This is a genomic window from Halomonas dongshanensis, from assembly GCF_024790395.1.
In the GTDB taxonomy this organism is placed as follows: domain Bacteria; phylum Pseudomonadota; class Gammaproteobacteria; order Pseudomonadales; family Halomonadaceae; genus Vreelandella; species Vreelandella dongshanensis.
The window spans coordinates 1-113,250 of the sequence record NZ_JAJISC010000007.1; the positions used below are offsets into that span (position 1 = coordinate 1).

At 59.4% G+C, this 113,250-nt stretch carries 107 protein-coding genes, 1 tRNA gene and 1 pseudogene (1 of these 109 only partly in view); 59 read left to right on the forward strand and 50 right to left on the reverse strand.

The genetic code is table 11. From position 1 onward, the window contains the following. Positions 1-143 precede the first annotated feature (143 nt). Genes guaD through xdhA form a run of 4 tightly spaced genes read right to left on the reverse strand, consistent with a single transcriptional unit; the run spans position 144 to position 6,232 of the window. The gene (gene guaD, locus LLY24_RS14440) at positions 144-1,460 is read right to left on the reverse strand and encodes a guanine deaminase (RefSeq protein WP_259037009.1); all 1,317 of its coding nucleotides are present in this window, start codon (positions 1,458-1,460) and stop codon (positions 144-146) included. After that, positions 1,457-2,326: a xanthine dehydrogenase accessory protein XdhC gene (gene xdhC / locus LLY24_RS14445; RefSeq protein WP_259037010.1), complete on the reverse strand. Its 870-nt coding sequence runs from the start codon at positions 2,324-2,326 to the stop codon at positions 1,457-1,459. Before xdhC ends, guaD begins: the two co-directional genes overlap by 4 nt. Beyond that, entirely contained in the window at positions 2,323-4,767 is a 2,445-nt protein-coding gene (gene xdhB, locus LLY24_RS14450) for a xanthine dehydrogenase molybdopterin binding subunit (RefSeq protein ID WP_259037011.1), read from the reverse strand. Before xdhB ends, xdhC begins: the two co-directional genes overlap by 4 nt. Next, positions 4,751-6,232 carry a xanthine dehydrogenase small subunit gene (xdhA, locus tag LLY24_RS14455; protein WP_259037012.1) on the reverse strand — a complete coding sequence of 494 codons (1,482 nt, stop codon included), beginning with the start codon at positions 6,230-6,232 and terminating at the stop codon, positions 4,751-4,753. Before xdhA ends, xdhB begins: the two co-directional genes overlap by 17 nt. 148 nt (positions 6,233-6,380) lie before the next feature. On the opposite strand from xdhA, the gene LLY24_RS14460 reads away from it, so the two are divergent. Both LLY24_RS14460 and hrpB read left to right on the forward strand, forming a co-directional pair. Next, complete coding sequence (locus tag LLY24_RS14460; RefSeq protein WP_259037013.1) at positions 6,381-7,025, forward strand: TetR/AcrR family transcriptional regulator; 645 nt, start codon at positions 6,381-6,383, stop codon at positions 7,023-7,025. A gap of 1 nt (position 7,026) precedes the next feature. Then, on the forward strand, positions 7,027-9,540 hold the full coding sequence (hrpB, locus tag LLY24_RS14465; RefSeq protein ID WP_259037014.1) for an ATP-dependent helicase HrpB: 2,514 nt from the start codon (positions 7,027-7,029) through the stop codon (positions 9,538-9,540). Here hrpB and LLY24_RS14470 read toward each other — a convergent pair. Next, positions 9,534-9,755 (reverse strand): hypothetical protein, encoded by a 222-nt coding sequence (locus LLY24_RS14470; protein ID WP_259037015.1) that lies wholly within the window; start codon positions 9,753-9,755, stop codon positions 9,534-9,536. The two genes, hrpB and LLY24_RS14470, sit on opposite strands and share 7 nt — an antisense overlap. 301 nt (positions 9,756-10,056) lie before the next feature. On the opposite strand from LLY24_RS14470, the gene LLY24_RS14475 reads away from it, so the two are divergent. From LLY24_RS14475 to LLY24_RS14560, 18 genes are all read left to right on the forward strand, one after another. Continuing rightward, positions 10,057-11,106 carry a COX15/CtaA family protein gene (locus tag LLY24_RS14475; protein WP_259037016.1) on the forward strand — a complete coding sequence of 350 codons (1,050 nt, stop codon included), beginning with the start codon at positions 10,057-10,059 and terminating at the stop codon, positions 11,104-11,106. 213 nt (positions 11,107-11,319) lie between these two features. Next, a complete protein-coding gene (locus tag LLY24_RS14480) occupies positions 11,320-11,787 on the forward strand; it encodes a DUF2489 domain-containing protein (RefSeq protein ID WP_259037017.1) in 468 nt (155 codons plus the stop codon). A 335-nt stretch (positions 11,788-12,122) separates the two neighbouring features. Continuing rightward, a complete protein-coding gene (locus LLY24_RS14485; RefSeq protein ID WP_259037018.1) occupies positions 12,123-12,992 on the forward strand; it encodes an OmpA family protein in 870 nt (289 codons plus the stop codon). A 338-nt stretch (positions 12,993-13,330) separates the two neighbouring features. Beyond that, positions 13,331-15,253 carry a threonine--tRNA ligase gene (gene thrS, locus LLY24_RS14490; RefSeq protein ID WP_259037019.1) on the forward strand — a complete coding sequence of 641 codons (1,923 nt, stop codon included), beginning with the start codon at positions 13,331-13,333 and terminating at the stop codon, positions 15,251-15,253. Positions 15,254-15,313: 60 nt separating this feature from the next. Beyond that, positions 15,314-15,805 (forward strand): translation initiation factor IF-3, encoded by a 492-nt coding sequence (gene infC, locus LLY24_RS14495; protein WP_259037020.1) that lies wholly within the window; start codon positions 15,314-15,316, stop codon positions 15,803-15,805. Between the two features lie 83 nt (positions 15,806-15,888). After that, on the forward strand, positions 15,889-16,083 hold the full coding sequence (gene rpmI, locus LLY24_RS14500) for a 50S ribosomal protein L35 (RefSeq protein ID WP_016913943.1): 195 nt from the start codon (positions 15,889-15,891) through the stop codon (positions 16,081-16,083). A 54-nt stretch (positions 16,084-16,137) separates the two neighbouring features. Beyond that, positions 16,138-16,491 carry a 50S ribosomal protein L20 gene (gene rplT, locus LLY24_RS14505; protein ID WP_259037021.1) on the forward strand — a complete coding sequence of 118 codons (354 nt, stop codon included), beginning with the start codon at positions 16,138-16,140 and terminating at the stop codon, positions 16,489-16,491. Positions 16,492-16,690: 199 nt separating this feature from the next. Beyond that, the gene (pheS, locus tag LLY24_RS14510; protein WP_259037022.1) at positions 16,691-17,710 is read left to right on the forward strand and encodes a phenylalanine--tRNA ligase subunit alpha; all 1,020 of its coding nucleotides are present in this window, start codon (positions 16,691-16,693) and stop codon (positions 17,708-17,710) included. Positions 17,711-17,736: 26 nt separating this feature from the next. Next, positions 17,737-20,115, forward strand: a complete 2,379-nt coding sequence (pheT, locus tag LLY24_RS14515; RefSeq protein WP_259037023.1) for a phenylalanine--tRNA ligase subunit beta — start codon at positions 17,737-17,739, stop codon at positions 20,113-20,115. Positions 20,116-20,167: 52 nt separating this feature from the next. After that, on the forward strand, positions 20,168-20,482 hold the full coding sequence (locus LLY24_RS14520; protein WP_259037217.1) for an integration host factor subunit alpha: 315 nt from the start codon (positions 20,168-20,170) through the stop codon (positions 20,480-20,482). 232 nt (positions 20,483-20,714) lie between these two features. Beyond that, entirely contained in the window at positions 20,715-21,170 is a 456-nt protein-coding gene (locus LLY24_RS14525) for a flavodoxin domain-containing protein (RefSeq protein ID WP_259037024.1), read from the forward strand. Positions 21,171-21,172: 2 nt separating this feature from the next. After that, positions 21,173-21,547 (forward strand): hypothetical protein, encoded by a 375-nt coding sequence (locus LLY24_RS14530; protein WP_259037025.1) that lies wholly within the window; start codon positions 21,173-21,175, stop codon positions 21,545-21,547. 161 nt (positions 21,548-21,708) lie between these two features. Continuing rightward, positions 21,709-23,052, forward strand: a complete 1,344-nt coding sequence (gene tig, locus LLY24_RS14535) for a trigger factor (protein ID WP_259037026.1) — start codon at positions 21,709-21,711, stop codon at positions 23,050-23,052. A 79-nt stretch (positions 23,053-23,131) separates the two neighbouring features. Beyond that, positions 23,132-23,749 (forward strand): ATP-dependent Clp endopeptidase proteolytic subunit ClpP, encoded by a 618-nt coding sequence (gene clpP / locus LLY24_RS14540; protein ID WP_259037027.1) that lies wholly within the window; start codon positions 23,132-23,134, stop codon positions 23,747-23,749. Between the two features lie 89 nt (positions 23,750-23,838). Further along, positions 23,839-25,122, forward strand: coding sequence for an ATP-dependent Clp protease ATP-binding subunit ClpX (gene clpX / locus LLY24_RS14545; RefSeq protein WP_259037028.1), 1,284 nt, complete (start codon positions 23,839-23,841; stop codon positions 25,120-25,122). A 200-nt stretch (positions 25,123-25,322) separates the two neighbouring features. Beyond that, positions 25,323-27,737, forward strand: a complete 2,415-nt coding sequence (gene lon, locus LLY24_RS14550) for an endopeptidase La (RefSeq protein ID WP_259037029.1) — start codon at positions 25,323-25,325, stop codon at positions 27,735-27,737. Between the two features lie 354 nt (positions 27,738-28,091). Further along, positions 28,092-28,364 carry a nucleoid-associated protein HU-beta gene (gene hupB, locus LLY24_RS14555; RefSeq protein ID WP_227391363.1) on the forward strand — a complete coding sequence of 91 codons (273 nt, stop codon included), beginning with the start codon at positions 28,092-28,094 and terminating at the stop codon, positions 28,362-28,364. A 108-nt stretch (positions 28,365-28,472) separates the two neighbouring features. Further along, positions 28,473-30,290 (forward strand): SurA N-terminal domain-containing protein, encoded by a 1,818-nt coding sequence (locus LLY24_RS14560; RefSeq protein ID WP_259037030.1) that lies wholly within the window; start codon positions 28,473-28,475, stop codon positions 30,288-30,290. A 134-nt stretch (positions 30,291-30,424) separates the two neighbouring features. On the opposite strand, the gene LLY24_RS14565 is transcribed toward LLY24_RS14560, so the two are convergent. Next, positions 30,425-31,201, reverse strand: a complete 777-nt coding sequence (locus LLY24_RS14565) for a UDP-2,3-diacylglucosamine diphosphatase (RefSeq protein WP_259037031.1) — start codon at positions 31,199-31,201, stop codon at positions 30,425-30,427. 15 nt (positions 31,202-31,216) lie between these two features. Continuing rightward, positions 31,217-31,717 carry a peptidylprolyl isomerase gene (locus LLY24_RS14570; protein ID WP_259037032.1) on the reverse strand — a complete coding sequence of 167 codons (501 nt, stop codon included), beginning with the start codon at positions 31,715-31,717 and terminating at the stop codon, positions 31,217-31,219. Between the two features lie 166 nt (positions 31,718-31,883). On the opposite strand from LLY24_RS14570, the gene LLY24_RS14575 reads away from it, so the two are divergent. The 10 genes from LLY24_RS14575 (at position 31,884) to LLY24_RS14620 (ending at position 44,631) form a co-directional block, all read left to right on the forward strand. Next, the gene (locus LLY24_RS14575; RefSeq protein ID WP_259037033.1) at positions 31,884-33,563 is read left to right on the forward strand and encodes a glutamine--tRNA ligase/YqeY domain fusion protein; all 1,680 of its coding nucleotides are present in this window, start codon (positions 31,884-31,886) and stop codon (positions 33,561-33,563) included. A gap of 12 nt (positions 33,564-33,575) precedes the next feature. Beyond that, entirely contained in the window at positions 33,576-34,970 is a 1,395-nt protein-coding gene (cysS, locus tag LLY24_RS14580; protein ID WP_259037034.1) for a cysteine--tRNA ligase, read from the forward strand. Positions 34,971-35,206: 236 nt separating this feature from the next. Further along, positions 35,207-36,139, forward strand: coding sequence for a glycine betaine ABC transporter substrate-binding protein OsmF (osmF, locus tag LLY24_RS14585; protein ID WP_259037035.1), 933 nt, complete (start codon positions 35,207-35,209; stop codon positions 36,137-36,139). Beyond that, positions 36,123-37,328 carry an ABC transporter permease gene (locus tag LLY24_RS14590; protein WP_259037036.1) on the forward strand — a complete coding sequence of 402 codons (1,206 nt, stop codon included), beginning with the start codon at positions 36,123-36,125 and terminating at the stop codon, positions 37,326-37,328. The genes osmF and LLY24_RS14590 overlap by 17 nt, the downstream gene beginning before the upstream one ends. After that, positions 37,325-38,284, forward strand: a complete 960-nt coding sequence (locus LLY24_RS14595; RefSeq protein WP_259037037.1) for an ABC transporter ATP-binding protein — start codon at positions 37,325-37,327, stop codon at positions 38,282-38,284. The genes LLY24_RS14590 and LLY24_RS14595 overlap by 4 nt, the downstream gene beginning before the upstream one ends. Beyond that, a complete protein-coding gene (locus LLY24_RS14600; protein WP_259037038.1) occupies positions 38,260-39,033 on the forward strand; it encodes an ABC transporter permease in 774 nt (257 codons plus the stop codon). The genes LLY24_RS14595 and LLY24_RS14600 overlap by 25 nt, the downstream gene beginning before the upstream one ends. A gap of 134 nt (positions 39,034-39,167) precedes the next feature. Further along, positions 39,168-40,364 carry a thiamine pyrophosphate-dependent dehydrogenase E1 component subunit alpha gene (locus LLY24_RS14605; RefSeq protein WP_259037039.1) on the forward strand — a complete coding sequence of 399 codons (1,197 nt, stop codon included), beginning with the start codon at positions 39,168-39,170 and terminating at the stop codon, positions 40,362-40,364. Between the two features lie 4 nt (positions 40,365-40,368). Beyond that, positions 40,369-41,346: an alpha-ketoacid dehydrogenase subunit beta gene (locus LLY24_RS14610; protein WP_259037040.1), complete on the forward strand. Its 978-nt coding sequence runs from the start codon at positions 40,369-40,371 to the stop codon at positions 41,344-41,346. Positions 41,347-41,426: 80 nt separating this feature from the next. After that, positions 41,427-42,695, forward strand: coding sequence for a 2-oxo acid dehydrogenase subunit E2 (locus LLY24_RS14615; RefSeq protein ID WP_259037041.1), 1,269 nt, complete (start codon positions 41,427-41,429; stop codon positions 42,693-42,695). Between the two features lie 46 nt (positions 42,696-42,741). Next, complete coding sequence (locus tag LLY24_RS14620) at positions 42,742-44,631, forward strand: protein kinase domain-containing protein (protein WP_259037042.1); 1,890 nt, start codon at positions 42,742-42,744, stop codon at positions 44,629-44,631. Between the two features lie 36 nt (positions 44,632-44,667). On the opposite strand, the gene LLY24_RS14625 is transcribed toward LLY24_RS14620, so the two are convergent. From LLY24_RS14625 to rarD, 6 genes are all read right to left on the reverse strand, one after another. Then, positions 44,668-45,291 (reverse strand): ABC-type transport auxiliary lipoprotein family protein, encoded by a 624-nt coding sequence (locus LLY24_RS14625; RefSeq protein ID WP_259037043.1) that lies wholly within the window; start codon positions 45,289-45,291, stop codon positions 44,668-44,670. Further along, a complete protein-coding gene (locus LLY24_RS14630; RefSeq protein ID WP_259037044.1) occupies positions 45,288-46,229 on the reverse strand; it encodes an MlaD family protein in 942 nt (313 codons plus the stop codon). The genes LLY24_RS14625 and LLY24_RS14630 overlap by 4 nt, the downstream gene beginning before the upstream one ends. Positions 46,230-46,234: 5 nt before the next feature. After that, positions 46,235-47,044 (reverse strand): ABC transporter ATP-binding protein, encoded by an 810-nt coding sequence (locus LLY24_RS14635; RefSeq protein ID WP_259037045.1) that lies wholly within the window; start codon positions 47,042-47,044, stop codon positions 46,235-46,237. Further along, the gene (locus LLY24_RS14640) at positions 47,038-48,153 is read right to left on the reverse strand and encodes an ABC transporter permease (protein ID WP_259037046.1); all 1,116 of its coding nucleotides are present in this window, start codon (positions 48,151-48,153) and stop codon (positions 47,038-47,040) included. Before LLY24_RS14640 ends, LLY24_RS14635 begins: the two co-directional genes overlap by 7 nt. 148 nt (positions 48,154-48,301) lie before the next feature. Next, complete coding sequence (locus LLY24_RS14645; RefSeq protein ID WP_259037047.1) at positions 48,302-50,017, reverse strand: SulP family inorganic anion transporter; 1,716 nt, start codon at positions 50,015-50,017, stop codon at positions 48,302-48,304. A gap of 77 nt (positions 50,018-50,094) precedes the next feature. Next, positions 50,095-51,021, reverse strand: a complete 927-nt coding sequence (gene rarD / locus LLY24_RS14650; protein WP_259037048.1) for an EamA family transporter RarD — start codon at positions 51,019-51,021, stop codon at positions 50,095-50,097. Between the two features lie 106 nt (positions 51,022-51,127). Between rarD and LLY24_RS14655 the strand changes: the two genes are divergently transcribed. Together LLY24_RS14655 and LLY24_RS14660 are read left to right on the forward strand one after the other, a co-directional pair. After that, positions 51,128-51,943 (forward strand): amidohydrolase, encoded by an 816-nt coding sequence (locus LLY24_RS14655; protein WP_259037049.1) that lies wholly within the window; start codon positions 51,128-51,130, stop codon positions 51,941-51,943. After that, the gene (locus LLY24_RS14660) at positions 51,943-52,647 is read left to right on the forward strand and encodes a pseudouridine synthase (protein WP_259037218.1); all 705 of its coding nucleotides are present in this window, start codon (positions 51,943-51,945) and stop codon (positions 52,645-52,647) included. Before LLY24_RS14655 ends, LLY24_RS14660 begins: the two co-directional genes overlap by 1 nt. Before the next feature lie 124 nt (positions 52,648-52,771). On the opposite strand, the gene LLY24_RS14665 is transcribed toward LLY24_RS14660, so the two are convergent. The 6 genes from LLY24_RS14665 to gloB are packed head-to-tail and all read right to left on the reverse strand — an operon-like array spanning position 52,772 to position 60,526. Continuing rightward, positions 52,772-54,367 (reverse strand): ABC transporter ATP-binding protein, encoded by a 1,596-nt coding sequence (locus tag LLY24_RS14665; RefSeq protein ID WP_259037050.1) that lies wholly within the window; start codon positions 54,365-54,367, stop codon positions 52,772-52,774. Next, on the reverse strand, positions 54,360-55,427 hold the full coding sequence (locus LLY24_RS14670) for an ABC transporter permease (protein WP_259037051.1): 1,068 nt from the start codon (positions 55,425-55,427) through the stop codon (positions 54,360-54,362). The genes LLY24_RS14665 and LLY24_RS14670 overlap by 8 nt, the downstream gene beginning before the upstream one ends. A 3-nt stretch (positions 55,428-55,430) precedes the next feature. Next, positions 55,431-56,504 (reverse strand): microcin C ABC transporter permease YejB, encoded by a 1,074-nt coding sequence (locus LLY24_RS14675; protein ID WP_259037052.1) that lies wholly within the window; start codon positions 56,502-56,504, stop codon positions 55,431-55,433. A 19-nt stretch (positions 56,505-56,523) separates the two neighbouring features. After that, positions 56,524-58,401, reverse strand: coding sequence for an extracellular solute-binding protein (locus LLY24_RS14680; RefSeq protein ID WP_427854566.1), 1,878 nt, complete (start codon positions 58,399-58,401; stop codon positions 56,524-56,526). 37 nt (positions 58,402-58,438) lie between these two features. Beyond that, complete coding sequence (locus tag LLY24_RS14685; protein ID WP_259037053.1) at positions 58,439-59,731, reverse strand: transglycosylase SLT domain-containing protein; 1,293 nt, start codon at positions 59,729-59,731, stop codon at positions 58,439-58,441. 27 nt (positions 59,732-59,758) lie between these two features. Beyond that, the gene (gloB, locus tag LLY24_RS14690; RefSeq protein WP_259037054.1) at positions 59,759-60,526 is read right to left on the reverse strand and encodes a hydroxyacylglutathione hydrolase; all 768 of its coding nucleotides are present in this window, start codon (positions 60,524-60,526) and stop codon (positions 59,759-59,761) included. Positions 60,527-60,573: 47 nt separating this feature from the next. Between gloB and LLY24_RS14695 the strand changes: the two genes are divergently transcribed. The 4 genes from LLY24_RS14695 to nudC are packed head-to-tail and all read left to right on the forward strand — an operon-like array spanning position 60,574 to position 63,394. Next, a complete protein-coding gene (locus tag LLY24_RS14695) occupies positions 60,574-61,386 on the forward strand; it encodes a class I SAM-dependent methyltransferase (RefSeq protein ID WP_259037055.1) in 813 nt (270 codons plus the stop codon). Positions 61,387-61,398: 12 nt separating this feature from the next. Next, positions 61,399-61,860 (forward strand): ribonuclease HI, encoded by a 462-nt coding sequence (gene rnhA / locus LLY24_RS14700; RefSeq protein WP_259037056.1) that lies wholly within the window; start codon positions 61,399-61,401, stop codon positions 61,858-61,860. Positions 61,861-61,869: 9 nt separating this feature from the next. Further along, entirely contained in the window at positions 61,870-62,610 is a 741-nt protein-coding gene (gene dnaQ, locus LLY24_RS14705) for a DNA polymerase III subunit epsilon (protein ID WP_259037057.1), read from the forward strand. A gap of 1 nt (position 62,611) precedes the next feature. After that, positions 62,612-63,394, forward strand: coding sequence for an NAD(+) diphosphatase (gene nudC, locus LLY24_RS14710; protein WP_259037220.1), 783 nt, complete (start codon positions 62,612-62,614; stop codon positions 63,392-63,394). Between the two features lie 9 nt (positions 63,395-63,403). Here the strand turns inward: nudC and LLY24_RS14715 are convergent, their stop codons facing one another. Next, positions 63,404-63,712 carry an SCP2 sterol-binding domain-containing protein gene (locus tag LLY24_RS14715; RefSeq protein WP_267135352.1) on the reverse strand — a complete coding sequence of 103 codons (309 nt, stop codon included), beginning with the start codon at positions 63,710-63,712 and terminating at the stop codon, positions 63,404-63,406. A gap of 143 nt (positions 63,713-63,855) precedes the next feature. Here LLY24_RS14715 and sohB point away from each other — a divergent pair, with 143 nt between their 5' ends. Further along, positions 63,856-64,908 carry a protease SohB gene (gene sohB, locus LLY24_RS14720; protein WP_259037058.1) on the forward strand — a complete coding sequence of 351 codons (1,053 nt, stop codon included), beginning with the start codon at positions 63,856-63,858 and terminating at the stop codon, positions 64,906-64,908. A gap of 38 nt (positions 64,909-64,946) precedes the next feature. On the opposite strand, the gene LLY24_RS14725 is transcribed toward sohB, so the two are convergent. Beyond that, positions 64,947-65,267, reverse strand: a complete 321-nt coding sequence (locus LLY24_RS14725; protein WP_259037059.1) for an ArsR/SmtB family transcription factor — start codon at positions 65,265-65,267, stop codon at positions 64,947-64,949. Positions 65,268-65,575: 308 nt separating this feature from the next. On the opposite strand from LLY24_RS14725, the pseudogene LLY24_RS14730 reads away from it, so the two are divergent. The 3 genes and pseudogenes from LLY24_RS14730 to LLY24_RS14740 all read left to right on the forward strand — a co-directional run. Then, positions 65,576-67,510, forward strand: a pseudogene (locus LLY24_RS14730) (propionyl-CoA synthetase); the annotation flags it as partial. 174 nt (positions 67,511-67,684) lie between these two features. Further along, a complete protein-coding gene (locus LLY24_RS14735; RefSeq protein ID WP_259037060.1) occupies positions 67,685-68,356 on the forward strand; it encodes a 7-cyano-7-deazaguanine/7-aminomethyl-7-deazaguanine transporter in 672 nt (223 codons plus the stop codon). Between the two features lie 32 nt (positions 68,357-68,388). Next, the gene (locus LLY24_RS14740; protein WP_259037061.1) at positions 68,389-69,195 is read left to right on the forward strand and encodes an alpha/beta fold hydrolase; all 807 of its coding nucleotides are present in this window, start codon (positions 68,389-68,391) and stop codon (positions 69,193-69,195) included. On the opposite strand, the gene LLY24_RS14745 is transcribed toward LLY24_RS14740, so the two are convergent. Then, positions 69,192-70,586, reverse strand: a complete 1,395-nt coding sequence (locus tag LLY24_RS14745) for a 3'-5' exonuclease family protein (protein WP_259037062.1) — start codon at positions 70,584-70,586, stop codon at positions 69,192-69,194. The genes LLY24_RS14740 and LLY24_RS14745 overlap by 4 nt on opposite strands. After that, complete coding sequence (locus tag LLY24_RS14750; protein WP_259037063.1) at positions 70,586-71,752, reverse strand: ABC transporter substrate-binding protein; 1,167 nt, start codon at positions 71,750-71,752, stop codon at positions 70,586-70,588. The genes LLY24_RS14745 and LLY24_RS14750 overlap by 1 nt, the downstream gene beginning before the upstream one ends. 152 nt (positions 71,753-71,904) lie before the next feature. On the opposite strand from LLY24_RS14750, the gene LLY24_RS14755 reads away from it, so the two are divergent. The 6 genes from LLY24_RS14755 (at position 71,905) to LLY24_RS14780 (ending at position 75,790) form a co-directional block, all read left to right on the forward strand. Then, a complete protein-coding gene (locus tag LLY24_RS14755) occupies positions 71,905-73,611 on the forward strand; it encodes a potassium/proton antiporter (protein ID WP_259037064.1) in 1,707 nt (568 codons plus the stop codon). 75 nt (positions 73,612-73,686) lie between these two features. After that, positions 73,687-73,777 (forward strand) — tRNA-Ser (locus LLY24_RS14760). 121 nt (positions 73,778-73,898) lie between these two features. Continuing rightward, positions 73,899-74,138, forward strand: a complete 240-nt coding sequence (locus LLY24_RS14765; RefSeq protein WP_259037065.1) for a hypothetical protein — start codon at positions 73,899-73,901, stop codon at positions 74,136-74,138. 86 nt (positions 74,139-74,224) lie between these two features. After that, positions 74,225-74,407, forward strand: coding sequence for a hypothetical protein (locus LLY24_RS14770; protein WP_259037066.1), 183 nt, complete (start codon positions 74,225-74,227; stop codon positions 74,405-74,407). Between the two features lie 85 nt (positions 74,408-74,492). Then, the gene (locus LLY24_RS14775; RefSeq protein WP_259037067.1) at positions 74,493-75,359 is read left to right on the forward strand and encodes a DUF6694 family lipoprotein; all 867 of its coding nucleotides are present in this window, start codon (positions 74,493-74,495) and stop codon (positions 75,357-75,359) included. 71 nt (positions 75,360-75,430) lie between these two features. Beyond that, entirely contained in the window at positions 75,431-75,790 is a 360-nt protein-coding gene (locus LLY24_RS14780; RefSeq protein ID WP_259037222.1) for a lysozyme inhibitor LprI family protein, read from the forward strand. A 46-nt stretch (positions 75,791-75,836) separates the two neighbouring features. Here LLY24_RS14780 and LLY24_RS14785 read toward each other — a convergent pair whose 3' ends face one another. Then, a complete protein-coding gene (locus LLY24_RS14785; protein ID WP_259037068.1) occupies positions 75,837-76,136 on the reverse strand; it encodes a hypothetical protein in 300 nt (99 codons plus the stop codon). Between the two features lie 583 nt (positions 76,137-76,719). Between LLY24_RS14785 and LLY24_RS14790 the strand changes: the two genes are divergently transcribed. Then, positions 76,720-76,899 (forward strand): hypothetical protein, encoded by a 180-nt coding sequence (locus LLY24_RS14790; protein WP_259037069.1) that lies wholly within the window; start codon positions 76,720-76,722, stop codon positions 76,897-76,899. A 14-nt stretch (positions 76,900-76,913) separates the two neighbouring features. On the opposite strand, the gene LLY24_RS14795 is transcribed toward LLY24_RS14790, so the two are convergent. Beyond that, positions 76,914-77,105, reverse strand: coding sequence for a hypothetical protein (locus LLY24_RS14795; RefSeq protein WP_259037070.1), 192 nt, complete (start codon positions 77,103-77,105; stop codon positions 76,914-76,916). 905 nt (positions 77,106-78,010) lie between these two features. Here LLY24_RS14795 and LLY24_RS14800 point away from each other — a divergent pair. The 5 genes from LLY24_RS14800 (at position 78,011) to LLY24_RS14820 (ending at position 80,216) form a co-directional block, all read left to right on the forward strand. Next, positions 78,011-78,691: a Bax inhibitor-1/YccA family protein gene (locus LLY24_RS14800; protein WP_259037071.1), complete on the forward strand. Its 681-nt coding sequence runs from the start codon at positions 78,011-78,013 to the stop codon at positions 78,689-78,691. A 113-nt stretch (positions 78,692-78,804) separates the two neighbouring features. After that, a complete protein-coding gene (tusD, locus tag LLY24_RS14805) occupies positions 78,805-79,197 on the forward strand; it encodes a sulfurtransferase complex subunit TusD (protein WP_259037072.1) in 393 nt (130 codons plus the stop codon). A 9-nt stretch (positions 79,198-79,206) separates the two neighbouring features. After that, positions 79,207-79,566 carry a DsrE family protein gene (locus LLY24_RS14810; protein ID WP_259037073.1) on the forward strand — a complete coding sequence of 120 codons (360 nt, stop codon included), beginning with the start codon at positions 79,207-79,209 and terminating at the stop codon, positions 79,564-79,566. A gap of 8 nt (positions 79,567-79,574) precedes the next feature. Further along, positions 79,575-79,862, forward strand: coding sequence for a DsrH/TusB family sulfur relay protein (locus LLY24_RS14815; RefSeq protein ID WP_259037074.1), 288 nt, complete (start codon positions 79,575-79,577; stop codon positions 79,860-79,862). Between the two features lie 3 nt (positions 79,863-79,865). Continuing rightward, on the forward strand, positions 79,866-80,216 hold the full coding sequence (locus LLY24_RS14820) for a TusE/DsrC/DsvC family sulfur relay protein (protein ID WP_259037075.1): 351 nt from the start codon (positions 79,866-79,868) through the stop codon (positions 80,214-80,216). Between the two features lie 33 nt (positions 80,217-80,249). On the opposite strand, the gene LLY24_RS14825 is transcribed toward LLY24_RS14820, so the two are convergent. After that, complete coding sequence (locus LLY24_RS14825; RefSeq protein ID WP_259037076.1) at positions 80,250-80,882, reverse strand: helix-turn-helix domain-containing protein; 633 nt, start codon at positions 80,880-80,882, stop codon at positions 80,250-80,252. Between the two features lie 84 nt (positions 80,883-80,966). Further along, entirely contained in the window at positions 80,967-81,941 is a 975-nt protein-coding gene (locus tag LLY24_RS14830) for a histone deacetylase family protein (RefSeq protein WP_259037077.1), read from the reverse strand. Between the two features lie 100 nt (positions 81,942-82,041). Between LLY24_RS14830 and LLY24_RS14835 the strand changes: the two genes are divergently transcribed. Continuing rightward, a complete protein-coding gene (locus LLY24_RS14835) occupies positions 82,042-84,789 on the forward strand; it encodes a bifunctional acetate--CoA ligase family protein/GNAT family N-acetyltransferase (protein ID WP_259037078.1) in 2,748 nt (915 codons plus the stop codon). Positions 84,790-84,808: 19 nt separating this feature from the next. Here LLY24_RS14835 and pdxH read toward each other — a convergent pair whose 3' ends face one another. Genes pdxH through LLY24_RS14855 form a run of 4 tightly spaced genes read right to left on the reverse strand, consistent with a single transcriptional unit; the run spans position 84,809 to position 86,985 of the window. Continuing rightward, positions 84,809-85,453 carry a pyridoxamine 5'-phosphate oxidase gene (pdxH, locus tag LLY24_RS14840; RefSeq protein ID WP_259037079.1) on the reverse strand — a complete coding sequence of 215 codons (645 nt, stop codon included), beginning with the start codon at positions 85,451-85,453 and terminating at the stop codon, positions 84,809-84,811. A 15-nt stretch (positions 85,454-85,468) separates the two neighbouring features. Beyond that, positions 85,469-85,858, reverse strand: a complete 390-nt coding sequence (locus tag LLY24_RS14845; RefSeq protein ID WP_259037080.1) for a DUF2069 domain-containing protein — start codon at positions 85,856-85,858, stop codon at positions 85,469-85,471. Continuing rightward, positions 85,855-86,478 (reverse strand): NAD(P)H:quinone oxidoreductase, encoded by a 624-nt coding sequence (wrbA, locus tag LLY24_RS14850; protein WP_259037081.1) that lies wholly within the window; start codon positions 86,476-86,478, stop codon positions 85,855-85,857. Before wrbA ends, LLY24_RS14845 begins: the two co-directional genes overlap by 4 nt. 36 nt (positions 86,479-86,514) lie before the next feature. Beyond that, the gene (locus LLY24_RS14855) at positions 86,515-86,985 is read right to left on the reverse strand and encodes a gamma-glutamylcyclotransferase family protein (protein ID WP_259037082.1); all 471 of its coding nucleotides are present in this window, start codon (positions 86,983-86,985) and stop codon (positions 86,515-86,517) included. Positions 86,986-87,076: 91 nt separating this feature from the next. On the opposite strand from LLY24_RS14855, the gene smrA reads away from it, so the two are divergent. Next, complete coding sequence (gene smrA / locus LLY24_RS14860) at positions 87,077-87,667, forward strand: DNA endonuclease SmrA (RefSeq protein WP_259037083.1); 591 nt, start codon at positions 87,077-87,079, stop codon at positions 87,665-87,667. A gap of 101 nt (positions 87,668-87,768) precedes the next feature. Here the strand turns inward: smrA and LLY24_RS14865 are convergent, their stop codons facing one another. Next, a complete protein-coding gene (locus tag LLY24_RS14865; RefSeq protein WP_259037084.1) occupies positions 87,769-88,308 on the reverse strand; it encodes a DUF934 domain-containing protein in 540 nt (179 codons plus the stop codon). Further along, on the reverse strand, positions 88,301-89,953 hold the full coding sequence (locus tag LLY24_RS14870; RefSeq protein ID WP_259037085.1) for a nitrite/sulfite reductase: 1,653 nt from the start codon (positions 89,951-89,953) through the stop codon (positions 88,301-88,303). The genes LLY24_RS14865 and LLY24_RS14870 overlap by 8 nt, the downstream gene beginning before the upstream one ends. Positions 89,954-90,309: 356 nt before the next feature. On the opposite strand from LLY24_RS14870, the gene nfuA reads away from it, so the two are divergent. Together nfuA and LLY24_RS14885 are read left to right on the forward strand one after the other, a co-directional pair. Continuing rightward, positions 90,310-90,915 (forward strand): Fe-S biogenesis protein NfuA, encoded by a 606-nt coding sequence (gene nfuA / locus LLY24_RS14875; protein ID WP_259037086.1) that lies wholly within the window; start codon positions 90,310-90,312, stop codon positions 90,913-90,915. A gap of 234 nt (positions 90,916-91,149) precedes the next feature. Continuing rightward, complete coding sequence (locus LLY24_RS14885) at positions 91,150-91,296, forward strand: hypothetical protein (protein WP_259037087.1); 147 nt, start codon at positions 91,150-91,152, stop codon at positions 91,294-91,296. 59 nt (positions 91,297-91,355) lie between these two features. On the opposite strand, the gene msrQ is transcribed toward LLY24_RS14885, so the two are convergent. The 3 genes from msrQ to LLY24_RS14900 are packed head-to-tail and all read right to left on the reverse strand — an operon-like array spanning position 91,356 to position 94,062. Continuing rightward, complete coding sequence (msrQ, locus tag LLY24_RS14890; RefSeq protein ID WP_259037088.1) at positions 91,356-91,979, reverse strand: protein-methionine-sulfoxide reductase heme-binding subunit MsrQ; 624 nt, start codon at positions 91,977-91,979, stop codon at positions 91,356-91,358. Next, a complete protein-coding gene (gene msrP / locus LLY24_RS14895; protein WP_259037089.1) occupies positions 91,979-92,998 on the reverse strand; it encodes a protein-methionine-sulfoxide reductase catalytic subunit MsrP in 1,020 nt (339 codons plus the stop codon). The genes msrQ and msrP overlap by 1 nt, the downstream gene beginning before the upstream one ends. A gap of 14 nt (positions 92,999-93,012) precedes the next feature. Beyond that, the gene (locus LLY24_RS14900; protein WP_259037090.1) at positions 93,013-94,062 is read right to left on the reverse strand and encodes a DNA-binding protein; all 1,050 of its coding nucleotides are present in this window, start codon (positions 94,060-94,062) and stop codon (positions 93,013-93,015) included. Positions 94,063-94,526: 464 nt separating this feature from the next. On the opposite strand from LLY24_RS14900, the gene LLY24_RS14905 reads away from it, so the two are divergent. After that, positions 94,527-95,582, forward strand: a complete 1,056-nt coding sequence (locus LLY24_RS14905) for a tyrosine-type recombinase/integrase (RefSeq protein ID WP_486606403.1) — start codon at positions 94,527-94,529, stop codon at positions 95,580-95,582. A gap of 33 nt (positions 95,583-95,615) precedes the next feature. Beyond that, the gene (locus tag LLY24_RS14910; RefSeq protein WP_259037091.1) at positions 95,616-96,035 is read left to right on the forward strand and encodes a SufE family protein; all 420 of its coding nucleotides are present in this window, start codon (positions 95,616-95,618) and stop codon (positions 96,033-96,035) included. Positions 96,036-96,078: 43 nt separating this feature from the next. Here the strand turns inward: LLY24_RS14910 and yidD are convergent, their stop codons facing one another. From yidD to gorA, 10 genes are all read right to left on the reverse strand, one after another. Then, positions 96,079-96,456 (reverse strand): membrane protein insertion efficiency factor YidD, encoded by a 378-nt coding sequence (gene yidD / locus LLY24_RS14915; RefSeq protein ID WP_259037092.1) that lies wholly within the window; start codon positions 96,454-96,456, stop codon positions 96,079-96,081. A gap of 7 nt (positions 96,457-96,463) precedes the next feature. Next, a complete protein-coding gene (gene hisI / locus LLY24_RS14920) occupies positions 96,464-96,928 on the reverse strand; it encodes a phosphoribosyl-AMP cyclohydrolase (RefSeq protein WP_259037093.1) in 465 nt (154 codons plus the stop codon). Positions 96,929-96,961: 33 nt separating this feature from the next. Further along, positions 96,962-97,402 carry a transcriptional repressor gene (locus LLY24_RS14925; protein ID WP_259037094.1) on the reverse strand — a complete coding sequence of 147 codons (441 nt, stop codon included), beginning with the start codon at positions 97,400-97,402 and terminating at the stop codon, positions 96,962-96,964. A 38-nt stretch (positions 97,403-97,440) separates the two neighbouring features. Continuing rightward, positions 97,441-98,436 (reverse strand): alpha-L-glutamate ligase-like protein, encoded by a 996-nt coding sequence (locus tag LLY24_RS14930; RefSeq protein ID WP_259037095.1) that lies wholly within the window; start codon positions 98,434-98,436, stop codon positions 97,441-97,443. Beyond that, a complete protein-coding gene (locus LLY24_RS14935) occupies positions 98,433-99,953 on the reverse strand; it encodes an inactive transglutaminase family protein (RefSeq protein WP_259037096.1) in 1,521 nt (506 codons plus the stop codon). The genes LLY24_RS14930 and LLY24_RS14935 overlap by 4 nt, the downstream gene beginning before the upstream one ends. A 42-nt stretch (positions 99,954-99,995) precedes the next feature. Continuing rightward, the gene (locus tag LLY24_RS14940; protein ID WP_259037097.1) at positions 99,996-100,832 is read right to left on the reverse strand and encodes an ATP-dependent zinc protease family protein; all 837 of its coding nucleotides are present in this window, start codon (positions 100,830-100,832) and stop codon (positions 99,996-99,998) included. Between the two features lie 271 nt (positions 100,833-101,103). Continuing rightward, entirely contained in the window at positions 101,104-101,496 is a 393-nt protein-coding gene (locus LLY24_RS14945; RefSeq protein ID WP_259037098.1) for an ectoine synthase, read from the reverse strand. A 101-nt stretch (positions 101,497-101,597) separates the two neighbouring features. Beyond that, positions 101,598-102,875: a diaminobutyrate--2-oxoglutarate transaminase gene (gene ectB / locus LLY24_RS14950; protein ID WP_259037099.1), complete on the reverse strand. Its 1,278-nt coding sequence runs from the start codon at positions 102,873-102,875 to the stop codon at positions 101,598-101,600. Positions 102,876-102,938: 63 nt separating this feature from the next. Continuing rightward, positions 102,939-103,517, reverse strand: a complete 579-nt coding sequence (ectA, locus tag LLY24_RS14955; RefSeq protein WP_259037100.1) for a diaminobutyrate acetyltransferase — start codon at positions 103,515-103,517, stop codon at positions 102,939-102,941. A gap of 256 nt (positions 103,518-103,773) precedes the next feature. Continuing rightward, on the reverse strand, positions 103,774-105,156 hold the full coding sequence (gene gorA, locus LLY24_RS14960; protein WP_259037101.1) for a glutathione-disulfide reductase: 1,383 nt from the start codon (positions 105,154-105,156) through the stop codon (positions 103,774-103,776). Between the two features lie 151 nt (positions 105,157-105,307). Between gorA and can the strand changes: the two genes are divergently transcribed. After that, the gene (gene can / locus LLY24_RS14965) at positions 105,308-105,946 is read left to right on the forward strand and encodes a carbonate dehydratase (protein ID WP_259037102.1); all 639 of its coding nucleotides are present in this window, start codon (positions 105,308-105,310) and stop codon (positions 105,944-105,946) included. Between the two features lie 110 nt (positions 105,947-106,056). On the opposite strand, the gene msrA is transcribed toward can, so the two are convergent. The 4 genes in view from msrA to LLY24_RS14985 are tightly spaced (at most 51 nt apart) and all read right to left on the reverse strand, a layout consistent with a single transcriptional unit that may run on beyond the window. After that, positions 106,057-106,695 (reverse strand): peptide-methionine (S)-S-oxide reductase MsrA, encoded by a 639-nt coding sequence (gene msrA / locus LLY24_RS14970; RefSeq protein ID WP_259037103.1) that lies wholly within the window; start codon positions 106,693-106,695, stop codon positions 106,057-106,059. A gap of 9 nt (positions 106,696-106,704) precedes the next feature. After that, the gene (gene tamB, locus LLY24_RS14975; RefSeq protein ID WP_259037104.1) at positions 106,705-110,736 is read right to left on the reverse strand and encodes an autotransporter assembly complex protein TamB; all 4,032 of its coding nucleotides are present in this window, start codon (positions 110,734-110,736) and stop codon (positions 106,705-106,707) included. Between the two features lie 9 nt (positions 110,737-110,745). Next, entirely contained in the window at positions 110,746-112,638 is a 1,893-nt protein-coding gene (gene tamA, locus LLY24_RS14980) for an autotransporter assembly complex protein TamA (RefSeq protein WP_259037105.1), read from the reverse strand. A 51-nt stretch (positions 112,639-112,689) separates the two neighbouring features. Next, positions 112,690-113,250, reverse strand: the 3' portion of a protein-coding gene (locus LLY24_RS14985) for a coiled-coil domain-containing protein (RefSeq protein ID WP_259037106.1). The gene runs 270 nt beyond the window's last position; the window shows 561 of its 831 coding nt (coding positions 271-831); its start codon lies beyond the right edge, outside the window; it ends in the stop codon at positions 112,690-112,692.

Consider the following 113,250-nt stretch of genomic DNA (forward strand, 5'->3'; position numbering starts at 1 on the left):
TCAGTAGTGAAACCGCTCAGCGCCGATGGTAGTGTGGGGCCTCCCCATGCGAGAGTAGGTCATCGTCAGGCACTTATTAGAAAACCCCGAGTACTCTGTGCTCGGGGTTTTTGCTGTGGGCAGAATAAAAGAGGCGAGAATAATCAATAGGCCTTGCGATGCTGACAAACCCCGGCAATCCAGGTCTCTTGAATGGCGCGGTCATCGCCGAGCATCATCAACGCAAAAAGGCGCTCGGCAAGCGTTTGGCAGCGCTGACTGCGTCTGGCAAGCAGTGGGCTCGCCGTGGTATCGATTACCACGAAATCGGCCTCGAAACCTGGGGCAAGCCGACCAATACAGTGATCAAGCGATAGCGTTTTGGCGTTGCCCAGGGTTAGCCCGTAAAACCCTTGCCAGGCGGTCAAGGGTTGCCCCGCGAGTTGGCCGACCTGATAGGCCGCTTTGAGAGTGGAAAAGCCATCGAGATCGGTGCCCGCGCCAATGTCGCTGGCGTAGGTATAGGCAAGGCCTGCCGCGTCAGCGGCGTGGCGATCGAAAAGCCCACTGCCTAAAAAGAGGTTGGAGCTTGGGCAAAAGGCGATGCTACTGCCCTGAGCGGCAAGGCGTGAGCGCATGCTGGGCGTTAGGTGTACGCCGTGGGCGAAGGTGCTACGTGGCCCGAGCAGCCCCGAGGTTTCATAAACGCTGAGATAATCCTTTTCAGTGGGAAATAACTCCTCTACCCATTTCATTTCGTTGAGGTTCTCGGCCAGGTGCGTCTGTAGCCAGAGGGTTGGATCGTTGCGACGCAGTGCCCCGGTGGCATCCAGCTGGGCCTTCGTCGAGGTAGGCGCAAAGCGTGGGGTCAGGCTATAGCCCAAGCGCTTTTTGCCATGCCAATCGGCGATGAGACGCTCGGTATCTTTGATGCCGTTGTCGCCATCGAGTAGTGCCTCGGGAGCATTGCGATCCATCAATACCTTGCCGCCCAGTAAACGCACATCGCGCTTCAGCGCTGCTGTGAAAAGTGCCTCCATGGAAGTGCGGTGGCTCGATCCAAATACCTGCGCCGTCGTAGTGCCGTGGCCCAGCATTTGGTCGAGAAAGTCCTCGGCATGACGGGAAGCGACCTCGAGGTCGGCAAAGCGACACTCTTCGGGAAAGGTGTACTCATTGAGCCAATCGAGCAGCTGTCGGCCGTATGAAGCCATAATGTCGAGCTGGACGTAGTGCACGTGAGAGTCGATGAAGCCTGGCATGATCAGCTTGCCGCGATGATCGTACAGGGTGGCCGAGGCGGGAGCGCTGGGTGCAAGCTCTGAGTAGTGGCCAACGCGATGAATGTGCCCATCGCGTAGCCACAAAAGGCCATCGGCATAGTGGTCAAGGCTATCTGCGCTGGGCGTATTCGCCTCGCCAGGATTAGCGTTGAAGCTTAAGAGTTCGGCGCGAATGAGTGTGTCGGTGGGAGCGGTCATAAAGGCTCGTGTGTATTGATAGAGGTAAAAATGGCGCGTAGCGCCTCGCTTTCCAGGCCGCGGGTTTCGCGTGTCCTGGGCGTGGTAACGCGTTGGAGTAGCTCGGCGACCGCCGTAAGGGCGATGGCATAAGGGCGTTTGTCTTCGAGTTTTTGCCCGGCGATATGGCCGATGGGGCAGCGAATGCGCGCTTCGAATTCAAGGCTAGGTGCCTCGCGATGCAGCCGCGCTTTGAAGCTCGCACGTTTACTTGCAGAGCCAATCAGCCCGATCGAGGCCAGATCGTCGCGCTGAAGCAGCGCTTTGCACAGCGCGTAGTCCTCATCGTGACAGTGGGTCATGATCAGTGCATGCACGCCTGGGGCGAGCTGGGATACGGCATCATTAACGTCGTTCAAAAGATGGCACGTCAATCTATCGGCGCCGTCAGTATCGGTAAAGGCGTGAGGGCGGCTGTCGTACCACCGGATGCGCCAGGAGAGCGGGGTAGCGAGCGCGACGAAGGCATGCGCAACATGCCCAGCGCCAAATAGCGCAATCTCCGTTTCCGCGCCGGGAAAGGCTTCGAGCAGAACATTGATTCCCCCGCCACAGCACTGGCCGCTGCGTGCCCCGAGCGAGAACGCCTCCAGGCGCAGGCCAAAGCGACGCTCGGCAAGACTACACCGAGCGAGCTCGATCACCTGCCATTCGAAGGTGCCGCCCCCAAGCGTATCGAAGCAATCCTTGGCGGTAATCACCATGCGTGCACCGGGCTCGCGTGGCGTCGAACCTTGGCTGGTAAGCACGCTGGCGAGCACATGCGGCACGCCTTCGCGCTGCAGCCGGTGCAAAGCGGCGTGCCACGACTCAGCGAGAGCGTTCAAAACGCAGACGTCCGCAGGCGCTGGGCGGCGAGCAGGACGCGTTCGGGCGTTGCTGGCGTATCCAGGCGCGGCGCCTGGCGATAATCCACCAAGCTCGCCAGTGCATCGCGCAGCGCCGACCAGACGCTAATGCCCAGCATGAACGGCGGCTCGCCTACGGCTTTGGAGCGATAAAGGCTCGCCATCGAATTGGGATGCCCCTCCATCAGCGCAACGTTGAACACCGGCGGGAGATCGCCAAAGGCGGGTATCTTATAGGTCGCGGGTCCATCGGAAAGCAGCACGCCTTTATCGTTCCACGACAGCTCTTCGCTGGTCAGCCAGCCCATGCCTTGCACGAAGCCGCCCTCCACCTGGCCGATGTCGATCGCCGGATTGATCGAGTTACCCACGTCGTGCAGGATATCCACGCGCTCGACGCGGTACTCGCCGCTCAGGGTGTCGACGCTGACCTCCGCCACGGCGGCGCCAAAGGCGTAGTAGTAGAAAGGCCGCCCCTGGCCCGTCGTGCGGTCGTAATGAATTAGCGGTGTGGCGTAAAAGCCTTTTTCCGACAGCGAAACGCGGTTGAGGTAGGCTGTCTGAATCAGCTCTCCCCAGCCTATGCGTCGCTCGCTCTCGCCGGTGCCGACGATGAGCTCGCCACGCTCTAAACGCATATCGGCGCGCTCGAAGTCCGGGTAGTGCGCGGCGGCGAAATCGAACAGCCGCTCGCGCAGGCGTATGGCAGCGTCGCGTGCGGCCATACCATTGAGATCGGTGCCGCTGGAGGCAGCGGTGGGCGAGGTGTTGGGCACCTTGTCGGTGCGCGTGGCGCTAATGCGTACCTCATCGAGATCGAGCCCAAGTTCCAACGCTACCGTCTGACACACCTTGGTGTGCAGCCCCTGACCCATCTCGGTACCGCCGTGGTTGATCAGCACGCTGCCATCGGTGTAGACGTGAAGTAGGGCGCCGGCTTGATTGAGGTGCTGAGCGGTGAACGAGATACCGAACTTGACCGGCGTGAGCGCCAAGCCGCGCTTGATGATTCGGCTATCTGCGTTGAACTGGGTGATGGCTTCGCGCCGCTGCCAGTAATCGCTGCTTCGTTCTAACTGCGCGATCAGTGCATGCAACAGCCCGCGTTGATCGACCGTTTGGCCATAGTGCGTCGTCTCCCGACCCTCGCGGTAGAAATTGCGCTTACGGATGGTCAACGGGTCTTCGCCCAGACGTCGAGCGATGTCATCCATGGCAGCTTCGATCACCATCATCCCCTGGGGCCCGCCAAAGCCGCGAAAGGCGGTGTTGGAGGCGGTGTGGGTGCGTGCTCGATAGCCTACGACGCGCGCCTCGCCAAGCGAATAGGCGTTGTCGGCATGAAACATGGCGCGATCGACGATGGCATCGGAGAGATCGGGGGAGTAGCCGCAGTTGCCGATCAGAGTGATGTCGCCGCCTTGAATCACGCCTTGCTCATCGGTGGCGAGGCGGTAGTGGTTGTGAAAGGGGTGACGCTTGCCTGTCAGGTGCATGTCGTCGCGGCGGGGTAGGCGCAGCCGTGCAGTACGACCGGTCCGGCGCGCGATAATCGCGGCTATACAGGCCCAGGGTGAGGCCTGCGTCTCTTTGCCGCCAAATCCACCGCCCATGCGTCGTACCTCGACTACTACGGCGTGCAGCGGAATGCCAAGTACTTCGGCAACGAGCTTCTGGGTTTCGCTGGGGTGTTGGTTGGAGGTATGAACGACGACGCCATCGTCTTCGGTAGGGTGGACCACACAGGCTTGGCCTTCCAGGTAGAAATGCTCTTGCCCGCCGACGTCGAGCTCGCCCTCTATGCAGTGAACCGCCTCATCCAGGCGTGCTTGCCAGTTTCCTGAGCACTGTTCGTGGGGAGGGCGCACGAAATCCGCCTTGGCAGCCGCCTCAATAGGATCGAGGCTTGGCGTCTGTTCGTCGAACCTGATCGTCGCAAGCGCTACCGCGCGGCGTGCCAGCGTAAGGCTTTGTGCGGCGACGGCAAACAGGCACTGTCCGGCATAGCCAATCTCGCGCTCGACGAACAGTGGGTCACCGGGAAAGACGGGGCCGATATCGCTATGCCCGGGAATGTCAGCAAAGGCGATGACGTCGACCACGCCCTCGGCGCGGCGTACGGCGTCGAGATCGAGCGCCGTCAGCGTGCCATGGGCGATGGGGGAAAGCCCTAGAGCGATATGCAGCGCATTGGCGGGCGAGGGGAGATCATCGATATAGCGCGCCTTGCCGCTGACGTGATTGACCGCGCTTTCGTGAGCGCAAGCGCTGCCCGCCTGTCGATGTTCCTGTTTCTGCCCCTCTTTCTGGTCCTGGGGTTCGACGGTTTGGCGCGCCAGGGGGGCGTCGCCCTTGATCTTGCCGTCGAGTTCATGACGGGCGCGGGCGCTTTCACGATCTAGCTTAACGAGCGTACGCATGCAGCATGACCTCCTCATCTTCTGAAGTGAGTACGAGGAACAAGCGCTCGAGCAGATTGGCGGCGGCCTGCTGGCGATAATCGCTGCTGCCGCGTGCGTCGCTCATTGGCTGGAAACTCTTCTCAAGCTGCGCGCGGGCCTGGGCAAAGGTCGCTGCATCGATGGGCTGACCTTCAAGCGCCTGCTCGACGCTGAGCGCCCGTGCAGGTGTCGCGGCCATGCCGCCGAAGGCGACGCGCACGTCCTGCAGCGTGCCCTGCTCTACGCGGTAGTAAAAGGCGCCGAGCAGAGCGGATATATCGTCTTCGCGCCGCTTGGAGAGCTTCCATACCTTGAGCTGAACCTCGGGCGGACGCTGAGGCACGAAGATCGCGGCAATGACCTCGTCGTCGGCCAGGGCCGTTCGTTTGTAGTCGAGAAAAAAGTCCGTTAGAGGCAGATCCCGCCTGCCTCGCGTGCTGACGAGCCGCAGTTTCGCATCGAGGGCCAAGAGCACTGGCGGTGTATCACCGATGGGAGACGCATTAGCGATATTGCCGCCGAGCGTACCCTGATGGCGAATCTGCTGGGAGCCGAGGCGATGGAGCAGATGGGCAAAGGCGGGAAAGTGTGCGTGCGCCCAGGGCGTCAACGCCTCGAAAGTGATGCCAGCGCCGATCCACCAGCCCTGCTGGCCTGCGTGCTCGGCAGCGTCGATCTTACGCAGTTCATCGACGCCGCTAAGATCGATCAGGCGTGAAAGGGGCTTGAGTCGTTGGGTACTTTCGAGCCAAAGGTCAGTCGCGCCGGCGACCAATCGGGCGTTTGGATGATCGCGGCGCAGCGTTACTAGTTCATCGAGCGTTTGCGGGCGTAGGTAAAATGCGGCATCACTGCCGGGCGTGGGAGCCTCTGTCGGATCTGTTGTTACGCTCTCAGCGTCGGCCTGGCTAACCGTATCTTGGACAACATCGTGTGGTGCATCGAGATCGAACATGGCAAGGGCGGCGTCGCGAATGGGCCGATACCCCGTACAGCGGCATAGATTGCCACCCAGCGTCGCCTCCAGGCTTTCTTGGTCGGGCGGTGTGGTGTTGCCACGCTCGGCCTCATGGCGCACGCGCTCATAGAGAGTGAACAGCGACATCACGATCCCCGGTGTACAAAAGCCGCACTGGCTGGCATGGCACTCCACCATCGCCTGCTGAGCCGGGTGTAGCGTACCCGCTGCGCTCAACCCCTCGACGGTCACGAGGCGTTTACCCTTGAGCTTGGCGGCCGGCGTGATACAGCTGTTGATACTGCGATAGCCTTGAGTAGCGTTATCGGAGAGGGCCACGGTGCAGGCACCGCAGTCGCCCGAAGCGCAACCCTCTTTGGTGCCGGTTAAACCCAGTTGCTCGCGTAACAGCGTTAGAATGCTGGTGTCTGGCGCAATGTCGCAGTGCTGTTGCCTGCCATTGAGCACGAAGTCGATCGTTGTCATGCCAAGCTCCATTATGATTGTGTCTTGACCGATCGGTCAGTTTGCTTGAGCTTGAGACAAAATGGTGGGCCTTGCAAGCCTTTGATCGATGCACTGAAATAGAGCGTCAAAAGGCCAATTGCGCCATGAAAACGCAAGGAAATGATCAATGAAGTCAACGCCTGCGCGCACGGATACCGATAGTCGCCATGCCGTCGAAGCGCGCATCCTGACCGCCGCCGAAGCCGTCTTCGCCCAGCACGGCTACCGCGGGGCCAGCCTCCAGGCCATTGCTGACAAGGCGTCGTTGCCCAAAGCTAATGTGCTCTACTATATGCGCTCCAAACAGGCGCTCTATTTACGCCTGCTCGATCGGATGATGCGGCGTTGGAACGCCGTGCTCGACGATATCACCCCGGAGAGCGATCCCGCCCAGGTATTGAGTGACTTTATTCGCACTAAAATGGTGCTAGGGCAGCGTTTCCCCGAGGGTTCGAAACTCTTTGCCGCTGAAATTTTGGCAGGTGCCCCCTTTCTGGGTGAGTACCTTTCGGGTGAGCTCCGACTTTGGGTCGAAGAGCGGGTACGCATCATGCGGCAATGGAGCGCGCAGGGTAAAATGGACGATGTCGACCCGCGCTGGCTGATTTTTCTCATCTGGTCGGCTACCCAGCACTACACCGAATACAGTGCCCAAATTCACGGCGTTCTAGGCCAGGATTCGCTAACCAACGCGGATCTTGAGGCGGCGACCGACTTTCTCGTGGGCGTCATTCTCAAAGGCTGCGGCTTGTCCGCGCCCTCTGGAGCCTAGCATGCTGCCTATCGATGCCATTCTCGATACGTTGGGCGCGGCGCTCGACGACCACCCAAGCGCCGTTTTGGTGGCCCAGCCGGGGGCGGGCAAAACCACCCGCGTACCGCCTTATCTACTCGAGCGCTCTTGGTGCCAAGGGCAGCGTCTTTTGCTGCTCGAGCCGCGCCGGGTCGCCGTACGCCTTGCCGCTAGTTTCATGGCCGAGCAATTGGGAGAGGTCGTAGGTAAGCGCATAGGCTATCGCATGCGCGGCGAGAGCCGGGTTAGCGCCGAAACACGGCTCGAAGTGGTCACGCCGGGCGTGCTACTGCGTCTTCTACAGAGCGATCCGCTTCTTGAAGGTGTTGCCGGTATCGTCTTCGATGAGTTTCATGAGCGAAGTTTAGCGGCCGATTTAGCGCTGGCGCTGGCGCTGGATGTGCAGAGCAGCGTTCGCGAGGAGCTACGCCTTTTGGTGATGTCGGCCACGCTCGATACCCAGGCAGTGCGCGCAGCGCTAGGGGAGCAGACGCCGATACTCGACTGCCCTGGGCGCGAGTATCCGGTCGAAACGCGCTACCGACCGCTGCGCGAGCGCGATGATCAAACGATGCAAGTCGCCAGCGTGCTCGATGAGGCGCTAACGCTGCCCCAGACGCAGAGCATGTTGCTAATTGCCCCGACGATCCGTGACGTTAACCAGTTCGTCGACGCCTTTACCCCGCGCTATCCAGAGCTTGAGGTTAGACCGCTGCACGGGGGACTCTCGCTTGACGACCAGCAAGTGGCGCTAACGCCAAGCCCAGTTAAAGCCAGCCAAACCCAACCCAGCCAAGTCAAACCCAGCAAAAATAAAAAGCGCCTTATCGTGGCCACCGCCATTGCCGAATCCAGCCTCACCGTGCCCGATGTCAACGTGGTCATCGATCTTGGGCGCGAGCGGGTGCCGGTGTTCGAGACGCGCAGTGGCTTTGCGCATTTAGCTACACGACGCGTTAATCGCGCCAGTGCCGATCAGCGCCGCGGCCGCGCGGGGCGAACAGCGCCTGGGTGGTGTTTTCGGCTCTGGGCCAGCGAACAGCCCCTCGCGCCTTTTGGCGAGCCCGAAATGCTTCAGGCCGATGTGAGCGGTGTCGTTCTCGAACTTGCCCAGTGGGGCGTTACTTCACCCAATGCTCTGCGCTGGGTAACGCCGGTGCCCGTCAGTGCCTGGGAAAAAGGCCAGGCGCTGCTACAGCTTCTGGGCGCCTTGGACACAGACGGCGGCTTGACGCCGCTCGGGCGACGCAGCAGTGAATGGCGGCTCTCGCCGCGTCTGGCCATCATGCTGGCGCGCGCCGATGAGCTAAAGGCCATGGCGTTGGCCTGCGCGCTCGCGCCGTTGTTGGAGAGCGAGGGGAGCGAAGGCGGCTTTTCCTTGGCTGCCTTGCAGGAGCGATTACGGCAGCCCATGCGCTACCCGCTATGGAGACGCGAAGCGGCGCGTCTGGCGCGCCAGGCCAAGGTGGCGCTGCCTACTGCGGTCGATGAAGAGCAGCTCTCGGGGCTGCTAGCCTTGGCGTATCCTGATCGGTTGGCTCAGCGCACGGAAGAAGGGCGGTTTCGCTTGGTCAACGGCGTGACCGCACGGCTTGCGCCTAGCGACCCCCTTGCCCACTCAGCCTGGTTGGTGGCCGTTGAAGCCCACCGCCAAGATGTAGCTGAAAGCTCGGGTGAGGTGATTCGTGGAATACGCTGCGCGGTGGCGCTCAGCCGAACGATGATCGAGCGTCTATACGGCGTGCACCTGGGCTGGCAACCTCGCGTTGAATGGGACGATGCCGAGGGCAGGTTGATCGGGCGCGAACAGCGCAGCTTAGGGGCCTTGGTGGTAGCGCAGCGACCGCTGAATACGCTGCCTCGTGAGCGGATTAGCGCAGCCTTGATCGAGGCGCTACGCCAGCGTCCTTGGCTACTTACCCAGAATGAGGCGCTAAGTAATCTGCGCGGTCGGTTGATGTTATTGCATCAACACCATGGCGAGGCAGGCTGGCCCGACCCCGCCGAAGCGCCACTTCTTGCCTCGCTCGAAACCTGGCTTGGGCCTTATCTCGACGGTATCACCCGGCTTGCTCAGTTTGAGAAAGCGCCCCTAGAGAACTGGTTTAGACAACGCCTAACCTGGGAACAGCAGGTAGCGCTTGAACGTCTTGTGCCCGCATCGCTCCCGGTGCCGAGCCAAGCCGATATTACGCTTGACTATGCGCCCTGTCTTGGCGGTCAGCCCCCTGTGCTCGCACTTAAATTGCAAGAAGCTTTTGGCTGGCGCCAAACGCCGACAGTGCTCGATGGAGAAGTGACGGTCATGGTGCATCTTCTCTCCCCGGCCCGACGTGTGCTGCAAATCACTCAGGATTTGGCGCATTTTTGGCAGCACGGCTATCCCGACGTAAGAAAGGAGATGCGTGGACGCTACCCCAAGCATCCTTGGCCCGAAGATCCGCTGACGGCGTTAGCTACGGCTGCTACCAAGCGCAAAATGGCGCGTCACTGAGCGGGAGTGTTTTGTGGGATGACGCCTGGCTCGCGATAACGCACGCCTTCGGCCTGCTGCTCTTCGAAGCGCTTGTTGTCGTCCTCGGCAACAACGCCTAGGACGGTCTTCTGCGAGCCGTCGGGCCAGGTATAGGTCGTGCAGCCAGAAAGAAGCAAGACAACGCCCATGAGGGTAAAAGGAATCGCGAGCTGGATGGTGCGCCGTAAGGCCATGGGTAACTCCCTGAAATGAACGGGCACTAAACCAGAGCGTGCCATCTGTGGCGACTATAGTGACCACCTATGCCGTTGTAAATCGACTTCTAACATCGATAGCATCGAGCTGATAAAAGCGAGCGTATAGGCTGGTACCCGTTGAACCTCGCGATTGGTCAAATGGCGTATTTATGCCACCCTTGAGGGGAGCCTCGGGACGATGCTCGCACTTTCACCCATTAAGCCTTCATCGTACGGGGTAGCGATAGGTGATGGCCGTATGAATCAGTACGTGTTGCAAAGTAAGGAAACTGACGACATGAACGCAGGCTCTCAACGCCGCCTGAATTGGCTGGTGTGGCTTACGCTGGCAGGAACCCTCTTTACCACCGTGGTCATGCTAGTGGGGGCATGGACCCGGCTAGTGGATGCCGGGCTTGGCTGCCCCGATTGGCCGGGGTGTTACGGCAAACTGTTGGTGCCCGATAGCGAACATGCCTATTTGCATCATCCCGATGCGCCGCTCGATCCTTTCAAGGCTTCCATGGAGATGTTTCACCGCTACCTGGCGACGCTTCTGGGCATCGTCGTTCTGCTCGTGGTGCGTCTAGGCTGGTCGCAGCGGCGCCAAGCTGCTTATCCATGGCGTTTGAGTCTCGTGCTCTTGGTGGCCGTCATCATTCAAGGCGCTTTCGGCGCCTACACCGTTACGCTCAAACTCTGGCCGCAGGTAGTGACACTGCACCTACTCGGCGGCATGTGTGTGCTGGCGTTGTTTCTCTGGTTGCACTTGCGGCTACGTCGTCTGAGGCGGACCCATGACGCTCCACGACGCCAGCCTACGCCCTGGTGGGGCATGGCTGCTGGGCTCCTCGTACTGCAATTGGCTCTGGGCGGCTGGGTATCCAGTAACTATGCCGGTATTGCTTGCCAGGGCATGCCAACGTGTAACGGCGAGTGGTGGCCGTCCATGGACGTTAGCGAAGGTTTTCATTTGACCCAAACCGTAGGTCCAAACTATCTGCATGGCCAGCTGCACGCCGATGCCCGCACCGCGATCCATATGGGCCACCGACTTGGTGGCCTACTGTTGGGCGTGGCACTTATCATGCTCTGGTGGCGCACCCGATTAGCGCCGGGTATGGCAGGCCCCATGCGCCTGGTAGTGGCACTTTTTGCTATTCAATGCCTTATTGGCGCTGCCAATGTGCTGATGTGGTTACCGCTATGGCTTGCCTTGGTACATACCGCTGGCGCCATTGCGCTCTCCATGGGGCTACTGTGGGCTTGGTGGCAGTGGCGCTACGCTTGTGTGGATATCAAAAGCAAACGCGGTTGCGCTGAGGTATTGAAACTGCAAATGTCTTGAGTTTGCCTGATGTAAAGCTTTTGTATAATATTTTGTCGCTGCCCACTGGCCTAACGCAATCATTCGCGAGAGAGTGCCGTATTAGCTGCATTGCTGGGCTGTGAAAGAGGTAGGCATAGGTAGTTATGTAAGTCGTTCAACACCCTAGAAAAGCGCTACCGTGTACAATCACGATCGAATCGCGAGTTAAACGCAGGGCAATAGGATACTGATATGAACGCTATAACGGCATTTCTTCTACTCGCTATCGCGCTGATCGTCATCGTGGCGCTGGCTGCTTACGCCATGAAACTGCGCCGCGAAGTCAAAAAGCGCGAGCGGTTTCGCTTGGATGAAGATCAGCGGGCGCAAACCAACAGCCTGGAAAACTTGGACTTGGTGGTTAGCGCGCTAATCCAAGAGCAGGTCGAAATCACTGAGGGGTCCTGGCGCTGCAAGGTACTGCTGGACATCATCGATCCCAGTTTGAACGAACGGGCCGAGTTTCGTCCTTTTGCCGAGGTATACCAGCGCACCCAGCATTTGAAAACGCATTCTGCTCGTAAGGCACTTACCCCGCGTGAGCGCATGCAGGAAGATCGTGAGCGTTTGGAGGTCGAACAGCAGTGGCGCAGCGAGGTGCTAAAAGCTGCCGAAGCCATACGGCAATGGCGGCTTGACGGTGCAGGCGCGCTGCATTGAACGCATGTGGCGATAAAGACGCAGCGCTACGCAGAAGTGTATTGACGCTACATGGCGACGCGATGAAAGACATGATTACGTTTTTTGTGCAAAGTGGCGGTGTAACTACGCCAAATTCACCTAGCTTTGCTATGCTGAACACTGCCGAAACAAGCAAGAAGTTGATAACTCGGCATTGTTGCCTTCTTTCACATAAACGTGAATGATAGGCTTACGTCGGTGCCCGGCTACGGTCAGGTGCCTGACAAAAAAAGGATGCTCTCGGAATAAGAAGCATTGGATAGGCATGGATCGACGACGTTCCGTGTCAGCATTGGATCAAGAAGGAGTCTTGCATGAAAAAATCCACGACTGGCTTGTTAATCGGCTCAGCGCTCGTAGTTGGCCTGTCAGGCTGCGCCAGCTCTGCCTCTCAAAGTTCCGGTCAGGCAGGTGCAAGCAGCGATCGCAGCTGGTACCAGCATCCTGCCGTCTGTGGTCTGGCGGGCGGTCTGATCGGTGGTGGTCTGGGCTACGCCGTAAGCGGTAGCTCCGACGAGGAGTCCGGTGCTGCGACCGGTGCTGCCGCTGGTGCCGCTATTGGTGGCCTGCTGTGTGCTGACCGTACGCCCGAGCCCGTAGCGCCGCAGTGTCCCACCTACGGTGACGTACCTGCTGGCGTTGCCGTTGACGCTCAAGGTTGCCCGCTAGACTCCGACGGTGACGGCGTGCCGGACTACCGCGACCAGTGCCCGGGTACCCCTGCTGGTGTTGAAGTCGATGCCGTAGGCTGCCCGCTGGACTCCGACGGTGACGGCGTACCGGATTACCGCGACCAGTGCCCGAACACCCCGGCTGGCGTTGAAGTCAACGCGCTGGGCTGCCCGGAAAGTCTGGTACTGCGCGACGTCAACTTCGAATTTGACTCCGCTCAGCTGACTGGCCCTGCGCAACAGGTTCTTAACGGCGTTGCCGAGCGTCTGGTCAACAACCCTGACGTTCGTGTCAGCATCGAAGGCCACACCGATTCACGCGGTTCTGCTGAATACAACCAAAACCTGTCTCAGCGTCGCGCGGAATCCGTTGCCGCTTACCTGGCACAGCGTGGCGTTCAGTCCAACCGTATGCGTGCGGTCGGTTACGGCGAAGAGCGGCCGGTAGCCACCAACGATACCGATGCCGGTCGTGCTCAGAACCGTCGCGTCGAACTGGACGAGTGGAACTAAGTTCTTAGGAAAAGTTCTTAGGCAAACGCTTAAGCAACACGTTCTTTTGTCTAGATTCTCTACGAAAAGGGGGCGGTTAAGCACCCGAACGTAAGCGCCGCTAGTGTTTAATGGGAGTGATCTCATGCTAGCGGCGCCAGAACCATACCGAACGGAAGGCTTAGGCCTTCCGTTTTTTATTTCATGGTCGCGACAAACTCTGTTAGGATTTTTGGCTGCTTTTTGAGCAGGATGGGCGTATCTTGCACACCTCTCGATTGGTATCAGCCTCCTCAAGACCCAGATAGCGATATGTGATCCTTGGTATGGCTCACCACTGCGCTCAAGGAAATATAGACATGCCCATAGTTACACTGCCCGATGGCAGTCAGCGCACCTTCGATGCGCCGCTTTCCGTTATGCAGCTCGCCGCATCCATTGGCCCTGGTTTAGCCAAGGCGTGCGTAGCTGGAAAAATCGATGGTACGCTCGTGGATGCAGCAGATGTGATCGACCACGATGCCGACGTGGCGATCATTACGGCTCGCGACCCGGAGGGCCTAGAGATCATTCGCCACTCCTGCGCTCACTTGATCGGCCATGCGGTCAAGCAGCTCTATCCCGAAGCCAAGATGGCCATCGGTCCGGTCATCGAAGATGGTTTTTACTACGATATCGAATTTGGCGACTCCATCACGCCCGACGATCTGAGTGCGATCGAAAAACAGATGCAGGTGCTGATCGACAAGGAGTACGACGTCGTACGCGAATACGTCGACCGCGATCGCGCCATGCAGACCTTCGTCGAGCGCAATGAGCCTTACAAGCAAGAGATCGTCGAAGGTATTCCGCAGGACGCCACTATTCGGCTGTACCACCATGAAGAGTACACCGACATGTGTCGTGGGCCGCACGTGCCCAATACACGCCATTTGAAAGCCTTCAAGCTGACCAAGCTGGCGGGGGCTTACTGGCGTGGCGACGCTGCCAACACTATGTTGACGCGTATCTACGGCACCGCCTGGGGCGACAAGAAGCAGCTCAAGGCCTACCTGCAGCGCCTCGAAGAGGCGGAAAAGCGCGACCACCGTAAGCTCGCGCGCAAGATGGACCTGTTCCATCTGCAGGAAGAAGCGCCGGGCATGGTCTTCTGGCACCCCAATGGTTGGACCATGTATCAGGCGCTGGAAAGCTATATGCGCCAGGTGCAGCGCGAGCACGGCTATCAGGAGATCAAGACCCCACAGGTGGTCGATCTATCGCTATGGAAGCGTTCGGGGCACTGGGGGCACTATAGCGAGCTTATGTTCACCACCGAGTCGGAAAAGCGCGAGTACGCCGTCAAACCGATGAATTGCCCCTGTCACGTTCAGGTGTTCAATCAAGGGTTGAAGAGCTACCGTGACTTGCCGCTGCGTCTGGCTGAGTTTGGCAGCTGTCACCGTAATGAACCTTCTGGATCCCTTCACGGTCTGATGCGCGTTCGTGGCTTTACCCAGGACGATGCTCACATCTTCTGTACCGAAGGACAGATCCAGGAGGAGGCCGAAGCCTTCATTCGGTTGACCCTTGAAGTGTATAAGACGCTGGGTTTCGACGACGTCGAGCTCAAGCTCTCGACTCGCCCAGAAGATTTTCTTGGCGAAGCCGAAATGTGGGATCGTGCGGAGCAGGGGCTCGAAGCTGCGCTCAATGCCACGGGTCTTAACTGGGAGCTTCAGCCCGGTGAGGGTGCGTTCTACGGACCCAAGATCGAATTTGCCCTGCGCGATTGTCTCAATCGGGTTTGGCAATGTGGTACGCTTCAGCTAGATTTCAACCTGCCAGGCCGTTTGGGCGCTCAATATGTCGATGAAGATGGAGCGCGCAAGACGCCGGTCATGCTGCACCGGGCCATTCTCGGTTCGTTCGAACGCTTCCTGGGTATCTTGATCGAACACTACGCAGGCGCTATGCCGCTTTGGCTTGCACCACAGCAAGCCGTAGTGATGACGATCACCGATGCGCAGAAGGAGTATGCCCTGGAATTGGAGCGTCGCCTGCAAAAAAATGGCCTGCGCGTCAAGGCGGACTTGAGGAACGAGAAGATCGGCTTTAAAATCCGCGAGCATACGTTGCAGAAAGTTCCCTATCTCCTGGTGGTAGGAGATAAGGAAGTCGAAGCTGACTCAGTGGCCGTGCGTACACGCAGCGGCGAAAACCTCGGCACAATGACGGTCGACCAGTTCATCGAACGTGTTGATGCAGAGCGAGCAGCCCTGGCGACATCGTCAATTGCCTAAGGAGACGGAGCAATCAAGCGAAGCAATCAGCGCGGGCGCCCAGCAGACAAGCGCCCACCAATGAACGAGAGAATCACCGAAACTGAAGTACGCCTCATCGATAGCGAAGGCGAGCAGCTAGGTGTCGTCCCGACCACCGAGGCGCTAGAGCGCGCCGAGAGCGCTGGTCTGGATCTCGTACAAATCTCAAATGCCGATCCGATCGTGTGTAAGATCATGGATTATGGCAAATTCGTCTTCGAGCAGAAGAAGCAGAAAGCTGCTCAGAAGAAGAAGCAGAAGCAAATCCAGGTCAAGGAAGTCAAATTCCGTCCTGGCACCGACGAGGGTGACTATCAGGTGAAGCTGAAAAACCTGATGCGCTTTCTCGAGGGTGGTGACAAGGGTAAGGTCACATTGCGCTTCCGTGGACGTGAAATGGCGCACCAGGACATCGGCCGCAAGCTGATGGAACGGATCGCTGCGGACCTGGAAGAGATCGGAGCGGTCGAGTCCTTCCCTAAGATGGAAGGCCGCCAGATGATCATGATTCTTGCCCCCAAGAAGAAGTGATCCAACGGCACTTTAAACGAGCCAGCGCCAATGGCGCTGGCTGGCCCTGGGTTTTCTAAAAAATATCGAGCGGAGTTATCCTCATGCCGAAAATCAAGAGCAACAGCGGCGCTGCCAAGCGCTTCAAGAAGACGGCCAACGGTTTCAAGCACAAGCAGTCATTCCGTAGCCACATCCTGACCAAGAAATCGACCAAGCGTAAGCGTCAGCTGCGTGGCATGAAGCAAGTTCATGCAGCCGACAAAGCCTTGATCCAGCGCATGCTGCCGAACCTCTAAGGTCGGGTTTTCCTTTTTCTGGGTGCATCCCAGCATCAATGTCAGGAGTGAGTTATGACTCGTGTTAAGCGTGGCGTAGTTGCCCGTCGTCGCCATAAGAAAGTAATGAAGCAGGCCAAAGGTTACTATGGCGCCCGTTCACGTGTATTCCGCGTAGCCAAGCAGGCCGTCATCAAGGCCGGCCAGTACGCCTACCGTGACCGCCGTAACCGTAAGCGTCAGTTCCGTGCCCTGTGGATCCAGCGTATCAACGCCGGTGCACGTCTGAACGGCCTGTCTTACAGCCGTTTCGTCGGTGGTCTGAAAAAGGCTGGCATCGAAATCGACCGTAAAGTACTGGCGGATCTGGCCGTTCACGAGAAGGCAGCATTTGCTGCCATCGTGGAGAAGGCCAAGGCTGCCCAGTAAGACGCCGCTGCCGACCTTTGGGTCGGCAATGGTGTCTCAGGTCATTTCAGTGTGACCCATCCAGGGGAAGAGCAGCCGCTCTTCCCCTGTTTTTTGTCATGGTAAAATGCCACCCCTTTTGAGAAGCACGGTCTCTAGAGCATGGTTGCTAGGGGCACAGTCTCGATGGGTACAATCGCTTAATTCGGAGTAAAGACGGATGGATCATCTTCCAGCGTTGGTCACACAGGCGCAAGGTGCGATTCAGGCCGCAGAAAGCGTCGCGGCCCTGGACGAGCTGCGCGTTCGCTATCTGGGCAAAAAAGGCGACGTCACGGCGCTGCTCAAGGGGCTTGGTAAGCTGCCTCCCGAAGAGCGTCCTGCCGCCGGTGAGCGGATCAACCAGGCCAAGCAGACGCTGGCCGACGAGATCGATGCCAAACGCCAAGCGCTTGAAAGCGCCGCGCTCGATGCGCGCCTGGCCGCTGAAAAGATCGATGTTACGCTGCCGGGAAGAGGGCAGCGCAACGGCGGTCTGCATCCGGTTACGCGTACCCTCGAGCGTATCGAAGCGCTGTTTACTCGGATCGGCTACGATGTGGCGGTCGGCCCCGAGATCGAAGACGACTATCACAACTTCGAAGCGCTCAACATTCCAGCACACCACCCGGCGCGCGGCATGGCCGATACCTTCTACTTCGATGCCACGCGACTGCTGCGTACCCATACCTCGCCGGTGCAGGTGCGCACGATGAAAAGCACCGAACCGCCGATTCGTATCGTCTGCCCAGGTCGCGTCTATCGCAGCGACTCGGATCTGACCCATACGCCGATGTTCCATCAGGTCGAAGGTCTTTTAGTCGATGAGGGCGTGAGCTTCGCCGACCTCAAGGGCACCATCGAGGATTTCCTGCAGGCGTTTTTCGAGCGTGACGATCTGTCGGTGCGTTTTCGCCCCTCTTACTTCCCCTTCACCGAGCCCTCGGCCGAGGTCGACATTCAATGCGTCATGTGTGGCGGCGATGGCTGTCGTGTTTGCTCGCATAGCGGCTGGCTCGAGGTGATGGGCTGCGGCATGGTGCACCCAGCGGTGTTTCGCCATTCGGGTATCGATACCGAGCGCTTTACGGGCTTTGCCTTCGGAATGGGCGCTGAGCGCTTGGCGATGCTGCGCTACGGGGTCAACGACCTGCGGCTGTTCTTCGAGAACGACCTGCGCTTCTTGCGCCAATTCGCCTGATACCCCGATAACGCACAGGAAAGAACATGAAATTTTCAGAACAGTGGCTGCGTGAATGGGTATCGCCCGCTCTCGACGCTCAAGGCATTGCCGACCAAATCACCATGGCAGGGCTCGAGGTCGATGCCGTCGAGCCGGTAGCGCAGGCCTTCAGCGGCGTGGTCGTGGCCGAAGTGCTGAGCAAAGAGCGTCACCCCGACGCCGACAAGCTCAACGTGTGCACCGTGTCCGTTGGCGCTGACGCCCCCGTGCAGGTGGTGTGTGGCGCGCCCAACGTCGATGTGGGCCAGAAAGTGCCTTTTGCCCAGGTGGGTGGGGTACTGCCGGGTGATTTCAAGATCAAGAAAGCCAAGCTGCGCGGCGTCGAATCCTTCGGCATGATCTGTTCGGCATCGGAGTTGGGGCTGGCCGAAGAGGTCTCGCCGGGTATTCTCGTGCTGCCCGCAAGCGCGCCGGTGGGCGATGATTTTCGCGCCTACATGCAGCTCGACGACAGCACCATCGAGGTCGACCTAACGCCCAACCGCGGTGATTGCCTTAGTGTCCGCGGCCTCGCACGCGAAGTCGGCGTGCTCAACCGCTTGGCGGTTACATCCCCTACGATTACGCCGACGCCGGTTACCAGCGAGATGACGTTCCCCGTGCGCGTCGAGGCAAGTGCCCAATGCCCGCGCTATCTTGGGCGCGTGATCGAAGGTGTCGACGTCAGTGTCGAAACACCGCTGTGGATGGTCGAGCGGCTGCGTCGTAGCGGCGTGCGCTCCATCGATGCCGTGGTCGATATCACCAACTACGTGATGCTTGAGCAGGGGCAGCCGCTGCACGCTTTCGATCTTGCCAATCTGAGCGATGAAGTCGTTGTGCGTATGGCCAAACAAGACGAGTCGCTGGTGCTGCTCGACGGGCAGGAGGTTACTCTGCGCGACGATACACTCGTGATTGCCGATGCCAAGAGGCCGCTCGCCATGGCAGGCATCATGGGAGGCGAGCACTCCGGGGTGGGTGCCTCGACTCAAAACGTCTTCTTGGAGTCGGCGTTTTTCGACACCTTAGCGATTGCCGGGCGCGCCCGCGCCTACGGCTTGCATACCGACGCCTCGCACCGCTATGAGCGTGGAGTCGATCCCGAACTTGCGCCTCTGGCCATCGAGCGCGCGACGCAGCTGCTTTGCGATATCTGTGGCGGTAAAGCTGGGGCTATTGTCAGCGCAGAGAGCGCCGAGCACCTACCGGCCGCGCGCTCGATTGCGCTGCGCGAGGCGCGTCTAGAGGCCGCGCTCTCCAAGCGTTTGGAAGCCGATGATGTCAGCGATATGCTGGCGCGCCTGGGGCTTGAGGTCGAGCGTACGTCAGCTGGCTGGCAGGCGCAGGCGCCGAGCTGGCGCTTCGATATTGCCATCGAAGAGGATCTGATCGAAGAAGTCGCGCGTATCCACGGCTACAACAATCTGCCCGTACGCCGTCCGGCGGCGCGATTGGCGCTGCGCTCGGGTGACGAAGCGGGTATCGATCTTGGGCGTCTTCGCCGCCAAATGGTAGCGCGCGGCTATCAAGAGGCAGTGACCTACAGTTTCGTTGCCCCCGAGCTCCAAGCGGTCATGCTGCCTGAAGCAGTATCGCCGGTGCTTGCCAACCCCATCTCTGCGGATCTATCGGTCATGCGGGCAAGCCTGTTTCCGGGGCTGGTGCGGGCGCTCGAGCATAACCTCAATCGTCAGCAGAGCCGCGTTCGTCTGTTCGAGACGGGCTTAATCTTCAACGGTGAGCTCGATGCTCTGAGCCAGGTGCCCATGCTTGGCGGCTTGGCGTCAGGTAAGCGTGATCTCGAAGGCTGGGCGGCCAGCAGTGACGCAGTCGACTTTTTCGACGTCAAAGGCGATATCGAAAGCCTGCTGGCGCTGGGGGAGAGCGACGACTGGCGCTTCGAACCCGGTACCCATCCGGCGCTACACCCTGGGCAGTGCGCGCGCATTCTGCATCGCGGTGAAGAGGCCGGTTGGCTGGGTACGCTGCACCCTGAAGTGCGCGCCAAGCTGGGGCTCAAGCAAGATGCTGTACTGTTCGAAGTGCGCCTGGATGCGCTGAGTCAGGGGCGTATTCCTGCCTTCACGCCGTTGTCGCGCTACCCCGAAGTGCGCCGCGACTTGGCCTTCATCATCGGCGCCGAAACGCCGGTTCAGGCGCTTTTCGATAGCGTCAGGGCGCAGGCGGGGGAATATCTCAAGGATCTCAAGCTGTTTGATGTCTACTCTGGAAAGGGCGTTGCCGAAGGACACAAGAGTATCGCCTTGGGCTTGACCTGGCAGCATCCATCGCGCACCCTAAACGATGAAGAAATCAATCAGTTGATCGATTCGATCGTGACACAGGTGCGTGTTGAACTGAAGGCTGAGCTGCGTGGCTGAAACCCATGAGCCGTAACACTGCGCTTATCACGTTCTTGGCAATGCGTTGGTAATAAGGAGAAGCCCTATGGGTGCGTTGACCAAAGCGGAACTGGCGGAGCATTTGCACACTGAGCTTTCCCTCTCGAAGCGGGAAGCCAAGGCGATGGTCGAAGCCTTTTTCGAAGAGATTCGTGCCTGCTTGCGTGAGAACGAGCAGGTAAAACTCTCCGGATTCGGTAATTTCGACCTGCGTGACAAGCGTGAGCGGCCGGGGCGTAATCCTAAGACCGGCGAGGAGATCCCCATCTCGGCACGCCGGGTGGTGACCTTCCGGCCTGGGCAGAAGCTCAAGCAGCAGGTCGAAAGCTATCACGCCGATACGTGATCGTTTGACTGCCATCGATCACCTGGTGGGGTAGGCAGTAAAGAGGAGCGCTTCGGCGCTCCTTTTTTAACGCCAAGCGCATAGTTTTAGCGCCAAGGGCATAGTGGTGCGCGTATTTGCCAAGTGCACCAGCCGTGGATGCGTCTCATCCTTGTTGCGTGGTAATATCCGATAAAATTCATCAGGTATGGCGTGAGTCGCCAACCTCGTTCCACGAGTGCATCTAACGCGTATGGCCAAGCTGAACATCATCGTAGGTACCATGTATGGCGGCGCCCTGGACGTCGCCGAACAAGTCAAGCCACTCTTTGAGAACGTCGGTTATGAGGTCGATATCATCGAACAGCCCAGCGTCGACCATCTGCAAGCGGATCTCGTGCTGTTTTGTGTATCGACCACCGGTAGCGGCGACTTTCCCGGCAATCTGGTGCCCTTTGTTCGAGCGCTGAGCGCTCAAAGTCCAGCGCTGACCGAACTGCGCTATGGGCTCATTGCCATGGGCGATAGCTCGTATGGCGACACCTTTTGCGGCGCCGGTCGTAAACTCGATGAGCTGCTACAGGACCTGGGTGCCACGCGCCTGGATGAGCGCCTGGAAATCGATGCCATGGAAACCTTTATGGCCGACGACGCCGCGCTGCCTTGGGTCGAGGCCTGGATCGAGCGCCAAGCCTTGAGCGGCGTCTGAACATGGCCGCTGCACCCATACCCTCTCCCGAGCGTTTTAGCGTTACCCTTGGCCTTTGCTTGGTGATGCTCGCGACGCTTCCGCGCTACGCCGCAGGTGGCTTCGAGACACGCCAAACCCTGATGCTGATGGCGCTTGCCTGCGTGGCCGTCGTCGCGCTCGTGCAACTGCGGTTGCTGGACAAGGCTGCACGGGCGGCGCTCCCAAGACTATTGAAACGTCTGGTGCTGGCGCTGATCATCGGCGTCGCGCTGATGACGGCTTGGTACGCCGTCATGGGGGAGTATCTAAGCTGGCAAATGCTGGCCTCGCACGGGACAACGCTTGGGTTGATCCTGCATGCGCTTGGCCTGTGGTGGGGGCAGCGCTCGGTATGAGCCGATCAAGGGTTGTAATTTTCCTCAGCAGCCCCACATAGCATGCACGGCGCTTGCCACCATGCGTCAGGGTTCTTAAAATTGCTCTCTTGAACCAAATTTGACATTTATCCACTTGGTTACCCTTAAATAACCAACGCCCAGCCGCTAGAGGACAATTCATGCAAGTTTCCGTCGAGACGACCTCCCAGATCGAACGCCGCATCACGATTCAAGTGCCGGCTGCAGAAATCGACGAGGCCGTCAGCGCCCGCTTGAAAGACACTGCGAAGAACATTCGCCTGAATGGTTTTCGTAAGGGCCGGGTGCCGATGGCTGTCGTTCATCAGCGCTATGGCAAGGACGTGCGTAACGAAGTGGTGGGTGAGGTCATGCGCGAGCGCTACGTGCGTGCCATCACCGACGAGGGTCTGAACCCGGCGGGCTTCCCTCACATCGACGCGACCGTCAACGAGAGCGGTAAAGACCTCGAGTTTGTCGCCACCATGGAAGTCTATCCCGAAATCGAGCTGGCCTCGATTGAAGGCACCAGCGTAGAGCGTCCGGTCGTCGAGATCACCGATGCCGATATCGATGAGATGATCGAGACCCTGCGTAAGCAAAACGCCGATTGGGAAGAGACCGACGCTGCTGCCAAAGATGGCGATCAGGTCACCCTGGACTTCCAAGGTTTCCTCGGCGACGAGCCGTTCGAAGGTGGTAGCGCCGAAGGTCACGCGCTGGTGCTGGGTTCCAACAGCTTCATCCCAGGCTTCGAAGCGCAGCTGGAAGGCGTCAAGGCCGGTGACGAGAAGAGCATCAACGTCACTTTCCCGGATGATTACCAGGCCGAACACCTGGCGGGCAAAGAAGCGACCTTCAAGGTCAAGGTTCACAAGGTAGCCACCAAAAAGCTTCCTGACGTCGACGATGCCTTCATCCAGCGCTTTGGCGTCGAAGGGGGCGATGAGAGCCAGTTCCGCGCTGAGATCAAAAAGAACATGACGCGTGAATCCGAGCAGGCCATCGATAACCGCGTCAAGCAGCAGGTACTCGACGCGCTGAAGAAAGCCAACGAGATTCCGGTTCCTGCCTCTCTGGTACAGCAGGAAACCGACGGCATGAAACGCCAGGCTGCGCAGCAGTTTGGCCTGGGTGAAGACTTCGATGTCAGTCAACTGCCTAACGAGCTGTTCGCCGAGCAGGCGAAAAGCCGCGTTCAGGTCGGCTTGCTGCTTGCCGAAGTGATCAAGTCCAACGGCCTCGAAGCCACTGACGATGAGATCAAGGCCAAGGTCGAGGAGCTCGCCGAGCAGTACCAAGAGCCTCAGCAGGTGGTCGACTATTACATGGGCAACGAGCAGATGAAGACCCAGGTCAAGTCCGCCGTTCTCGAAGAGAAGGCCGTCGACAAGCTGCTCGAACAGGCGAACGTGTCCGACGTGACGATGTCCTACCAGCAAGTGCTGGCAGCGGCGCAGAAGCAGGAAGAGAGCGAGGAAGCAGAAGAGAGCGAGCAGGCCTAACGCCTGAACGACTTTCGCTGTGCGGCGCACCCGCCTTGTCGGTGCGCCTTTCCCTTAACGGACGCAAGGAATCACCCGAATGAGTGAGTTTGATATTCGAAACGCCGGCGGTTTAGTACCCATGGTGGTTGAGCAAAGCGCCAAAGGGGAAAGAGCCTACGACATCTACTCGCGTCTTTTGAAAGAGCGCGTCATCTTCCTCGTTGGCCAGGTCGAAGATTACATGGCCAACCTGATCGTTGCCCAGATGCTCTTTCTCGAGTCGGAAAACCCCGACAAGGACATTCACCTGTACATCAACTCGCCAGGTGGCTCGGTGACGGCAGGTATGTCGATTTACGACACCATGCAGTTCATCAAGCCCGACGTGTCGACCGTATGTATTGGTCAGGCTGCGAGCATGGGTGCTTTCCTATTGACCGCCGGTGCGGCAGGCAAGCGCTACTGCTTACCCAACTCGCGCGTCATGATTCACCAGCCACTTGGTGGCTATCAGGGGCAGGCCTCGGATATCGAGATTCACACTCGTGAGATTCTTGGTATTCGCGAGAAGCTGAACCGTATTCTGGCGCACCATACCGGACAGGATTTCGACACCATCGCGCGGGATACCGATCGGGATAACTTCATGAGCGCGAAGGCGGCCAAGGAGTACGGGCTGGTCGACGATGTGCTGGATAAGCGCCCCACATCCTGATAGTTTGGATCGTTGTGCTAATTGGGGTTTGCTGAAATTAATGAGCTTTCAACGGCGGCAGTTGCCGCCGAAGTGACAGAGGTACGCGAATGGCCGACGGCAAAGGCAAGGACGAAGGTGGCAAACTGCTTTACTGCTCGTTTTGTGGCAAGAACCAGAACGAAGTACGTAAGCTGATTGCTGGCCCGTCCGTATATATCTGCGATGAGTGTGTCGATCTATGCAATGACATCATTCGCGAGGAAGTTCTCGAAGCCGATGCCGAGAGCAGTGAAGAGCGTTTACCTGCGCCTCGTGAAATTCGTCATACGCTGGATGACTACGTCATCGGGCAGGATCGCGCCAAGATGGTTCTTTCGGTGGCGGTCTACAACCACTACAAGCGGTTGAAATCCGACGTTCGCGATGGTGACGTCGAGCTCGGCAAATCCAATATTTTGCTCATCGGTCCTACCGGTAGCGGTAAGACGCTGCTGGCTGAAACCATGGCGCGGCTGCTCAACGTGCCGTTCACCATCGCTGATGCTACCACGCTGACCGAAGCCGGTTACGTGGGTGAAGATGTCGAAAACATCATTCAAAAGCTGCTGCAAAAGTGCGATTACGACGTCGAGAAGGCCGAGCGCGGTATCGTTTACATCGATGAGATCGACAAGATTTCGCGTAAATCCGATAACCCTTCGATTACCCGTGATGTCTCGGGTGAAGGTGTGCAGCAGGCACTGCTCAAGCTGATTGAGGGTACTACCGCATCGGTGCCGCCTCAGGGGGGCCGTAAGCACCCGCAGCAGGAGTTCGTGCAGGTCAATACCGGCAACATCCTGTTCATCGTTGGCGGCGCTTTCGCCGGACTCGATCGCGTCATCCGCGATCGTGCCGAGAAGGGCGGTATTGGCTTCAATGCCACGGTGAAAAGCAAAGAGACCACCAAGGGTGTGGGCCAGGTACTGGCCGACGTCGAACCAGAAGACCTGGTCAAATTTGGCCTTATCCCCGAGTTCGTTGGTCGTCTTCCCGTTATCGCCACGTTGACCGAGCTCACCGAGGATGCGTTGGTTCAAATTCTCACCGAGCCCAAGAACTCGCTGGTCAAGCAGTACGCCAAGCTGTTCGAGATGGAGGGTGTAGAGCTCGAGTTTCGTGACGAGGCGCTGCGCGCCGTGGCTGCCAAGGCGATGGAGCGTAAGACGGGGGCCCGCGGCCTGCGTTCGATCCTCGAATCGGTACTGCTCGAAACCATGTACGAGATCCCTTCCCTCGAAGGAGTGAGCAAGGTCGTCATCGAAGCCTCGGTCATTGCTGGAGATAGCGAGCCGCTGCTCATTTATAGCGGCCAGCCGGAAGAGGCCCGCGTCGATGGTACCGATGGTTGACCCAGTGCCGGCTTTCTCGGCCTAGCTCTCACCGCTCAAGCCAAACCAGAGGGGTCGCCGAGGCGACCCCTCGTTCTTGAGGCTTCGCTGCCCCGTGCTCTCTCCTGTTCTGCCTAGAGAGCAGGAAATGCAGCTATCCGTGGCAGCACAGAGATCACGAGCCTTAGTGTACTCATTCGATTTGTCGAGGAACGTCTGCGATGCAGCAGAACGCTGAAAAGACCCAGTGTCTCCCCCTGTTGCCATTGCGTGATGTCGTTGTATATCCGCAGATGGTCATTCCGCTCTTCGTCGGGCGTGAAAAATCCATTCAGGCGCTGGAAGCCGCAATGGAGTCGGACAAGCGTGTCCTGCTCGTGGCCCAGCGCGAGGCTTCTCAAGACGAGCCCAATAATGACGACCTCTACGCCATGGGCACCGTCGCCGAGATCATGCAACTGCTCAAGCTCCCCGACGGTACCGTCAAGGTGCTCATCGAAGGTGAGTTTCGTGCCGATGTAGTCGATATCGACGAGCATGAAAGTGGTTACACCCAGGCGCACGTCATATCACGCGATAGCCAGCCGCTGACGGCGCGCGAGCAAGAAGCGCTGGTACGCGTGTTGCTCAACCAGTTCGAACAGTACGTCAAGCTCTCCAAGAAAGTCCCCAATGAGGTGCTCAACTCGCTTTCGGGTATCGAGGACCCGAGCCGCTTGGTGGATACCATCTGTGCGCACCTGTCGCTCAAGATCGGTGATAAGCAGGAGCTTTTGGAGATGGATCGCGTGCGCGATCGCATCGAGCACCTGATGGCGCTGATCGAGTCGGAAATCGATCTGCTTCAGGTCGAGAAGCGTATTCGCTCGCGGGTCAAGGAGCAGATGGAAAAGACCCAGCGCGAGTATTATCTCAACGAGCAGATGAAGGCCATCCAGAAAGAGATGGGCGAGCTCGACAACGTACCCAACGAGGTCGAGAAGTACGAGCGGGCGATCAAGGAGTCCGGCATGCCCAAAGAGGCCGCCGAGAAAGCCACGCAGGAGCTCAACAAGCTCAAGATGATGGCCGCCAACTCCGCCGAAGCCACCGTGGTGCGCTCTTACCTCGACTGGCTCGTCGCCGTGCCGTGGAAAAAACGCACGCGGGTCAAGCACGACCTGATTCGCGCCCAGCAGATCCTCGACGAGGATCACTACGGTCTCGAAGACGTCAAGGCACGCATTCTTGAGTACCTTGCGGTACAAAAGCGGGTCAAGAAGATGAAGGGCCCCGTGCTCTGTCTGGTCGGCCCGCCTGGCGTGGGTAAAACCTCGCTGGGGCAGTCCATAGCCCGGGCCACCAATCGTAAGTACGTACGTTTGGCGCTTGGTGGCGTGCGTGACGAGTCCGAGATTCGTGGCCACCGGCGTACCTACATCGGCTCACTCCCGGGTAAGCTGATCCAGCGTATGAGCCGGGCCGAAGTGAAAAACCCGCTGTTCTTGCTCGACGAGATCGACAAGCTAGGTATGGATCATCGCGGTGATCCCGCCTCGGCGCTGCTCGAAGTGCTCGATCCCGAGCAGAACAACAGCTTTAGCGATCACTACCTTGAGCTCGATTACGATCTCTCGGAGACGCTGTTCATCTGTACCGCCAACTCGATGAATATCCCTGGTCCGCTGCGCGACCGTATGGAGATCATTCGCCTACCCGGTTATACCGAAGACGAAAAACTCGCCATTGCCAAGCGCTACCTGTTACCCAAGCAGCTCGACGCCAACGGCCTCAAGGCAGAGGAACTCGTCCTCGATGACGACGCGCTACTGGAGCTGATTCGTTACTACTCCCGTGAAGCCGGGGTGCGCGAGCTCGAGCGTCAGATCGCCAAGGTATGCCGTAAGGTGCTGCGCGAGCGCGTCGAGCAGGAGCAGAAGGCGAACGAAACCGCTGCCGGGCTCGAACTCGGCGCGGGCGATATCGAACGCTACGCCGGCGTGCGTCGCTATAGCTACGGCTTAGCCGAGCAGGAGGATCAAGTGGGCCGGGTAACGGGGCTTGCCTGGACCTCGGTCGGTGGCGAGCTCTTGAGCATCGAGTCGGTCGTCACTCCCGGTAAGGGGCGGATCAATAAGACCGGCTCATTGGGTGATGTGATGAAAGAGTCGGTCAGTGCAGCGCATACCGTGGTGCGTTTTCGCGCCAAGGCGCTGGGGATCGATGCAGCGCGCTTCGAGAGCGAGGATCTGCACATCCACGTGCCCGAAGGTGCCACGCCCAAAGACGGCCCCAGCGCGGGTATCGCCATGGTGACCGCCATGGTTTCGGCCTATACTCAGCGCGCCGTGCGTGCCGATGTCGCCATGACTGGCGAGGTCAACCTGCGTGGCGAAGTCATGCCGATCGGCGGACTGAAGGAGAAATTGCTGGCCGCCCGGCGCGGTGGTATAAAGATCGTCTTGATTCCCGAGGAAAATCGTCGCGACCTGAAGGAAGTACCTGATAACATAAAGGAAGCGCTCGATATTCGCCCGGTACGCTGGATTGATGACGTGCTTGAGGCAGCGCTGGTTACAGTGCCCACCGAGGGTGCTGCGATGAGCGAGGCCGAACCGAGTGGCTATGCCACGACCTCGAGTGCCAGCACGCACTGAAGCCAGTAGGTATGAAGATCTAGTAGATCTAGTAGATCTAGTAGATCTAGAGGTAATAGCATCAGCTTCGCCGAGGCGAGGGTGGTGCGGAAAAACGAACATCTAGGGGCATTGGCTACAAACGTATCGGGTGTTCGTGCTATCAGTAGGTGTTGAGAGTAAAAGGTAAGGGCGCTTTTGGGCGAGCTTACTTTGCGTATTGCCCGGCCCTCTGGGGGCGGGTCTTTCGCGGCGGGGTTGCTTGACAGGCGTTTTGACGCATTGCTATAAAACGCAGCTATGCTTTGATCGTCCTACGTTGCGGTGACCGCGCCGTTCAGAGCCATTTTTTATGAAACAGTCAAGGGGTGAAGAGTGAATAAGTCTGAGCTGATTGAAGCCATTGCTGCGTCTGCGGACATTCCCAAAGCGGCAGCAACCCGTGCATTGGATGCCATGGTGGAGTCTGTCACCGATAGCCTCAAGAAGGGCGATAGCGTATCTCTCGTCGGTTTTGGTACCTTCGCTATCAAAGAGCGCGCAGCGCGTACGGGACGCAATCCCCAGACTGGTCAGCCCATCGAGATCAGTGCTGCCAAAGTACCGAGCTTCAAAGCCGGTAAAGCACTGAAAGACGCCGTTAACTGATTCTACGGCGTAGGCTATGACGCAATGGGCGCATCGATTTCGATGCGCCCATGTTATTTATGCCCACCAAAAGGGCGCTGATCGGCGCTGTGTATAGCTGAGGCGAGCATGCTGCAAAGTATTCGAGATGGCTCCAAGAGCTGGGGAGCCAAGATAATCATCGGCCTCATGGTCGCGGCCATGGCCCTGTTTGGCGTGGAGTCGCTGTTTGGTATATTCGGTAGCGACCCCGATGAAGTCGCCAGCGTCAATGGCGAACCCATCATGCGCCAGCAAGTGGAACTCGAAGTGCAGCGTGCGCTGCGTTCGGGCCAGGTGCCCCCAGAGCAGGAGCGGGCCCTGCGTAACGACATGCTCGACCAGCTGATCGTCGACGAACTGCTGCGCCAGTACGCCGAGGACGGTCGCCTTTACGTCTCCGACGATCAACTCGATGAGATGATCGTTAATCTACCTGAATTTCAAGATGCCGATGGCCACTTCTCGGCCGATATGTTCCGCAATCGCTTGGCAAGTGCCGGTTACACGCCGATGTCGTTTCGCCAGATGCTGCGCGTCGATATCACTCGTCAGCAACTGCAGCAGGGGCTCGCTTTCAGCGATTTCACCCTGCCCAGCGAGCAGGCACGTCTAGCCGAGCTTCAGCGCCAGCAGCGTGAGATCCGCTATACGATTCTCGATGGCGCCAACGTAGCTGCCGAGCAGTCGCCGACTGACGAGCAGCTACAAGCCTACTACGCCGATAACGAAGCGGACTTCATGCGCCCCGAGCAGGTGCGCGTCGAGTACGTTTTGCTCGACCGTGAGCGTATGGCCGAAGGCATCGCCGTCGATGACGACGAACTCATGGCGGCCTACCGCGAAGAGAACCAGAACGCCGACCGGCGTTTGTCGCATATCATGGTCACCTACGGCACCGAGCGCACTCGTGAAGAAGCCGAAGCGCGCGTCGAGCAAATCGTCGATGAGCTCGATGCCGGTGAAGACTTCGCCACCGCTGCCCAGCGCTACTCCGACGATCTGGTTTCGGCCGAGCAGGGCGGCGATCTCGGCGTGACCGGTCGCGGCATCTTCGATGCCCCCTTCGATGAGGCGGCGTTTGCGCTGCTCGAAGGCGAAGTTTCGGCGCCGGTCGAAATGAACGATGCTTTCCACATCATTCGTGCCGACGAAGTGCTAGCCCCTTCGTTTGAGCAGCAGCGTGAGGTACTGCGTCAACAAGCAGCGCTAAGCCAGGTCGATGGCGAGTTCAACCAGCAGGTCCAGCGCCTGATCGACGAAAGCTTTGCTGCCGAAGATCTGCAAAGCGTGGCCGACGACCTGGGGCTCGAGCTCCACCAAACCGACTGGTTGGGGCGGGACGAAGGTGACGACGTGCTCTCCGAGCCCGGCGTCATGGCCGAAGCCTTCAGCCCCGAAGTGCTGGGCGAGGGTTATAACAGCGAAGTGATCGAGCTTGGTGACGACCGGCGCTTGGTGCTGCGTGTTGCCGAGCATCGCGACGCCACGCTGCTGCCGCTGGATGAGGTGCGCGATGAGGTCGTGGCCCGCGTTCAGGCTCAGCTCGGTCTCGATGCGCTGCGCGAGCAGGCGCAAGCCCAGCTAAGGGAGCTACGCAGTGGCGCAAGCGCTGATATCGACTGGGTAGGCCCGGTTAGCGTAACGCGCCAAAACAGTGCGACCGTGCCTGAAGCGATTGCCCAGGAAGCGTTTCGCTTGGCGCGGCCCGCCGAAGGCGAAAGTCGCTTCGGCATGGCTGATGTGCCCCAAGGAGTAGCCATTATCGCTGTCGATGAGGTCACCACCGGCGAGGTCGACGATGAGCTGGAAAGCTTCGTTGCACGTATGGCCGAGCAACTGCGCGCCCAGGCCGTGGTGCAAGGGCTGATCGATGACCTGCGCAGCGATGCCGATATCGAGCGCTAACTCGAGCGTAAACCCGTATGGACGCGCTAGTTAGCTGCGTGTGAGAGGTAAGTAACAAAAAAACCGGTCTCGAAAGAGGCCGGTTTTTCTTTGCGCCGACTTATATGGCGTTTTTTCTAGCGCTTACGCACCTCTCAAGGCGCTGGCGGTGCGCCGAGCGGGAACTGACGCAACGCAGGAGTGGGAAGGCCTGTATCCACCGCTTCGATGACGATGTCCCAGCCGTAGCCGTCTCCCCAGTCACCCAACACGTAGCGCTTGGCGGGCACCTCTTCGACGACGAGGTCGTGTACCTTGGGACGATGCGTATGGCCGTGAATCAGAGTCGAAACGCCGTGGCGCTGCATCCGTGCCACGACTTCCTCGGGGGTTACGTCCATGATCGCTTCGGCCTTGTTGGCATTGGCCTCGCCAGACTGCAGGCGCAGACTTTTGGCAAGCTCCAGGCGCTGTTCGATGGGTAGGGCGAGAATTTGCCCTTGCCAGGCCTCGCTGCGCGACTGCTGACGAAAGGCCATGTAGGCGTCGTCACGCGTACATAAGCTATCGCCGTGAAGCACAACTAGCGCTAGCCCCTCGATCTCTAGTGCCTGCTCTTCGGGCATGAGCGAAGCCCCAGCGGCCTCGGCAAAGCGCTCACCGATGAGAAAGTCGCGGTTGCCGTGCATAAAGTGCACGGCGGTGCCGCTATCGCTGAGCGTCTTTAGCCGCAGGATCACCTCATTGGCAACGGCGGTGAGCGGCGTGGGATGATCCAGAAGGTCATCGCCGATCCAGGCGTCGAAGAGATCGCCCAGCACATAGAGCGCATCCGCGCCCTTGACCGTGGTCTCCAGGTAGCGGTAGAAGCCCTGATTGACCTCTGGGGTCTCAGGGCTCAAATGTAGATCGGCTACGAGCAGCGTGCGCATTAAAACCACCCCGAATCAAGCGTCTTCTTTGACGTAGGCGCGCTCGATGACCACGTCTTCGGCGGGCACGTCGGCGTGCATGCCCCGGCGCGTGGTGCTGACTCCCTTGATCCGCTCGACTACGTCCATCCCCTCGACGACTTCGCCGAAAACGGCGTAGCCCCAGCCCTGCAGGCTTTTGCCGCTATGGTTCAAGAAGGCGTTGTCACCGACGTTGATGAAGAACTGTGCGGTCGCCGAGTGGGGGTCTTGGGTGCGCGCCATGGCCAGCGTGCCGATGGTGTTGTGGAGGCCGTTGTCGGCTTCGTTTTCGATGGGGTCGCGGGTGGGTTTTTGATTGAACTCCTGATCGAAGCCGCCGCCCTGGATCATGAAACCGTCGATAACGCGGTGGAACAGGGTGCCGTCGTAAAAGCCGTCGCGAACGTACTGCTCGAAGTTGGCTGCGGTGGCGGGCGCTTTCTCGTGATTGAGAGCGATGGTGATGTCACCGAAGTTGGTCTGTAATACGATCATCGATAAATTCCTGTTCATTAAAGGCGTTCGCCTTGGCGCTGTGCAATGGCGTCACGTTATAATAGCGGTTTTGCTCGGCACCGCGAAGCGTGTTGCGGTTATCGCCCCTCGGCGAGGCGATACGCGGTGGCCGAGCTCGTATCCACCACGAGGTTATCGAGCCAACATGACCAACGAGACCACCCCAGCGCCAAACTTCATTCGTAATCAGCTACGCGAAGAGATCGAGGGCGGCCAGGTCACCAACATCGTGACGCGCTTTCCCCCCGAGCCCAACGGCTTTCTGCACATTGGCCACGCCAAGTCGATCTGTCTGAACTTTGGCCTCGCCGAGCAGTTGGGTGGACAGTGTCACCTGCGCTTCGATGACACCAATCCGGCCAAGGAAGAGCAGGCCTATATCGATGCGATCAAGGCAGACGTCCAGTGGCTGGGCTTTAAGTGGGCAGGCGAGGTGCGCTACGCCTCGGACTACTTCGAGCAGCTTTATGCCTGGGCCCAGCACCTGATCCGTGAGGGCAAGGCCTACGTCGACGATCTTTCACCCGATGAAATTCGCGAATATCGCGGTACGCTCACCGCGCCTGGAAAGCCGAGCCCCTATCGCGAGCGGAGCGTCGATGAGAACCTCGCGTTGTTGGAAAAGATGCGCCTGGGTGAATTCGGCGAAGGCGAGAAGGTGTTACGCGCCAAGATCGACATGGCCTCGCCCAACATCAATCTGCGCGATCCGATCCTCTATCGTATTCGCCACGCCCATCACCACCAGACCGGTGATCAGTGGAAGATCTACCCCTCCTACGACTTCACTCACGGCCAGTCGGACGCCATCGAAGGGGTAACCCACTCCATCTGCACCCTGGAGTTCGAGGACCATCGCCCGCTCTACGAGTGGTTCTTGAACAACCTGCCGGTGCCGTGTAAGCCGCGCCAGATCGAGTTCGCCCGGCTCAACCTGAATTACACCCTGACCTCCAAACGTAAGCTCAAGCTGCTGGTAGACGAAGGCATCGTCGACGGTTGGGACGACCCGCGCATGCCGACCATTTCAGGCATGCGCCGTCGCGGCTACACCCCGGCTTCGATCCGTAAGTTCTGCGAGATGATCGGAGTGACCCGCGCCGACGGTGGCCTAGTCGACATCGCCATGCTGACCCACGCCATCCGGTCGGATCTCGAAGACAACGCGCCGCGCGCCATGTGCGTGCTCGACCCGCTCAAAGTCGTGCTCACCAACGTCGACGAGGGCTTTGAGGAAGTGTACGAAGTGCCTGGTCACCCGGCGCGGGAAGACATGCCGCTGCGTAAGGTTCCCTTCACCCGCGAGCTCTACATCGAGCGCGACGATTTCATGGAAGATGCGCCGAAGAAGTTCTTCCGCCTGGCGCCGGGCAAGGAAGTGCGCCTGCGCAATAGCTACGTGATTCGCTGCGACGAGGTGATCAAGGATGCCGCTGGCGAGATCATTGAGCTGCGCTGTTCGGTGGATTTCGACACCCTAGGCAAAAACCCCGAAGGGCGTAAGGTCAAGGGCGTGATCCACTGGGTTAGCGCGGCGCACGGCGTGCCCATGGAAGTGCGTCTCTACGACAATCTTTTCATGGTCGAACAGCCTGATCGCGACAAGGACGCTGATTTTCTCGAACACCTCAATCCTGCATCGCTTAGCGTATGTCAGGCGATCGGTGAGCCGAGCCTAGCTGGCGCCGAGAGCGAGGCGCGCTATCAGTTCGAGCGGGTCGGTTACTTCTGTGCCGACCGCCACGCCTCGACGCCGGAAAAACTGGTGTTCAACCGCACCGTCGGGCTGAAGGACAGCTGGGCGAAGATCAAGCAGAAAGGCTAAGGACGAGGGCGTATGCAAATCTACAATACCCTGACGCGTCGTAAGGAGCCCTTCACCCCGCTGGTGCCGGGCAAGGTGAGCATGTATGTGTGCGGAATGACGGTGTACGACTACTGCCACCTGGGACACGCCCGGGTCATGGTCGCCTTCGATGTCATCACCCGCTACTTGCGTGCCCGGGGCTACGATGTCACCTACGTGCGCAACATCACCGACATCGACGACAAGATACTCAAGCGTGCCGAGGAGAACGGCGAGAGCATCGCCGCACTCACCGAGCGTATGATCGACGCCATGCACGAAGACGAAGCGCGTCTTGGTGTGCTGCCGCCCTCTCAAGAGCCCAAGGCAACGGGGCATATTGACGAGATCGTGGCGATGATCGAAACGCTAATCGACAAGGGTTACGCCTACGCCGCCGATAACGGTGACGTCTACTACCGGGTACGTGAGTTCGCCGACTATGGCAAGCTCAATAACCGTAAGCTCGACGACATGCTCTCGGGGGCACGCGTCGAGGTCGATGCGCACAAGCAAGACCCGCTCGACTTCGTGCTATGGAAAGCGGCCAAGCCCGGTGAGGCGCACTGGCATTCGCCCTGGGGCGCGGGTCGCCCTGGCTGGCACATCGAGTGCTCGGCGATGTCGACCTGCTGCCTGGGCGAGACCTTCGACATTCACGGCGGCGGGCCGGACTTGACCTTTCCCCACCACGAAAACGAGATTGCCCAATCCGAGGCGGCTACCGGCAAGACCTACGTCAATACCTGGATGCACGCGGGTGCGGTGCGGGTGAACCAGGAGAAGATGTCCAAATCGCTGGGTAACTTCTTCACCATCCGCGATGTATTGGCCGAACACGATGCCGAAGTGGTGCGCTTTCTACTCGTGGCGAGCCACTACCGTAGCCCGATCAACTACTCCACCGAGTCGTTGGTCGAAGCCCGCAAATCGCTGATTCGCCTCTATACCGCTCTGGATGGCGTTGCGCTAGAAGGTGAGGCACCTGCAGAGTCGGGTGAGTCGCCGTATCGTGCGCGCTTTTTGGCGGCGATGGACGATGACTTCAATACGCCCGAAGCGCTGGCGGTACTGTTCGAGCTTGCCCGCGACGTCAATCGCCATCGCCAGGAGAGCGTTGAAACGTGCCGAGCGCTCGCTCGCGAACTCAAAGAGCTTGGCGGCATTCTGGGGCTTTTGCAGCAGGCGCCGGAGCGCTTTCTCAAAGGGGGGCAGCAGGCCATGCCGTTGAGCGAGGAGGAGATACTTGCACGTATTCAGGCACGCCAAGACGCTAAGGCAGCCCGCGACTTCGCCCGCGCCGACGCCATCCGCGACGAGCTGGCCGCACTCGGCATCGTGCTCAAGGACTCCCGCGAAGGCACGACATGGGTATTGGAGTCGTAGTAACGGAGCGTAGTAACGGCTGGAGTTGTTGGCGTATCCGCTCTACCTTAAAAAGCATGCCGACCATACCCAGCCCCGTTCGCTTGAGGCGGGTGCTGGGTATGCATGGATCCGTTGAGCGGTTACCACGCAGGCGGTACGTGTTTCGGCGACGTGTATCTACGTACATAAGGATATGACCCAGCATCCTCGGGTAATACGCTCGAGAATCGACACCCGATATAGGATTCATCGATATGCGCCTTCTGCCTCTCTCTGCCGTTGTCACGGCACTTGCCCTGGGTACAGCCGTTTCCTCCGCGCTTGCCGATGACCCCATCGTCGTGTCATCGAAGATCGACACCGAAGGGGCGGTACTGGGCGAGCTCATTATCCAGACGCTGGAGCATCATGATATTCCGGTCGAAAACCGCCTCCAGCTAGGAGCGACCAGCGTGGTGCGCAATGCGCTGCTGGCAGGGGAGATCGACCTCTACCCGGAGTACACCGGCAACGGCGCGTTTTTCTTCGACATGGCGGATAGCCCGGTATGGACCGACCCCGAGCAGGCCTATGACGCCGTGCGCGAACGCGATGCCGAGCAGGGTATCGTTTGGCTGGCGCCTGCCAGCGCCAACAATACCTGGGCGATGAGCGTGCGGGGCGATCTGGCCGAGGAGCACGATCTCGTCACCCTGGAAGACTTGGCGCGCTACCTGGAAGAGGATGGCGAGTTCAAATTTGCCGCCAGCGCTGAGTTCGTCGAATCGCCCCAGGCGCTTCCCGCGTTTCAACAGGCCTACGGTTTCGAGTTGAGCGACGATCAACTGCTGGTGCTTTCCGGCGGTAATACCGCCGCGACCATGCGCGCGGCGGCCCAGGGCACCAGCGGCGTCAATGCGGCCATGACCTATGGCACCGATGGCGGTCTGGTCGCCTTGGGCTTGGTGGTGCTTGAAGACACCCAAGGCGTACAGCCGGTCTATCAGCCTGCGCCTACCGTGCGCCACGCGGTGCTCGAGCGCTACCCCGAGATGCAGGCCCCGCTCGAAGCGCTCTTCGCGACCCTCGATGAAACCACGCTGCGCGAGCTCAACGCCGACGTGGCGGTCAACGGCCTATCGGCCGATCAGGTCGCTCGTGACTATCTCGAAGAGCTGGATCGGGATAGCGATGACAGCGATCAGTAAAGAAGAACGTACTGCCCGCCAAGGCAGCGATAAGTGTTTTGTGCCCAACATCGTTTTAATCACGCTGAGCCTTGGCTTGCTCATGCTGCTATGGTCGGTGGATAGCGTCTCGATTGCGCCCAACCGCATCGTGCCGGGCAGCGGCTTTATGCTATGGCAAGCCTTGGGGCTGCCCGGCGCGCTGCTGGTCAGCGTACTCATCGCCGCCTTAGCGGCCCTGGCGTTGACGCCGCAGAAGCGTTTCTACAGTGCTCAGCTCATCATCATTGCGCTATTACTGCTATTGATGCCCTTTGGGCTTATGGTGGCAGGGGCGCTATTGATCGAGCCGGATATGCCCCAGGCGCGCTTGGGCGTAAGCGGCGGTTTCTGGTGTTTACTCTTCGTCATGCTGCTAGCGCTGGTGGAAGTGCGCCTGCGGCTTAAGCTCTCGCGCCTATGGCCAGCGCTGCTGCTATGTTTCGTCGCCGCCGTTTGGTGGCTGTGCGCGCTGAGTTGGCTCGATCATGTAGCACTGGTGCAAGAGTTCAAGGCGCGCGACGCGCAGTTCATGCGTGCTCTGCAGCAGCACTTGGTGCTGGTGGGCGTCTCGGTGTCGCTAAGCGTCGTGCTAGGGCTTGCCCTAGCGCTTGCCATGCGGCGCTTCTCGCGGCTCAATCGCTTGGGCTTTGCGTTACTCAATTTCGTTCAAACCATTCCCAGTCTTGCGCTCTTTGGCCTGCTGTTGGCGCCGCTGGCGTGGTTGGCAAGCCAGGTGCCTTTGCTAGCGCGCTTGGGTGTCAGCGGTATCGGCATGGCACCCGCATTGATCGCGCTGGTGGCCTATAGTCTCTTACCCATGGTACGCAATACCTACACCGCGCTCGATGAAGTCGATGAGGCCACGCTTGAGGCCGCCACGGCCATGGGCATGCGTAGCGCCCAGCGTTTTTGGCAAGTGCGCCTGCCGCTGGCGCTACCGGTGCTGATCGAAGGCGTGCGTATCACTGCGGTTCAGGCCATTGGCCTTGCTACGGTGGCGGCACTGATTGGTGCGGGCGGGCTTGGCACCTTCATCTTTCAGGGGCTGGGGCAGGCTGCCATGGACATGGTACTGCTCGGCGCGCTGCCTATCCTGGTGCTGGCGCTACTCGTCGACGCCAGCCTCGGTGCACTAGCCGAACGACTTCGACCCGAGGGCATGCAATGATCGAACTCATCGACGTGGAAAAACGCTTTGGCGGCGTTGCAGCGGTCGAGGGGATAAGCCTGCGCGTGCCGAGCGGCAAGGTGTGCGCCCTGGTCGGCACGTCGGGCTGCGGCAAGTCGACCACGCTACGCATGATCAACCGCCTCATCGCCCACGATGGCGGCGAGATACGCCTCGATGGCCAACCCATCGACAGCGTCGACCCGGTGCAGCTTCGCCGACGCATTGGCTACGTGATTCAGCACACCGGCCTTTTTCCTCACTGGCGAGTCGCCCGCAATATTGCCCTGGTGCCACGGCTGCTGCGCTGGCCCAAAGAGCGCATCGAGGCGCGCGTGGCCGAACTGATGGCGCTATTGGGTTTGTCTTTCGACGAGCTGGCGCACAAGTATCCGCACGAGCTCTCCGGCGGCCAAGCTCAGCGCGTCGGCGTGGCCCGTGCGCTGGCGGGTGACCCGGATATCCTGCTGATGGACGAGCCTTTCGGCGCGCTCGACCCGCTCACCCGGGAAAAGCTCCAAGAGGAGGTCGCGCGGCTGCAGTCGTCGCTGCACAAGACCATCGTCTTCGTCACCCACGACATGGACGAGGCACTGCGCCTCGCCGATCACCTGGTGATCATGCGCGCCGGGCGCATCGTTCAGCAGGGTTCGCCCCTAGCGCTTTTGCGTGCGCCCGAAGACCCGTTCGTCGAGTCGCTGCTTGGCGGGCTCGAACGCGGGCTCAAGCAGGCCGCTCTCATGCGCGTGCGCGATCATATGGGCTCCCTGGGGCCGAGCCTACCCTCGGCGTCGCGCATCAGCATCGATGCCAGCCTGCGCCAGGGGCTATCAATCATGCTGCGCGATCACGCCGAGCGCCTGACGGTGGTGGACGGCAAGGATGTCCCCGTGGGCGAGCTCTCCCTACGCCGCTTGATCAAGGAGACCCAGTGGGAACAGCCAACGTCGCCGTGAAGTCGCGCGCTGCGCCATTGCAGTGGCGCTGGCCGCTGGTGTGGGCCAGCCTGCTCGCGCTTTGCGTGTTGGGCATGCCCCATCTGGAGGCACTTTTTCGCCTGTTCGAGCCTGATGCGCGCCAGGTCGTCTATACCCGCGCGAGCTTTGCCACGCTGCTATGGCGTCATCTCTCGGTGGTCGCTGTGGCAGCACTTGCCGGTATCGTTTTCGGGGTGTTGGCGGGTATTGCGGTGACCCGCAAGCGCGGCCGTGATTTCATGCCGCTGGTGGCCCAGCTAGCTTCGCTAGGGCAAACCTTTCCGCCCGTAGCAGTGCTTGCGCTGGCCGTCCCCGCCATCGGCTTCGGCACCTGGCCCATCATCATGGCGCTGCTGCTCTATGGCCTTTTGCCCATCGTGCGCAACACGCTTTCGGGGCTTTTGGGCGTCGATGCCGAGGTCAAAACCGCTGCTCGGGCCATGGGGATGACCCCCTGGCAGGTGCTGATAAGCGTCGAGCTGCCCCTGGCCATGCCGATCATCCTGGCCGGAGTGCGTACCTCGGTGACCATCAATATCGCCACGGCAGCGCTGGGTGCCACGGTGGGAGCGAGCAATCTGGGTGATCCCATCATTGCCGGTATCATCAACAACAATACCGCCTACATCGTCCAGGGCGCGGTGGTGATCGCGCTGCTGGCGCTCACCGTCGATAGTCTGTTCGATATGCTGCAACAACGTCTCAAGACGAGCAGATCTGCAGCTTAAGTTGAATCCCTAAAGCCAAACGCCTGCGTTAGTCTCGTGTTGTCGGCTCGCCCTTTGGCGGAGAAATCCTCTGGCAAAAACGGGCTGGAGCGACAACACTGCCCTCAAAAGGGGCAATAACAAGGACAAACGTCATGGCAAATACTATCTTCACGCCGAGCTTCATGACCGGCGACGAAGTCTCGATTCCTACCTTTGCACTACTCGATCCAAGCGGTGCGCTTTATGACGGCGCCCAGGAACCCGCGCTAGAGCGTGACCACGCGCGCAGGCTCTACCACGCCATGCTGGCCACCCGGCTTCTGGACGAGCGCATGATGGCGGCGCAGCGCCAGGGGCGGCTGAGCTTCTACATGCAGAGTACCGGGGAGGAGGCGGCCGTCGTGGGCGCCACGGCCGCGCTCCACGACGACGACATGATCATGGCCCAGTACCGCGAGCAGGGGGCGCTGATGTATCGCGGTTTTGGTATCGAGGCGTTCATGAACCAGCTCTTTGGCAACGCGCTGGACGACGGCAAAGGGCGCCAGATGCCGATTCACTACGGCTCGCAAGCGCTGCACTACATGACCATCTCGTCGCCGCTGGCAACGCAAATTCCCCAGGCCACGGGCTACGCCTACGGCCAGAAACTGGCGGGTAAGGGCAAATGCACGCTGACCTTCTTCGGCGAGGGCGCGGCCTCCGAAGGCGACTTTCACGCCGCACTCAATATGGCCTCGGTGCATCGCGTGCCGGTGATCTTTTTCTGTCGTAACAACGGCTACGCCATTTCCACGCCGGCGGTCGAGCAGTTCGCCGCCGACGGTATCGCCCCGCGCGCCTTTGGCTATCGCATGCACGTCATTCGGGTCGACGGTAACGACGTGCTGGCGGTGTGGGAGGCCACGCGCGCGGCCCGTAAGCTGGCCGTTGAGCATAACCAACCGGTATTGATCGAGGCCATGTCCTACCGCCTGGCAGCGCACTCCTCCTCGGACGATCCATCGGGCTATCGCTCCAAAAAAGAGGAGGAGACCTGGCGCAGCAAAGACCCCATCGCGCGGATGAAAGCCTGGATGATGGCGAAGCAGTGGTGGAGTGAGGATGAGGAGAGCGCCGAGCAGGAGCGGCTACGCAGCGACATTTTGGCGACCATGAAACGCGCCGAAAAACAGCCCCCGCCGCCGCTCGAATCGCTCATCGAAGACGTCTACGCCGAGGTGACGCCCGCGCTACGCCACCAGCTCGATGAGCTCAAAGCGCATATTCGCTGCTACCCCGACGCTTACCCACGCGGTGCGGCCTCGCTCGATGCCGTTAAGCTTGCCAACGATGCCCAAGCGGAGTGACGCCATGCCCACCATGAACATGCTACAGGCGATCAACAGCGCGTTGGACATCGCCATGGCCGATAACGAAAAAGTGATCTGCTTTGGAGAAGACGTGGGCGTTTTCGGCGGCGTCTTTCGCGCCACGAGCCACCTGCAGGAGAAGTACGGCAAGGCGCGCTGCTTCAATACGCCGCTGGTCGAGCAGGGCATCATCGGCTTTGCCAACGGCCTGGCCGCGCAGGGCTCGGTCGCGGTCGCCGAGATTCAGTTTGCCGACTACATCTTTCCCGCCTTCGACCAGATCGTCAACGAAACCGCCAAGTTCCGCTACCGCTCGGGCAATTTGTTCAACGTCGGCGGTCTGACCATTCGCACGCCCTATGGGGGCGGCATAGCGGGAGGGCTCTACCACTCCCAGTCCCCCGAGGCATACTTCACCCATACGCCAGGGCTCAAGGTCGTCGTGCCCCGCGACCCCTACCAGGCCAAGGGCCTGCTGCTCGGCGCCATCCGCGATCCTGATCCGGTGCTGTTTCTCGAACCCAAGCGCCTCTACCGCGCGGCCACCGGCGAGGTGCCTAAAGAGGATTACGTACTGCCGTTAGGAACGGCCGAGGTAGTACAAGAGGGACGCGACATCACCCTGGTGGGCTGGGGCGCGCAGATGGAGGTGATTCTCAACGCGGCCCGCCTTGCCGAAGAGCAGGACATTTCGTGTGAGGTTATCGACCTGCGCACGCTGCTGCCCTGGGACGTCGACTGCGTGAGTAACTCGGTGCTCAAAACCGGGCGCTTGATCGTCTCCCACGAGGCGCCCTTGACCGGCGGTTTTGCCGGTGAGATCGCCGCCACCATCCAAGAGCGCTGCTTTCTCTACCTGGAGTCGCCCATCGCGCGCGTCACCGGGCTCGATACGCCTTTTCCGCTGATATTGGAGAAGGAGTACTTGCCCGACCACTTGAAGATCTTCGAGGCGATTCGCGCCAGCGTGACGTTCTAGGCCGGCCTTTTAGGCGCACTCAATAGGTGCGCTAAACGCGCCCAGGCCAAGACAAGTCATCCGCATACAGGAGAGCAGCAATGAGCGATTTCTTACTACCCGATATCGGCGAGGGGATCGTCGAGTGTGAAGTGGTCGAGTGGCTGGTGAACGAGGGCGACCGTATCGCCGAAGACCAGCCCATCGTCGAAGTCATGACCGATAAGGCGCTGGTCGAGATCACCGCTCCGGAGGCTGGGGTGGTCACGCGCCTCTACGTGGCACAAGGCAAGGTCGCCCGCGTACACGCACCCCTATATGCCTATCGCGGCGAAGGCGAGGGCGAAGGGGAGAGCGAGGAGGAGAGACAGGGCGAAGATAACGAGCAGGGTAAAGAACCGGCAAAAACAAAAGCCCCGGAAAAATACGAATCGGCAGCGTTGAGCGACGCGAGTGCAAACGTAAGCCCGAAAGCGCCCCACAAAACCCCGGCAAGCCCGGCGGTGCGTCGCCTGGTGCGCGAGCATGGGCTCACGCTCGACGATATCGACGGCAGCGGCCGCGGCGGGCGCGTGTTGAAAGAGGACGTGCTTGCTTGTTTGAAAGAGGATGATGGGACGAAAAGCACCCAGGCCGATGTTGCACGCACAGCGGGCGAGGCGGTAGCGCCACGCCGCGAGCCGCTCAAGGGGATGCGCGCGGTCATGGCCAAGCGTATGGTCACTTCGGTTAGCACTATTCCCCACTTTCACTACGGCGAAGAGATCGATGTGACGGCGCTCTTGGCGCTGCGCGAACGGCTCAAGGAAGAGGTCGCCGCCAAGGGCGAGCGGCTGACGCTGATGCCCTTTTTCATGAAGGCGCTGGCGCTGGCCATAGACGCCTATCCGCTGGTCAATGCGCGTTTGGACGCCGCCGCCGAGAATATTCTCTACAGCGATGGTTGCCATATCGGGATGGCGGTGGACGGCAAGGCAGGGCTCATCGTGCCTAACGTCAAGCACGTTGAGCAGCGCTCGCTGTTCGAACTCGCCCAGGAGATCGGGCGCCTAACCCAGGCCGCCCGCGAAGGCCGCGTCGATGCCAAGGACATGAGCGGGGGCACCATTACCATCTCCAACATTGGCGCCTTGGGTGGCACCTACGCCGCGCCAATCATCAACGCGCCCGAAGCCGCCATCGTTGCAATCGGCAAGAGCCAGTGGCTGCCGCGCTTCGACGCCGAGGGGGCGGTGGTCCGCCGGGCCATCGCCACCGTAACCTGGGCTGGCGATCATCGCTTCATCGATGGCGGCACCATTGCGCGCTTCTGTAACGCCTGGAAGGGCTACCTGGAGGCGCCCGATACCCTACTGCTGCACCTGCGCTAGGGGGATTTTCGGTTGAACACGATAGCGTCGAGGTAGGAGCGCACCGATGAGTCAGGCCGCGCTGAAGCAGTTCTACATTCCCGAGGAGCAGTCGATCTATCTGCTCAGCCACCGCGATGCGCGCAAGCTTAAGGATTGGGTTGCGCTATGCCAAACCCAGCTTGCGCGACTGGGCTACGAGCAGATCGAGCTGATCGGCAAGGGCGCCTATGGGTTCGTCTTTGCCGGTCGTCGTCCTAGTGACGCGCCTGAATCAAAAGAAGCGCCCGAAAACGCGCACGTCGTTTTCAAGTTCTCGCGCATCACTCTCGCGCACCATCTGCAGGAACGCTTGGAGGAGGAGGCGTTCATGCTCGATCAGGTGGCGCATCCTCGGGTACCGGCGCTGGTCGCCTTCCAGCGGGTGCGCGGGCAGTCGATTCTGGTCATGCAGCGCGCACCGGGTTGGAACCTGGAGGAGATCTCGCTACGCCAGGGGCGCCTGTCACCGCGGCTGGTGATCAAAATCGCCGCTCAGTTGGCCGACATTCTGATCTTTCTTCGCGGCGCGCAAACTCCGCTGCCCGAGCGCAGTCGAGAAGCACCTCAGCGCCTTCAGCGCCCCGTCGTTCACGGGGATATCAAACCCTCCAATCTGGTCTTCGATCCGCGCAGTGAAACGGTGGCACTGATCGACTGGGGCTCATCGGTGTTCGCCCAGCTCGACGCCGAGGGCCACTTTGCCCATACCAGCGTGATGACGCTGATGTCGGATCATCTTCAGCAAACCAATGCTCGCCTGGGGGATGTCTACTTTATTGGCGAGGAGCAGCTTAGCGGGGCGCTTTCCTCACCGCGCTTTGACGAGCAGGGCGTGGCGGCCACGCTCTACGCTCTGGCCTCAGGGCAGTCGTGTCGCTTTGGCGCCAAGGCGATCCCGGCGAGCTCTCTGGGGCTGCCACGCGAGTTCGCGCGCATGCTGGATGCCATGCTGGCGCCCGATGCCGCGCTTCGCCGCCGGGCGGGCGATTACTTCTTAGCGGCGATGCCGCGCATGGCGCGTACGGTGATGGTCGATCTAGATGCACCCGCCGAGCGGCCTCAGGTGCCGGTGTGGACGCGTGCTGCCGAGGAGGAGATCGAGACGGTGGTGTACAGCTCGCGCAAGGCGTTCTTGCGTGAGGCCAGCGCCGAGGCGCCGCTGGATGCGGTCGACGATGTGCAGCTTGATCGCTACTACAAGCAGTTCATGCAAGGCATGGGCGATACCGAGAAGGCGTTTTTAGCGGCCGTCAGCCGTTTGGGGCGCTATCCCGTGGTGGGTGGGCTTGCGGTACGCTGGGAGCAGGAGGGCGTCTATATCGACTCATCGCTCAATCTTCACGACGCGGCGCTAAAACCGGCGTTCGTCCAGGCGGTCAACAATATGGTAAGCCTTGCGCGCGCTATAACGCGCCAGGGAATCTTTAAAAGCTGTCTGTTCAATGCCCGCCAAACGCTGCACATCGAGCGTGAGAGCGTCACTTCGCCCTTTGTGGCCGCCCCGGATATGGCCATTCGTTACGAGGTCAGCGCCATGCCCGAGATCGAAAATCGCAGCCGCCTGCACAGCTACTTCGAAGACGGGCCTGACCCTGAAGAGCTGCTGGCGCTGCCGCCTGCGATCATGACCGCGCTAAGGGCGCTCAACGACATTCACCATACCGGTATGATCATCTTCGAGGCGCTGCCGCGTCATCTCAAGCTTCACAGCTACTACCGTCTGCTGGATACCTCGCAAGAGGCCGCCTTTCGCCGCCAGCTCGATACCATTTTGGCCTCGCTCGACCAGATAGAGGGGCTGGGCGTGTCGGGGTTCATGAAGATGCCCTATAAAGATACCCGCCACTTCGCTCATCAAGCCTGCCAGCCCGAACGCTTCTATCCTCGCGATCCGCGCTCACCGCTTAATTCCTAGCACGCTAACCCTGCCAGTTAACCCAGGACGTTAACGTTAGCGCGCTGCGCTCACTTGAGCCGAAAGCGTCGGCACTTCGCGAGCAAGCCACTGAGCAAGCTGGCGAGTGAGTTCGTCGCTGGCGGCGCCGAAGGCATCGACTACGTCCTCGATGGCGACACTGGACGTCTGTTGCGACACGCTAAAGCGCTGGGAGGCAAGCGTGGCGCGAGTGCTTTCGCGTGCCAGATGCACATCGAGCTGGGCCGTAACGGTGGGCGGCGTAGTGGTATAAGCGCTCTGAAACTGGCGCAGCTCGCTTAGCAGAATCAGGTCGCTCGGGAGCTGGTCGCTGGCCACGCTTTTGAAGAGCGCGCTCTCCTCCAAGCCATCGATAAGGCGAGCCTGGAGCAGGTCGGGCAGGTCGTCGTACCAGCGTGCCCCTTGGTAGACATTGACCACGCTGCGCTCGGGGAAGACCACGATACGGTTACTAGAAAGCAGCTGATCGGCCTCGGGAGTGGCGACCGCTAGGCGCTGGTCGATCTGCACGTTAGCGGCAGCGATAGGCTCGGCGGGAAGGCGATACAGCGTATTTGGATCGCTCTTGGGCAAGAGCGAACAGCCCGAAAGGCTCACCAGCGCCAGCGCGCCAAGCCAAGGGGTTAAGGCTAGCTTCATGGACGGAACTCCTCGATGTTGTCACGCCCCAAAATGAAGTTGGCGGGGCTCTCTTCCAGCTCGCGAGTGATGCGGTCGAGCGTGCTCAGCGTCGAGCGTAGCGACGCTAGCGCCGGGGCGATGTCCTGAGTACCGCGAAGGGTACGCTCTACGGCACCGGCATTTTGATCGATCAGGGCATCGAGACGCTGGGCGGCGCGGGCGATGTCTTCGCTTGCCTGGGACGCGCTGGCCATCACCGAACGGCCATCTTCACGCATCAGACGGGTGGTTTCGTCGCTCAGCGCGCGGATGCTTTCGAGTGTGGCATTGGCTTCGCGGGTGGCGTCGCCGAATAGCGCCATGTTCTCGTCTAAAGCATCCTCTTGGCTTGCGATCATACGGGTGATGGTCGCGACGTTAGCGAGAATGTCGCCCGCATTTTGACGGTTGTCGTCGTCGAACAGCGTATTGATGTTCTCGAGAATGGCGTTGAGGTTGTCGATGGTCTCTTCGCCGCGCTCAAGCAGGGTGGCGATGGGCGAAGGATCGGCGGTGATCTCGGGCACCTCGGCGTCGCTGCGCTCGGTAAGTAAGGGACTATCGGGCGCGCCGCCGCTCAGCTGCACGCTCATGCTGCCGGTAATACTCCCCAGTGCCAGGCTTGCCCGGGTATCGATCTTGATCGGCGTATCGGCAATCACACGAATGTTGGCGATCACCTGGCGAGGGTCGTTGGGGTTCAAACGCAGCTCGGTGACGTCACCCACCTCGATGCCGTTGTACTGCACGGCGCTACCCTCCGAGAGGCCGCTAACGCTGCGCTGAAAGACGATGCGGTAGGGCTGGTAGTCGTGCTTGCCCGAGGCGTAGCTCATCCATAGCGCGAACAGCAGCGCACCCGCTGCCGTGAGCAGGGTGAAGAGGCCAATCATTACGTGGTGGGCACGTGTCTCCATGTGCATCACTCCTGCGTGGAAGAAGAGGAAGTCGAGTGCGCGCCTTGGGCAGCGCGCCCTCGCGGGCCGTTGAAGTAGTCTTGGATCCAGTCGTCGTCGGTAGCGGCGACGCGCTCGAGCGTGTCGGCCACCAGAACGCGCTTTTGCGAGAGCACGGCCACGCGGTCGCAGGCGGCGTAGAGCGTATCCAAATCGTGGGTGACCAAAAAGACGCTAAAGCCCAGGGCATCGCGTAGCGTCACCAAGAGCTCGTCGAAGGCGGCGGCGCCGATAGGGTCGAGTCCTGCGGTGGGCTCGTCGAGAAAGAGAATGTCTGGGTCCAGGGCAAGCGCGCGGGCGAGCGCTGCGCGCTTGATCATGCCACCGGAGAGCGACTGCGGATACTGCAGCGCCGTATCGGGTGAAAGCCCCACCAGGGCGAGCTTGATGCGCGCCAGATATTCGGCGTCTTCGCGTGGCAGGTGGGCGTGTTCGATCAGCGGTAGGGCGATGTTCTCCTGCAGGTTCAAGGAGCTAAACAGTGCCCCTTGCTGGAAGAGCACGCCAAAGCGTCGCTCGACCCGGCTACGCTCGCTGTCGCTCAACTGATCGAGACGTTCTCCCAACACTTCGATGCGCCCCGCGTCGGGTCGCTTGAGGCCCACAATGCTGCGCAGTAGCACCGACTTACCGGTGCCCGAGCCGCCGACGACGCCAAGAATTTCACCGCGTTCGAGCGTCAGGTCAAGGTCGTCGTGAACGGTCTTGCTGCCGAAGCGATTGACCAGACCCTCGACGCGGATCACCGGCGCTTGTTTATCGGTCGTGTTCACCATCCCATCTCCATGAAGAAGAGAGCGGCCACGGCATCGATCAAAATGACCATGAAGATCGACTGCACCACGCTCGACGTCGTATGCGCCCCCACGGACTGGGCGCTGCCGCTGACCTTGAAGCCTTCGAGGCAGCCGATGACGGCGATGACGAAAGCGAAAACCGGCGCCTTGCTCAACCCCAGCAGCAAGTGGCGCACCGACATGTCGTCCTCGATGGCGCTCATGAACTGGGTAAAGGAGATATCCAGCGCCATGGCACATACCATGGCGCCACCCAACAGCCCGCTCAGCATACCGATGAAGGCCAACAGCGGCAGGCTGATCAGCATCGCCATCACCCGTGGTAGCACCAAGAGCTCCACCGGGTCGAGGCCGTTGGCCTTGAGGGCGTCGATCTCTTCGTTGGATTTCATCGCCCCGAGCTGGGCGGTAAAGGCGCTGGCGGTACGCCCGGCGAGCAAAATGGCGGCGAGCAGCACGCCAAACTCGCGCATGAACGAGAACGCCACCAGATCGATGGTATAGACGGTGGCGCCGAAATCCTCGAGCACCGTCGCCCCCAGAAAAGCGACCACCGCGCCGACCATAAAGGTCAAAAGCGCCACGATAGGCACGGCGTTGAACCCGCTCTGCTGAATGTGCGCGGTCATCGCCGTGATTCGCCAGCGTCGAGGCGTGAACAAGAGGCGGGCAAAGGTCTCGATGACCAACCCCACGAAGGCGAGCAGCTGGCGCTGCTGATGCCATAGTCCCTCCATCTGCTTGCCAACGGTTACCAGTGCCTGAACCGGGCGCGAGAGCGACGCCTCTTCGACGTCGAGGGATTCGTTGGTGGAGTCGGCAATACGCAAAAGCAGCGCACGCTGCTCGGCGGGCAGCGACGGCGCCCACTGCTCGATGTCGCGCACGCGCTCAAGCCCTACGAGCTGAATGAGCAGCGCTGCCCCGGCGGTATCCAGCCGCTCGATCCCGTCGAGGGAGAGCTCAGTGGTATCATTCGGGGCATCAATGGCGCCAATCGCCTGCTTGATCGAGCGGTAGTGGGCCAACACCCATTCGCCCTTGAGGTGTAACGCTTCGTCCTCGACGGTTAACCACCTGCTTTGCATCCCTGCTCCTTGTGGGGTTCTGGACAAGCGCCGTTCGTTAAAACATGAGTCCGTCGAAACAGTTTCCTAAAATCTATGGCTGATGAATAGCTTAGTTTATGAAAACCTAGCTTATGAAAACCTAGCTTATGAAAACCCAGCGTGTGGATCAGCGGCTTTCAGCGCTGGAAAACTCGCGCCAGGCAGCGTAAGTGCTAAGAAAGACGCGTCCGGTCAAGGCGTCGAGAAAATCACTGCGTTTGAGCCGGTCCATGACCGGCCCCTTGATCTCCGAAAGGTGCAGGGTGACGTTGGCATCTTTTAGGCGCGCATTGATGGCTTCAAGGCTCTCCAGCGCCGAGGCATCGATAAGATTCACCGCCGAGCAGATCAGCACCACCTCTTCGAGCTCAGGGCGCCGTGCGACTAGGTTGTAGAGGGTATCTTCCAAATAGCGCGCGTTGGCGAAGTAGAGGCTTTCGTCGATGCGTAAAAACGCGACGTGATCGAGCGTTTCGACCTCGTGGCGCTGCATGTTGCGAAAGTGCTCGCTGCCCGGTAGGCGCCCGACCAGAGCGCTGTGGGGGCGGCTGGTGCGATAGAGAAAGAGCGCGATAGAGAGCGTGACGCCGCCGATGATGCCGATTTCGATACCTTCGAGCAGGGTGAGTAGGATCGTTGCCGCCATGGCAGCAAAATCACTGCGCGAGTAGCGCCAAGTGCGCCGCAAAGTGGGCATGTCGACCAGGGTCAAGATCGCGACCGTAATGGTCGCCGCCAGCGTGGCGATAGGGAGAAAGTAGAGCCAATCGGTGAGCGCAAGCGTGACGATGCCGATGCCCAGCACCGCAAACGCGCCGGCAGCCGGCGTTTGGGCACCGGCATCGTGGTTGATCACGGTGCGCGAGAGCCCACCGCTGACCGGCATGCCGCTGGTGAGCCCGGCGGCGAGGTTGGCGCCGCCGAGGGCGACCAGCTCCTGATTGGGGGCGATCCGCTGACGCCGTTTGGCAGCGAGCATTTGCCCCATGGATACCGACTCGACGAAGCCGACGAGGCTGATCAAGGCGGCGGGCACGAGCAGCGCCCGCCAAAGAGACGCCTCCTGCCAGGGGAAGCTGAACGCGGGTAAACCGCTGGGTACGTGGCCCACCACCGCGACGCCATGATCGATGAGCTGGAGCTGCCAGGTAAGCCAGGTAGTCACGACGACGGCAAGCACTGGCCCTGCCTTGACCAATAGATCTGCCGCTGCGAGCGGTGTGCCCAGTGTGATGAGAGCCGAGCGCCCCCGGCGGCGCAGAAAAACGAGAAAGGCCAACGTGCCTAAGCCAATGGCGAGTGTCGGTAGATTGAGGTGGGGAAGTTCGGGCCACAGACTTGCCAGACGCGTTACCAGGGTATAGCCGCTACTCTCGATGCCCATGAGATTGCCCAACTGGCTTACGGCTATCAAAAGCCCCGCTGCAGTAAGAAACCCCGAGATGACCGGGTGGCTCAAGAAGTTGCTGAAAAAGCCCATACGCAGAAAGCCCATCGCCACCAGCATGAGCCCCGACAGCAGCGACAGAATCAGTGCCGCATCCAGGTAGCGAGCACTACCCGGCTCGGCTACCGCCGAAAGGGCCGCGCCGGTCATCAAGGCGATGATCGCCACGGGGCCAACGGCGAGGGTGCGGCTAGTGCCGAGCAGGGTATACAGCAGCTGAGGCAGGAGGCTTGCGTAGAGCCCAACGATGGCCGGAAGCCCGGCCAAAAGTGAATAGGCCAGCGACTGCGGAATCACCATCACGGTCACGATGGCGCCCGCTAGCAGATCAGCGCCCAGCAGGCGGCGATGGTAGTGGGGCAGCCAATCGAGGAGAGGAAAGTAGCGTCGCAGCATCCGTATTAGATATCTCTATGCAGCGTGGTGAGCCCTCAGCCTAACGCATCTTCGAGGCGAAGGCGTAGCGCTCGCTGCTAAACGGTTTCTTCACTTGCTGTGGGGGCGCTGCGCGGGCGCGACTGCCAGGTTGACCAGGAGTAGAGCGCAAGGCCTGCCCAAATGAACACGAAGGTCGCCAACTGCACCTTACTTAGTGGCTCGCCAAAAACGAGTAAAGCGATGAAAAACTGAAGCGTTGGGTTGATGTACATAAGAAACCCAAGCGTTGCCAGGCGCAGCCGTCGTGCCGCACCGGCAAAGGCCATCAGCGGTAGCGCCGTGAGTACGCCACTGGCCAGCAGTAGCCCAGTAATGTGAGGCTCTTCTGCCAAAAAGTGCGATACACCGCTGGCGCTTAGCCACGTCAAGGCAATGAGCGCCAGCGGCAAAAGTAATAGTGTCTCGACGAAAAGCCCGGAAAGACCATCGAGTGCGACCTGCTTACGAAAGAGCCCGTAGCCACCAAAGCTCAGCGCCAGCAGCAAGCTGATCCACGGAAGCTCCCCCAGCAGGGTGAACTGCGCGGCAATGCCGATGCTCGCCAACCCCAACGCTACGAGCTGTAAGCGTTTGAGCGTTTCGTGAAGTACCATGACCCCGAGGGCGACATTGACCAGCGGAGTAAGAAAATACCCCAGGCTCGCCTGCAGCACGTGCTTTGACTCTACCGCATAGATGTAGATCCCCCAGTTGAAGGCGATCAAAAGCGCGCAGAGCAGCACGCGGGCGAGCAAGCGCGGCTGGCCAAGCGCAGTTTTTACTGGCGCCCAGCGCTTGAGCAGGCTGATCAATAGCACGAGAAAAAGGCACGACCAGAGAATCCGGTGGGTCAGGATTTCGACCGCCGGTACGCCGTCGAAGAGGGCAAAGAAAAGCGGAAAACATCCCCACATGACATAGGCGGCCAGACCAAAGGTAACGCCTTTGGCCGCTTCTTTTTCGGCGCTGGGGTGGGGGTGCATAGCAGCCTCATTAAGTAAAAATGCTAATCTACCACACAACCGATCCAGGCCGAGGTAAATGGCGCTGGAACGCAGTGAAAAATGCCGTGGAAAAGAGGAGAGAGCGATGGCGTCACAGCTGACCACGACCCTGGTGCAGTGCGATCTGCGCTGGGAAGACCCGAAGGCCAACCATGCCCATCTGGAAACGCTGCTTGGCGAGCTCGACGGTCGCGATACCGATCTCATCGTGCTACCCGAGATGTTTGCCACCGGCTTCACCATGAACTCTCGTGAAATGGCCCAGCCCATGGCCACGAGCGAAAGCGTGGCTTGGCTTCAAGGGCAGGCCAAAGCGCGCGGCTGTGTCATGACGGGCAGCGTCGCCATCGAAGAGCAGGGCGAGTACGTTAACCGCCTGATTTGGGCCACTCCCGATGGCGAGACGTCCACCTACGACAAACGCCATTTATTTCGTATGGCCGGCGAACACGAGCGTTACGCCATGGGGAACGAACGCAAGATCGTTACGCTCAAAGGCGCGCGGATTCTGCTCAGCGTTTGCTACGACCTGCGTTTTCCGGTGTGGCTGCGCCAGCAGGCAGACAATGAGCACTTCGAATACGACGCACTGCTTTGCGTTGCCAACTGGCCCGCGCCGCGTCGCCATCCCTGGCGCACGCTATTGCAAGCCCGCGCGGTAGAGAATCTTGCTTACGTCATTGGAGTCAATCGAGTGGGCGACGATGCCAAGGGCAACGCTTACAGCGGCGACTCCATGCTGGTCGACTTCAAAGGCGAGCCGCTGATCGATCACCCCGCCAACACGCCCTTCATCGAAACGGGCACGCTCGATCTCGACGCGCTGGGGCAATTTCGTGAGAAATTCCCTGCCTGGCAGGATGCCGACCGTTTCACTCTGCTCAAAGGGGTCGGCCAATGATGCGGCTGGATCGTTTTCTGGGTGAAACCACCCCATTGACCCGAAGCCTTGCCAAGCGCGCACTCAAAAACGGCGAAGTAACGCTGAACGGCGAGCCGGTCAAACAGGGCGCGCTACAGATCGACCCCGACCAGGATCGTGTTAGCTGGCAAGGGGAGACGCTCGCGCTCATCGGCTTGCGCTACGTGATGTTGCACAAGCCCGTCGACATCGAATGCACGGCGCGCCGTGGCCTTTACCCTCGCGCCATCGATTTGGTCGAGCTGCCCAAGGCCGAGCGGCTTCAGCCCGTAGGCAGGCTCGATGTGGATACCACCGGGCTTTTGCTGCTGACCGACGACGGCCAGTGGCTGCATCGAATCACCTCACCCAAGCACCGCTGCGCCAAGGTATACGTGGCCGAACTCGCCGAAGCCATGGAGGGCGAGCGCGCCCAGCGCGCCATCGAGCAGATGCGCGAAGGCGTTCTGCTCGATGGCGAAGAGACGCCCACTCAGCCCGCCGAGCTGCGTTTCTTATCGCCTCAGCGCGCCGAGCTCAGCATCACCGAAGGGCGCTATCACCAGGTTAAGCGCATGTTTGCCGCCGTGGGTAATCACGTCGAACAGCTCCACCGCCGCGCCATCGGCCCCATCGAGCTGGATAGCCAACTTGCCCCAGGCGAGTGGCGGGAACTGACGCCTGACGAGATCGCACTCTTCTAGTCTGAGTTTATACCGTTATCTTTATATTTTTGCCATTAATGATACGCCAACTTAGCCGACATAAACCCAACCACTGTTCGGCAGACTGTATAGGGTTTTGAGCGACGTCGTGATCTAACGCGGGTTACCGCGTTAGATCATCCTCCAGGCTCGAGGCGCGGATTAGCGCTTGGGTGTAAGGGTGACGCGGCGCTGAGAGTAGGGTGGCGCAGTCGCCTTGTTCGATCACTTCTCCCTCTTTAAGCACAAGCACGCGGTGTGACATGGCGCGCACCACCGCAAGGTCGTGGCTGATGAACAGGTAGCTCAAGCCGCGCCGGGCCTGGACATCGCGTAGCAGCTCGATCAGCTGCTTTTGCACTGTGCGGTCGAGCGCCGACGTTGGCTCATCAAGCACCAGCAGCGTTGGCGCGAGTATCAGCGCGCGCGCCACGGCGATGCGCTGGCGCTGGCCGCCGGAAAATTCGTGCGGGTAGCGCGCCTGGCAGTCGGGCGGAAGGCCCACCTCCTCGAGCGTCTGCGCAACGCGCTCGGCAACGGCCGGCTCATCCAGCTCGGGTTGGTGATAGCGCAGGCCTTCGCTAACGATATCGAACACCGACATACGCGGTGATAGCGAGCCGTAGGGGTCCTGAAAAACGATTTGCAATTGACGCCGCTGGCGCCGCAGCGCCGCCCCTGACAGCGTGTGCAGGGCAACGCCACCAAGCGTGATCTCGCCCTGGCTCGGCAATAGCCTGAGGATGGCCGATGCTAGCGTCGTCTTGCCCGAGCCCGACTCGCCCACGATCGCCAGGGTTTCGCCCTGACGCAGCTCGAGATCGAGCGGCTGTACCGCAACGAACGGCGGCGGGCGCTTACCTAAAAGCCCACGGCGAGGGCGTTCGAAGGCGACGCTTAGCTGTGTCGCGGTGAGCAACGGCGCTGCCTCGGCGATGGGCGCCGGGCGGCCTTCGGGTTCCGCCGCCAGAAGCGTGCGGGTGTAGCTTGCCTGAGGGTGGCCGAAGACCGTTGCGACCGGGCCGCTCTCGACTACTTCACCCCGGTGCATGACGATGACGCGGTCGGCGTGGCGGCGCACCAAGTTAAGATCGTGGCTGATCAGAATCATGCCCATGGCACGCTCGTCGCGCAGCGACTTCAACAGGGCGAGAATCTCTTGCTGGACGGTGACGTCGAGCGCCGTGGTCGGTTCATCGGCGATCAGCAGCGCCGGGCGATTGGCGATGGCCATGGCGATCATCACCCGCTGGCGCTGGCCGCCGGAGAGCTCGTGCGGCCACGCATCGATCAGTTCACTGGCCCGCGGCAGGCGTACCTGTTCAAGCAGCGCCAATACGCGCTGACGGGCGGCCTGGCCGCGCAGGCCTTGGTGCAGGCGCAGGGCCTCACCGATTTGACGGCCGACCCGGTGCAGCGGGTTGAGTGAGGTCATGGGCTCCTGGAAGACGAAACCGACCTGGTTGCCGCGCAGCGCGCTCCATTCGGAGGGCTTGAGGCGCGTCAAGTCACGCCCGTTCAGTTGCCTCTCACCCGTAACGCTGGCGTTACCGGGTAAAAGATCGACCACGCTAAGTGCCGAGACCGACTTACCCGACCCCGACTCGCCGACGATCGCCAGGGTTTCGCCCTTGGCGACCTCGAAGGAGAGCGAATGCACCACCGGCTTGGCGTCGAAGGCGATGCGCAGGTCGCGTACGCTTAAAATGGGCTCAGGCATGGTCGGCCTCCGGCGTAGCGGTAGCGTGGCGATGGCGGGGATCGAAGGCATCCCGAAGCCCCTCACCGATAAACACCAACAGCGACAGCATCACCGCCAGGGTCAAGAATGCGGTAATCCCGAGCCACGGTGCCTGGAGGTTATTCTTACCCTGGGAGGCGAGCTCACCGAGCGACGGCGAACCCGGCGGCAGGCCAAAGCCGAGAAAATCGAGTGCGGTCAACGTGCTGATGGCGCCGGTAAAGAGAAACGGCAGAAACGTGAGCGTAGCCACCATGGCGTTGGGCAGTACATGACGCCACATGATCAAACGCGCGGGTAGCCCCATGGCGCGGGCGGCGCGCACGTATTCGAGGTTACGTGCGCGCAGAAACTCGGCGCGCACTATATCGACCAGTCCCAGCCAGGAGAACAGCAGCATCACGCCCAACAGCCACCAAAAGCCAGGCTGAACGAAGCTCGCCAGTACGATGAGCAGAAACAGAACGGGAAGCCCCGACCACACCTCGGTAATGCGTTGACCGACGAGGTCTACCTTGCCGCCAAAGTAGCCCTGTAGGGCGCCGAAAAGCACCCCGAACACCGTCGAGCCCGCCGTCAGCGCCAAGGCGAACAGCACGGTGAGCCGAAAGCCATAGATCACCCGCGCGACCACGTCGCGCCCCTGATCGTCGGTGCCTAGCCAGTGGCGCGCATCGGGAGGCGCGGGTGAGGGTACGCGCATCTGCATGTCGAGGGTTTGGTAGGAGAAGGGAATTAGCGGCCAGAGCGCCCAGCCGTGGCTATCGATTTGATCGCGTATGAACGGATCGAGATAGTCGGTGCGCGTAGGCAAAAAACCGCCAAACTCGGTTTCGGGGTAGTCGACCGCCAGCGGGAAGTACCACTGACCCTCATAGTGCATCACCAGCGGCTTGTCGTTGGCGATCAGCTCGGCAAACAGGCTGATGACAAACAGGATGGCGAATAGCCACAGCGAGTAGCGTGCCCGACGGTTGGCCTTGAACGCCGCAAGACGGCGGCGGGTGATGGGCGACAGAGGACGAGAGAATAGGCGCATGGCTTACGCTTCCCGAGTGGCGAAATCGATGCGCGGGTCGATCCACACATAGGTGAGATCGGAGAGCAGCTTGAGCAAAAGCCCTACGACCGTATAGAGATAGAGCGTGCCGAAAATCACCGGGTAGTCGCGCTGCATCACCGCTTCGAAGCCCAGAAGGCCGAGGCCATCGAGGGAAAAGATCACCTCGATGAGCAGCGATCCGGTAAAGAAGATGCCCACCAGCGCAGCGGGAAGCCCTGCGATGATGATCAGCATGGCGTTGCGAAAAACGTGGCCATAGAGCACGCGGTGCTCGCTTGCCCCTTTGGCCCGAGCGGTGAGCACGTACTGCTTGTGGATCTCGTCGAGAAAGCTGTTCTTTGTCAGCATCGTCAGGGTCGCAAAGCTGCCGATGGCGGTGGCGATTACCGGCAGGGTGATATGCCAGAAATAGTCTTTGATCTTGCCCCATAGGCTAAAGTCGGCAAAGCCTGGCGAGGTCAAACCGCGCAGCGGGAAGATATCCCAATAGCTGCCCCCGGCAAACAGCACGATCAGCAGCAGGGCGAAGAGAAAGCCGGGAATGGCGTAGCCCACGATGACCAGACCCGAGGTCCAGACGTCGAACGACGAGCCGTGTTTGAGCGCCTTGCGTATGCCCAATGGAATCGAGATCAGGTAGACCAGCAGCGTCGCCCAGAGCCCCAGCGAAATCGACACCGGCAGTCGTTCGAGCATGAGGTCGACCACTGGCCGGTCGCGAAAGAAGCTGGTGCCGAAATCGAGCGTCAAGTAGCCCTTGATCATGGTGAAAAAGCGCTGATGCGCAGGCTGATCGAAACCAAACTGCTCTTCGAGCTGGGCGATGAAGCGTGGGTCGATCCCGCGCGCCGCGCGTGATTCGTCGCTGACTTGAATGTCGGCGCCGCCCATGTCCAGGCGCGTGCTGGCCATGGCATTGGCGCCTTCGAAGCGCGCCAGCATTTGGTCGATGGGCCCGCCGGGCGCGGCTTGAACGATAATGAAATTGAGCAGCATGATGGCGAACAGAGTCGGAATCATCAGCAGCAGTCGACGCAGCGTATAGCGGGCCACAGGGCTCTCCCGAGTGTTGTCAGCGGCGCCCGAGGCGGCGCTCTAATTCGGCTTCGCGTTCGCCGTTCACCCACCAAGCATCCAGGTCGAGCCCATAGGCGGGGAAGGGTTCTTGAAAGCCGAACTTGTCCCAGTAGGCAATGCGCGTTTCACCGGAGTGGTAGTGGGGAATGACGAAAAAGCCCCAGCGCAGCACGCGATCAAGCGCCTGGGCGACGTGATTGAGCTCGTCGCGGCTATCGGCGCGAATCAGCCGGTCGACGAGCGCATCGACGGCGGGCAGCGCAAGCCCCATACGGTTGCGGCTTTGCGGAGCGTTGGCGGCAGCACTGGTCCAGAAGTCGCGCTGCTCGTTACCGGGGTTGTTCGACTGCGGAAAATGGCTGATCAGCATATCGAAATCGAAGTTACGCTGACGGTTCAAGAACTGGTTGATGTCGACGATACGCAGCGAGGTCTGTACCCCCAAACGCGCCATGTTACGTAGCATTGGCTGAGCGACGCGTTCAAGGGCGGCATCGTAGAGCAGGATTTCCAGCGTCAGCGGCTCGTTGGTGGCCTGATTGACCAGCGTGCCATCTTGCACCTCAAAGCCCGCTTCACGTAGTAGCGTCAACGCCCGATGCAGGCGCGGGCGAAGCTCGCTGGGCTCTTCTATCGGCAGCGGGGCGGTAAACACGCGATCGGACCCCAGCGCTTCGGTCAGCTCGTCACGATAAGGCGCGAGAATATCGAGTTCGGCCTGCGAAGGCATGCCCTTGGCTTCCATGTCGGAGTTCTGGAAGAAGCTTTCGGTACGCTGATAGGCACCGTAGAAGATATTGGCGTTGAGCCAGGGGAAATCGAAGGTCAGGCTCAAGGCTTCGCGCACCCGTGGATCGGTGAATTTTTCTTTGCGAAGGTTGAAGACGAACGCCTGCATCAGCGCAGGGCTCGAGTTGGGTATGGCAAGCTTTTTGACCAGCCCCTCGCGAGCGGCAGGGAAGTCGTAGCCAATCGCCCAGGTCGAGGCGCGGGCATCTTCGCGAAAGTCGGTGAGCCCGGCCTTGAACGCCTCCCAGGCGATATCGCGGTTGCGGTAATAGTCGTAGACCACATGGGCAATATTGTAGCGCCCAATGTTGACCGGTAGGTGCCGGCCCCAATAGTTCTCATCGCGCTCGTAGACGATACGCCGACCTGGATCGACCTCGGCGATGCGATAAGGCCCCGAGCCTGGGTGCAGGGCAAGCGTCGGCGTCGAGAAGTCACGCGGCTCCCAGTAGTGGCGCGGCAAAATCGGCATTTGCGTGACGATCAGCGGAAGCTCGCGCGAGTGCACTTCAGCGAAGTTGAAGCGCACCTGATGCTCGTTCAGTGCAATCACGCTTTCGACATCGGCGTAGTAGCTACGGTAGAAAGGGTTACCCTCTTCGGTGAGCAAATCGAAGCTGAACACCACGTCGTAGGCGGTCACCGGCTCACCGTCTTGAAAGCGCGCCTCGGGGCGCAAGTCGAACTCGATCCACTGGCGCTCGGGATCCAGGCGTACGCCCTGGGCAAGCAGCCCATAGACGCTGAAAGGCTCGTTGGGATTGGCCACCATTAGCGTGTCGTAGATCTGCCCAAGCCCTGCGGCAGGCGTGCCACGAATGATGAAATGGTTGGTCGAATCGAAGCTTTCACCCACTGCCGTATGGGTAATGGTACCGCCAATGGGGGCATCGGGATTGACGTGAGGAAAGTAGGCGAAATCGTCGGGTAGCGCGGGCTCGTCGTATAGCGAGAGAGCGTGGTCGGTCTCGACGGGCTCGGGTGGCGTCTCAATTGATGCGCTTTCCGCCGTGGCGGCGAGCGGCGCTTGCGCCGAGGCATCGAGGCAGAAGAGTGTCGCTAGTACGCATAACCATCGTTTCACCGTGTCTCTCCTGCCTCACGCTTGGCGCCAAACGCCGTTACTGTGCCGAAAGTGTCAGTAGTTGCCCCGTTTGTAAAGCATTGGCGCGCTCGATGCCGTTCCACTGCATCAAATCGTCGACGGCCACGCCATAGCGCGCCGCGATGGCCGAGAGATTGTCACCACGGGCAACGCGATAGGTCTTGGGGATGCTCGGCGCCGTATTGGCTGCGCTAGCATAGCTAGGCGAGCTCGCAAGGGTCGATTCGCCCTGAGAGAGCTGAGCCAACACCTCGGAGTCGACCTCTTCGGGCACCAAGAGCGTCTGCACGTTGCGCGGGTCGATGGCGCCATTGAGTAGCCCTGGGTTGAGTTCGGCAAGCGACGCCTGGCTGACCTCGAGAAGCGCCGACGCCTGCGCCAGAGTCACCGAATGGTCGAGCTGCACCTTGGCAAAGGCGGGCTCGGTATGCACCTCCGGAAGGCTTACGTTATAGCGTGCCGGGTCGTCGATGATGGCGGCAATGGCATAGAGCTTCGGCAGGTACTGCATGGTTTCGTTGGGCAGACTCAGCTGCCAGTAGTCACCGGCAAGGCCCTGCGCCTGAGCGCTATGCCGAGCCCGGTTGACCGTACCCGCACCGGCATTATAGGCCGCCAGCGATAGCTGTAGATTGCCGTCGTACCACTGCTCGGCCTGAAGCTCGATATAGTCGAGCGCGGCCTGGGTGGAGGTGATCACGTCCAGGCGGCCATCGTAGGTGCCGTTACGCACTAGCCCCATGGCGTCACCGGTACCCGGCATGAACTGCCATAGTCCGGCGGCACCGCGGTTGCTGCGGGCGGCGGGATCAAAGGAGCTTTCGACGAAGGGAATCAGCGCGATCTCGCCGGGGAGTTGGCGGCTACTGACCTGCTGGGCGATCCAGGCAAGCCACATTGAGGAGCGCTCGGTGATCTCGGCCAGGTGCGTCGGGCTCGAGCTATAGAAGTCGATCCATTCGTCTACGCGTGCCTGAGCATCCGGCGGCAGTGGCGTATCCTGCCACTTGAAGCTATCGCGCAGGATTCCCCAGGCATCTTTGGGCTCGAGCGTGAGCGACTCCCAGAAGCTGGTTTGGAAACTCGTCGGCTGGGGTGTTGTGGGTGCAGCGAGAGAGGAGTCTGGCGTCATCGGCTGGCCAGTGGGGGCTGATGACGACATATCGCGTGGGGCGTAGGGAGACGGCGTGGCCGCGCTCGTGGTGCTGTAGGAGGCCTGAGAGTTGGCGGCCGCCGCGAGCAGTAGCCCCGCGATGACCGTGCTGCCTGCGCTCAGCATGAGGCGCTGGCGTATCGTTCGGTACGTCATAGTCGATGGGTTTTCCGATAGCGTGACTTAGAAACGATTCTTCCATTCCCTGAGGGTGGCGAACGTTGCCAAATCGTTATCGTTTTTACCTTGTTCGCCTGCGGCACGGCGGACACTCTCGCTGTGCGTGCGCAGATAGGGGTTGATCTTGAGCTCCCGGCCGATGGTGCTAGGCAGTGTGGGGCGCTCCAGCGAGCGCGCCTTGTCGCACTCCTCCAAGGCGTGCCTGACGTCATCGTTATCGGGATCCGCTTGGCGGGCGAATTCGAGATTCGCTAACGTATATTCGTGCGCTGCAAAGACCAGCGTGTCTTCGGGAAGTTCCGCAAGCCGTTGAAGCGAATCGAACATCTGCTCAAAGCTGCCTTCGAATAAACGGCCGCACCCGGCGCAGAAGAGGGTATCACCGCAGAACAGCAGGGGAGGAATCCCCGCAGAGAAATAGCTGATATGATCCAGCGTATGGCCGGGCGTGGCGAAAACTTCGAACAGCCGCCCCATGATGCGTACTTCGTCGCCCGCGCCGACAACGTCGGTTATACCTGCAATGGTCGGGTTGTCGGGGCCGATGACACGCGGTGAATAACGCTTGATCAACGCGCCGAGCCCACCCGTATGATCGTGGTGGTGATGGGTGATGAGGACGGTGTCCAGGGTGAGCGACTCGCGCTCTAAGTAGTCGATCACCGGCGCAGCATCGCCGGGGTCGACGACGCAAACGCGGTCGCTGGAGTCTTGTCTCAGTAGCCAGATGTAGTTATCGCTTAGGGCTGCAAGCGGTGTCACGCTCATCATGGGTGAGATCCTAAAAAAAGCCGTTACTGTGGAGGGACGCGTCAAACATGTCAAATTCGACGCAGGCGGGGCAGCACGTCAAGCGCTTGGAACGCGCCAAGGCCTACTGGCAGTCGCCAGCAGGCAAGGCGCTGTGGGAGGCGCAGCGTGCCTGCCTTGGGCCCTACATCGAAGAGACCCGTGGCGAACATGGCCTGGAAATGGCTTTGGGCGCCTCACCGCTTTCGCTGTCGCCGCTGCGTCATAAGATTCAGTGGGCGCCGACGCCCTCGTGCGCTGACTCGCCCTCTGCGCTGGTATGCCCGGCAGAGGCGTGGGCACTGCCCGACCGCTGTCTCGATACGGTGATTCTGCATCACTGGTTGGAAGAGCTGTCAACCCCGCGTGACACCTTGGAGGAAGCCGCACGCACCTGCGCCGATCATGGCCGTCTGGTGATCGTTGGCTTTAACCCTTTGGGACTGCTTGCGCCGCTGCGCCGCTGGTCAAAGCAGCGAACGCGCTACCCTTTAAGCGGTAACTGGCTCTCGGTGGCCTGCCTGACAAAATGGCTGGCATTTGTCGACTTCGAGATCGAGCGCGTAGACTACTGCGGTTTTCGACGCCCTGGCACGAGCGTCATCCATCCGCAGTGGGAAACCCTAGGACGGCGCTACAATCTCGCCCTGGGTGAGTGCTACGTGATCCAGGCCAAACGCCAGCGCGAAACGGCGCAGATAAAGCAGCTTCGGTTCAAGCTCGACGTGCCGAATGGCCCGCGCTCCTCGCTGGGTGTCACCCGTTCGGGGTCATCCCCGGGGTCGTGCAGAACCGATTCGAATAGAACCGGCTCACCAAGAGCCGATGCCAATAGCAAATAGGAAGTGACGTACGTGAGTGAGCAAGCCACCGATACCCTGCCAGCGGTTACCGTATACACCGATGGCGCCTGCCGGGGTAATCCGGGGCCGGGAGGCTGGGGGGTTCTGCTTGCCAGTGGCCAGCACGAAAAGACCCTAAAGGGTTACGAGCCCCAGACCACTAATAACCGCATGGAGCTGATGGCGGCCATCATGGCGCTGAAGGCGTTGAACAAGCCCTGCAACGTCTCGCTTTGGACCGATTCCCAGTACGTGCGTCAAGGGATTACCCAGTGGATCCATAACTGGAAAAAGCGCGGCTGGAAGACCGCTGCCAAGCAGCCGGTGAAAAATGCCGAGCTATGGCAGGCGCTCGACGCAGAAACCCAACGCCATCGCGTCTCTTGGCACTGGGTCAAGGGACACAGTGGGCATCCGGGCAACGAGTGTGCCGATGCCCTTGCCAACGCCGCCATCGATGAAGCGCAACGCTAGGAGGATCGCATGCGTCAAATTATTCTGGATACCGAAACCACCGGCATCGACCCTAAAGAGGGCCACCGGATGGTGGAGATCGGCGGCGTCGAGATGATCAACCGCCGCTTTACCGGGCGAACCTTCCATCAGTACATCAATCCCGAACGCCATATCGATGCCGAGGTCGTAGCGATTCACGGCATCGACGATGCCAAGGTGGCAAACGAGCCGGTCTTTGCCGAGATCGCCGATGCGTTTTGGGAGTTCATCAAGGGGGCGGAGCTTGTGATCCACAATGCTCCCTTCGACGTCGGCTTCATCGACCACGAGTTCGCGCTGCTCAACGCCAAACGAGGCGGCCCCGCCCTGGGGCCGGTACGCGAGCACTGCGGCGTGCTCGACTCGCTGGCTTTGGCGCGCGCCATGCATCCAGGCCAGCGCAATAGCCTGGACGCGCTATGCAAGCGCTACGATATCGACAACGGCCACCGCGTGCTCCACGGCGCCTTGCTGGACGCCGAAATTCTCGCCGATGTCTATCTGGCGATGACCGGCGGCCAAACCGCGCTGACGTTGGACGCCGAGATGGGCAGCGATGACCGCGAAAACAATAGCCAAGCCCACGAGGGCCTCAACGTGCAGCGCCTATCGCTAACGCCGGGCCAACTGCGAGTCGTTCGGCCCACCCAGGCGGAAACCGAGGCACACCGGGCCAAGTGCGAAGCGCACAAGCTGCATTGGCTGGGAGGGTTGAATGCCGACCACTGAGATGCTTCGCCGTGAACTGCCGCTCGATGCGCGCGAAGGGCGAGTGCTGCGGTTTGCCCAGGGGCGTTTGGCACCGGCGCCGCCACAAGAGGGTGAGCCGCTTTCGCCGCTGCAGCCCTGGCAAGCCTGGGATGACGACGTGCAGCCGCTGTGCTATTGGCAGGATGAGCCGGTTGGACTGCGCATCGATGCCGAGCCGGGCGATGAGTGGTGGGGTGGGCGTCAATGGATCGCCGAACTGCCGGGAAGCTGGTTCGCGCTGATCTCCACCGCGCTTCAGGTCAGCGGCTGGCTGGAAAACCACCGCTTTTGCGGGCGCTGCGGCGCCAAGGCGACGCGCTTGGCCCACGAGTTCGCCATGCACTGCGACGCCTGCGGGCATCGCAATTACCCGCGTATCTCGCCCTGCATCATTACGCTGGTGACGGCGGGTGAGGCAATGCTGCTGGCGCGAAGTCCGCGCTATCCGCCGGGGCGCTACTCTACGCTTGCTGGGTTTATCGAGCCGGGTGAGTCCGCCGAAGAGGCCGTCCATCGTGAGGTGTTCGAGGAGGTGGGCGTACACGTCGACCAGCTGCGTTACTTTCAGAGCCAGCCCTGGCCCTTTCCGCACTCGTTGATGATCGGCTTTTTCGCCGAAGCCACGAGCAAGCGCATTCGCATCGATGGGGTGGAGATAGCCGATGCTGCCTGGTTCTCACCACGTAAGCTCCCGGCACTGCCGCCACCGTACTCCATCGCGCGCGCCCTGATCGAGGATCATCTCGCGCGCTGGCAGGCCTGATCGGTGTGATTAGCCGCGGTCGAACAGGCTGCTGAGCTTGGTAGCTAGCATGATGTTGCCGGTAGCCTTTAGCTTGCCGGTCATGAAAGCGGTCATACCGTTGATGTCGCCGCTCATGATGCCTTTGAGCGTCTCGCTGCTCATCGACAGGCTAACGGAAGGGTCGTCGTGCTCGCCCTCGTGTACGCCGAGCGTGCCATCCTGAATATCGAGATAGTGGCTGCCAGCGTCGGAGAAGTGGAACTGAAAGACCTCGTGCATACCTTGTGCGGCCTGGGGATTGAACCGCGCTTGCAGTTTCTCGAGGGTGGTCGCCATGATAGAGCTCTCTTAAGAATTCGCTTAAAGCGCTAACGCTACCTTAGCTGCGCCCACGAATAAAGCGGATTCCCCGTTTGTTGCGTAGTGGCTGCGTACTTTTTTGCTTATTTTTCATCCATTAACCGGGCAAGGAGAATGCCGTGGGAGACTGGTTGGCCGATCTGGCCCTTTTCATCGTGCAGGCGGTGATTTTCGTGGTACTGGCAGGTATCGTGCTGGCGCTGGTGCTGCGCCGTCAGCGCGGGGAGTCGCACACCGCACGCAAGCTGCAGGTCGAGCCGCTGCATCGGCGCCGCCGCCAACGGCGTCGGCGGCTTGCCTTGACAACGCTTTCGCCCGCTGCGCGTAAGCGCCAAATCAAGGCGTTTCGCCGCGAAGACAAACGTGAGAAGAAAAGCGCAGCGCCTGAGGGCGAGAACACGAACGGCGCGCCTGGACGCGTCTGGGTGCTCGATTTTCATGGTGACATCAAGGCCTCGGGAACGCAGGCCTTCGCCGAAGAGATCTCTGCCGTGCTCGACGTGGCCAAGCCCGACGATGAAGTCGTCGTGCGCCTGGAGTCTCCCGGCGGGCTGGTTCATGCCTACGGTCTTGCGGCCGCGCAAATGGATCGCCTGCGCGCCGCCGCACTCAAAACCACCGTATGCGTCGATAAGGTAGCCGCAAGCGGCGGCTATATGATGGCTTGCAGCGCCGAGCGCATCGTCGCGGCGCCTTTTGCGGTGATTGGCTCCATTGGCGTAGTGGCCCAGGTGCCTAACGTCCATCGTCTGCTCAAGCGCCATGATGTCGATGTCGAACTGCTCACGGCGGGCAAGTACAAACGCACCCTCACGGTGCTAGGCGAAAATACCGAAGAGGGGCGGGTCAAGTTCGTCGAAGATCTCGAAAACACCCACCGCCTCTTCAAGGCTTACGTTGGCGAGCGGCGCCCGGCGCTGGATATCGAGCGCATCGCGACCGGTGAGATCTGGTACGGCAGCGAAGCTTTGGGCGAGCAGCTCATTGATGAAGTGGGTACCAGCGAGGCGTACCTCAACCGGCGCATGGACGAGAGTGAAGTCTTCTCCGTGCGTTTGGAGCCGCGCAAGGGCATGGGGCAGCGCCTTGGGCGAGCGATCTCGGCAGGCGTCGAGCACGCCGTTACTCGCGCGCTGGACGTTGCCGACGCGACGCGCTGGCTGCAGCGCTAGTACGCCGATGTACCGATACGATCGTTAGGAGCGTGGCCTCAGGCTGCGAAATGTTGCGCTAGGGCGGTGATCACTGCTCTGGCGCTTTCGCTTTGTAGCGAATAATAGATGGTCTGCGATTCGCGGCGAGTCGTCACCAGGCCATCCCGGCGAAGCAGGGCCAGATGCTGCGAAAGCGCCGACTGGCTTAGGGCAAGCTCGTTGTTTATTTGAGTGACTGACAACTCCTGCTGCGCCAGCAGGCAGAGAATTTGTAGGCGTTTAGCGTTGGCCAAGGCTTTTAGAAGCTGCGAGCCAGCCTCCAGGGCGTGGCCTTGTTGATCGAGTAAGCGCTGCGCGGCGTGCTCTGAAGCAGGCATGGTAGGTTGTCTCCGAACCTCGGCGGTGAGCCTCTTGGGCTCTAAGACCGCATCGTTATTGGCAATGTTGTTGGGGTTATCGCTGTTAAGACATACTGGCAGAAACGCAGATAGCGGTTGTCGTTGTTAGGTATGCCATTCGTGGTTCAACCATCGTTAATTTAGCGATTCTAGTCTATAGCCAAAAGGTCGTCTGCCAACGCTTAATCCATGGTCGCAGGGTGCTTCCCCACCATTTGATCTACAGTATCGGCAACTACATTGTCGACAAACGCTAACGGCCACCGTTAGCGGTACCCGCTAACAGCAACAACAATAAGGCAGCTCTCATGGACCGTTATCACACGCTCTATCGCGCCTCCATCGATACGCCTGAGGCTTTCTGGGCCGAACAGGCCAAACGCATCCCTTGGCTACGCCCGCCCTCGATCACTCTGACTTATGATGAGCTAGGACACGCCCGCTGGTTCGGCGACGGTGAACTCAATATCTGCCATGCGGCACTCGATCATCATGTAGAGCAAGGGCGCGGTGAGCAAGCCGCATTGCACTGGGACTCCTCCGTCACCGATGCTCGCGCTACCTTGAGCTATCGCCAACTGCGCGATCGCGTCGCGCATGTCGCCGGTGCATTGGCGCAGTTGGGGGTGGAGAAGGGGGATCGGGTCGTGATCTATATGCCTATGATCCCCGAGGCATTGATCGCCATGTACGCCTGCGCGCGTCTTGGCGCGGTGCACTCGGTGGTGTTCGGTGGCTTCGCGCCCCATGAGCTTGCCGTACGTATCGACGACGCCGAACCCAAGGTATTGCTGACCGCCTCGTGCGGCATCGAAGTCACCACCGTATTGCCGTACAAGCCGCTGGTAGATGAGGCCATTGCCCAGAGCCAACATAAGCCGAACGCCTGCGTGGTATTGCAGCGCGAAGCATGCCTTGCAACGCTCGGTGAGAACGATCTGGACTGGATGACGCTCGAGCGAAGCGCTCCCTTTGCCGAGTGTGTTGCCGTCAAGGCCACCGACCCGCTTTACGTGCTCTACACCTCTGGTACCACGGGCAAACCCAAAGGGGTGATGCGCGATACCGGCGGTTACGCCGTGGCGCTGGCGTTCTCGATGGCGACGATCTATGCCCTTGAGGCGGGGGATGTGATGTTCACCGCCTCGGATGTGGGCTGGGTGGTGGGGCATTCCTACATCGTTTATGGGCCGCTACTGCATGGTTGCACCACGGTGATGTACGAAGGCAAGCCGGTAAAAACGCCCGATGCAGGCAGCTTCTGGCGATTGATCGAACGCTATGGGGTCAAGAGCTTTTTTAGCGCGCCCACGGCCTTTCGCGCGATCAAGAAGGAGGACCCGGAGGCGAAGTGGCTCAAAGCCTTCGATCTCAGCTCGCTCAAGCATGTGTTCGTGGCGGGAGAGCGCTTGGATCCGCCGACCTTCCATTGGCTAGACGATCTGCTCGACGTGCCGGTGATCGATCACTGGTGGCAAACCGAAACCGGGTGGCCGGTCGCTGCCAATATGGTAGGCGTCGAGCCCATGGCAACCAAAGCCGGTTCGGCGAGCGTGCCGGTACCAGGGTTCAACGTTCAGGTCGTCGACCGCGACGGTGAACAGGTTCCGCCCATGACCCAGGGAAGCATAGTCATCAAGCAGCCATTGCCGCCAGGCTGTCTGAGCGGTATTTGGCGTGATCCGCAGCGCTTTCATGCCGCTTATATGGCAGCGTTTCCCGGCTACTACCTCACCGGCGATGGTGGCTACGTCGACCCAGACGGTTATCTGTTCATCATGGGGCGAACCGACGATGTCATCAACGTAGCCGGGCATCGGCTCTCGACTGGTGAAATGGAGGAGGTATTGGGGAGCCATCCGGCTGTTGCCGAGTGCGCGGTGATTGGTATTCATGACGAACTCAAAGGGCAGCTTCCCGTGGGACTCGTGATCACTAAGGATGGCTTCGCGGGTGACGAAACCTCACTTGAGGCAGAACTCGTCGCCCAGGTACGCCAGCGTATCGGGCCCGTTGCCTGCTTCAAGCAGGTCCTGGTGGTCGAACGCCTACCCAAAACGCGCTCGGGGAAGATACTGCGTAAGCTGTTGCGCACCATCGCCGACGGTAAACCCTACCGCGTACCCTCGACCATCGACGATCCGACCAGCCTCGACGATATGCAGCAGCTTATGAGCGAACGCGCCGTCGGACTTGCCGATCGCGCTCTGCGCGAAGACTGATCCAAACGGACGGGTAGCGCCGCCGCGGCTTTTCTTGCCTGGCTTTTTTTAGCCGTGCAAAAGCGTATAATGCGCACCGAACTGCGGCGGCCTTGGCTGCTCATCTCCAACGAGGGTTCCCTAACCCCTCGCTCAACACCCTGATCAAGCGTGATCATAAAAAGGCCCGTATCTATGTTTGCCCTTACCCCGATGCAGCGTCAGCGCTGCCTGCTGATGCTCGTCAGCTTCCATATCGCGATCATCGCGGCCAGTAACTATCTCGTTCAGTTGCCCTTTACCCTATTTGGTTTTCATACCACCTGGGGGGCGTTCAGCTTTCCTTTCATCTTCTTGGCTACCGATTTGACCGTGCGGCTGTTCGGCAAGGAGCAGGCGCGGGCGATCATCTTTCGCGTCATGCTGCCAGCGCTGCTGGTGTCCTACGTCGTTTCTGTGGTGTTTCCCCGCGGCAGCTTCGCCGGGATCGAGGCGTTGGGCGAATGGAATACTTTCGTTGCCCGCATCGCCTTGGCGAGCTTTTTGGCGTATGTGGTGGGTCAGCTTCTCGATGTGCAGGTATTCGATCGGCTGCGTCGACTGGCGTGGTGGATTGCGCCGCTGTGCTCGACCGTTCTGGGTAACTTTGCCGATACGCTGGCGTTTTTCGCCACTGCGTTTCACCACAGCCCCGACCCCTTTATGGCCGCGCACTGGATGGAGATCGCGCTGATCGACTACGCCATCAAGCTCGCGATCAGCCTTCTGTTCTTCTTGCCGCTCTATGGACTGTTGCTGGCCTGGCTGACGCGGCGGATGGTGGCCTGGACGGGGCAGGACGATGCTGTTCCGCGCGCGGTATACTGACGCCTTCATTTGCGCCTTGAATCGGAGTCTTCATGAGCGATACCGCCTCTCTAACACTGCATGCCATCGATCTTCAAGACGAAGATGCCCAGGGCTTGCCGCTGTTGGTCATTCACGGGTTGATGGGCAGCGCCGACAACTGGCGCTCGCACCTGAAGCAGTGGCAGGGAGAGCGGCGCGTCATTGCCGTCGATCTACGCAACCACGGCCGTTCGCCACACGCCGAGGGCATGCGTTATGAGACCATGAGCGAAGACGTCATCGCGCTGCTCGATCGTTTGGGCCTCGAGCGCGTCCACGTCTTGGGCCACTCTATGGGCGGAAAGGTCGCCATGACGCTGGCGCGTATGGCGCCTGAGCGCGTGGCCTCGCTGATCGTCGCTGACATCGCTCCGGTGACCTATGGGCATGGCCACGACGATGTCTTTGCTGCCCTTGAGCGCGTGCGTGAAGGCAAACCGCGCAACCGCCGTGAAGCAGACGAACTCTTGGCCGAGCACGTCGATTCACGCGCCACGCGGCTCTTTCTGGCGACCAATCTGGTCAAAGGCGAATCGGGAGTACTTGCCCTGCGAGTAGGGCTCGACGAGATCAAAGCGGGCTACCCCGACATCATCGGCGAGCCAGATGGCGAAGGCGCCTACGAGGGCCCGACGCTGCTGCTACGTGGCGATGCCTCACACTACGTCACCAACGACATGCTTCCCGCCGTGCGCGCCATTCTTCCTCGCGTGCGCGTCGTTACCATCAAACAGGCTGGGCACTGGCTGCATGCCGATCAACCTGCAGCCTTTCAGCAGGCGGTATCGAGCTTCTTGGCCGCTCATTCCGCGTCCTAATCTGCGTGTACGATAAGTTTCAGATGATGCGTGGCCGGGTCGCGTAGAAAGCGACTGAGAATGCGGTAGGTATCCACATCGAAGCGCGCGTTCTCGGCATCGAGCGCGCGCGCATCGTCCAGGCTTTGTGCGCTGCCCAAATAGCACCAGTGATCGATGGCATGCCAGGCGGGCTGGGCAGCATTGGGGTGGTGCTCTTCGATGATCAAGCGGCCCTCCCAAGGCCAGGCGTGTATGCGCAGTTTTTCCAAGGCCGCCTTGGCGCGCTGGGTATGGTGGGTAAGGCTCTCTTCTCCGCAGCAGGCGCCGCGACACTTCTTGAGCTGATAGGCAAAGCAGCGACCGCGCTGGCGTTTTTCCAACCCTAAGACTTGCGGGCAGAGCTGCTCCTCTTCGGCAATCGCGCGCAGAGTGAGTTTGGCATCACGCGCATTGCGAAAAAGGCCGTAGACCTCGCCAGAAAGTGGCCTTGCCAAGGCGCTGCCGCCGACAAGTTGCGGCGCCTCATCCCCGTCAGGCCAGTGCCAGGTCGTGAGTTTGCCTTGACGCCGCAGTTGGCGATTCATAATCGGCATCAGTGTCTTGACCCGTTCGGCTTCACGCAGCTGAGCGCCGAGGTCGCCCGCCGTCTCCTCCCACTCTACGTGCTGCACCTGCTGGGCCAGACGCATCTCTTTTTCATCCTGGTGGTCGCGCTGGAAATGACCCATCACGCGCGTGCGCAAATTGACACTTTTGCCCACGTAGAGCGGTAGATGGTTATGCCCGTAGAGCAGATAGATGCCTGGCGTGGCGGGCAGGCGGTCGAGGTGTGCGCTATCCAGATGCGCGGGTAGGCTGCGATAGCGGCGCTCTTCGAGCAGCAGCGCCTCCCAGGCTGGCGGCGTATGCGCACCCTGCCAGCTTTGCCAGAGCGCCCATAGCGCTTTGACGTCGCTTTCGGCGCGGTGCTGGCGCGTATTGGTGAGCCCGTGACGAGCGAGCAATGCGCTCAGGCTGTGCTGGCGCTCGTTCGGGGTTAGCCGCCGAGAGAGCCGCAGCGTGCAGATCAGTTGAGTGCGGTAGTCAATGCCTGCCTGCTTGAAAGCGTTACGCAAAAAGGCGTAATCGAAGCGGGCGTTGTGCGCGACCAGCGGCGCATCCTCAAGCCAGGCATGAAGGTCGGTGGCGATCTGCCCAAACGTCGGCGCTTCTGCCACCAGCGCGTCAGTGATGCCGGTCAGCCGAGCGATGGTCGGCGGAATCTTGCATTCGGGCTGGATCAACGACGACCAGAGCGCCACGCACTGACCATCGACCACCTTCATTGCCGCAATCTCGGTGATGCGATCGCGCGTGCTGCGCGTGCCGGTGGTCTCTAGGTCGATGAAAACGAGCGGCGTCGAGGGCATTAGCGGGCGTGAGGATCGATGGCGAGTCGCGATAACGGTAAGGCGTCATCGACGATACCGGCGTCAACAAGATAGTCTTCGAAACGCTGGTAGCGCCGAGTGTCGACCGCTGCGGGAGCCAGTGCCATGCGGCGAAGGATATCGTCCCACGCCTGGGTGTTGGTCGGCGTATCGAGTACGGGGTGCGTGGCTACCATAAGCTCCCAGGCTTTTTGCGGGTGTTCGACGATCCATTGGCTGGCTTCTTCGATGGCAATCATGAAGCGCGCCCAGGTATCGGTTTGCCGTCCGGTCGCGTCGCTATTACCCAGTACGATCAGTCCATCGTGCACCGGGATGCCCAACTCGCTAAGGGTAACGACATGGTTGGTGATGCCTTCGTTTGCCAGCTGTTCCGGCAAAATCGGATAGAGGGCATCGGCAATGGCGTCGAGGCGCTCTTCACCGAGGGCTTGACCCGCCTCGAAGTGGACGTTTTCGGGGGCAATGTAGTCGTCTATTTGCTGCAGCGCCTCGGGCACCAGCGCTGGAATGACGATGTCGCGTCCTTCGCGAGTGGTAAATCCGTAGCGCAGCCCATATAGCGCATCCAGTGGTAACGTATCGCGATCGTCAGCGACGATCACCGCCGTGAGCGGCGTTTCGATCAGCGTGCCGATGCGCACGATGGGTACACCTTCATGAGCGTATAGGTGCAAAAGAGGCTGACGCGTAAGGGCAAGGTCGACCTCGCCATTGCTCAATAGCTTGATGGGAAGCGAGGGGTCGGCTGGCGTATGCAAGTGGACATCGAGCCCTTGGAGCGCATAGAGGCCCTTGGCCTCGGCAACGATCAATGCCGCGTGCTGAGGGCTTAGGTACCAATCCAGCATGACATTAAGCACACGCATCGGCGGCGGCACCAGAGGAACGGCAAGCGGAAGGCTTGGCGGCTCGACCACAGTAGGTTCGGCCAGCGGCAGCAGCGGTGGAAAGACCTCTACGCGGGTATTGAGCGAAGGCATGTTGAGTTCGGCTGGGTGATGCTCGCCGTTCGTTTCGCTGGTCGTTTCTGCTGTTGGGGAATTCAGCTCTTCGCTGGCGTTGGTCGTTACGCCAAAGGCGAGAAGGGCGGCCGTTACGATCAACGTCAGCGTCAGTCTTGAACATGCCGGGGAGTGCCGCATGCCGATTGCTCCGAAAACATTGACGGCGGAGTGTAGCCGGGTCGAATAAGCCTTGGCTAGCCCATCGCGTTGAGGCGACTGTCCGAACTATGTCGGTAAATGCCCCGCCAGCATGTAATAATAGAGGCGCATTGATGGAGACGTGGGGAGCTATGGATACACTTTATTCGCTGTTTTTGCTCGGCGGCTCGTTGATGGCAGTCAGTATACTGGCCAGCCGTCTTTCCAGCCTATTTGGCGTGCCGCTGCTGCTCATCTTCCTCGCACTGGGGATGCTGGCCGGCGAGCAGGGCGTGCTGGGCATACACTTCGATGACTACTCCATCGCCTTCATCATTGGCCACTTGGCGCTCGCCATGATCCTGCTGGACGGGGGGCTACGCACCCGGCTGAAAACCTTCCGGGTTGGCTTCAAACCTGCACTCTCCCTGGCCACTTTCGGCGTCTTCATCACCAGTGCCGTCGTGGGCCTGATCGCCATGTGGGTGTTCGATCTTACCCTCGTTCAAGGGTTGCTCGTGGGGGCCATCGTGGGTTCCACCGACGCGGCAGCGGTCTTCTCCATGCTCAGTGGGCAGGGCGTCAACCTCAATGAGCGCGTGGGGGCGACGCTCGAGATCGAGTCGGGCACCAACGACCCGATGGCGATCTTCTTGACGCTGATGCTGGTCGAGCTCTTGGTCGGTCAGATAGGCGGTGTGCTGGAAACGCTGCTGTTTTTGGTGTCGCAGTTCGGTATTGGTTTGCTCGTAGGTTTGGGTGGCGGCTGGCTGGGAGCGAAGCTACTGCGCTGGCTCGATTTGGCGCCCGGCCTCTACTCGATGTTGGCACTGGGAATTGGCTTTAGCGTCTTCGGCGCAACCAGCGTCTTGGGCGGCAGCGGTTTTCTGGCGATTTACCTCACGGGGCTGATGATCGGTAACCAGCCCGGCCGCCACCTTAATTTCATTTTGCCGGTACACGATGGTTTGGCTTGGTTGAGTCAAATTGGCTTGTTCTTGGTACTTGGCCTTCTGGTAAGCCCGCGTGAGCTGTGGCAAGTCGCGGTTCCCGCCGCCATCGTTGCTCTGGCGCTAATCTTCATTGCAAGGCCCTTGGCCGTGCTCATCACTATCAAGCCGTTTTTCAAGTTTCGCTGGCGCGAAACGGCGTTCATTTCGTGGGTGGGGCTGCGGGGGGCGGTACCCATTGTGCTGGCGATCTTTCCGGTCATCGGTGGGGTGGAGAATGCCTCGCTCTACTTCAACGTTGCCTTTGCCGTCGTACTCATGTCGCTACTGATCCAAGGCGGAACGCTAAGCTGGATGGCGCGCCTGCTCAAGGTCGAGGTGCCCGTAGGCACCAAGCCCAATCAGCGCGGGCCGCTGGGGATACTGCCGGAAAACGATTTCGAGATGTTCGTGTATAAAGTGGAGAACCAGGATCTCGAAGACGCGCCAATCCGTCTATTGCGCTTCCCCTCGGGGGCACTCATCTCGGCGCTCTTTCGTAACCATGTCATGCTGCACCCCAAAGGCAGTACCCGGCTCAAGCTTGGCGACACCATCTGCGTGATCGGCCGCTCCGCCGATCTGGGGGCGCTGAACCGACTGTTCAATGGCGATGCCAAGCTCAAACAAGAGCAGGCATTCTTCGGCACCTTCACTCTCGACGGTAAAGCCAAGATGAAAGAGGTAGCGCAAGCCTACGGCCTGACGCTGAGTTCCGGCGAGCAGGACATGACCCTAGCTGAGTTTCTCTCCCTGCGCGTAGGCGGGCACCCGGTGGTCGGTGACGATGTCGATTGGCACGGCATTCAATGGGTCGTGAGCGATATGGAGGGCAATGAGATCACCCGCGTAGGCCTGCGTCTTTATTGAGAGAAGCTTGCGTAGATTGAAAGCCAAAGGTGTTGACTTCAAAAGGAAAGGTGTTAATATACGCACCCACAAGCCGGAGGGATGGCAGAGCGGTTGAATGCACCGGTCTTGAAAACCGGCATAGGTTAATAGCCTATCCAGGGTTCGAATCCCTGTCCCTCCGCCACTTGGATTTCGAAAAGGGCCTTATCTTTGATGAGGCCCTTTTTTTGTTATATTTTGTACATCGGTGAACCAATTTCTTCCCGTATAGCCATAGGGTTATGTATTCCGCGAGGAGAGTGGCCATGGAACATGTAGACCATTGTAAAAAGTGCGGTAAAGAAATCATCACGGAAGATAATGATGACAAGAAAAATGAACAGCATCCTCATGAGGAGATATGTGATACCTGCGGTGCAGAAGTGCACGATGACAAGGATCACCCTGAGTTCGAGGTCGATGGCAAAGATGACACCGAGCATCCGGTAGAGAAGGGCTTGCGTAAGGTCACCGATGCGATCACGGGTGACAAGAAGAAGATCTAATGTTTCGTGCCGAACCTAGGCGTGAGAGCGGGCATAGCAACATGTCCGCTCTTTTACGTTTGTACGCAGGGTAATAGGAGGGGGATATGGAGCGTGTTTACGCTTTGAATGATCGTGACGGTAGCGTGGTGTACCGCCTTCCTGGTCATCGTTTCGAGGATGGGCGCGAGGATAGCGATTTATCGCCCATCTGGCTGCCAGGGGATCCTAAGGACTTACCTGAAGGGGTCGATATCGACGATCTACGCAAAGTGACCGTCGATAAATAAGCCAACATTCCTTGATGTGATTGAAGTAGTGGTATCACCCGCTTTCCGTTAAGCTGCCCTCCATTTTCGTATCGAGGATATGGGTATGCGACGTCTCTTCGGGCTGATAGTGATGGGGCTCTTGGCGCTTGGTGTTGCGGGCTGCTCAGAACCCAAGATCGATACCAGCTCCATGCCAACGACCATCGTCTCCATCGAGGAAGTGCGTGCTGCGCTTTCTGAAGAGCGTCGTAGCGCCTTTGATCACGCACTGGCGATTATCAATCTCTCCGCTTTCGAGGGGTTTGATGCGCTTAGGCCAAATCGCATGAACGTGGTACAGCTGGCCGAATCGGCCAATATGCAGATTAATGGTTTGACCGGCGAAGAAGTCATTAGCCGCGCTGAAGGCGTCATGCGACAGCGCCTTTCGCGTGAGCGCCAGGAGTCGCTACGCACGTTGGAGCGTTTAAAAGAGAAGGCGACCCGCGCCGATCACGATCTTCAAGCGCGAAGCCGCTTCGTCATCGACGAGGCAGCCTACTATGTTAGCCGTAGCCCTTACGGTGCCCGTGAGCCTGTCATCGATATCAGCGTCTCCAACCAGACCGACCGCATCATTACTCAAGTTCAGCTGCGTGGCGTCTTAACCAGTGAGGGGCGCCCTTTACCGTGGGTGGATACCTCATTCTATTACGTCATCCCTGGCGGCCTGGCGCCTGGGGAAAGCGCCGAATGGAGCCTTGCCCCCAATCGTTTTGGCCCCTGGGGCGATTTGGAGATCCCCTCTAATGTGACGCTCGATATTTCGCTACTCGGGCTGCAGGGCGAGGATGGTCAACCGCTCTGGAATGCGCCTATGCTGACAGAGCAGGAAACCGAACGGTTAGCGCATTTAAGGGGGCTTTATACGGCAGAGCGTCTACTGGCCCCGAATACCGAAGACGACACTGACATAGCAAAAGGAGTTTGATGATGCAGAAAAGTTACACGGTAGGGACCATGAGGGCCGGAGCATTAGTGTTAATGGGCGCTTGGCTGGCAATGCCCGCTATCGCGTCAGACGACGGATCTTGCAGCAATGCCAACACGCAGGCGCAGATGAATACGTGCGCCGCTGAGGAGTACCAGCGCGCCGATGGGGCGCTGAATTCGGCCTACCGTGAGGTAATGGCGCGGCTAACGGATAATGCCCCTGCCCGGGCTAAATTACGCGCAGCACAACGGGCTTGGATAAGCTTTCGCGATGCGGAGTGCGCCTACGTGAGTTCGGCGACCGAAGGGGGAAGCGTACAGGCCATGGTTCGCAATCAATGCTTAACGCATATGACCAGCGAGCGAACGCAGACGTTGCAAGAGTTCGGGACGTGCGAAGAGGGAGATTTGAGCTGCGTTAGGCAGTAAAACATTCCAGCCCGCAGGAGCGGGCTGGAAGGGCTTGAAAAAGAGATCAAGCGCCGGTGTGCTTCAGATCGCTGCGGTAGACATAGCCGTCATGACGAAGGTCTAGATCGGCGACGCGATCGAGACCAGCAGACTTGGCCGCCTCTACTGTGATGCGACCGGAATCGTTAGTATCTAAGCGATCAAACGTCTGAAGCGCATCGAAGCCGACGTGACTGGCACCCTGCGACTGAGCAGAAGATTGCGGATACACGATACGGTTAGCTTCACCTGAACCGCGCTCGGCCATGGCGACGGTTGAGAAACAAGCGATGGCAAGAACGGCAACGGGTTTGAGCAGTTTCATGGCAATTTCCTTACGTGGTTGCTAGTAAGCGATCCTTGGCTGGTGCACTCGAATCGCTGAATACAAGACGATTTTAAGCATGCTAACATTCAATGAAAACTGCATTTATGCGCATAGACCGTTCGATTTTAACCAATGCTTGGGTTTTCACCCCAAGCATTGGCAGGGAAGCGCCTAGTTAATGACACCTTTACATCATCCGACTGCTACCAATACCTCGCATACAGTCGCCGTAACGCTCGCGGTCGCCCGTTTGTTCGCTGACTTGGCGACACTCCGCTGCGCGCGAGCTCGTAGCTGACCCCTGATTAGCGCAGCCAGCCAAAAAGGCCAGGGTAAAGACGGCCAAAGTGAGTTTTGCTATTGCTAGTCGTTTCACGTAACTCTCCTCAAACAAGGGCAAGGGGGATCCTGCACCTGTTAACAGCCAGATACAGCCAGGATCGAGCTAAACCCTAGCACACGCGCTTAGAGCTTACGAAAGCGGGGCAGATAGAAAGCGGCGTGCTAGGCTTGAAGGGGCAATGCCAGCAGGGAGTTTTGCTCCCTAACATCCAGCACCCTCGTTCAAGGAGAGAACTCCATGACCTATATCGTCTACCGTGTGGTACGTGAAACCGAAGAGATCGACTCCCAGCCCGAGTGGTGGGTCATAGATACCCGCGATGAAAACGAGCGCGAGGGTGAGTTAGTAGTCAAACGCTGTGCTACCAAGCCCGAGGCCGACGAGTTCGTCAATACCCTGAATAACGAAGCAGAGTAAGGCACGGCTGGCGTTTACCCTTTGCGGCGCATGCACTCACCATAGAGCTGCTTATCGCCATTGGTAAACGCCAGTTCACGGCATTCGGCTTGGGTAGTGGGCAGGCCCTCTTCGGTATCACCGCTGGGTGCCCAGCTGGTTTGCGATGCACAGCCTGAAAGTACGAGTAAAGCTAATAGAACGATAAAAATGCGCGAGAGTATCAAGTGTGTTGCTCCTGGTGGACTAAATGATGGGTGCCTAGGCCTCTGAATTAAAAGAACTGCAACGTGGTAGAGACTAGCACGCATACGACTTATCCCTTAGCTTCGCTGATCACCGGCCTTGAAAAGGCGTAGTACCTAAGAGCAGGACTGGTACATAAGTTAAATTTTAAGTGATAAGTGGTCAATAGCTGTACACGAGACTTAGGGTGAGCTAGTTTTGTTTATGACGCGACACGGAATGTTCGCATGGTCACGGAAGAGCCGCTCAGGATGGGCGAAGATGTCACGGAAAACGTGCGGTATTGACCCGTTGCCAGGGTTAATATCGAACGTACGACAGCACCTCCCTAAAGGCGCCCCAAGCTGGGCGCCTTTTCTTTGCGTCAAAATAGTACCCCCTTCCTATCATCAGTAGTGCGTAGAGATGCTATTCCTTGCGCGGATAGTGCGTTACTCTGCTTCGCGACATCGCTCGAATCGACGCGGCGTGAGGCCTAACGGCCACTTCGTTGAATCAACGTATAATTATTTGATTACGCTTGGTTGTGAAGGGCGATTACTGTATTCGATAGCAATAGTGAACTAGGCGCGAGCGGTTCTAGATATCAAGCTAGCCGACCGGCCATACCGAGGTCTCAGGCATGTTCAAAGGCATACTGCTCTGCTTTGCTGTTTTGGTAGTACAACTCGTATTGCTCAATGCCATCGATGCACGACAGCAAAAGGGTAGTCCTGATGTTCGGCCAACGGCATCGAATACTGCACTGATTCAGCGTCAAGACGACGAAGAGGAAGAAGCCTAGCCGCTATGCAAGCTGCCAGCGCCTTTGCCGCTTCAGTGGAACTTGATAGCCTTTATTTTGTCTGTTAGACACGATGTGAAACCATTTAGGGAGCATTGAAAGATGGCTTACAACGACTCGCACATTGCACGACACGACAGCCGTGGCGCTGTCAACGATGTTCGTGCCAACAAGGTGCTGCGTAATACTTACGCGCTTTTGGCCATGACCCTCCTGTTCTCTGCCCTAACGGCAGGTGCCGCCATGATGATGGGCGTGCAGCAGATGAACATCCTCATCTTCTTCGTTGGTGCCTACGGACTGATGTTCCTAGTGCACAAGACTGCCAATTCGGCAATGGGGCTGCTTGCCACCTTCGCTTTTACAGGTTTCATGGGCTTCACTCTAGGGCCGATTCTGTCTGCCTACCTGTCGCTGCCTAACGGCCCTGCTATCATCATGAATGCGCTGGCCATGACCGGTCTGACTTTCTTGGGCCTCTCGGCCGTGGCGCTAATGACCAAGAAAGATTTTGGTTTTCTCAGTAACTTCCTGTTCGCAGGTGCGATCGTATTAATTCTGGCCATGGTGGCAGGGCTGATATTCCAAATTCCTGCGCTGATGTTGATGGTGTCTGCTGGCTTCGTACTGTTCTCATCGGCAATGATCCTGTTCCAAACCAGTGAGATCGTTCATCGCGCCGGTGAGACCAACTACATTCTGGCCACGGTGACGCTCTACGTCTCCATCTACAACCTCTTCATCAGTCTGCTTTCACTGCTCGGTATCATGAGTAACGACTGATAGAGGTGGCATAACGGCAGTGGCACGTTCACTGTCGTTTCGAACGCAGACCCTTATAATAGGGTCTGTTTTTTTTTGGCTAAACAATGTGCAGTGTGCACATGGAGGAAGCGATGACGTATGGCTTGTTGGTGTTAGGGGCGCCCTACAGCGCTCAAGCGCCGCACTCGGCGCTTCGCTTTGCCCATGCGCTGTTGGCTCGTGGTCATACGCTTCTGGGCGTGTTCTTTTATCAGGATGGCGTACACAATGCCTCGCAGCTAATGGCGCCGCCGCAAGACGAACTCAACATGCGCGATGCCTGGGTAGCGCTACACCGCGAACACGCCGTGGCGCTGGATGTATGTATTGCCGCAGCGCTTCGTCGTGGGGTCGTCGACGAAAGCGAAGCACATCGTCACGGCTTGGCTAGCCATAATATCGAGGCGCCGTTCGAGCTTACGGGGCTAGGGCAATTGTTCGAACTACGCGCCCGCTGTGACCGCTTGATGACCTTTGCAGGTTGAGGAGAGGAAATGACGGATAGTGTGTTGATCATCATTCGACATGCCCCACATGACGGTAATCGCTTGCGCGAAGCCCTCGATGTAGCCCTGGTAGGCGCTGCGTTTGGAAAATCTGTGCGTCTGCTCTTTCTTGGCCAGGGGGTAGTAGCGCTATTGAAGGGGCAGGGCCCTGGCGCGCCGGGGCAAAAGGCGACGCTGCCGATCATCGATATGTTAGACATGTACGATATAGAGTCGCTGCTGGTAGTGGATGAAGAGTTATCGCAGCTTGGTTTGAGCCAAGATCAATTGGCTGCTCATGTCGAGGTCGTAGCAAAAGCCCACGTCCCTTCCATCGTGCGTAGCACCGCGTCTGTGTTCACTTTTTGAGAGACACCATGATCGTTCATACCCTAAACAAGCCACCCAGCATGCCCGCTGCTCAGCAAGCGCTTGCGGCATTGGGTGAAAAGGACGTGCTGGTACTGATCGAAGAGGGTGTACATGCCGTGCTGCATCCAAGCTGGAACGGCTGGCAACTAGGCGAACGCCTGGTGCTGCTGCAAGAAGACCTGGACGCTCGTGGTCTGGCGTCGCTTGCCCGTTCAAAAGCGCTGCCTAGCATAACAGTGGATGAGTTCGTTGCTTTAACCGTGAGTTGCGACAATATAATTGCATGGTATTGACGTATGTCATCTGAAATTTTATACCGTTATCTTGATTCGGATAACAAAATCCAGTTAGATCCCGAAGGCTATCTCGTCAATAGAGCCCAATGGTCAGAAGAGGTGGCAAAACTGCTCGCCGAAGACGAAGGCTTGACGTTAAGCGACGCGCATTGGGAGATTATACATCTCGTTCGTGGATTTTATCAGCGCTACGAAATGGCACCCGCGATGCGTCCATTAGTCAAAGCCGTACAGCAGCAGTTGGGAGAGGAGAAGGGTAAATCGGTGTACTTGATGTCACTCTTTCCGGGTAGCCCGCCCAAACGCGTTGCGCGCCTGGCAGGCTTGCCCAAGCCAACCAACTGCCTTTGAGCGTTTTTTCTCCCTCTGTTTTACCTTGCCGCTTCAAGCAATATCGCCACGGGTGCATACGGAAAGCACCGTGGCATCATTTTCGCTGATCGATACCAGGGCGTGGCCCATATCGCTATCGAAATAGATACTGTCGCCCTCGATGAGCTTTAGCGGCGAGTAGAATTCGGTATAGAGCAATATCTCACCGTAGAGCACGATGAGGAACTCCTCTCCATCGTGACGCACCCACTGTTGATACTCATCGAAGCTGCGTGCCTTGACGATGGTCTTGAAAGGGATCATGCGCTTTTGAGCCAGTTGATGGCCCAAAAGCTCGTGTTCGTAGGTGGGCGTAGGGTGAAGTTGGCCCTTACCTCGACGCGTTAGGTCGCGCCGCCCCATGGTGTAGCGCTCACGCTTAGGCGGGGTAAGCAGCTGGGGAAGATCAATATTCAGCCCGGTGATGAGTTTTTGCACCACGCTGAAGGTCGGCGATACTTGATCGTTCTCGATCTTGGAGAGGGTCGAGCGTGCAAGCCCCGTGCGCTGGCCGACCTCTTCGAGCGTCCACTGATTGGCCAGCCGTATCTGCTTGAGCCGCTCGCCAAGGCGTAGCGGTTCGACGAACGGTTTGCTTCCTGAGGCGATGCGAAGTGCAGCGTGCTCTTCTGAGGTTTGGGTCATAGGGGGCGACACGCAACTGGCGGCAAAAATGAACTTGGCATGGTATCACAGCGCTTGGCCAGGCGCCGTCGATGGTGCAACCGCTCAGCCAATGGCGGGCACCGGCTCAGCGCTGCCCTCTGGCGCGGGTGAGAAGGGCAGGCCCAGCAGTGCTTTGAGGTGGGCATCCACGCCGCGGCCCAGAGATTCCAGGTGATATCCACCTTCGAGCACCGAGACGAGACGATTTTCGGCGTAAAGCGCAGCAATCTCCGTGGCGCGCTGGGTGATCCAATAAAAGTCTTCGTCGTCCAGACAAATATCGCCCATCGGGTCGTCGCGGTGAGCATCAAAGCCTGCCGAAACCATCACCAGTTCGGGCTTGAAGCGATGGAGCGCAGGTAACCATTGGTGCTCGATAATACGCCGGTACTGCGCGCCTTGGGTACCAGCATCGAGCGGCGTGTTGACGACGTTGTGCCACTCGCTGCGCAAATAGCGCCAGGGGTAGAAGGGAAACTGGAAGCTCGTGCAGATAAGCGTGTTCGGGTCGTCCTTGAAGATGTCGATGGTGCCGTTGCACTGGTGGACATCGAAATCGAGAATGGCGATGCGCGTGATGCCATAGGTAGCGCGTGCATGCGCGGCCCCGACGGCGACGTTATTGTAAAAGCAAAACCCCATGGCTTCGCTTACTTCGGCGTGGTGGCCGGGTGGGCGAACGGCACAAAATACGTTGTCAGCTTGGCGGCGAAATACCTGATCGACGCCGCGCACCACGGCCCCGGCGGCTACGCGTGCGGCGTCCAGGCTATCCGGGTTCATCAGGGTGTCGCTATCCAGCATGACGATTCCCTCTGCGGGCCGGCATTTCGCCAATGCCCGCAGGTGGCGCGGCGAATGAACGCGGGCAAGCGCCTCATCGCATGCTATCTTGGCGTCACCCTGCATGGTTTGCTGCAATACGCCCGACAGCGAAAGCCGGGCGCGTATCGCTTCCAAACGTTCGGGTGACTCGGGATGCTCTGGCCCCATATGGTGCAATGCGCAGTGGGGATGAGTAAGGTAGGCAGTGATCATGCCGACACTCCTGATGGGCTTGTCGCACCTTAAGCTGGCGGCGCTGGCTGCCATAGTGTCCATAAGTCGTACGCCGTTCGTGCACTTTGGGAGATATGCCGTGAGCACACGTTTTCTGCATCACTTCTTTGCCCCGCGCACCGTGGCCGTTTTTGGCGCCTCGGAAAAACCGGCCTCGCTAGGTGGGTTGGTACTGCGTAACCTGCTCGAAGGCGAATTCAAAGGAACGCTGCTGGCCGTCAACCTGAAAGGCTACGCGACGGTACATGGCGTTCCCTGCTACAGCCGCCTGCGCGAGCTACCCGAAACGCCTGACCTTGCGGTGATCTGTTCGCCGATCAATGGTGTGCCCAGACTGTTACGTGCGCTAGGTAAGTGTGGCATCAAGGCGGCCCTAGTGCTATCCGGGGGTGCCGATCTCGACAAGGAGCGCGATGGCCGCCCTTCGCTTCGCGAACGTATGCTGAGCGCGGCCAGGGAATCGGGGCTTCGCGTGCTCGGGCCTGAATGCATGGGGGTAATCGTCCCTTCCAAGCGGCTCAATGCCTCCTACGCGAGCCAACCCATCAAAGCCGGGCGAGTAGCCTATCTTGGCCAGTCGGGCATGCTGGCCAACGCCATGATCGACTGGGCAGCAGGGCGCAACGTCGGCTTCTCTCACGTCATCACCGTTGGTGACAGCGTCGATGTTCTGCTTCCCGATCTGATCGACTACGTCAATCAGTTCTCCCCAGCCCAGGCAATTCTGCTGCATCTCGAACGAATCAGCGACGCCCAGCACTTCATGACCGCCGTGCGCGATGCTTCGCGTAATCGCTTGGTGCTAGCGATCAAGAGCGGGCGAACAGCGGCGTCGGATATTTCCGATATGCCGCCCACCCCCGGCATCGCCAATCGCGACGTGGTTTTCGATGCCGCCTTCGCCCGAGCAGGGGTCGTGCGGGTCAACGACTCTGACGAGCTGATCGATGCGCTAGAGACGCTATCGCGAATGAAACCCTTGAAGGGTGACCGGCTAGCGATCGTCTCCAACGGCTTGGGACCGGCCATGCTGGCAATCGACAAGCTGATCAGCGCCGGGGGGAGGCTTGCCGAATTCAGCACTGAGACACGCCGCGCGCTGCGCACACGCCAAGTCGATGTCAGCAAACCAGGGGAGAATCCGGTCGATCTCGGAGGGAACGCAACGCCTGCGCGCTTCGTCGAGGCGCTGGAGATCGTGACCGCCGACGCCAACGTCGACGCCGTTCTGGTCGTTCATGCCCCCACACGCCTGGCGCCGTCCCAGGCGACCGCCCAGGCGTTGATCGACCAGCGCAGTCGCTTCAAGCGTAATCTGCTGACCAGTTGGATGGGGCTCAAGGAGGCGCTGGGCGCCCGCGAAGTATGCAACGGCGCCGGGATTCCTACCTACACCTCGCCCGAAAAGGCCATCAAAGCATTCATGCATATGGTCGACTACCAACGTGTCCAAGCGCTACTGCAGGAGACGCCGCCGAGCCTACCGTTTTCGGCAAGCCCGGAGGCTCGCAGCCAGTGCCGCGCTTTGCTAGAAACGGCCATGACGGCGGGGCGGGCGACGCTCACCCACTCGGAAACGGCGCAGCTCCTCGATGCCTACGGTATTCCTGCGGCGCCGGGACGTTATTTCATTAATCCCAGCGAGGGCGAAGCGGCGGCACGGGCCTTTAGCGGCCCTAAAGCGCTGAAAGTGGTGCACGATGGCAACTGTCGCCCGTACCGCTACCGCAAACATCCGCATAAGCTGTCGGCGGGACTGCTTCAGGATTTGGAAACGCCCGAGCAGGTTAGAGAAGCAGCTGCGCGCCTCAAAGCCAAGGTGGCCGAGAAGTTTCCTGAATTTCGCGTTCAGGAGTTCTGCCTGCAGCCGATGCAGCGGGGCAAACATTCGATGCAGCTCTGCGCGGGGATTACCCGTGATCCCGTCTTCGGCCCGCTGATTGTTTTTGGCATTGGTGGCTACAAGGTCAACGTGTTGGCCGATCGTCAGGTGGCGCTGCCGCCGCTGAACATGACCCTGGCTGCCGACATGATCGGGCGCACCCACGCCGCCTCGTTGATTCGCGAACACTCCTCCGACCCCGAGCGCGACATGCGCCATCTCTGCCAGCTACTGGTCAAGCTATCGCAAATGGCCTCTGATCTTGTCGAGCTGCGTGGGCTTGAAATCAATCCGCTGTTGCTCAATCGCGACGGTATCACGGCAGTCGACTTCGCCATGGACCTAGGGTCGCCCGCACGCTTTGCCATCATGCCCTATCCCGAAGAGCTCAGAGAATGGACCACGCTCAAGAATGGCTGGCAGGTGGAGATTCGTCCGATTCGCGCCGAAGATGCGCCGCTAATCACGCATTTTCATCAGCGGCTTTCGGAGGAGAGCATTCGCTTTCGCTACTTCCACAACAAGTCGAGCCTGTCGCAGCGCGATTTGTCGATTCTCTCTCACATCAATTACGACCGCCAAATGGCCTTCATCGCCGAACGTGCCGACGAGCAGGGCGGCAAGGAGATGCTTGGGGTGGTGCGCGTCTGGAACGACGCCGACAATATTCGTACCGAATTTTCCATCATCATCCGCGACGATCTTCAAGGACTTGGCGTGGGAACGCTACTGATGGAGAAAATGATCGCCTACTGCAAGAGCATCGGTACGCTCGAGATGATCGGTAAGATCATGCTCGACAATCAGCCGATGCGCGCGCTGATGAAGCGCCTAGGCTTCACCTGCCGCTATAACATGGAAGAGCAGGTCATCGATGCCGTACTCAGCCTCAATCAGCCTGAAAGCGAGTGGCAGCGCCACCGCCTTGAAAACGAGCCCTATTGAGGCTGAGTTAAGGGCTGTTTTAGGGCGCCAGCCGAAAGCGCGACCAGGCCCCGCCGTCGCGCCGCTCGAAACGCAGACGGTCGTGCAGACGGCTGGGCTGGCCTTGCCAAAACTCGATCATGTCGGGATTGACGCGGTAGCCGCCCCAGTGAGGTGGGCGAGGAATGGGCTGGTTCTCGTAGGCCTGCTCGAAGCGCGTTTGCCGCTCTTCGATCCATTGGCGCCCAGGAATCACCACGCTCTGGGTCGCAATCCAGGCGCCCAGCTGGCTGCCGCGCGGGCGCGAATCGAAGTAGCTGTCGGACTCTTCGCCGCTGACCTGTTCGACCGGCCCTTCGATACGTACCTGGCGGGCCAGGGAGGGCCACCAGAAGGTGAGCGCGGCAAAAGGAACGTTATTTAACTCGCTCCCTTTATGGCTATGGTAGTTGGTAAAAAATACCATTCCCTCGGCATCGAACCCCTTGAGCAGCACGACGCGTGCGTGGGGGCGGCCTTGGCTGTCTACGGTTGCAAGCGTCATGGCGTTGCCATCCTTGCCCTCCGATTCCAGCGCAAGCGTCAGCCACTCATCGAAAAGCACGAAAGGGTCGCTGGCGGCGCTGGACTCTTCGAGCCGACCGCCTTCGTAGTCGCGCCGAATATCGGCAAGTTGTCGCGTCATCTGATTGTTCTCCACTTATTGGCGTAGTTGGCGGCTGCGAAAACGAGCATAGCCCATGCAGCCGACGAAGAGCGCGAGTGATACCAACGCTTCGAAGATGCCACGCAGCGTCTGCTCCGGCAGCGTCGCCACCATGACCCCTTGGGCAAAATAGAGCAGACTGACGAAGGCGAGCCAGGCGTGACCTCGCGCACGCTTGGCGATCACCGTGGGCAGAAAGAGCAGCAGCGGCAGCACGAAGGTTAGGGTGGGGCGCCAACTGAACGTTTCTCCTTGAAGAAGAAAGCCGCGCAACACCATCAGGGCGAACAGTAAGCTAAGGCTTATTACTACGCAGCGGCGCGCGAGATGGGTGAGATGATCGAGCCCGTGGCGCGCTTCCAGGGCATCTAGGTAACCCCTCATGCGTTGCTGCTCCGCATTCCTTCAAGCGCCAATGCCAAGCGCGCCAGCCGTCGCCCTTGAGCCACACAGAGCTTGCGCTCGCGGGCGTCTACGGCGCGGTCGCTGCGCGCGCCCGCTAGATGGCTTGCGCCATACGGTGTACCGCCGCTATCGGTCTCGATGAGATCGGTTTCGCTGTAGGGTAGCCCCGCGTAGACCATGCCATGGTGAAGCAAGGGAATCAGCATGCTCAGCAGCGTGCTTTCCTGGCCACCGTGCAGGCTGGCCGTCGAAGTGAACGCGCAAGCGGGCTTGTCGATCAAGGCACCGTTGAGCCACAGCGGGCTCGTGCTATCGAGAAAGTACTTCAGTGGCGCCGCCATATTGCCAAAGCGGGTTGGACTCCCCAAGGCCAAACCGCTGCAGTGACGCAGGTCATCGAGATCGGCATAGACGGCGCCCTCAGCGGGAATCTCCTCCTCCACGGCTTCGCAGGTAGCCGACACCGGTGGCACGCAGCGCAGCCGCGCCTGAATACCGCCAACGCTCTCCACGCCTTCAGCCAGTTGCTTGGCCATGGTCGCCGTGGCGCCCGAACGAGAGTAGTAGAGCACGAGTACATAGGGTGAGGCAGCCGTCATGTCGAGTCCTGAGCCTTGGGTTGGGTTTAAGTCACTTCATGGTACCAGAGCGTCGGCTTGGGTGGGCAGGATCGAGGTCAGGTTATCTGCTTCGCTCAACCGCCGGTAGACCCAAGCGCTGCCGCCGCCTCGCAACTGATAGCAATGCCGCGTATAGCGCACGCCAAGGCGCTCATAGCGATCGAGACGCCGTAGCTGTTCGGGGTTGACGCGCAGAAGCAGCCCCGGGACGACGCTGCCGGGCTGTTCGCGCAGATCGAGGCCGGTTCTGGCAAAGCCACGCAGCGAGGCTTCTCGCGGCGAGCCAGAGCTGCCCATCACGACCCAGCGTACGGGGGCGAAGCGCAGCGTGCCATAAACGAAGACCTGATGTTGGCCGGGCGCGATAGTTGTCGCGTTCTCGGTCGAATCGTAAAACCACGGCGAGAGCATGGTGAGCCATAGCCAAGCCGCTACGCCAGCCAACGCTGCCATGCACAGTAGAAGCAGCCATTTCAGTGTGCGCATATCGCGTCCTTAGGGTAGCTGTTGTCGCAGCGCTTAAGCGGCCAAGCGTGCTCTGCTAGTATAGTCTTATCACCCGCCGGAGGAGCCTGTCATGACTCAGTCACTGCGTAGCGAAATGGATTTTCGAGCTCTGGTCGGCGATGTGCGCCCACTCAAGGGGCGCAATCGCGCCAACGTCGAAAAATCCCCCAAGGCGCCCTCTGAAGCTCAGCTCGCTCGGCGTGAGTCCGCCGAGCAGGGCCTTGGCGATAGCAACTTCCTCTCCGATGATTTCGTCGACCTGCTGCCCGCCTTTGATCCCGTCGAATTTCGTCGCGAAGGCACCCAGCAGGGCGTTGCCGATAAGCTTCGCCACGGTGGCTACCCGGTTCAGGCACAACTGCATTTGCTACGTCGCCCGGTGGCCGAATGTCGGCGGCTGCTGTTTGCCTTCATTCAAGACGCCTATGCCCACGACCTGCGCTCGGTCCAGATTATCCATGGGCGAGGTAATGCCATCGACAGTCCTGCCAACGTGCTGCGCTCCTACGTGGTCAAATGGCTCAACCAATTCGATGAAGTGCAGGCCTATGTATCGGCCCAACCCTCAGAAGGGGGGCTAGGGGCGACATGGGTCATGCTGCGCAAGAGCGACCGCGCCAAGGCGAACAACCGCGAGCGCCAGCAAAAAAGGCGCGGCTAACCCTTTGGCGCGAGCTAATCGCGAACGCCCCACGGTAATCGCTTACCGTGGGGCGTTTTAGTATGTGCAGCAGTTGTGGCTAACGCAGGTTAGAAAGGTGATTAGGCCTTGGCAAGACGGCGTTCGAACAGCGCCTGACGAAGCTCGACATCCGTTTGGTAGCGTACGCTAAAGGCGTTTAGGGCGCGCAGTGCCACCTCGGGGTCTTGATCGTTACGCAGCGCCATGGCGCTAAAGCCGCAGCGGCGCATGTAGTTGAGCTGATCGACCAGCACGTCGCCCACGGCACGTATCTCGCCTTCGAATCCGTAGCGTTCGCGCATCAAGCGCGCCAATGAGTAGCCGCGCCCATCGGTAAAGGCGGGGAAGTCGATAGCGATTCTCGGCGTTTGCGCAAGCTCACCAGCCAGTGCCGGGGTGAGCTCGGTGTCGCTGGCAAGCACCGGCGCTAGGCCAGCATCGCCTTGGTGCTGCTGCCACAGCGCCAGGGGCACGAAGGCAGGGCGCTGGTCGGGCAGCGACTCGGCGTCCGAGGAGACGCTCCAGGCGTTCTCGGCGGCAATCTCACCATTGGCGACCAAGTGCTCGGCGTGGACGAGGGTTGGCTGTTCGGAGTCGTCCGCAACGGAAACGTCAGGCATAAACACGCTCCTTGAAAGGTTTCAGGCCGATACGGCGGTAGGTATCCAGAAAGCGCTCTTCATCGGTGCGCTGTTCGATGTACACCTGCAGCACCTTGTCGATCACGTCGGGCACGTCTTCCTTGAAGAAAGAGGGGCCTAGGATCTTACCCAAGGAGGCGTCATCGGTGGCGTTACCACCAAGCGATACCTGGTAATACTCCTCACCTTTTTTGTCGACGCCGAGGATACCGATGTGGCCTACGTGGTGATGCCCACAGGCGTTCATGCAGCCCGAAATATTGAGATCGAGCGGCCCAAGGTCGTAGAGAAAATCAAGATCCTCGAAGCGTTGCTGCAGCGACTGGGCAATGGGAATCGAGACCGCATTGGCCAGGGCGCAGTAGTCGCCTCCCGGGCAGCAGATAATGTCGTTGAGCGTACCGATGGTCGGGTTGGCCATACCGAGGTCTTCCAGCGCCTGCCAAAGAGATTCGATTTCATCGACCGGCACGTCCGAAAGCACCAGGTTCTGCTCGTGGGTCACGCGTATTTCGCTGAAGCTGTAGCGGTCGGCAAGATCGGCCACGGCGTCCATCTGGTCAGCCGTGACATCGCCCGGGGCGTGCTCGCGGCGCTTGAGCGAGAGCGTGACGGCCTTGTAGCCCGGCACCTTGTGATCGGTGACGTTGTTGGTCACAAAACGAGCAAAGGCGCGGTTTTCCTGGCGTAGCGTTTCGAACGCCTGAATGGCGTCACTGCTTACGGCACGGCGATCAGGCTCGGGAAAGTGCGCTTTGGCTGCATCCACGGCAGCCTGGTTGAGCGTTTGCGGGCCATCTTTAAGATAAACCCACTCCTCTTCGACGCGGCGACGATACTCTTCGATGCCCAAGGCCTTGACCAGAATTTTGATCCGCGCCTTGAACTTGTTATCGCGACGACCGAACTGGTTGTACACGCGAACGCAGGCTTCGAGATAGGTGAGAAGGTGCTGCCAGGGCAGGTCTTCACGCACCACGTCGCCAATCATCGGTGTACGGCCGAGCCCGCCGCCGGCCAGCACGCGTACGCGCAGTTCACCATCCTCGTTGTGCCACAGACGCAGGCCGATATCGTGGACTTGAATGGCGGCGCGGTCGGTCGTGGCGCCGCTCACCGCGATCTTGAACTTACGCGGCAGATAGGCGAACTCGGGGTGTAGGGTAGACCACTGACGAATCAGCTCGCACCAGGGTCGCGGATCCTCGACTTCGTCCTTGGCGATACCGGCGAACTGATCGCTCGTGGTGTTGCGAATGCAGTTACCACTGGTTTGAATCGCGTGCATCTGTACTTTGGCCAAATCAGCTAGGATGTCGGGCACGTCTTCCATCTTGGGCCAGTTGAGCTGCAAATTCTGACGCGTGGTGAAGTGGCCGTAACCACGGTCATAGCGCCGGGTGATCTCGGCCAGGGCACGTAGCTGATGGCCTGCCAGCATGCCGTAAGGGATCGCAATACGCAGCATGGGCGCATGGCGTTGAATATAGAGACCGTTTTGTAGGCGAAGCGGAAGAAATTCCGCATCGCTTAGACGGCCAGCGCGGTAGCGTTCCATCTGATCGCGGAATTGGGCGACGCGCTCGTCCACTAGGGTTTGGTCATGAATATCGTAACGATACATGGGGCACGGTCCTGATGATGCTGAGTAATTCCGTCAAGGCGGAACGGGATTATCGTGCCACCTTAACGCCCTCAATATATTCTACAAAAGAATATATAATTATCTTTTTATCTCAAAAAGGAATTATATGCCGTTTGAGTACGGGGGATACGCTCCCTAGCGCGTTAGCGCTTGCGTGCGGGTGCCAGCCCGCTAGCTATTCTCACCGGCTACCCAAGCCTTATACAGACGATATTGCCGGGTGTACAATAGCCTACTAAAACACTCAGGATTGTGTCGGCGCTGCGTTTTGCTTACCATACCCAAAATGATGAGTTACGTGGCACTGCCACTGACCGGGAGGGAAGAAAAGCCTCATGACCACGACCGTAGACGCCCCTGGCATCGATATCACCGTAAGCGCGCAAGACTATCTCGCCGAGCTGCTGGAAAAGCAGAACGTCGAGGGTATTGCCGTACGCATTTTCATTACCCAACCGGGTACGCCCTACGCCGAGACCTGCTTGGCCTATTGCCGTCCTGGTGAAGAAGAGCCGACCGACCACAAGCTAACGCTCGAGAAGATCAGTGTCTTCCTCGACAAGAACAGCTTACCTTTTTTGGAAGAGGCCGTGGTCGACTTCAACGCCGATCGCATGGGGGGGCAACTGACCATCAAGGCACCGAACGCCAAGATGCCCAAGGTCAACGCCGATAGCCCCTTAGAGGACCGCATCAACTATGTCCTCTATAGCGAAATCAATCCGGGGCTTGCCGCCCACGGCGGTGAGATCAAGCTGGTTGAGCTCACCGAGAAGAGTATCGCCATTCTCGCCTTTGGCGGCGGCTGCCAAGGTTGTGCGGCAGTAGACCTTACACTCAAAGATGGCGTTGAGAAGACCTTGATGGAGCGGATTCCAGAGCTCGCCGGTATTCGTGACGTCACTGATCATACCGATACGACCAATGCGTATTACCGCTAGCTTCGACCTTCGTTGAAATAGCGCGAAACCCCACACCCGGCCATAGTGCCGGGTTTTTTGTGTAAACTACTATTACAAATCAATAACCCAGTGTATAAGCTCCCTTACGTAAAAGTTACGAACAAGCCTTAGGTGGGTTGCAAACGCTTCAAACGGCGAGCATCGTCAGGGGCGTGCCGCTCTTGCTGATCTTGGCGCTGCTCATGGTCTCGATGGCGCGCAGCGAAGTACGACTTGCGCTTTCAGCCTGACTATTCAGAGCCTGAGATCAATATTGAAGAGTTCCCCGAGAACGACCCTTGGACCGAAGAAGGTACTTGGGAGCTGCCCGAAGAGGGCGCCGATGAGGCGACTTCAGAGGCGCCAAAGCCCACCAAGTAGCGTCATAGATTGACTTAACAAGCCACGGCCACCATGTTGGTGGCCGTGTGCGTTTGGGCTTAGCCGTGACTTAGGCGTTGGCGAAGTTTAGGAAGCTGTCGCGCTATCGCAGGCAGACGCAGTAGCATTAAGAGGGCGCCTATCAAGGCGTAGAGCGACCATTCGCGCATGTCCGCGCGCACCACCCAAAAGAAGTGCAGCAGTACGAGAGCAAGAATTGGGTAGACCAGTTTATGCAAAGGCTTCCAGCGTTTGCCCAAGCGGCGCATGGCAAAGCGGTTGGAGGTAGCGCCAAGGAGCGTTAAGCCTACGAGCGCCAGCATACCAACGATGATATAGGGGCGATTGGCGATTTCACTTCCCAGTTGCGCCCAGTTCAAGCCGAGGATGAACAGCAGATAGCAGACAAGGTGTAAGAAGGCGTAAGCCAGCGTCCAAAGCCCTAACTGGCGCCGGATAACGGCGAAGCCTTTCCAGCGAGTGAGCTTGGTCAAAGGCGTCAACGACAATGTCAGTAGCAAAAGCCAAAGCGCGCCATGGCCAATGTTGAGCAGCAAAAAACGCCCTGGTTCAGGACCTGCCTGCTGGCTGGCCACCTGCCAACTCCACCAAATGAGCGGCACGCAGGCAGCGGCGAATACGCCAATGCGCCAGGCAAGAAGTAGTCGCAGTAAGCTTGGCATCAGTAATGCGTCCTGAGATCCATGCCCTGATAGAGGCTTGCCACTTCATCGGCATAGCCATTGAACATGCGCGTATCGATGATGTTGGGGTTGAACAGGCTATTGGGCAAGCGCCGCTCGCTAGCCTGGCTCCAGCGTGGGTGATCGACCTCAGGGTTGACGTTGGCATAGAAGCCATACTCATTGGCGGCAATCGCCTGCCAGGAATTAACTGGCTGCTCTTCGACCAGCGAAATACGTACGATGGATTTGATGCTCTTGAAGCCGTATTTCCAGGGCACGACCAACCGCAGCGGCGCACCGTTTTGATTGGGGAGCTCGCGACCGTACATGCCAACGGCGAGTAGCGTCAGCGGGTGCATGGCTTCATCGAGGCGTAACCCCTCCACATAGGGCCAGTCGATCAGTGCGAAGGAGGAGCGCTGCCCCGGCATTTGAGCGGGGTCGACCAGTGTCTCGAAGCGCACGTACTTGGCTTTGCTGGTGGGCTCGGCGCGTTCGATGATGTCGCTAAGGGGAATGCCTAGCCAGGGAATCACCATTGACCACGCCTCGACGCAGCGCAAACGGTAAATTCGCTCCTCCAGTTGGGAGGGAGTGATTACATCCTCTAGCGCCATCCGACCGCCATTGTTGACTTCGCCGTCAATGACCACGCTCCAAGGCTGCGTTTCCAGATCCCCGGCACGACGGGCCGGGTCGCTCTTGCCGGTGCCGAACTCATAAAAGTTGTTGTAGTGGCTGGCATCGTCATAGGGCGTGAGCGCATCGGCGTTGGGATCGCTTGGAACCACGGCGCGCCACTGGGCAGCCTCTATCTTGTCACTAAGCCAAGCAGGAGCATTGCCAGAGGGCACATCGCTATAGTCACTAGATGCTGCGTGCACGTGGCCCGAAAGCGCCATACCAGCCCCAAGCCCAGCGACTCCCCCCATAAAGCGACGGCGCGAAAGGTAGACCGACTCAGGCGTGACATCGCTCTCGCGTAGATCACTCGATTTGGCAATGTTGATCAGCATGGCGCTTCTCCTGGCTAGTCGTTCGAATTCCCTCCTTTGACGCTGAGTGTAGACGGGAGTTCGCTCAATTGTTGCTGAAGTGTTTCCATTCGTTGCCAAAGTTGTTCCTGCCACGCCTGCTCCCGCTGCGCATGACGGTTTTTCTCATCGAATAGGTCCTTTTGCGCCTTCTGTAGCAACCCTTCCAAGCGCGCTTTCTCGCTAAGCTGGGTTTCTGCCTCATGGAGTTTTTGCTTGAGGACGGCAATTTCTTGCCCATAAGCCTCTTTTTCGCTTTCGAGCTGCGTCTGGCGCTGCTGATGAGTTTGGCGCAGCGCCTGCATCTCGCCGCCTAAGCGCTCACGCTCGGCTTCCCACTGCTGGGTTAATTTGGCCTTACGTTTTTCCTCTTGGGCACGCTCTTGGCGCAGCGTATCGAGCATGCCCATAAGCCGCGTTTCGGAGGCCTCATGGCGTTGCTCTTCTTGGCCGAGACGCTCTTCGAAACGCGCTTCCAACGCCTTTAGCGCGTCTTGGTGCTGCGCCGCTTGAGCTTGCTGCTGGCCCTCTTTCTCCTTAACGGCTTGTGCGAGTGCAGCGCACTCTTTCGCCAAGGCGTCATTGCGACGCTCGGCTTCGCTCGCCTGAGCCTGGGTTGTCGCGAGTTCATGCGTAAGCGCTTCGAGGCGCTGCTCGGTGTAGCGCAAGTGCTCGGCGAGAGCACGCTCGCGTTCCACTGCATGCTGGGCCTTAAGCTCGGCATCTTCAGCTTCTTGCTGCGCCTCTTCGACTTGTCGATTGGCCTCTTCACGATAGTGAACTAACGCTTGATGGGCCTGCTGTTCAGCCTGGCGCCATAGCTCTGCACTCAGCGTCACGATCGCTTCGGGAACGCCTTTAGGGGGAGGTACATCGCGGTTGTTTTCACGTTCGCTGCGCCAATAGCGGAAGTGCTCGCTGATGGTAGTGAAGCTGCCCGTACCCAACACATCGCGAATGCGCTGGACGCTGGGCGAATCTCCTCGGGCTAGCAAGGTATCGATGGCCTGCTGAACATCTGCGTACTGAATGCCGCTACGCGCCATGAGCTTTTCCCTTTAACTGTATTTTCTGGTCACTGTACATCTGTGCGATCCAGCACCTATTAAACAATGGCGCCATTGTCCTTTGATCAGCCGATCTCTGCAATATTACATAAATCATAATACGTAAAATTATTTATTTTATTCGTTAAAAATTCAAGATTACTCTTATTATCTTGAATTTATCCGCTTACATAGCGCAGAATTATTACCTCTGAATATGGGATAGGGTGAAAGTAGTGGTAGAAGAGGAGTGGACAGGAGGGCGTAGCAATGATCCTTCTCCGCAAAGGGAAATGGAGCCAACAGATAGGATTACGCTATCCAATGGCGTAACAGCGCAACCAAGCCCCCTCTGGCTTGGTCAGGAAAACTCGCAACGCGTAGAGAGGAGAGGGGCGCGCATTGGTGCCAATAGCGATATCGACGCCGTATCGCATTGGCTCGCTGAGTACCAGGCAAGTCCCATGACGCTAAAGGCCTACCGTCGCGAAGCCGAACGACTTCTGCTCTGGCTGGATGACCAAGGGCTCAAGCTCGAAGCGCTCGATCGTGAGTGGCTTCGCGCCTTCGAAGCGTTTCTTGAAAACCCCACACCTGCCGAGCGCTGGATCGGCCCGTCGAAGCCGCGCGATCATGCCCAATGGCGGCCGTTTCGCGGTCCGCTTTCGCCGACCAGCCGTCGGCAATCGCTCACCATCCTGCAGAGCATGTTTAGCTGGCTGGTAGAGGCAGGGTGGGTCGATCACAACCCGTTTCGGTTAATGCGCGATAAAGCTCGGCGGCTTAATAACCAAGCACCGCAGATCGAGCGCTATTTGGAACAGCCATTATGGCAGTGGTTTTGGGCCTGGCTTGACCGCTTTGAGGGCTCAACCCAGCTGGATGATGCGTCGCGGCGCACCCAGTACGAGCGGGCTCGGCGACGTTTCATTTTCAGTTTTGCTTACCTCTTGGCGCCACGTATAAGCGAGATCAGCCGCGCCCAGATGAACGACTTTCGTCTGCGCGAAGGGCGCTGGTGGTGGCAGGTAGAAGGGAAGGGCAGCAAGCTCGCAATGGTGCCAGTGCCAGACGATCTCATGGGGCATTTGGCCAAGTGGCGCGAGGTGCTCGGCCTTTCTCCACGCCCGAGTGCCGGTGAGACCACCCCGCTTCTGCGAGCGCTCGATGGCACCCGGGGCATCGGAGATAATCAGCTCTATCGTTTGATCAAAACCACTTTCGAGCAGGCAGCCAGCGTGCTTGAAAATTCGCCTCCCCAGGAGCTCGAACGCTCAGGGATCGCTGACCCAGAGGCATCAGTGCAGACCTTACGGCGTGCCACGCCGCATTGGCTGCGGCACACGTCGCTCACGCACCAGGCCCAGGCCGGAATCAACATGCGTCACCTTGCCGATACAGCGCGCCATGCGCGGCTTGAAACCACTTCGCGCTACTTGCACCAAGAGGCCGATGAGTGGCATCGGGCACAACAGCGCCATCGTCTCGCAACGACACAAATCGATGACGAGCCGTTATAATGACGTGAGTATCCATCAATCCAAGGACACAGCATGAGCACCAGCGGTACCGAACACGCCCAGCAGGAACTGCGCGAAGAGTTCGAGATGTTCGACAACTGGATGGATCGTTACCAGTACATCATCGACATGGGTAAGCAGCTCCCCGATTTTCCTCCCGAATGGAAAACCGAGGAGTACAAGATCCAGGGTTGCCAATCCAATGTCTGGATGAACCATAGCCTAGAAGGGGAGACGCTTCGTTTTCAGGCCACTTCCGATGCTGCCATCGTCTCAGGGCTGATCGCCGTACTGCTGCGTATTTACAACGACCGACCGGCTGGCGAAATTGCTCAGAGCGAGCCGCACTTCCTGGCCGATCTAGGCCTCGACAAACATCTCTCGCCGACCCGCAGCAACGGCTTGCATGCCATGCTCGAGCGCATTTACCTCGTGGCTCGTCAGCACGCCTGACACACGGCAAACGCTAGAGATTAAAAGCTAGTTAGGAAAACTGCTATTTGGAGTCAATGGGGCGCGCGGTGGTTTTGGGCGCCTCATGCGCGTGGTAAGTGCAGCAGGTAGCCTGCTTTTTACGCTCGGCTAAGGCGTCTTCCTCCATCATCGCTTCGCTTGGCCCGCCAGGCACCGGGTCCATCCCGCCCGAGTGGCCAGGGTGACACTTGACGATGCGCTTGAGGCTCAGCCAACTACCACGTAAAGGACCATGCACCTTGAGTGCTTCGATGGTGTAAGAGGAGCAGCTCGGCCAGAAGCGGCAGCGCGGGCCGAGCAGGGGACTGATCACCAGTTGGTAGCCGCGCACGAGACCAACGAGCAGGTATATTACGCAGTGGCGCAGGGAGGGTAGAAGCCAGTGCCAAAGGCGTCGCATCGTCGTGTTAGGCGCCGTAAAGCGCTTTGGGATCGATCATCGGCTCGCTGGTAACCGCAGCCTGCTCGGCGTCGAGCTGGATGTAGAAGCAACTGCGCCGACCGGTGTGACAGGCAGGACCTGTCTGATCGACCTTAATCAGCACGGTATCGCCGTCGCAGTCCAGTGCGGCAGACTTGAGTCGCTGCTGCTGACCGGAGGTTTCGCCTTTGCGCCAAAGCTTCTGGCGCGAACGCGAGTAGTAGCAAACCTGCCCCGTTCTTAACGTCTCTTCCAGCGCTTCGCGGTTCATCCAGGCCATCATCAACACTTCGCCGCTATCGTGCTGCTGTGCAATGGCAGGAATCAAGCCAGCTTCATTGAAAGCGGCTGCATCTAGCAGCGTGGCCGTTGCAGGAAGCGCTTCGCCGACCTCGGCCTTTTCCAGGGACTTGAACAGCGTATTGGGCGCGGCATCATCGAAACGGGACATCATCGACTCACTTGATCGGTTGGGGTATCGACATTAGGCGGCTTGGCACTCTGCACATAGGCCTTGCAGCTCGATCGTTTGGCGCTGCACCTTGAAGCCTTGCTTATCGGCAAGCGCCGTCAGCTCGGCGGTGATCTTATCCAGGTGCAGTTCCTCTACGTAGCCACACTGACGGCAGATCAGAAGCTGAAAACCATGGGTATGCTCAGGGCAGACGCAGGCCACGTAGGCGTTTTGTGACTCGATGCGATGAACCAGGCCCTGCTCGATCAAGAAATCCAGCGCACGGTAAACCGTGGGAGGCCGGGCAGCCGCGTGCTCGGTAGAGAGTTGATCAAGCAAATCGTAGGCTTTGAGACCGCCGTTACAGTTGGCAATCAGCTCCAGTACTCGCCGTCGGATTGGGGTAAAACGAACCCCACGGTTGAGGCACTGAGACTCCGCCTGTTGAAGCAGTGTATTGGCATTGGTCATGGGCGACTCGTCATTATCAAAAATACGCTCGAAAAATCTCAAGCGTGGGTCACTGTAGGCTCGTCACTGACCAGCTCGCTGCGCCGGGCAAAGTGTTTTTGGGCAAACGCTACACGCTGGGCAACGGGCACACCTTCGGGCTGCTGCTCGATCAAATCGAGGCGGCGGCGAAGTCCTTCGCCGTTGGTCATCTGGATGGCCAACCCCGGTCGTGCATTCAATTCTAGCAGCATCGGGCCATGATGGCGGTCGAGCACCATGTCGGTACCCAAATAGCCAAGACCGGTCATCTCATAACAGCCCGCTGCCAAGTGCAACAGCGTATCCCACTGGGGGACGACGAGGCTTGCAAGATCGTGCCCGGTATCGGGATGGGTATAGCAGGGGCGATCGAACTGAACGCCGCGCAGCGCCGCTCCCGTTGCAATGTTGAGCCCCACGCCAACCGCACCCTGGTGCAGGTTGGCCTTGCCGTCCGAGGCCGCCGTCGATAGTCGCATCATGGCCATGACCGGGTAGCCTTTGAATACGATGACCCGGATGTCCGGCACGCCTTCGTAGGTGAATGCCAGCAGGCTCTCTTCGAAGTTGATCAAGGTCTCCAGCATCGCCACGTCAGGCGCACCACCCAGGGAATAGAGCCCCGAGAGTATGTTGGAAACGTGGCGCTCGATATCCTCGATGCTCAGACGTGCACCGCTGGGCTTGATGAATTCATCGTCCTCGACGCGCTCGATGATCAAGATGCCTTTACCACCGCTGCCCTTGGCCGGCTTGATGGCAAAGCCGCCGTGGCCGTGTAGCATGTCGCCGATGTGCTTAACGCCAAACTGTGTCGAGACGGTGCCGATAAGCTGCGGCGACGTGATGCCGTACTTTTGGGCCAACAGCTTGGTCTTCAGCTTGTCATCGACGAGCGGATAGAGGTGACGCTTGTTGTAACGTCCGATATAGCGGATGTTACGCCGATTCATGCCGATGATGCCTTTGTCTCTCAGCTTGAACGGCGAGGTCCAATTCTTTAGCAGGCTCATCGGGTCTGCTCATCCTCGGTGATCGGTTTGAAGCGACGCAGCTCCAATAGCCGGTACCCCGTGTAGTTGCCTAGCAAGAGAATCAACGCCATCAAGATCAGCTGTACGCCCAAGAAGTTGAAGGTAATGTGGCGCACCAGGGAGTTATTCATTGCCAAGAAGGCGATCACCGCGGTCAAAAGGCTACCGCCGCCTTGGATCAACACCTGTTTTGGCCCTTCTTCCTCCCACAGAATCGACATGCGTTCGATGGTCCACGAGAGAATGATCATGGGGAAGAAGGTGATGGTAAGCCCGGCGTTGAGCCCCATGCGGTAAGCGAGTACCGAGAAGATCGAGATAATCGCGATTACCGTAATGATCACCGCCGAGACCCTGGCCACCAAGAGTAGATTCAAGTGCGAGAGATAACTTCGGATCACGAGCCCCACCGCCACGACCAACAAGAAGCCGATCAGGCCGGTGAGCAGGCTGGTTTGGATGAACGCCAAGGCGATCAGCACGGGCATGAAGGTACCCGAGGTCTTGATGCCGACGAGCACGCGCAAAAAGACCACGACCAGTGCGCCGATGGGAATCAGCAAGATGGTTTGGAACAGCGCCTGCTCTTCAAGTGGCAAGCTGTGGATCGAGAAGTTGAGCAAGGTATCGTCGGAGTGATGGTTACGTACTGCCGCCGACGCTGGCTGATGATGCGTCATCATCGAGAAGCTAACGCGTGAGTTGGTACCGCCTTGCACTTCGAGTACGGCGCGACCGCCCATTTCCCACAGTAACAGATTTTCGGGACGGCCTTGCTCGCCGGTGACAGGATTGAAGATCGACCAGGTTTCGGCCGTTTCGTCGAATACCTGAATCCAGGTGGTCAAAGGTTGGCGACGGCGGCCATCTTCGAGCAGCAAGCCGCTTACTTCACGCGCCTGAACGTCGGCTTGGTTAAGTAGACGCACGATCAGCGCCGAAGGCGCTTCTTGAGTCAGCAGCAGGCGCGCATTTTCACCCTGGGCCTCGCCGTTGATGTCGCGGATCAGCTCGCGGGCAAAGGTCATGTTGTTGGCGCTACGCGCCCAAGCACGCTCGATCAGCTGTGTCGCCGCCGTATCGTAGGGGCGCTCCCAAGGCGAAGACGTTAGCTGCGGCGGCGCTTGAATGGGCGCGCGCGCTTCGGGCGACACCAGCATTTGTACCGAATAGTAGAGCTGCTGGTTGCCAGCGGCGTTACGGATCGTCCACTGGGCGCGACGGCCGCGCTCATCGCCTTGATAGGCCAGTCCGTAGCCCGATGAGGCGGTATTTTCGGTCAATACGCGGTAGCCGGTCTGATGCGTCGGCAGGGCCAAGTTGACCTCGACGGGACCACCTTGCGCATTGAAGTTGATGACGGCTTCGACTTCCCACACTTGGCGCTGCTCGCCAGGCAGCCAAGGAATTTCGAATTGGATGTGGCGGTGAACGCTGGCGGCAATGCCGGCCACCAGCAGAAGGCCAACGATCAAATAAAAGGGCAAGCGTGACATGGTGCGTCCTTTCCAGATAAAGCAGTGAGCAGGGGAGAGGGATTACTCTTCGCTATCGTCTTGATCGGCTGCTTCATCTTCAGCCGCCTGATCGGCGGGTTCTCCACCGGGAAATTCCGGGCGCTCGTGAAGGTAGGTTTCGGCGACGTCGATGAGGGCAATATCCATCATGAAGCGTCGTCCCAGCAGTACGGGATAATCCAGATGCGAGCGGTCGTTCAGAGTGAACTCGACGTTCTCGCGAATCGGCCCCAAAGTCATCAGCAAAGAGACCACTGGGCGCGTCTCTTCACCCGATGCCTGAACGATACGTACGCGACGTTCGACAGGCGCTTCGATCCACTCATCGCGCAAATGTTCCACGACCACGTCATCGTCATTCAAGGCAAGCTTGAAGCGCACCCAGTTCTCACCGTCTCGCTCGAAGCGCGTCACATCGGTGGCCGAAAGCGACGACGTGTTAGCGCCAGAATCGACACGGGCTTTTAGGTAAGTGCCTATGCCGGGAAAACCGACCCATTCGCTACGACCGACCAGCGTCTTGTTTTCGAGCGTATCATCCACTTCACACTCTTCGCGAATGATGACGGGCTCTTCGCCACGCGCTTCGAGCTCACGCACGTCGGCCTGAAGCCCACGCAGCAGACTGCCAACTTCACGCACATCGGCCGTCATGGCTAGTTGCTGATCGAATTGACGCTGCTGCATGGCGGCACTTTGCTGGCACTGCTGGCCAAGTTGGCTTTCAAGCTCAAGAATGCGGGCATTGAAGGAGGCTTCGCTAAGCGGCGGTGGCGTCGGCTCTTCCGGCTGAGTGACAGCGCACCCGGCAAGCAACAGAGAAAAACCAGCCGAGAGCCACAAAACACCTGGGCGCATAATCAAGCACATCCTTAAACAATGAGAGCCAGAATGATATGAAGAAGGGCGTACGCTTGTCCAACGCCACGGGCAGAATTCAGTGAAAATATAGGCACCAGACGAGCAAGATGAGGATGAGAGATAGCATCAGGGAATAATATCTAACCATACTACATTTAACATAATATATATTATGCGAACGTAAGGCATACGGAAAAACCCCGCCGAGATTGGCGGGGTTACATAGCTCAATCAGCGAAGCTCATCAGGCGTCAGGCGCCAAAGATGCTTACTCCGCAGGTGCGTAGGAGCCATCTTCACGGTGAACTTCCTTACCGGTCAGCGGCGGCGTGAAGACACAGGCAACGGTCATGCCCTTTTCTTTACCGCGCAGCAGGTGCTCATCGTGCTGGTCGAGCAAGTAGATGTCGCCTGCTTTGATCGGCCAGATTTTACCATCGGCAAGGGTTTCGACTTCGCCTTCACCTTCATAGCAGAACACAGCTTCATAGTGATGCTTGTACTGGATATGGGTTTCCGTACCCGGAAAGATGCGAGTGATATGGAACGAGAAGCCTGCGTTATCTTCTGCGAGCACCAAACGGGTGCTATCCCAGTTGCCGTTTTCCGCTGTTACCAAACGGTCTGTTTTACGCGCTTCGTCGAGATTCCGTACGATCATATCACGTGCTCCTTGTAAAGCGGCCGGGGTCCGGCCACGTGTAGTTAAAAGGAAATATACTGGCGTCAAAAAAGCTCAGATGACCCGCTAAATGGCCTGCATTAGGCACCTTGAATAACGGCATCAACGCTGGCATCGAGGATATCCAACGCCTCAAGCAGGTCTTCGTCAGTAATGGTCAGCGGGCACAGGCATTTGACTACTTCGCCATCCTGACCGCTGGTTTCGATAATCAGGCCGCGCTCGAACGCTGTGGCAGTGATTTTGTCGGCCAGTTCGCCATCGACCACATCGATGCCGCGCATCAAACCACGGCCACGTTCGGTTGCCGGTTTACCGCTATCGCTCAAGCGCTTAGCGATACCTTGGAAGCGCTCTTCGACGATACGTGCCTTACGCTGAACATCGCGCTCGAAGCTATCGTTGCTCCAGTACTTCTTGAGCGCAGCCGTTGCCGTCACCATGGCCAAATTGAAGCCACGGAAAGTGCCGTTGTACTGCCCCGGCTTCCACTTATCCAGCTCAGGACGCATCAGCACATGCGCAAACGGCAGCCCGAAACCAGAAAGCGACTTGGAGTTGGTGACGATATCCGGCGTGATGCCTGCATGCTCGAAGCTGAAGAACTTACCGGTACGCCCACAGCCTGCCTGAATGTCATCGACGATCAGCAGGATATCGTGAGCTCGGCAGATGCTTTCCAGGCGCTTGAGCCAGTCGAGGCCCGCCACGTTGATGCCGCCCTCCCCTTGTACGGTTTCGACAATGACAGCAGCGGGGATATCGAGACCGCCGGACTTGTCGTTCAAAAGCTTTTCGAAATAATCCAGCGTATCGGTGTGCTCGCCCATATAGCCATCGTAAGGCAAGAAGCTCGCCGCTTGGGTGGGTACGCCTCCGGTCGCTTCACGGAATTTACGGTTACCAGTGGTGGCCAGCGCCCCCATGGTGACGCCGTGGAAACCATTGGTGAACGACACGATGTTATGGCGCCCTTTAGCAACGCGGGCCAGGCGAATGGCGGCTTCCACTGCATTGGTACCGGTCGGGCCAGGCAGGTGAACTTTGTAATCGAGGCCGCGCGGCTTGAAGATCAGCTCTTCGAGCGCCTCGAAGTAGTCACGCTTGGCCTGCGTCCACATATCGAGACCGTGTACCACGCCATCCGTGCTGAGGTAGTCGATCATCGCTTCTTTAAGATGCGGGTTGTTGTGCCCGTAGTTCAGGGTGCCAGCGCCGGCGAGAAAATCGATGTACTCGCGCCCTTCCTCATCGACTAAGCGCGCGTTCTTGGCCGTTTTGAAAACGACGGGGAAAGAGCGTGAATAGGTGCGAACATTGGACTCCATGCGTTCAAACGTTTGGGTTTGGCTCTGCATATCAACTCCTTGATGTGGTCTGTTGGTCGCGAAATGGAAAGACGATTGAAAAATAAGACTGTGCTAGAGACGGTCGGTCTGAAAAGGACCGATACGCACCAGGTTTTCGGGGTCGTGTTCACCGCCTAGCTGATCGGTTGAGAAGTACTCACGGCTGTTTAAAGGGGCCTGCCAGCGGTGGGCAAGGCGCCTAAACAACCCCCAAGAGGCTCGGTTGTCAGGCGTAATAGTGGTTTCGAGATGATGCACGCCATCGAGTTCCGGGCGCGACATGATCGCCTCGACCAGGCGCCGGGCAAGCCCGGTACCGCGCGCCTTCTCACCGACGGCCACCTGCCAGAGAAAATAGGTGTCTGGGGCGTTGTCTTTGACGTAGCCGGAAACGAAACCAACGATTTCGCCCTCTTCATTGGTAGCGACGGCGCAGGTATCGCGAAACTGAGTGGCCAGTAGCAGATAGGCATAGGCCGAATTGACGTCGAGCGGTGGGCACGCCTTGACCAGCTCATAGATACCCCAACCGTCATCGGCCGTGGGCTTACGAATGTAGAGCGGTGTCTCGATATGACCAATGACGGCATCGGCCACGGTCGGTCGAGCAAGCTCGGCTGAGGGAGTAAAAGGTTGTATCGGAGTGATCATGGTTATGCTTCGCTGTAGCGAATTTTGAGGTCATTATAACAGTATCTTATGAGCAAGACAAAATCGGCGTTATTCATCGCACCATTATCCATAAAATATAGTTATAAATTATGCCGTGGGGGCCGCCCTACACGGCCTCAGGCAGCTTTGAGTCTAGACGAGCCACACGGAAATGCATGATCGACCGGCAACAAAAAGCGAGCCGAAGCTCGCTCAACGTCGAGCGCCACGCTGAGCGGCGCTCAAGGGGTAGTTCTTAGTAGCGCGAAGGCGTTCGCAGGGTGACAAACTCCTCAGCGCCGGTCGGGTGAATACCAATCGTGCGATCAAAATCCTTCTTGGTTAGGCGCGCGCGTACGGCGATGGCAATGCCTTGAATCACTTCGCCCGCCTCGTCACCCACCATATGCGCGCCGAGCACGACATCGGTGGCATCGTCTACCACGAGTTTCATCAGGGTGCGCTCTTCGCTGCCCGAGAGCGTATGCTTCATGGCACGAAAATCGGTGCGGTAAACGCGAATCTTGCCGTATTGCTCACGCGCGGCCTCTTCGCTGAGGCCAACGGTGCCGATATTGGGTTGGCAGAAAACCGCAGTCGGTATCGTGGTGTAATCGATGGGTTCTGCGCTCACCTCTTTGGTGTGCAAATCGACCAAACGCATGGCTTCGGCGATCGCGAGCGGCGTAAGCTCGGGGCCATCGGTGAGATCGCCCAATGCCAATACCGACGGCACTGCCGTCTCGAAGCGGTCGTTAACGGCGATCTTGCCGCCCTTATCCAGCTCGATGCCCAATGCATCGAGGCCAAGCCCCTTAACGTTGGCGACGCGCCCCGTCGCTGAGAGTACGACGTCGACGGTCAAGGTCTCACCGTTGGTCAAGGTAACGCGATAGGCCTCTCCCTCGGGTTCGATACGCTCGATGTTAGCCTCGAAATGTATATTCACGCCCTTACGCTGCATTTCGTCGCGGGTGAATGCACGCACCTCATCGTCGAAGTGCTTGAGAAATAGCTCACCGCGATAGACTAAATGGGTCTCACTGCCCAAGCCATTGAAGATGCTGGCGAATTCGACGGCGATATAGCCGCCGCCAAGAACTAGGAAGCGCTCGGGAAAGCGTGGCAAATCGAACACCTGGTTGGAATCGACGGCATGCTCGCAGCCAGGGAAATCGGGCTTCCAGGGCCAGCCACCGGTCGCCAAGAGGATCTTTTTAGCGGTAACGCGCTGCTCGCCTTGGTCACTGGTCAAAAGTACCGTGTGCGGGTCGACCAAGCGCGCATGGGCGTTGTAGAGCGTTGCGCCTGAGTTATCCAGCAGGCGCTGATAGATGCCGTTGAGACGTTTGATTTCACTCGTTTTGTTGTCACGCAGCGTGGCCCAGTCGAACGTCGGTGCTGCGGGCAACTGCCAGCCAAAACCAACGGCGTTATCGAAGCTATCGTGAAAGTGCGCGGCATAGGCGTAAAGCTTTTTGGGCACGCAGCCGACGTTGACACAGGTGCCTCCCAGATAGCGCTTTTCGGCGATGCCTACACGTGCGCCTTCGGCTGCGGCCATGCGCGCGGCGCGCACGCCGCCCGAGCCCGCACCGATGACAAAAAGGTCGTATTGATAGGCGGATTCACCGGCCATGTCATGCTCCTGAACGAAAGTAGAAAAACAAAAAAGCAAACGCCAAACGTTGACCTAATGTAAACGGAGAGTTAAAACCACATCGCCCCGTGACCGTTGCCGCTTCGACAAGGCAACGACCTCCCCTGACGACACAGCTGATGGAGTTACCATGATAGAGACCCTACTCGAGAACAATCGTGCCTGGGCCGAGCGTATCAACGAGGAAGATCCGGAGTTCTTCAAACGCCTTTCCGAGCAGCAGAACCCCGACTATCTGTGGATCGGCTGCTCCGATAGCCGTGTTCCCGCCAACCAGATCATCAATCTGCCCCCCGGGGAAGTCTTCGTTCACCGTAACGTCGCCAATCTGCTGCACCACACCGATATGAACGCCCTCTCGGTCGTACAGTACGCCGTCGACGTACTCAAGGTTCGGCATATCATGATCGTTGGTCACTACGGCTGTGGCGGTATCCGCGCGGCGGTGACCGGCGGTGAGTGTGGCGTCGTCGATTACTGGCTGCACTCGGTACGCGAGCTCTATAACCGCTACCGCGATTCGCTCGAGCACCTGCCGCTGGACGAGCAGATCGACCGTATGTGTGAGCTCAACGCCAAGGCTCAGGTCAATAGCCTCTGCCGCACCAAGATTTTGCAGCGCGCCTGGCAGCGTGGCCAAGACATCGCGGTTCATGGCTGGGTCTACGGCTTGAGCGATGGCCGCGTCAAAGACCTCAACTGCACCGTCAAAGGCCTAAGCCAAGTCGAAACGCTGTATCGCATCGATCGTGTTCAGCCAAACGACTAGTACCTAGCGCCCAATACTAAGTAGCTAGTACCAAGCAGCTAGTATTAAGTATCAAAGCGCAAATAGGGCCAGACGCCCATACACGGCGTCTGGCCCTTTGGGGTAAGTGCTTATCGCCAGCTAATGGGACAGCTCACCCCAGTGCCCTTCAAACCGCAGTAGCCGTTAGGGTTCTTGTCTAGATACTGCTGATGGTAGTCTTCGGCGTAATAGAAACGCTCCAACGGTATGATTTCCGTGGTAATGGATCCCTTTCCTGCCTCGCTTAACTCTTTTTGAAAGCGTTCAGCGCTTTGCTTGGCGGCCTCGAGCTGTTCGGGTGTCGTGGTATAGATGGCCGAGCGGTACTGCGTACCGATATCGTTACCCTGACGGTCGCCCTGGGTTGGGTCGTGCTCTTCCCAAAACGTTTTAAGCAGCGTATCTACCGAAATCGCCTTAGGGTCGAAAATCACCCGCACTACTTCGGTGTGGCCCGTACGCCCGGTGCAAGTCTCTTCGTACGTCGGGTTGGGCGTCACGCCGCCTGCATAGCCTGCGGCAGTGACATAGACACCGGGCAACTGCCATAAAAGCCGCTCCACACCCCAGAAACAGCCCATGCCCAGCACGATCTCCTCCATACCGTCTGGATAAGGCGGCTTGAGCGGGTGACCATTTACGGCGTGAACTTCACTGGTGGCGATTGGCGTTTCCCGCCCGGGAAGCGCGTTATCAGGGGTCACTGAATGTTGCGTTGACGTATTCATGGCTCTTTCCTACGGCTGGCCCTGGCGAATCACTTGAGGATTGCCTGAGCGGGTGAAGGTGTACAGCAGATCGATAGCTTGGCTCGTGCCCGATACCGCCTGCAGATAGAGGTTGCGCCATAAGGTGTAGCGCAGCGTGAGTTCGGCAATCGGCGAGAAAATGCCTACGCCATAGCTAATACGCAAATCGTCGGTAAGCTGGCCGCTCAAGGCGACCTGGCTTTCATCGCCAACGCCAGTGGTGTCGAGGGTCAGATCGTCGATACCGAAGGCCTCGCCAATAGAGCCGACTGCCCCACCGGTGCGCCCGAGCGACATACCGATCAATGCCGTGGTCAAGGCGGTATCGACGCCGCCGCCGGACTCCGGCGCCCGCCCGCGTAAAAGATACGAGAGCGCCCGGTTCTCGTCCATGGCAGGCTCGGAGAAGATCGCCACGTTAGGCGCTTCGGCAGTGCCCGTTACCCTTAGTCCAGCGATGACGTCGTCTTGGGTGACATCTGGGTTGCGAATGGCTTCGAAATCCAGCGTTGGTAGCCCAGGTGGCCCGCTAAACAGTACCTGACCACGGCGAATCAACAGATCCTGGTTGAACGCCTGGAAGCGCCCATCGACCAAGTTGACCTCACCAAATAGCTGTAACACGCCGCTGTCCTGGCGAACCTCGAGCATTCCCCCAAGCCCGGATTCAAGCCCATAGGCCGAGAGCTGCATGTCTTGGCCCAGGGTCACGGTGATCAACATATCGATCTCCATGCCAGTATCGGCAAGCTCTTGGGCAGCACTGGGACCTTCGCCGCGGGCGGCCGCTTCCTGGGCCGCGCGCTCGGCTTCACGATCCTGGCGCTCGGTGATGATGATCTCGTCGCTACTGGGCGAAATCGCCGAAGGCGGCGACGAACCCACCGTGAGGCGCGCCCAAGGCACATCGACGTTACCGCGAATCTGAAGTAGCTCGGGGTTGATACGAATACGAATGTCCGGTGCGGCTTCCAGGCGACCAAAGCGCGGAATCACCGCAAGGATCGGTTCCTGGACCGCCTCGAGATCGATACCGATACGCCAATCGTCGCCCGAGGGCCAGTAGGCGCTGCCGTCGATGTTCAGGCGCCCACGCTCGGCGGCGAGGAAACCATCGATTTGCCCCTGCTCACCAGCGAAATTGACGACGAATTGACCATCGCGAATGTCCACCGGAATGTCCGGCCCATTGACGCGGATGTTGCGTAGGCCAAGCGAACCTTGAAGGTCGGGCTGAGCGGTCGTGCCACCAATACCCACACGCCCGGTGAGATCACCGCCCAGTTCGTTGAGTTGAAGGACCATCGGCTGATAAGGCGCGAGAGAAATGTCATTGGCCCGCAGTTCGCCATCGAGCACGCCACGCCCAAGCGGATCGACGACGCCGAGGTTGAGGGTGAGGTTGCCAGCTTCGGAAAGCGACAGCACCACATCGGCATCGGCACGCGCCTGATTGGTTTCGACCTGGGCGTCCAAGCTAATGGCGGGCAGGGTGACCGGCTGACCGTAGTCGTTGATCGCCGTGACCACCAAGTCGCTCAATACCTGTACGTTGGCCTGCCAACGCGCGCCACCCTGGCTCCAGGAGGCGACCAAATCGGCGGTGGTATCGCCTTCCAGTTGCCAATCTTCAGGCAGGAACGGCTCGACCATCTCCATCGGCACTTCACGCACCGCAAGCGCCGCGCGGCCCTGCTCTGCCGAGGCGCTGATGGCCTCAGTGGCACACACCACGCCGCCCTGCTCGCGGCGCAGACAGAACGGCGTAATGCGCGCCTGACCGTTGGCGAGGTTATAGGTCACATCGACCGGTGCTTCCAAGCGGATATTGCCCACTTCACCATCGACTTCAAGTGGCGTTAGGCGCGCTTGATAGCGCTCGGCCTCTTGTTGAAAGCGGCCCTGTAGCGCAAGCGCCGCGCGAGTGATGGGGCCGTTTTCCTCGCCTTGAACGTCCAGAGTCAAGCGGTGCTGCGACAGACGTCCGTTAAGCCCCAAATCAAGACGCGGCAGGCTCTGACCGCCTGCGCGCAAATTGCGTGCCACGAGCACTACGTCAAGCTCGGGGTCATCGAGCCCCTGTACGTTGGCATCGAGCGAAAGGCGCTCAATCAGGTTATCGGCAAAGCGCAGCCCATCGCCTTCCAGGTTGGCGCGAATTTGGGGGCGCTCGATGCTGCCTGCAGCCTGAATGCGCCCGGTCAAGGCTCCACCCAGTTCGGCATGCAGCGTACGCAGTTCGCGCAGCGCCACGTTGGCATTGAGTGACATCGCCTGTTGGCTGATTTGCCCGGCCGCTTCGATGCGGTTATTACCCTGGGCAAAACGTAGATGCTCGACGTCTGCCTCAAGCCTAGTATTGGCGGTTAGCGCCGCGTCGAGCGTTAGCGGATACTCCTGCAGCGTGCCGTCGATGGCGAGCACGGGCAGATCGATCTCCCACTGCTCGCCTTGCTGTACGACGCCAAGTTCGATATCGCCGCTCAAGTTGCCCTGCATGGCATCGGTCACCAGCGCAGGGTCGATGTCGTCGAGGCGCACCCGCGCCGCCACGCGAAGCGGTGCCTGCCAGTCAATGCGCCCGCTGCTGCGAAGGCGGCTCTCCTCGACCTGAAGTGCCAGGTCGTCCCAGACGAAGTGTTCGAAATCACCGTTACCCGCAAGGACTAGGCGCGCGCGTGGCATATCGGGCATTTCGGCTTCGCCTGAAAGCGAGACCTGATAAGCCTCCAGGCTGCCCGACACGTCGAGCGCAAGATCGTCGATGAAGATAGGTGCTTGCTCTTCGCCATCCTGGGCCTGCGCTGTAGGCAACGGCCACTGCAGGGAGTCGCTTTGAAGGCTCAGCTCGAACGGCAGCGTCGAGGCCAAAGCATCGACGTCGGCCTCAAGACGCGCCACGACCGGGCCGCTCGCTTCAAGCGTCGCCGCCAGTGCATCCAGCGTACCGCTGGCCTCGAGCACTAGGCGCTGGCCGTTCAGCTCGGGGAAAAGCTCAGGCAGGTAAAGCGTGGTATCCAGGCGCACATCGAGCGGATAGTTATCATCCAGGGTGGCGCTACCCACGAGCCTAGCGTCGGCATCTTCGGTGGTGAATTCGAGGGCGTCCAGCGTAACGTCCGAGCCTTCGATACGCCCTGCCAGATAGCCCCGCTCCACCTGGTAGGCAAAACGCCCTTGCAACTCGAACTGCTCGATGGTCAGGCTTTCAAGGGCGATATTCACCGGCAGCGCGATGGTGGGTAGCTCTAGACGCTCGCTTGCCGCGGTGTTTGCGTTAGCAGGCGCTTGACCGGCTAGGGTTACCGGCTCGGTGGGTGTCTGTAACGCGATGGCGGCATCGATACCCGCAGGCGCGAGCTGGGCGCCCTCGCCTGCGTTGCCCTCGGTCAAGGCGACGCCCGGCGTCGGAGGCAAGTAGACCGACGGCGACTGCAGCGTTGTCGCCGCAATCTCGACGGTATTCCCCTGGGCCGTGGCGGCGGTGGAAAAGTGTTGCCAAGTGATCAGGGTGCCATCGGCAAGTGCCACGCTAGATTCGTCGATACTCAGCTCGCGAATCTCGATGGTGAAGGGAAAGAAGAAGCTGCCCATACCACCGCTGCTCTCTTCTTGCGGGCTCTCTTCGCCCCCTTGAAGGCGAATATCCGCGCCATCGATGCGCAGGTAGTCAAGACACAGCCTACCCGATAATACGCAGCCTTCGCCCCAGGCCAGTGCCAGATCGTCGATGCGAATCTGGGTATTGGCCACGTCCATCGAAAAGCCGCGCAGCTCGAAATTTTCGAGAATCCCGCCCTCATAGCTTTCGAAGCTGAAGTAGCCGCGCTTTTCTCCTTGGGAGAGTAAAAAATCGGTTCCCCAAGGCGACAGCGCAATACCCAGTACGAGCGCCACTAGGCCGAAGAGCCATAGCGGCAGCAGAATGATCAGACGCAATAAACTCCAAAAACCGAGCCAGGTGCGTCGTTTAGACGACAGGCGCTGGCGCCCGTCGGTGGGTGAATGAGCCTGAGACAAAACGCGCTCCTAGAATTCCGGGCCGATGGAGAAGTGCAGACGCCAGTCGTTGTCGTCGTCATCGAAGGGGTGAGCGACGTCGAACCTGATCGGCCCCACGGGTGATACCCAGCGTACGCCGAGACCAGCACCGGTTTTCAAATCGTTCGGGCCCCAGCCGTCGAAGGCATCGCCGGTGTCGACGAAGGCCGCGCCCCACCAATCGCCGCGGACGCGGCGCTGGTACTCTAGCGACGAGGTGAGCATCTGCTGGCCACCACGAAGGCGCCCCTGCTCGTTGCGCGGCGATAGGCTCTCGTAAGAGTAACCGCGAACGCTACGATCGCCCCCGGCGAAGAAGCGCAGCGACGGCGGAAGCTTACTAAAATCGTCGGTTTCGATGGCGCCGACGCTGACGCGGGCAACGAAGCGATTGTCCGTGCCCAACATGCGAATCCATTCGGTATCGCCCGTTACGCGTAGAAAACGCGCATCCGAGCCCCAGGCGGTGTCGGAGTATTCGATCGATAGCTGCTGACGATCGCCCCACTCGGGAAAACGTGGCGGTCGCGTACGCGTACGCGACCATTGAATCCCTGGATAGAACAGCCATACCTGCTCGGACTCGCCGCCCTGAGTGAAGTCCTCGTAGGTAGTGCGGAAGTAAAGCGACTGTACCCAACGGTTTTCGAACTCCCAGCGCCGAGCGAACTCGACGGTGGCTTCGAGCGACTGAGTGTCGTTGTCGTCGATGTTACGGACACCATACTGTAGGCGATAGCTATCGCGCAGCGGGTCTTCCAGCGGAATATTGTAGGTGCCACTGAAGCGCTGCTCGGGCGCTGACAGGTATAGATCGTGATCCAGGCCGTGGCCGAAGCGGTTGATCCACGGCTGGTGCCAGCTAAAGCGTAGCCGTGGGCCGACATCGGTGGCATAGCCGACACCGACTGAGAACTGATGGCGATCCGCCGGTTGCACGGTGACATCGACAGGCAATTGGTGATTGTCGGGCTGTGCGAGCTGCAGCGCGCTGGCCAGCGCCGTCCCGCTCAAACGCGGGCGCTGGGGAATCGCCGTGGTCACCTCGTTCCACCAGGGCGTACCTCCGCTTGGCGGGCCGATGACCAGCTCTTGCGCACTTTCAAGGCGTGGCTTGACGGTGACCGAACTGAACCACCCCGTCTCGGCCAAACGCTGATTGTAGAGCGCGATATTTTCGGCCAGGTAAGGATCACCCTGCTCGAAAGGCTGCATCATGCGTAAACGGTCGAGCTCGATATGGCTGCCGATGACGCGCGAACGGCCAAACTGGTAGCGCGGGCCACTATCGAAATCGAGATAAAGGCGTGCGCTCTGGCGGTAGGGGCGCACTTCCATGCGCCGATCGGCAAAGTACCAGTCGAAGTAACCGCGCTCGACGGCGAGCGTCGAAAGCCGACTGGTCAAACGGTCCCAAGGCGCATGGCGTAGCGGATCACCTTCGCGCAGGGGAAAATCGTCCACGGCCTCTTCGAAAGGTGGATCATCCTGGGCGTCACCACGAATGGTGAGATCGAGGGTTTCGATCTCGACCTGGGGGCCAGGCTCGATCTCGAGGCGGGCTTGGCGCCTTATCTCCTTGCCGTCCTTATCGTTTCTTGGCTCGCCTTGGCTCAGTGTCACGTTGATAGTGGGCTCGTAGTAGCCAAACACTCGCATCGCTTCTTGAGTACGCCGAGTGATTTCTGCCTCGAGCCTAGCAGACGTGTATTGTTCGGCATCAATGGCCTGTAAGTAGGCGTCGATGTTGTCTTCAACGTTACCGCTAACGCCGTTGATCGTCGCGGTCATTCCCCAAGCCCAAGGGGTCGTTAGAAGCATGGGAAGCAAAATGCCCCACTGCCGCTTATGGCCTACAGGCCGTTGCCGTCGTCTTCCCATACAGTGTCTCTTCCTAACTCAATCTTCGGCAGGGTATGTCGTTTTTTATTGCTAGCGCAGCATTTCCAACTGGGCACTGAACGCGAGCTGCGCTTGGCGAACTTGGCGCACATCGCTCTCCAAGGCATTCAAACGCAGCTCCCAGGCCTGTTCGAGCGCGTCGAGATCGCTACGCTCGATGCCATTACTCGCATCTGCGCTTAGCGTGGCAAGCTCTTCGTCGAGCCGTTCTTCCAGCGTAGCGACTCTTTCGTCGATGCGCTGGTCGATTTGATTCAGACGAGCGTCAAGATCTTTTTGCTGCTCGCTGACGGCGTTGCGGCCAGCATCGAGCTGGGTCGACATACTAGCGAGGCGCTCGGCAAGCATCTCGCGCTCGGTATCGCCGCTTCGTTCCAGGGCGTCGAGAGAAGACGCCAGCGCCGCCAACTGCCCATCGCGCAGGCTGGCCTGCTGGGTCAACCGTTCGATCTGCTCCGCAAGCGCTGCCACCGTGTCGCTGGAGGCTGTATCGTCGGCGTCGGGCAGCACGCGGTAGACTTCGTCACGAATGTCTCGAATGGTCGTGGCGAGTTGCTCCTGCTCCTGAAATAGCGTGGTCATCTGCGCTTG

Excerpts from the sequence above, each read along its gene's own strand:
- LLY24_RS14460 (WP_259037013.1), top strand. The coding sequence starts at position 6,381 with ATGAAGTCAACGCCTGCGCGCACGGATACCGATAGTCGCCATGCCGTC.
- LLY24_RS14595 (WP_259037037.1), top strand. The coding sequence starts at position 37,325 with ATGATCGAACTCATCGACGTGGAAAAACGCTTTGGCGGCGTTGCAGCG.
- LLY24_RS14605 (WP_259037039.1), top strand. The coding sequence starts at position 39,168 with ATGGCAAATACTATCTTCACGCCGAGCTTCATGACCGGCGACGAAGTC.
- tig (WP_259037026.1), top strand. The coding sequence starts at position 21,709 with ATGCAAGTTTCCGTCGAGACGACCTCCCAGATCGAACGCCGCATCACG.
- LLY24_RS14905 (WP_486606403.1), top strand. The coding sequence starts at position 94,527 with ATGACGCTAAAGGCCTACCGTCGCGAAGCCGAACGACTTCTGCTCTGG.
- gorA (WP_259037101.1), bottom strand. The coding sequence starts at position 105,156 with ATGGCCGGTGAATCCGCCTATCAATACGACCTTTTTGTCATCGGTGCG.
- rarD (WP_259037048.1), bottom strand. The coding sequence starts at position 51,021 with ATGCACCCCCACCCCAGCGCCGAAAAAGAAGCGGCCAAAGGCGTTACC.
- LLY24_RS14470 (WP_259037015.1), bottom strand. The coding sequence starts at position 9,755 with ATGGCCTTACGGCGCACCATCCAGCTCGCGATTCCTTTTACCCTCATG.
- LLY24_RS14910 (WP_259037091.1), top strand. The coding sequence starts at position 95,616 with ATGAGCACCAGCGGTACCGAACACGCCCAGCAGGAACTGCGCGAAGAG.
- cysS (WP_259037034.1), top strand. The coding sequence starts at position 33,576 with ATGCAAATCTACAATACCCTGACGCGTCGTAAGGAGCCCTTCACCCCG.
- LLY24_RS14530 (WP_259037025.1), top strand. The coding sequence starts at position 21,173 with ATGGCCGCTGCACCCATACCCTCTCCCGAGCGTTTTAGCGTTACCCTT.
- LLY24_RS14630 (WP_259037044.1), bottom strand. The coding sequence starts at position 46,229 with ATGGAGACACGTGCCCACCACGTAATGATTGGCCTCTTCACCCTGCTC.
- LLY24_RS14610 (WP_259037040.1), top strand. The coding sequence starts at position 40,369 with ATGCCCACCATGAACATGCTACAGGCGATCAACAGCGCGTTGGACATC.
- dnaQ (WP_259037057.1), top strand. The coding sequence starts at position 61,870 with ATGCGTCAAATTATTCTGGATACCGAAACCACCGGCATCGACCCTAAA.
- LLY24_RS14725 (WP_259037059.1), bottom strand. The coding sequence starts at position 65,267 with ATGCCTGCTTCAGAGCACGCCGCGCAGCGCTTACTCGATCAACAAGGC.
- guaD (WP_259037009.1), bottom strand. The coding sequence starts at position 1,460 with ATGACCGCTCCCACCGACACACTCATTCGCGCCGAACTCTTAAGCTTC.
- wrbA (WP_259037081.1), bottom strand. The coding sequence starts at position 86,478 with ATGACGGCTGCCTCACCCTATGTACTCGTGCTCTACTACTCTCGTTCG.
- ectB (WP_259037099.1), bottom strand. The coding sequence starts at position 102,875 with ATGCAGAGCCAAACCCAAACGTTTGAACGCATGGAGTCCAATGTTCGC.
- LLY24_RS14480 (WP_259037017.1), top strand. The coding sequence starts at position 11,320 with ATGAACGCTATAACGGCATTTCTTCTACTCGCTATCGCGCTGATCGTC.
- infC (WP_259037020.1), top strand. The coding sequence starts at position 15,314 with ATGAACGAGAGAATCACCGAAACTGAAGTACGCCTCATCGATAGCGAA.
- LLY24_RS14640 (WP_259037046.1), bottom strand. The coding sequence starts at position 48,153 with ATGCAAAGCAGGTGGTTAACCGTCGAGGACGAAGCGTTACACCTCAAG.
- pheS (WP_259037022.1), top strand. The coding sequence starts at position 16,691 with ATGGATCATCTTCCAGCGTTGGTCACACAGGCGCAAGGTGCGATTCAG.
- clpP (WP_259037027.1), top strand. The coding sequence starts at position 23,132 with ATGAGTGAGTTTGATATTCGAAACGCCGGCGGTTTAGTACCCATGGTG.
- LLY24_RS14925 (WP_259037094.1), bottom strand. The coding sequence starts at position 97,402 with ATGACCAATGCCAATACACTGCTTCAACAGGCGGAGTCTCAGTGCCTC.
- osmF (WP_259037035.1), top strand. The coding sequence starts at position 35,207 with ATGCGCCTTCTGCCTCTCTCTGCCGTTGTCACGGCACTTGCCCTGGGT.
- hrpB (WP_259037014.1), top strand. The coding sequence starts at position 7,027 with ATGCTGCCTATCGATGCCATTCTCGATACGTTGGGCGCGGCGCTCGAC.
- tamA (WP_259037105.1), bottom strand. The coding sequence starts at position 112,638 with ATGGGAAGACGACGGCAACGGCCTGTAGGCCATAAGCGGCAGTGGGGC.
- LLY24_RS14780 (WP_259037222.1), top strand. The coding sequence starts at position 75,431 with ATGCCCGCTATCGCGTCAGACGACGGATCTTGCAGCAATGCCAACACG.
- LLY24_RS14785 (WP_259037068.1), bottom strand. The coding sequence starts at position 76,136 with ATGAAACTGCTCAAACCCGTTGCCGTTCTTGCCATCGCTTGTTTCTCA.
- clpX (WP_259037028.1), top strand. The coding sequence starts at position 23,839 with ATGGCCGACGGCAAAGGCAAGGACGAAGGTGGCAAACTGCTTTACTGC.
- LLY24_RS14665 (WP_259037050.1), bottom strand. The coding sequence starts at position 54,367 with ATGCCTGAGCCCATTTTAAGCGTACGCGACCTGCGCATCGCCTTCGAC.
- thrS (WP_259037019.1), top strand. The coding sequence starts at position 13,331 with ATGCCCATAGTTACACTGCCCGATGGCAGTCAGCGCACCTTCGATGCG.
- LLY24_RS14740 (WP_259037061.1), top strand. The coding sequence starts at position 68,389 with ATGAGCGATACCGCCTCTCTAACACTGCATGCCATCGATCTTCAAGAC.
- LLY24_RS14570 (WP_259037032.1), bottom strand. The coding sequence starts at position 31,717 with ATGATCGTATTACAGACCAACTTCGGTGACATCACCATCGCTCTCAAT.
- LLY24_RS14525 (WP_259037024.1), top strand. The coding sequence starts at position 20,715 with ATGGCCAAGCTGAACATCATCGTAGGTACCATGTATGGCGGCGCCCTG.
- LLY24_RS14575 (WP_259037033.1), top strand. The coding sequence starts at position 31,884 with ATGACCAACGAGACCACCCCAGCGCCAAACTTCATTCGTAATCAGCTA.
- ectA (WP_259037100.1), bottom strand. The coding sequence starts at position 103,517 with ATGATCACTCCGATACAACCTTTTACTCCCTCAGCCGAGCTTGCTCGA.
- LLY24_RS14940 (WP_259037097.1), bottom strand. The coding sequence starts at position 100,832 with ATGCGCCCAGGTGTTTTGTGGCTCTCGGCTGGTTTTTCTCTGTTGCTT.
- LLY24_RS14770 (WP_259037066.1), top strand. The coding sequence starts at position 74,225 with ATGGAGCGTGTTTACGCTTTGAATGATCGTGACGGTAGCGTGGTGTAC.
- LLY24_RS14935 (WP_259037096.1), bottom strand. The coding sequence starts at position 99,953 with ATGTCACGCTTGCCCTTTTATTTGATCGTTGGCCTTCTGCTGGTGGCC.
- LLY24_RS14825 (WP_259037076.1), bottom strand. The coding sequence starts at position 80,882 with ATGACCCAAACCTCAGAAGAGCACGCTGCACTTCGCATCGCCTCAGGA.
- LLY24_RS14750 (WP_259037063.1), bottom strand. The coding sequence starts at position 71,752 with ATGCGGCACTCCCCGGCATGTTCAAGACTGACGCTGACGTTGATCGTA.
- LLY24_RS14655 (WP_259037049.1), top strand. The coding sequence starts at position 51,128 with ATGGCGTCACAGCTGACCACGACCCTGGTGCAGTGCGATCTGCGCTGG.
- LLY24_RS14565 (WP_259037031.1), bottom strand. The coding sequence starts at position 31,201 with ATGCGCACGCTGCTCGTAGCCGATCTACATTTGAGCCCTGAGACCCCA.
- LLY24_RS14900 (WP_259037090.1), bottom strand. The coding sequence starts at position 94,062 with ATGGCGCGTAGCGGCATTCAGTACGCAGATGTTCAGCAGGCCATCGAT.
- LLY24_RS14930 (WP_259037095.1), bottom strand. The coding sequence starts at position 98,436 with ATGAGCCTGCTAAAGAATTGGACCTCGCCGTTCAAGCTGAGAGACAAA.
- LLY24_RS14830 (WP_259037077.1), bottom strand. The coding sequence starts at position 81,941 with ATGATCACTGCCTACCTTACTCATCCCCACTGCGCATTGCACCATATG.
- yidD (WP_259037092.1), bottom strand. The coding sequence starts at position 96,456 with ATGCGACGCCTTTGGCACTGGCTTCTACCCTCCCTGCGCCACTGCGTA.
- LLY24_RS14745 (WP_259037062.1), bottom strand. The coding sequence starts at position 70,586 with ATGCCCTCGACGCCGCTCGTTTTCATCGACCTAGAGACCACCGGCACG.
- tusD (WP_259037072.1), top strand. The coding sequence starts at position 78,805 with ATGACGTATGGCTTGTTGGTGTTAGGGGCGCCCTACAGCGCTCAAGCG.
- msrQ (WP_259037088.1), bottom strand. The coding sequence starts at position 91,979 with ATGCCAAGCTTACTGCGACTACTTCTTGCCTGGCGCATTGGCGTATTC.
- lon (WP_259037029.1), top strand. The coding sequence starts at position 25,323 with ATGCAGCAGAACGCTGAAAAGACCCAGTGTCTCCCCCTGTTGCCATTG.
- hisI (WP_259037093.1), bottom strand. The coding sequence starts at position 96,928 with ATGTCCCGTTTCGATGATGCCGCGCCCAATACGCTGTTCAAGTCCCTG.
- smrA (WP_259037083.1), top strand. The coding sequence starts at position 87,077 with ATGACTCAGTCACTGCGTAGCGAAATGGATTTTCGAGCTCTGGTCGGC.
- LLY24_RS14635 (WP_259037045.1), bottom strand. The coding sequence starts at position 47,044 with ATGGTGAACACGACCGATAAACAAGCGCCGGTGATCCGCGTCGAGGGT.
- xdhA (WP_259037012.1), bottom strand. The coding sequence starts at position 6,232 with ATGACAACGATCGACTTCGTGCTCAATGGCAGGCAACAGCACTGCGAC.
- LLY24_RS14625 (WP_259037043.1), bottom strand. The coding sequence starts at position 45,291 with ATGAAGCTAGCCTTAACCCCTTGGCTTGGCGCGCTGGCGCTGGTGAGC.
- LLY24_RS14865 (WP_259037084.1), bottom strand. The coding sequence starts at position 88,308 with ATGCCTGACGTTTCCGTTGCGGACGACTCCGAACAGCCAACCCTCGTC.
- LLY24_RS14615 (WP_259037041.1), top strand. The coding sequence starts at position 41,427 with ATGAGCGATTTCTTACTACCCGATATCGGCGAGGGGATCGTCGAGTGT.
- nfuA (WP_259037086.1), top strand. The coding sequence starts at position 90,310 with ATGACCACGACCGTAGACGCCCCTGGCATCGATATCACCGTAAGCGCG.
- LLY24_RS14945 (WP_259037098.1), bottom strand. The coding sequence starts at position 101,496 with ATGATCGTACGGAATCTCGACGAAGCGCGTAAAACAGACCGTTTGGTA.
- LLY24_RS14810 (WP_259037073.1), top strand. The coding sequence starts at position 79,207 with ATGACGGATAGTGTGTTGATCATCATTCGACATGCCCCACATGACGGT.
- rpmI (WP_016913943.1), top strand. The coding sequence starts at position 15,889 with ATGCCGAAAATCAAGAGCAACAGCGGCGCTGCCAAGCGCTTCAAGAAG.
- LLY24_RS14800 (WP_259037071.1), top strand. The coding sequence starts at position 78,011 with ATGGCTTACAACGACTCGCACATTGCACGACACGACAGCCGTGGCGCT.
- LLY24_RS14735 (WP_259037060.1), top strand. The coding sequence starts at position 67,685 with ATGTTTGCCCTTACCCCGATGCAGCGTCAGCGCTGCCTGCTGATGCTC.
- LLY24_RS14485 (WP_259037018.1), top strand. The coding sequence starts at position 12,123 with ATGAAAAAATCCACGACTGGCTTGTTAATCGGCTCAGCGCTCGTAGTT.
- gloB (WP_259037054.1), bottom strand. The coding sequence starts at position 60,526 with ATGATGAGCGTGACACCGCTTGCAGCCCTAAGCGATAACTACATCTGG.
- LLY24_RS14775 (WP_259037067.1), top strand. The coding sequence starts at position 74,493 with ATGCGACGTCTCTTCGGGCTGATAGTGATGGGGCTCTTGGCGCTTGGT.
- LLY24_RS14790 (WP_259037069.1), top strand. The coding sequence starts at position 76,720 with ATGACCTATATCGTCTACCGTGTGGTACGTGAAACCGAAGAGATCGAC.
- LLY24_RS14475 (WP_259037016.1), top strand. The coding sequence starts at position 10,057 with ATGAACGCAGGCTCTCAACGCCGCCTGAATTGGCTGGTGTGGCTTACG.
- LLY24_RS14845 (WP_259037080.1), bottom strand. The coding sequence starts at position 85,858 with ATGAGGGGTTACCTAGATGCCCTGGAAGCGCGCCACGGGCTCGATCAT.
- msrA (WP_259037103.1), bottom strand. The coding sequence starts at position 106,695 with ATGAATACGTCAACGCAACATTCAGTGACCCCTGATAACGCGCTTCCC.
- pdxH (WP_259037079.1), bottom strand. The coding sequence starts at position 85,453 with ATGACGCGACAACTTGCCGATATTCGGCGCGACTACGAAGGCGGTCGG.
- LLY24_RS14870 (WP_259037085.1), bottom strand. The coding sequence starts at position 89,953 with ATGTATCGTTACGATATTCATGACCAAACCCTAGTGGACGAGCGCGTC.
- nudC (WP_259037220.1), top strand. The coding sequence starts at position 62,612 with ATGCTTCGCCGTGAACTGCCGCTCGATGCGCGCGAAGGGCGAGTGCTG.
- LLY24_RS14820 (WP_259037075.1), top strand. The coding sequence starts at position 79,866 with ATGTCATCTGAAATTTTATACCGTTATCTTGATTCGGATAACAAAATC.
- LLY24_RS14695 (WP_259037055.1), top strand. The coding sequence starts at position 60,574 with ATGTCAAATTCGACGCAGGCGGGGCAGCACGTCAAGCGCTTGGAACGC.
- LLY24_RS14815 (WP_259037074.1), top strand. The coding sequence starts at position 79,575 with ATGATCGTTCATACCCTAAACAAGCCACCCAGCATGCCCGCTGCTCAG.
- LLY24_RS14755 (WP_259037064.1), top strand. The coding sequence starts at position 71,905 with ATGGATACACTTTATTCGCTGTTTTTGCTCGGCGGCTCGTTGATGGCA.
- pheT (WP_259037023.1), top strand. The coding sequence starts at position 17,737 with ATGAAATTTTCAGAACAGTGGCTGCGTGAATGGGTATCGCCCGCTCTC.
- msrP (WP_259037089.1), bottom strand. The coding sequence starts at position 92,998 with ATGCTGATCAACATTGCCAAATCGAGTGATCTACGCGAGAGCGATGTC.
- LLY24_RS14590 (WP_259037036.1), top strand. The coding sequence starts at position 36,123 with ATGACAGCGATCAGTAAAGAAGAACGTACTGCCCGCCAAGGCAGCGAT.
- LLY24_RS14670 (WP_259037051.1), bottom strand. The coding sequence starts at position 55,427 with ATGCGCCTATTCTCTCGTCCTCTGTCGCCCATCACCCGCCGCCGTCTT.
- can (WP_259037102.1), top strand. The coding sequence starts at position 105,308 with ATGATAGAGACCCTACTCGAGAACAATCGTGCCTGGGCCGAGCGTATC.
- LLY24_RS14660 (WP_259037218.1), top strand. The coding sequence starts at position 51,943 with ATGCGGCTGGATCGTTTTCTGGGTGAAACCACCCCATTGACCCGAAGC.
- LLY24_RS14765 (WP_259037065.1), top strand. The coding sequence starts at position 73,899 with ATGGAACATGTAGACCATTGTAAAAAGTGCGGTAAAGAAATCATCACG.
- LLY24_RS14715 (WP_267135352.1), bottom strand. The coding sequence starts at position 63,712 with ATGGCGACCACCCTCGAGAAACTGCAAGCGCGGTTCAATCCCCAGGCC.
- LLY24_RS14645 (WP_259037047.1), bottom strand. The coding sequence starts at position 50,017 with ATGCTGCGACGCTACTTTCCTCTCCTCGATTGGCTGCCCCACTACCAT.
- LLY24_RS14620 (WP_259037042.1), top strand. The coding sequence starts at position 42,742 with ATGAGTCAGGCCGCGCTGAAGCAGTTCTACATTCCCGAGGAGCAGTCG.
- xdhB (WP_259037011.1), bottom strand. The coding sequence starts at position 4,767 with ATGCGTACGCTCGTTAAGCTAGATCGTGAAAGCGCCCGCGCCCGTCAT.
- LLY24_RS14560 (WP_259037030.1), top strand. The coding sequence starts at position 28,473 with ATGCTGCAAAGTATTCGAGATGGCTCCAAGAGCTGGGGAGCCAAGATA.
- rplT (WP_259037021.1), top strand. The coding sequence starts at position 16,138 with ATGACTCGTGTTAAGCGTGGCGTAGTTGCCCGTCGTCGCCATAAGAAA.
- LLY24_RS14685 (WP_259037053.1), bottom strand. The coding sequence starts at position 59,731 with ATGACGTACCGAACGATACGCCAGCGCCTCATGCTGAGCGCAGGCAGC.
- LLY24_RS14855 (WP_259037082.1), bottom strand. The coding sequence starts at position 86,985 with ATGCGCACACTGAAATGGCTGCTTCTACTGTGCATGGCAGCGTTGGCT.